Genomic DNA, 91,344 nt, shown 5'->3' with positions numbered 1-91,344 from the left:
GCCTCGGTCCGCTCGCTTCGTACGCCGACGGGATCAGGCCAGCTTCGCCAGCTCCTCGGCCATCACCTTCACCGTGTACTCGATCTGCTCCTCGGTGTGCTCGGAGGTGATGAAGAACCGGAGCCGGGCCAGCCGCTCCTCGACCGCCGGGTGCAGGATCGGGTTGGCGCTGATGCCCCGCTGATAGAGCCGGTCGGCGAGCTTGAGCGCCTTCTCCGAGTCGCCCGTGATGCACGGCACGACCGGCGTGCCCTCGCTGGTGCCGACGTCGATCCCGGCCGCCGCGGAGAGCCGCAGGAACAGGGCCGAGCGCTGGTGGAGCCGGTCGAGCCGCTCGGGCTCCTCCTGGATCACCTGTAGTGCGGCCAGAGAGGCGGCGGTGTTCGGCGGGGTGAGGCCCGCACTGTAGATGAAGCCTGGGAGGGTGTAGCGGAAGTGCTCGATCAGCTCGTGCCGGCCGGCCACGTAGCCGCCGCAGCTCGCCAGTGACTTGGACAGGGTGCCCATCCACACGTCGACGTCGTCGGCGTCGACGCCCCAGTGCTGGCCCATGCCGCCGCCCGTCTTGCCCATCACGCCGATGCTGTGGGCCTCGTCCACCATCAGCAGCGCCGCGTGCCGCTGCTTGACGGCGATCAGGGCGGGCAGGTCGGCGATGTCGCCGTCCATGCTGTACACGCCCTCGACCACGATCAGCACCCGGCGGTAGCGGTCACGCACCTGGTGCAGGATGCGGTCCAGGGCGGCGATGTCGTTGTGCGGGAACGGCTGGCGGCTCGCCCCCGAGAGCCGACAGCCCTGGATGATGCTGTCGTGGGCGAGCGCGTCGTGCAGGATCAGGTCCTCGGGGCCCACCAGGTGGCCGATGACAGTGACGTTGGTGGCGTGGCCGCTGACCAGCGTGACGGCGTCCTGGGCGCCGACGAGGCGGGCGAGGCCCCGGTCAAGCTCCTCGTGCAGCGGACGGTTGCCGGACAGAATGCGGGCGGCCGAGACCGAGCTGCCGTACTGCTTGACCGCCTTGGTCACGGCCTTGACGACAGTCGGATGGCCGGACAGGCCCAGGTAGTTGTAGCTGGAGAACGAGATCAGTTCGGTGCCCTCGACCCGGGTGACGTCCCGGATCGTGCCCTCGTGCGGAAGGTAGTAGGGGTTGCGGACGCCGAAGTGCTCGTACATGCGCGAGCGTTCGAGCGTGGCGACGACTTCGGGCAGGACCCTGACATCACCGGTCGCGGTGAGGTTCGACGCGGGGACGGCTTCAGCACGCGGCTCGGGCACGGAGGGTAGGGCGGAGGCCTCGATGGGTGCCGGTGCGGGGGCGGCCGGAGCGGTGCCGAGGAGCTCCTGGACCGTTGTGATCAGCTCGCCGACGGTGCTGATCTTCACCACGTCCGAGGTCCGCACCTCGATGTCCGGCCACTGTCTGCGCAGGCCCGCGGCGAGCTCGGCAAGCATGATCGAGTCGAAGCCGAGGTCGGTGGCGAATACATGTCCCGGCTGCAGGAAGTCCTCGGAGTACGCACTGATCTTGGCTATCGCGGAGACCACGCGGGACGTCACCACGTCCGCGGCCTCTGCGGTCGCGACGGCGGGGGCCGCCGGGGCGTCCACGACGGCCACCGGGCCGGCCGGCGCGTCGGCCGTGGGGACGGCGGGCGACGGCACCGGGACCGGGTACGCACCGGCGGTCACGGTAGCCGACGCACCGTTCGGTACCGGGCCGTCGACCGCGGCGCCGAACGACTGCAGCAGATTCACCTGGGCGTGGAGGAACGAGATAAGGCTGCTCATGCTCGATTCACCGTTCGAGGAGGCGGAGGCGGAGGCGGAGGTGGCGGCGGACGTGTGGGTGACCATGGAGCGGTTCGGCACGGTCGTTGTGGACGCGGACCGGACGACGACCGGGACCTCGGCCACGGAGGCCGCGGAGGCGGCAGGCGCCGGGGCACCGGCACGTCGGGCATCGGCGGTCCGCTTCCGGCCCGATCGCTTGAGGACTGTGAACGACGACGTCTCCAGGGGCGACGCCGGAAGCGACAGCAACAGCGGGGCGTCCGCCGGGAAGAGCGGGGCGGGATCCACCGGCACACCTGCCACGGCGAGCCGGCCCAGCCCCGTCAGGAATACCCGCGCGCCATCCGGCCGGCTCGTGGTGAGCGGTACGAATTCCAGCGCCTCGGCAGCCGGGGTGCGCCGGGCCATCCGCAACAACGAGTCACCGCCGTAGATCTGCACCAGGAAGCGGGCACCGGCGTCCGCCACCGAGGTGACGGCGTCGCTGAAGCGCACGGGGACGCTGTTGTGCCGGCCCCACAGGTCCCGGATCTCCTGCGGCTCGTCGCATCCCCGGCCGCTGACGCTGGAGACGAAGGCACGGGCGGGCGCCACGAGCGGGAGGGCCGCGATGTGGTGGGTCACCGCCTTGTCGGCCGCGGCCACCAGCGGCGAGTGGAAGGCGTGCGACACCTGCAGCCGCACCGCCGCCACGCCGCGCTCCGCGCAGTGCTCGCGCAGCCGCTCCACGGCCGCCTCGCCGCCGCTGAACACCACCTGGTGCTCGTGGTTGTAGCAGGCGGGCCACACCCCGTCCACGTCGGCGGCGAGCTTCTCCGCCTTCTCGTGCGTCGTCTGGACGGCGAGCATCACACCGGTTCCGGCCGGTACGGCGGCGGCGAGCGCCGCGCCCCGCCGGGCCATGAACCGGACCGTCTCATCCGCCCCGATCGCGCCGGCCGCGACCGCCGCCGGGAACTCGCCGACGCTGTGCCCGACGGCGAGGGAGGGGACGACGCCGCAGGCGGCCAGCAGCTCGGCGGTGGCGACCCCGCTGATGCCGAGCGCAGGCTGGCACAGGTCCGTGACCGTGAGGGCCGTCATCGCCCCGTCGTCGTCGGACGCGTGCTCTGCCCACAGCAGGCCGGGCAGGTGCGCGGGGAGCTCCGCCGACTCCTCGGCGATCAGGGCGGTCAGTTCCTCGGCGCGCCGGGCCAGCGCCGGGAAGCGCCGGACCAGGTCCGCGAGCATCCCCGGCCGCTGCGCCCCCTGCCCGGGGAAGGCGAAGGCGACCTTCCGCTCCGCCTCGGGCAGCGGCTTGGCTGCGGCATGGATACCGGGGGCCAGCTCGCCGGTGGCGCCCTCCGCCAGCCGCCGGGCGGCCAGGTCGAGCCGGCCGAGGAGCTCCTGGCGCGTGGCGGCGACGAAGGAGAGGCGGGCGGCGAGCAGTTCGCGGGTGGCCAGGGTGCGGGCCACCGCGGCGGGTTCCGCGGCGGACGCGGCGACGGCGTTCCGGATCTTCCGGGCGTGCCGTGCCAGTTGCGGCACCGAGCCGGCGGACAGGAGGAACAGCCACGGCTCGTCCTCCCGTGCGGGCTGCCCCGGGGCGGGCTCGGGGAGCGGCGCGCCTTCGAGGACGGCGTGGACATTCGTGCCGCCGAAGCCGAACGAGCTCACCCCGGCCCGGCGCACCTCGCCCTGCGGCCACTGCTGCGGCGTGGTGGCCAGGCGCAGCCCCGACTCGTCGAGCCGCAGCTCGGGACTGATGCGGTGTTCGGCGGGCTGCGGCGGTACGACGCCGTGGTGCAGGGCCAGGGCGGCCCGTACGAGACCCGCCGCGCCGGCCGCGGAGAGGGTGTGGCCGATGAGGGCCTTGGACGAGGAGACGTAGCAGGGCCGGGTCCGGCCCGCCTCGTCGCGCAGCAGGCGCATCGCCTCCATCTCGGTGCGGTCGCCGACCGGGGTGCCGGTGCCGTGGGCCTCCAGCAGGTCGATCGCCCCGGGCGCCACCCCGGCGTCCTTGTAGGCGGCGCGCAGCGCGGCGAGCTGCCCCTGGGCCTGCGGCGTCATCGGGCCGCCGCCGCGCCCGTCGTTGGCGGTGCCGACGCCGCTCACGACGGCGTAGACCCGGTCGCCGGCCGCGAGGGCGTCCGCCAGCGGACGGAGCACCAGCACGCCGCCGCCCTCGCCGAGCACGAAGCCGTCCGCCCGCTCGTCGAACGGCCGGCACACGCCGTCCCGGGAGAGCGCGCCGGCGCGGGAGAAGCCGATCAGCGCGTTGGGCGTGAGGTTGACGAAGACACCGCCGACGAGGGCGACCGAGCACCCGCCCGACCGCAGGCTCCGTACCGCCGTGTCCAGCGCCACCAGCGCCGACGAGCAGGCCGCGTCGACGGCGTACGAGGGGCCGCCGAGGTCGAACACCTCACTCACGGCGGCCGGCACCATGTTGCCGATGACGCCGGCGATGGAGAACGGCCCCACGGGCATGACCGCCGACCCGGCGGCCTCCTCCAGGCCAGCCAGGAGTTCGGGGTCGTCCTCGCCGCCGTGGTACGAACCGTCCGCGAGGAGCCGGGCGCTGGTCCGCGCGAAGGTCGCTTCGCGGTAGTCGGTCGAGGACACCCCGGCGAACACGCCGGTCGTCGCGCGGTCGAAGGAGCCTCGTTCCCAGCCGGTGTCCTGCAGGGCCTCCCGGGCGAGGTCGACGAAGAGGCGCTGCTGGGGGTCCATGGCCTTCGCCCGGCGCGGCGGCACGCCGTAGTGGGAGGGGGCGAACTGATCGACGGCGGGGAGGAAGGCCACCTTGTCGGTGTAGGTGCTGTGCGGCTCCCGGAAATCGCCCGGTCTGTGGTATTTGGAATGATCCCAGCGCGATTCGGGCACCCCTGCGAACTGCGGCTCGGCGTTGACGGTCATCTGCCAGAACTCATTGAGGTCCCCGGCGCCGGGAAAGCGGCACGACATGCCGACGATGGCTATACCAGTCACGGCTGATACCCCGATCCGATATCGATGGATTGCATGACGCGGCGTCAGAAGCGGGTGAATGGCGGGTCGTGCGGAATCATTCGGGTAACGGGCAGCCAGAAGCCCATAATGACGGAACGTCAGATCCAGCCAAGCGTCAACTTCGCGCCGCGTCTTCAGTTTTCGACAATCGGGGAGGGTCGGCGATATGCCTTTTCACTCAGTGGAATGAACGCGGCGTAAAGGGAAAACATCAGCCTGTCGTCGCGCGTGTCCCGGGGGTGTCCGTACGGTATTGCCGCCCCGGCGGCCGGGCGGGCCGGGGCGGCCGGGGCCGGGGCTGCGCCGGGCCTGTACGGCTACCGGCCGGCGGCGGATTCGGCGGCCGGTCCGGTGCCGGTGGGGCGCAGGCCGGCCTGGTGTGCCAGGTCGAGCACCGCCCGGTCGAACACGTCGTCACGGGCGTCGATGATCCGGTCGAACCGTCCGAACGCCTCGAAGCTGATCAGCCCGAAGAGCTGCGCCCAGACGGCGACCAGCCGGACCGCGGCCGTCAGCGGGATCGTGCGGCCGGAGTCCTGGAAGAGCCGTCGGGCGTCGGCGCTGACCCCCTCGTCCTGCTGCCCGCTCCCGGGGAACGAGGCGAGCGCACCCGCCGCGTCGGCCGCTTCCACGACGCCGACCAGGGCGAGGGGGACGCGTGAGGCGGGGCCGACGGTGTCCGGCGGAGCGTTGTACCCGGGGACGGGCGAGCCGTAGATCAGGGCGTACTCGTGCGGACGGGCGAGCGCCCAGTCCCGGATCGCCCGGCAGACGGCCATCCAGCTTCGCAGCGGATCCGCCGTCCCGGCGTCCGCGAGCGCGGTCTCGGCCGCGGCGCCGAGAGCGTCGTACGCGCCGACGATGAGGGCCGTGAGGAGATCGTCGCGATTCGGGAAGTAGCGGTAGACCGCCGACGGTGCCAGTCCCAGCTCACGGGCGACCGCCCGCAGCGACAGCTGTGCTGCCCCCTCGGCCGCGAGCTGGCGCCCAGCCTCCTCCTTGATGGCCGCCCCGACCTCGGCACGGGCCCTTTCCCTGGCTCCTCGGATCACGCTCATGGTCTCAAGTTTGCCCCATGGTCACTGATTGGACCACTGCTCCACAATCGGAGCACCGCCCTTGAATCAGTGTTCACTAAACCGTAACGCTGATTCATATCGAGACCAGTGCTCTCGAATGGGAGCATCACTCTGACTCGAGGTCGGCCCATCAACAGGCGTGTCCCGCAGGGGACGAGCCGTGCTCCTCGACGCAACGCCCAGTACCTCCGCACCTCCAGCACCGATGAGGCCCGACAGCGCTCGGCAGAGCCCGGACAGGCATCGGGCGAACCATCAGAGAAAGACGAAAGGACCTCCCATGGCGACCACTTCGGTGCCACCCCAAAGCGGTCGGCAGAGCCGACGCGGCCCGTGGTTCACACTGCTCGCCGGACTGCTGTTCCTGATCATCACCGGCGCGGCCGGCGCCGGGGTGCTCGAGAACCTCAAGTCCGGCGGGTTCGACAACCCCGACTCCGACTCCGTGGCCGCCGCCTCGGCGCTGGAGCACTCCTTCCCGGAGAGCCAGCCCAACCTGTTGGTCCGGATCGAGGACACCAAGGGTGGGGTCGACAGCTCCGAGGCGCACGCCGCCGCCGACAGGGTCGTCAGGACGATCGGCGACGACTCCGGCGCCCGGGTCGTCGCCTCCTACTTCGACACCCCCGACCCGGCGCTGCGCTCCGACGACGCGGGGCTGGTCCTGGTCCGGATCAACGGTGACGAGAACGAGAGTCTCAAGACCACCAAGAAGCTCCACGAGGAGCTGTCCGACCCGGACGGCGCCGTGGCGGTGTCCTTCGGCGGCATCAACGCCGTCAACAACGACATGAACGCGCAGATCGAGAAGGACATCGTCGCCGCGGAGACCATCGCGATCCCGCTGACGCTGCTGCTGCTCATCCTCGTGTTCCGCGGCGTGATCGCGGCGCTGCTCCCGCTGCTGCTCGCGGTGCTCACCGTGGTCGGCTCGTTGGGCATCCTCAACGTCCTCTCCCGGTTCACCGACGTCTCGGTCTTCGGGGTCAACCTCATCACCGCGCTCGGTCTCGGTCTGGCGGTCGACTACAGCCTGCTGATCGTCACCCGCTACCGCGAGGAGCGCGCCGCCGGCCGCAGCAATGCCGACGCGCTGCGCGTCACCCGCGCGACCGCGGGCCGCACCGTGTTCGTCAGCGGTGGCGTCGTCGGCGCCGCCCTCGCCACCCTGCTGGTCTTCGACCAGTACTTCCTGCGCTCCTTCGCCTTCGCCGGCATCTCGGTGGTCCTGCTGTCCGTCGGCGGCGCCCTCCTGCTCCTGCCCCCGGCCCTCATCCTGCTCGGCGACAAGATCGACGCCCTGGGCTGGGCCCGCCGGACCGCCCCGAAGCCCGCCATGAACACCACCTGGGGCCGCATCGCCGGCCTTGCGTTCCGCAAGCCGCTGCTGCTCGCCACGCCCGTCGTGATCCTGCTCATCGCCATCGCCCTGCCCTTCGGCCACTCCCAGTTCGGCGTCCCCGACGAGCGGGTGCTGCCGAAGGACAGCGAGAGCCGGGTCGTGGCCGAGGCGCTGCGCAAGGACTTCGGCACCGGTGACGAGCACGCGCTCAACGTCGTCGCCCAGAACTGGAAGGGCTCCGACGCCGACCTCGCGACGTACGCCACCGCCCTGTCCCGTGCGGACGAGGCGACCAAGGTCGTCAGCGCCGCGGGCGTCTTCGAGAAGGGCGCCAAGGTCAGTTCCCTGCCGGCGGCCCAGGTGGCCCGCTTCGACAACGGCACCGCGACCTGGCTCCAGGTCCAGACGGACGTGGCCCCGTACTCCTCCGAGGGCTCCCAACTCGCCCGCGACGTAAGGGACATCACCCCGCCGGCCGGTAACCGCGTGCTCGTCGGCGGCCAGGCGGCCCAGGTCACCGACATCAACCAGTCCATCGCCGACAAGCTGCCGATCGCCCTCGTCCTGATCGTGGTCTTCAGCCTCCTGTTCCTCTTCCTTCTCACCGGCAGCGTGGTGCAGCCGATCAGGGCGCTGCTGCTCAACCTCCTCAGCCTGGTTTCGATCCTCGGCGTGACGGTCTGGATCTTCCAGGACGGCAACCTCTCCGACGCCCTCGGCTTCACCCCCTCGCCGCTCGCCGTCTCCATGCCGGTCCTGGTCTTCTGCATCGCCTTCGGACTGTCGATGGACTACGAGGTCTTCCTGATCTCCCGGATCAAGGAGCACTACGAGCGCTCCGGCGACCTGGCCACCGCCGTCCGCGACGGCCTCGGGGCGAGCGGGCCGGTGATCACCGCGGCCGCGGCCATCCTCGCGGTCTCCTTCTTCGCGATGCTCACCTCCGGCGTCTCCCTGATCAAGCTGTACGGCGCCGCCACCGGCCTGGCGATCCTCATCGACGCCGTCCTGGTGCGCGGCGCGCTCGTACCGGCGTCGCTGCGGGCCACCGGCCGCATCAGCTGGTGGGCCCCCTCCTGGCTGCGGAGCGTCCACGTCCGCTTCGGTATCCGCGAGTCGGCCGAGGAAACGGTTGCCGCCATCACTGTCCCGGCCACCGGTGCGGCCGAGGACCGGCGTCACAAGGACGGAGTCAGAGCATGACGAGCCCCGAGAACACGACCACGTCCCTGGACCGGCTGAGAGAGGTCGCCGCCGAGTCGGCCCGGGCGGCGAACGCGCACAACACCCAGCCCTGGGAGCTCCGTCCCGGCACTGGCCGAGTCGAGGTGGGCTGGCGCGCCGAGGACGCGCTGGGGCCGAGCGACCCGGCCCACCGCGATCTGCGGCTGTCGCTGGGCACGTACGTGGAGAGCCTGCTCATAGCCGCGGCCGAGCAGAGCATCGCCGTCGACTTCGAGCTCGACCTCGACACCGAGACCCGGCGCGTGGGCCGGCTGCTGCCGGCCGACCGGCCGTACGACACCGGCTTCCGGACGTCCGACATCGCCGGCCGCCGGGTCTGGCGCGGCGCCTGGAAGCCGCAGCAGGTCGACACGAAGGCGATCGAGGCCGCGCAGGAGACTGCCCGCGCGGCAGGCTTCCGGGTGGCCGCGATCAGCACGGCCGCGGCCAGGCCGCTGCTCGTCCGCGCCTACCACTGGTTCTTCGGCGACCCCGGGATCGCCGCCGAACTGATGGCGTGGACGCGGCTGAGTCCCCGTCACCCCAAGTACCGCAGCGACGGCCTGAACGACGTCATGCTGGTACTGAACCGGGTGGAGCGCTTCCTCATGGGACTTCTCTTCTCCCCGGTCGTCTACCGGGCACTGCGCCCGCTGGGGCTGCCGCGCTTCCTCACCCCACTCTCCTCCAGCGCGACCGCCGGTGATGGCGTCGTCCTGGTGATCCTGGACAAGGGCGAGGACACGGCCCAGGAGGTGGCGGCCGGACGCCTGGTCACCCGCCTCTGGCTGGACCTCTTCCGGCAGGGGATCTACGTCCATCCCCAGAGCCATGTCATCGACTGCCCGCACACCGTCGGGGACCTCGCGGCCCTGTGCGGGGCCGAGGACGGCGAACGCCCGCTGGTCTTCTTCAGAGTGGGCATCCCCGCGGTCGACCCCTCGCTGCGCCCCCGGCACCCGCGCCGCGACCTGCCGCAGCAGTGAACCCGGCACGGTCGCGGGAACGGGGCCCGACGCCCCGTCACGCGGCCCGTGCGGCACCCCAGGTGACGGCCGGTCCGTAAGAGCCTGTCGGTTGCTGGCGATCACCCATCCGTCCGGCGACGGCCCTCGTGCCGTCGCCGGACGGACGGGTGACGTGGTTGTTCGGGCACTGGCTCCCTCGGTGTCACCGAAGTGACCTTCACCATTGCTCCACGTCTGTGAGGGTCTTGTTCGTAGCGTCGGGGGATCGCAGCGCATCAAGGTGCACCAGGCGAAAGCGAGTCACTACGGATGGAAATCCGCAACACCACGGAAAATCGATCGGTCGTCGAGCGCGCTTTCAGCGTTCTCGGTGTCTTCAGGGGCAGGGACCACTCGCTGTCGCTGAGCGATATCAGCCGCCTTTCCGACCTTCCCGTGGCGACGGCCCACCGCATGGTGACAAAGCTCGTTTCCCTGGGGGCCCTGGAACGGGTGGAAGGAAGCAGATACACCATCGGACTCCGGCTGTGGGAACTTGCCGCGCACGCGCCGAGGCACCGCGCGCTGCGCACGGCAGCGATGTCGCACATGCTGCGACTTCAGGAGGAGATGAAAGCCATGGTGAACCTCTCGGTGCGTGACGGCGCCGAGGGAATCTGGCTGGAGAGTCTCAGCTCGGGCGGCCCGGTGCGCGTGGCTCCGATAATCGTCGGCGACCGTTTCCCCCTGCACACCACGGCATCGGGAAACGTCCTGCTCGCCTACGCGAGCTCCGAAGCGCAGGAGGACATCCTCGCTCGCGCGCTGACCCGGAACAGGCAAGAGGGGCTGGCCGGTCCCCTGGTTCTGCGCAGGATCGTCGGCCAGGTCAGGCGCTGGGGCTACGCCACGGGCGACTTCCAGACGGAGCGGCGTGCCTTCGCGGTCGCCGCCCCACTGCGGGACCGCGGCGGGGCCGTCGTCGCGTCCCTGTCCCTGGTGACAGATCTCGCCGGTGCCGGCGGACCGCAATGCGTCGGCCCCCTACTGGCGACGGCCGTACGCATATCCAGGGAAATCGCGACCGCCCAGGACCGGGACAACTCCAATCCGCACCGCCTGGCACATGCCCAGGGAGGAAGTCCCATTCCGCTCCACACATTCGAAGCCGTGGAATCAGTTGTCGAAGCAGCCGTGGAAGGAGGAAGAGAAACCGTACTCGTCCGCCATTCCTGACTATGTGGTCGTTCCGGAGAACCAGTACGGACCGGAGAGAACCGGAACAAGTCTCGCGCCCCAGGCCGTGCCCTTCAAGCAGCGCACTCGAGGCCGCGCAATTCCAGACGTGGAGAAAAGATTTCTGTGGAAAAGAACAACCGCACTGTAGTGGTCACCGGCATGGGCGCGACCACGCCGCTCGGTGGCGACACCACCTCGACCTGGGACGCCCTGCTCGCCGGGCGCTCCGGCGTCCGCCGGCTCCCGCACGAATGGGCCGAGGAACTCCCGGTGCGCATCGCCGCCGAGATCGCGGTGGAGCCCACGGAGATCTTCCCGCCCGCCCAGGCGCGCAGGCTCGACCGCGCGGCCCAGTTCGCCCTCATCGCGGCCCGCGAGGCGTGGGAGGACGCCGGATTCAAGGGCCGGGCGGGCGAGGACGAGCCGGTCGACCCCGACCGTCTCGGCGTCGTGGTCGCCACCGCGGTCGGCGGGGTGACGTCCATGCTCCATCAGTACGACATCCTCAAGACGCGGGGAGCCCGCAAGGTCTCCCCGCACACGATCCCGATGATGATGCCCAACACTTCGTCGGGCCACATCAGCCTCGAAGTCGGTGCCCGCGCCGGGGCGCACACCTTCGTGAGCGCCTGCGCCTCCGGCGCCGAGGCCATCGGCTACGCCATCACCATGATCCGCAGCGGCCGCGCCGATGTCGTCATCGCCGGCGGCACCGAGGCGGCAGTGCACCCACTGAACTTCGCCGCCTTCGGCAACATGATGGCGATGTCCAAGAACAACGACGACCCGACCGGCGCCTCACGGCCCTTCGACACCGGGCGCGACGGCTTCGTCCTGGGCGAGGGCGCGGGCCTCGTCGTCCTGGAGTCCGCCGAGCACGCCGCCCGGCGCGGTGCCAGGGTCTACGCCGAGGCCCTCGGCGAGGGCATCTCCTCCGACAGCCACCACATCACCCAGCCGGAGCCGACGGGCCGCGGCATATCCGCCGCACTGCGGTCCCTGACGGACTCCACCGGCCTCGAACCCGGCGAGATCGCGCACATCAACGCGCACGCCACCTCCACCCCGCTCGGCGACGTCGCCGAGATCAGGGCGCTGCGCCAGGTCTTCGGCGACCACACCGACCACTTCGCGATATCGGCCACCAAGTCCATGACCGGCCATCTGGTCGGCGGCGCCGGCGGCGTGGAGACGATCGCCACTGTGCTCGCCCTGCACCACCGGCTCGCCCCGCCGACCATCAACGTCGACGCCCCCGACCCGGCGATCGACGCCGACATCGTCCGCGGCGAGCCCCGCCCCCTGCCCGACGGCCGGATCGCGGCGCTCAACAACTCCTTCGGCTTCGGCGGCCACAACGTCGTGCTGGCGTTCCGCACCGTCTGACCCGTCGGCGGCCACCACCACAACGCACGGGCGGGCGGCGCTCCTTCGAGCACCACCCGCCCGTACCGCGTACCGCTACCCCGCTCAACTCTCCGGCAGCGCCGCGCACTCCGCACACGTACCGAAGACCTCCGATCGAAGCCTCGGCGTTGGAGAGTATGAGCCGTTCCTCGCCCGGTCGGGTGTCGAGGTAGCCGTCAATTGATACAGCGGCGGACAACAGGACATACGGGCGGGACACGAGGCAGCTCCTAGAACGCAGTCGGACAGGGATACGGGCGGGGTTTCAGGCGGGGTGCAGGAGGATCCTGTCGAGGGCCGTGCGGCACCCTTCACGACCGTTGCCTGTGGGTGTCGACAACCCTGTCACCTGTGCTGAGCTGCGGCTTCATGGTCACGATGTGATCACATCGAAAGTGCTCGTGAGCCCTTCGGCGCACGCTTGGGAAGCGTGACGTTCCGTCTGGTCTACCGATTCGGCTGCCTGCTGCTCGGCTGGCTGCGCCTGCTGGCCCGCTCCTCCGCGGCCAAGGACGTCGAGATACTGGTGCTCCGGCACCAGCTGGCCGTGCTCCAGCGCAGCAGCCCCAAGCCAGCCTTCACCCGCAGGGACCACACCGTGCTCGCCGCCCTGCTCAGATTGCTGAGCAAGCGTCACCGTTCGACGCTGAAGCTGCTGGTCACCCCGCGTACCGTGCTGCGCTGGCACGCGAGGCTGGTCGCGAAGAAGTGGACCTACCCGCACCGGGGCCCGGGCCGACCGGCCAAGCCCGAGGCACTGCGTGCTCTGGCGCTGCGCCTGGCGAGGGAGAACGACACCTGGGGGTATCGCCGGATCCACGGCGAACTGCTCAACCTGGGCTGGAAGGTCGCTGCCTCCACCGTCTGGGAGATCTTGACAAGGGCCGGCATCGACCCGGCGCCCCAGCGCGCCGACCGCTCCTGGTCCCGGTTTCTCACCGCGCAGGCCGCGGGGATCCTTGCCGTCGATGTCTTCCACGTGGACACCGTGTTCCTGCGGCGCCTGTTCGTCCTGTTCTTTATCGAGCACGGCACCCGTCGGGTGCACATCGCTGGCGTCACCCGAAACGTCACCACCGCGTGGGTCACGCAGTGCGCCAGAAACCTCCTCATGAGCTGGGACGACACACGCACCGCCGGTATCCGGTACCTGATCCGGGACAACGCCGGCTACTTCACGGACGGCTTCGACGCGGTCTTCACCGCCGTCGGCGCCCGCGTGGCGCCCATCCTGCCGGGCGTGCCCCGGATGAACGCGATCGCCGAGCGCTGGGTCGGCTCGTGTCGCCTCGAGGCCACCGTGTGGGGCTCGAAAAGTCGTCATTACAGATCAAGTGGCGTGTCGGTACTCGTTGATGACGCCGTCGCAGGAGCCGGAAGCCGGCTCCAGTCGATCAGGTTTGCGATCGGCGAGAAGCCCTTATTCGGTTGTGTTCACTTCGAAGAGCCTTGCGTCCTGAGCGGTAGGGAGCGCCCGAGGTTGCGGCCGTGCCGGCGGCCGGCCGCACCGGACTCGAAGCGCGCTTCGTTCGATCGAAGATCACGCCGGCGGCGGACCCTTGCGGTCGGCCGGGCAGGCGTTGGGCGCCGCTGTTGCCCGGTCAGTCAGACGTCGGTGGCGCGAGCAGCACCTCAACGTCGCGGGCGCGCAGCGCGTCGAGCAGGGCCGGGTCCGCCGAGGTGTCGGTGACGAGGGTCCAGCCGGGCTGCCAGGGGGCCCAGGCGTGGAAGGGGGCCGCTCCCAGCTTCGCCGCGTGGGCGAGGATGTACACGCGGTGCGACCGGCGCGCCATCAGTTCCTTGAGCCTGATCTGCTCCGCGTCGGCCTCACAGATCCCGAGTGCGGGCGAGACGCCGTCAGTGCCGAGGAACACCGCGTCGAACGTCATGCGTTCCAGCGCCGCTTCGGCGAGCGGGCCGACGAACGCGTGGCTGAGCGGCCGGTAGTGGCCACCCAGGCAGGTGAGGTGCACGCCTTCGGCCCCGCCGAGTTCGAACACCGCGGACAGGCTGGCGGTCGCGACGGTGACCCCGTCCGCCACCCCGCGCAGGGCCCGGGCCAGTGCGGCCACCGTGGAACCGGCGTCGAACAGGACCGTGGCGCCCGGCGCGATGCGGGTCACCGCGAGCGCCGCGACGGCCCGCTTGGCCTCAGCCGCCTCGGCCGTACGCCGCTGCAGGGATGTCTCGGCGGAAGCTGTCAGCGCCATGGCTCCGCCGTACGTGCGGGCGAGGCGTCCTTCGGCGGTGAGGCGGGCGAGGTCGCGGCGGATCGTGGACGGGCTCACCGCGAAGCGCAAACTGAGCTCGTCCACTGCCGTCGGACCGGCGTCCTGGGCCAGCTCCACGATGCTTTCGCGCCTGGCGCGGGCTTCCGCACTGGTCATCGGTGCCTTTCGGTGGCAAGGGCGACCGCCTGGCGAAGCGCCTCGACCATGCTGCCGCCCCGGGCGGTGCCGGTTCCGGCGATGTCGAAGGCGGTGCCGTGGTCGACGGAAGTGCGGATGAAGGGGAGTCCGACGGTGACGTTGACGCCGTTCTCGATGCCGAGGACCTTGACCGGGGCATGGCCCTGGTCGTGGTACATCGCCACGATCAGATCGTAGTCCCCCCGGGCCGCCAGGAAGAACGCCGTGTCCGCGGGAAGCGGACCTCGGGCGTCGATGCCGTCGGCACGCAGCGCCGCGAGGGCGGGAGCGATCTTCGCCTCCTCCTCGCCGTTGCCGAAGAGGCCGTTCTCGCCCGCGTGCGGGTTGATGCCGCAGACGCCGATGACGGGCTCGGCGGTCCCCGCCCGCACCAGGGTCTGGTGACCGCGGCGCACGGTGCGCTCGACCAGGGGCGGATCGATGCGGTTCACCGCGTCGATGAGGCCGAGGTGGGTGGTGACGTGGATGACGTTCAGGTCGGGGGTGGTCAGCATCATCGACACCTCGTCCACGCCTGTCAGTCGCGCGAGCAGGTCGGTGTGTCCGGCGTACTCGTGACCGGCGAGCCGCAGGGCCTCCTTGTTGAGGGGAGCCGTGCAGATGGCGTCGACGTCGCCGCGCATCGCCAGCCGCGCGGCCTCCTCGACGTAGCGGTAGGCGGCCTCGCCCGCCTCCTGGGCGAGCCGCCCCCACGGCAGGCCGGCGGGGAGCAGGTCCAGGTCGACGACGTTGACGCGGCCGGGAGTCCAGTCGGCGTCCCCGGGTCCGGTCACCGTGACCACGGTGTCGCCGCTGCCGACGAGGGTGGCGGCCTCCCGAAGCCTGCGGGCGTCACCGATGACCAGGGGCCGGCAGCCGTGGACGATGTCGGGGTGGCCGAGCGCCGCCATGACGACCTCGGCGCCGACACCCGCACCGTCCCCCATAGTGACCGCGACCAAGGGGCGGTGATCGTCGGCAGGCGTGGCCGTCCGGGGTCGGTCGGGGCTGTGCAAGGGGGCGTTCATCGCGGTCCTCCATCTGATGGGGTGTTCGTGCCTGCGGGCGTTCGGGGCGTTGTTCCGGCGCGGGCCGGGCGGTTGCGGTCCGGCAGCAGTGCCTCGACCATGCGCACCAGGGAGTCCGGGCCGCCGTGGCTTCCTGGACGGATGACGACGCCGCGTCCTTGCGGGGTGCGGCAGAGCACCGCGCCGTGGTGTACCTGCCCGACAGGCAGCAGCGAGGTGACCGCGAGCGCGTCCAGGAGGGTCCGGGCGGTCTCGCCGCCGGTGAGGACGAGATCGGCGTTTGGCGGCAGCCGTCCGGCGACGGCACGGCACAGGCCGTGCACGAGGCGGGGCGCCGCCGAGGGATCGACCGTGCCGGTGAGGGCGATGCTGAACACCGTGACCGGGGCGGGCAGTCGGACGGGCCCGGGATCCGTGTACGGGGCACGGGCGCGGACGTGGCCGACGGCGGTGGCGGGGCCGCGGTGCTCGGTGTCCGGTGCGCCCGGCCGGCCGCTCCGGGGGTCGGCGAGCAGGGAAGCGGCAGGAAGGGCGAAGTGCTGGGCACCACGCGCGGACAGCTGCGCGATCTGCGCAGCCGCGCCGCGGTGTGCGGTGCCGACGACGACCGCGACCTGACGGAGGGTCTCCGGTGCCGGCCGGCCGGGGCCGGTGCGCTGCACCCCGGTAGCGGACCGCCGTCCCAGGGCGGCGACGATACCGCCGGCGCCTATGGTCCGTACGGTCCGCGGCAGCCTGAGCAGGGCTCCTGCGAGGGCGTCCAGGTCGGCGTCCGTCTCCGCGTCGCACACCAGGGCCGTGCCGGCAGCGAGACCGGAGCGCAGCCGGTGTTCCAGGCTCTGTGCTCCGGCCCGTACGTCGTCCAGGCGTACGGCGACGGTGCGGGCAGCGCCGAGCGCCTCGGCCACCGACCGGGGCGGCGGTCCGGGTTCCGCGTGCCAGGCGTCGGTGCGGTGCAGGGGGACTCCGTGCAGCCGTACGACCCCGTCGCGGACGGTCCGGCCGGCGGCGGGGAGCGCGGGTATCACCAGGAGACCTTCCGCCCCTTCCCCGAACGCCCGGGCCTCCGGGGCGAAATGGCCCCGCAGCAGCGAGTCGGCCTTCTTCACCAGCCGTCCGCAGGCAGGTTCGTGGCGGTGCACCGCGTGTGCCACGAGCAGCGCCGCCCCGGCGGCGCTGCTCCGCCGCGAGTCGAGGTCGATGACCCGGGTCCGCCCGGGCGGACCCGAGGCGGCCGGGTCGAGATCGATCACGCGGCAGCAGGGCAGCAGGGCCGCGCACTCCGCCGCACCGGACAGGTCGTCCGCGAGCACCACGAGCGACGAACCCACTTCGTCGTCGAACCCTTCGAACGGCACGGACGGCACGGGCGGCACGAGCGGCCTCCTTCTCTCCTCCGTCGCCCGCGGCTTCCTCGCCTGCGGGCGTGGCCGAACGACCGCCGGGGCCACGCACGAAGCAGCCTGCCGCAGCCCCACGGCGGTCCGGGCCTTCGCGGCCAGCATGACAGTTCTGCGCACTTCGCGCGAGACCCCTTGCGTGAAGTGCGCACGACTGCCACCGTCGACTGCACGCCCCGCAGCCCGGAGTGCCGGGCGGGCTCGGCACCATCGCCGCCTTCGTGGAAGGAATCCCCATGGTCACCGCCCGCGACGTCCATCTCCCGGGCGTAGCCGTCCCGTTGTCCCCCCTGGTGCTCGGCACGATGACGTTCGGCGACACCGTCGACCGGGTGGGCGCCGCCGACCTGCTCGACATGGCACTCGACGCGGGCATCACGGGGGTGGACACGGCGAACGTCTACGCCGACGGTGAGACGGAGCGCATTCTCGCCGGGCTGCTGCCGTCACGACGCGACCGGATGGTGCTGGCCACCAAGGCCGGCATCCCGCACCCGGACCAGGCCGGCCACGCCCCGCTGTCGCGTGCGGGACTGCGGGCCGCGCTGGAAGGCAGCCTGAAGCGGCTCGGCACGGAGTACGTCGACCTCTTCTATCTGCACCAGCCCGACCACGCAACACCGGCGGCCGATACGATGGAGGCGGTGGCGGAGCTGGCGTCCGAGGGCCGCATACGCGCACTGGGTGTCTCCAACTTCCCCTCCTGGCGGGTGGCCGAACTCATGCGGCTCGCCGACGAGATGAACGCGCCGCGACCCGTGGTAGCCCAGCAACTGCACAATCTGCTGGCCCGCCGCATCGAGGAGGAGTTCATCGAGTACGCCGCGCACCCGACGGCACGCGGGATACGCCTGATGGCCTTCAACGCCCTGGCAGGCGGCTTGCTGACGGGGCGTTACTCCGGGCGGGAGAAGCCCGGCGCGGGCCGGTTCACCACCTCCCGTCTCGCCGATGCTTACCACGACCGCTACTGGAACGACGAGCTGCTCGCGGCCGTGGCCCGGCTGACGGACGTGGCCGAGCAGGCCGGGATCCCGCTCGCCGCCCTGGCGCTGCGCTGGCTGCTGCACCGGGACTCCACCCACGCGGTCCTGATCGGCTCGTCCAACACCGCTCAGCTGCGCAGCAACCTGGAGGCGGCCGCGGCGGGCCCGTTGCCCGAGGACGTACTCGACGCCTGCGAACAGGCAAGCAACGGCCTGCGCGGCCCCATGCCGCCCTACCACCGCTGAGGGCTGTCCCGTCACGACGCCCCGCAGACACTCCCGCCGCACCCGGCACCGCCCCTCGACGGAGCAGGCGTCGCCTGCCGCGCCACTGCTGGAACCCCGGCCGCACTCCTCCACAACCGCTGGTCGACGGCCCCGGCGCGGGGATCACAGAAGGGTGTCACCGACCCCGGCGGGGGGATCACAGGGCGGTGTCGCCGACCCCCGACCCAGCGAACCGCAGCCGCAGTCCTCGTCGCTGCCCGCGACGAACGGGTGGCCCGTCACCGACACCGTCCGGCCGTCGGCGACATGCGGGACTTCGAACACATGGCGTCCCGCGCCCCGGGTCAGTGACGCTCCGCCGCCCGGGAGATGGATGTCGGCCTGCGCGCCGGGCGGTACCAGGACCTCCACGACCAGGGTCGTCCCCTCGATGCGCCAGCCGGCCTCGGCCCTTCCGTAGGGCGTGAGGTGGGCAGCCTGCGCACGGGTCAGCGTGCCCCCGGGCGTGGGTGCCACCCGGATGCGGCGCCAGCCGGGTGCGGCGGCGGCGAGACCTGCCACGGTGCGGTGGAGCCAGTCGGCCACCGAGCCGAGCGCGTAGTGGTTGAAGGACGTCATCTGCCCCGGGTTGACGCTGCCGTCGGGCAGCATCGAGTCCCAGCGCTCCCAGACCGTGGTCGCCCCCATGGTGACGGGGTAGAGCCAGGACGGGCAGTGCCGTTCGGCGATCATGCGGTGGGCGAGCGGGGCGTGGCCGGCCAGACAGAGCGCCTCGCAGATCAGCGGGGTTCCGGCGAAGCCCGTGGCGATACGGAACCCGGCCCGGCGCACGAGCTGCGCGAGACGTTCCCCGGCGTGCCGCCGCTGTGCCGCCTCGGAGAACAGATCGAAGCACAGCGCCAGCGCATAGGCGGTCTGGGAGTCGGACGAGAGACGTCCGGCCGGAGTGACGAACTCGTCGGCGAACGCGCCGCGAAGACGGACAGCGAGGGCGCGATGGCGGGCGGCGTCGTCCTTCTCGTCGAGCAGTTCCCCGATGTCGGCCAGCAGGTCCGTGGAGTGGACGAGGTGGGCCAGGGCGACGAGCCCGGCATCGGTGCGGGCGGCGGCGGGGTCATCGGGCGGCGCCCCCGGGTCGAGCCAGTCGCCGAGCTGGTCCGGATCCCGCCACAGCCCGCCGCCTTCGGCCCCGTGGCCGGACGCGCACGCGATCCACGCGGTCATGGAGGGGTACTGAGTACGCAGCAGTTCTAAGTCACCGGTCTCCCGGTACAGCGCCCACGGGACCAGGACGGCGGCGTCGCCCCACAGTGCATGCGGCTGCCCGCCCATCGACGGGTCGAGTATGTCGGGGACCACCAGGGGCACCGAACTGTCGGGGCGGGCCAGTTGTTCGGCGGCGAGGTCGCGCAGCCAGCCGGACAGCATGCCGGTGCAGCCGTGCAGAAAGGCGGCGGTGGGTGCGAACACGGCGATGTCACCGGTCCAGCCCATCCGTTCGTCGCGCTGCGGGCAGTCGGTGGGGAGGTCGACGAAGTTGCCGAGCAGCGAGTGGACGACATTCTCGTGGAACCGGTTCACCGTCGCGTCCGAACTGTCGAACCATCCGGTCCGCTCCAGGTCGGTGTGGAGGACGACGGCCTCGACCGCGGCCTCGTCGAAGGGGCCGGGCCAGCCGTCGAACTCCGCGTACCGGAACCCGTGGAAGGTGAAGCGGGGCTCCCAGGTCTCGGGCTCCCCCGTGCCACGCAGCACGTAGGTATCGGTGGCAGCGGCCCGGCGCAGAGGACGCACCGCGAGTTCGCCGTGCTCAAGGACTTCGGCGTGGCGCAGGGTGACGGTGTGTCCGGCGGTACCTGTGACGCGTATCCGGAGCCGTCCCACGAGGTTCTGACCGAAGTCGGCCACGGTGCGACCGGAGGGCGTGGTGAGTACCTCGCGAACGGGGACCGTGCGAATACGGCGGACCGGTGGGCCGGTGGGTGCGGTGATCCGGGCGGTGGGCGGCGGGAGTTCGCGCACCCGGGACCAGCCACGGGTGTCGTGGCCCGGCCGGGACCAGCCGTCCCGCTCCAGGCGGGCGTCGTAGTGCTCGCCGTCGTACAGCTCGGAGCGCACCAGGGGGCCGGTGGCCCCGTGCCAAGCGGAATCGGTGGCGACGGTCCGGACGGTGCCGTCGGTGTGGTGCAACTCCAGCTGGGCGAGGAGGGCGCGCCGCCGCCCGTAGTGGTGGCGGCTGCCGCCGTCCCAGCCGAGGCGTCCCGTGTACCAGCCCTCGCCGAGGAGGGCGCCGATCGTGTTGGGGCCGGGCCGCAGCAGGGCGGTGACGTCGTGGGTGCGGTGGCGCAACCGGTGGTGGTAGGAGGACCAGCCGGGTTCGAGCACCTCGTCACCGACGCGGACTCCGTTGATCTCGGTCTCGTAGACGCCCAGGCCGGTGGTGTAAAGGCGGGCGGAGGCGATGTCTGCGTCGATACGGAAGTCCCGGCGGAGCAGGGCCGCCGGCAGTGCGCCCTCGTCGTCGCCGGTATCGGGGGTGACGAACGAGGCGCTCCAGTCGGCAGGGTCCAGCAGCCCGGTCTCGACGTCGGCGGGCTCGGACCAGGGGCTGGGAGTGTCGTCGGCGCCGCCCCACACCCGTACCCGTACGGTGGCGCGGTTGCGCGAGGCGAGCGGGGGGCCGGGCCAGGGGACCAGCACGGACTCGGCGCCGGGGGTGCGCCCGGTGTCGGCAAGTATCGCACCGTCTGCTCCAGCGATCCGTACGCGGTAGGCGCGCTGCGTCCAGTCGGGTTCGTCGGTCAGGGTCCGCCAGCTCAGGCGCGGGGCAGGTTCGCCGATGCCGAGTGCGTGGCGGTGGTGTTCGAAGGTGGGGGCCGTCACCGTCGTCGGGTGCTGCACGGCGGGTCCTCTCAGTCCAGTTCGACGCGCAGGACCTGCGCGTACGGGGTGGGGGGCCGTCCGGCGGGCAGGTGGACATCGAGGCTGTCCGGACCCTCGGTCCAGCGGACCGGGGTGTCGGTGCCGAGCAGGGTGATGCGGCGGGGCGGGGTACTGACCAGGCCCCGGGAAGGGGCGAGGCTCTCGATGCGGACGGTGCGGTTGTCGGGCCAGACCATCAGGAAGACGTAGAGGGTGCGGCGGTCGGCGCCGACGGTGAAGCGGAGGTCGTGCGGGGTGTAGACGAGCGCCTTCTCACGCGCGCGGTCGCCTGTGACGTTGGTGGGGCCTTCTCCGTAGACCTTCCAGGGGCGGCTGCCGAAGACGGCTTCGCCGCACCTGTCGGTCCAGGCACCGAGCGAGTCGAGGACGGCGCCGGTCGCCTCGTCGATGGTGCCGTCCGGGAGCTGGGGGACGTTGAGGAGCAGGCAGCCGTTCTTGGATACGGTGTCGACCAGCAGGTGAATGATCTCGGGGGCGGTCTTGTAGCGCTCGCCGTCGGCGTAGAACCAGTCGCCGATGCTGGTGTCGTACTGCCAGGGGTGCGGGTCGAGACCACCGAGCTGCCCGCGTTCGACGTCGAGGAGTACGGCACCGCGGTCCTCGTCGGGAATGGTCTTGATGGAGACGGTCCCCTCCGGCCTGCGGGCGTAGTAGTCGGCGAGGAACTCCAGACCGCGGCGGCTGGGCGGGGCCGCCTGGCACACACTCCCCTCGTCGAAGGGCATCCTGGAGTCGTCCAGGTAGACGAGGTCGGCGTCGTGGCGGAGGGCGACGTCGCGCAGCCGCGCATAGAAGTCGTCGACGAAGGCCGCGTCCGGCTTGTCGCCGGGGCACCGGGGGCGGCCGTACAGGGCCCGCGGGTCGAGCCCTTCCCACCAGGTGCCGGTCCCGTCCGCCGCGGTGAGGTGTCCGTCGTACGGGACGCCCGCGTGGGGACCGTCGGCGTCCCGGCCGAACGCCGAATCGAGCCAGCGCCACGTCCAGGAGCCGGCGTGCATGCTGACGCCGAAGCGCAGTCCGGCGGCGTGGGCGGCATCGGCCCAGCGGGCGACGATGTCGGTGCGCGGCCCGACGTTGACGGAGTTCCACGGCTGGTGGGAGGAGTCCCACAGGTCGAAGTTGTCGCAGTGCGTCGCAAGGGAGACGAAGTAGCGGGCGCCGGTCCTGCGGAAGCGGTCCATCAGCTTCTCCGGGTCGAACCGTTCGGCCTTCCAGGAGTGGCACAGATCCTTGTGGCCGAAGACGGAGGGGTGGCCGAAGTGTTCGCGGTGGTGGGCCGTCTGACGTGCTGTCCGCTCCCGTTCGAATCCTTCGGTGCCTTCGTAGGGGCCGTAGAGGTGGCGGGCGTACCAGTCACCCCTGCGGGCCGCGGACTGCGGGCCCCAGTGCGCCCAGATACCGAGCTTCGCGTCACGGAACCAGTCCGGCACCCGGTGGCCGCGAAGCGATTCCCAGTCGGGTCGGTAGGTGTTCCTCAGGTCATGGTCGGCGGTCATCCAACTCCCTTTCCCTTGACGGCATTCAGATGGCATGCCACCTTCTGGCCATGTCTGACTTCCTCGAACGACTGGAACGACTGGAACGCACGCAACGACGCGAGCGAGCAGCCGCGCACACCGACCGGGTCCGGGTGGGGGCCGCTTATTACCACGAGTACCAGCCCACCGACCGCCTGGAGACGGACCTCGATCTGATGGCCTCGACGGGGCTCTCGCTGATCCGGGTCGGCGAGTCGGTGTGGTCCACCTGGGAGCCCGAGGACGGGGTCTTCGACGTGGACTGGGTGGTGCCGATCCTGGACGGGGCGCACGCCCGCGGCATCCGCGTACTGCTCGGCACCCCGACCTACGCGGTGCCGCCGTGGCTGCAGCGCGCCCACCCGGAGATGGCGGCGGTCCGGGCGGACGGCGGCCGGGTGCCGTGGGGCGCCCGGCAGGAAGTCGACTTCACCCACCCGGTGTTCCGCAGGTACGCGGAGCGGGTGGTGCGCCGTGTCGTCGCGGCGCACGCGGGCCACCCCGCGGTGGCCGGGTTCCAGGTAGACAACGAGCCGGGTCTGCTCCTGCTGCACAACGACGGGGTGTTCGAGGAGTTCGTGTCCCGGCTGCGCGCGCGGTACGGGAGCGTCGAGAGGCTCAACTCGGCGTGGGGGCTGACCTACTGGTCGCACCGGCTGTCCTCCTGGACCGAGCTGTGGAGGCCCGGCGGCAACACCACCCCGTCCTACGACCTGGCCTGGCGCCGCTATCAGGCGGATCTGACGTCCGAGTTCATCGCCTGGCAGGCGGACATCGTGCGCGAGTACGCCCGGCCCGGGCAGTACGTCACGACCTGCCTGGCGGTGACCCGCCCGGCGGTGGACGAGGAGGCGGTCGCGGAGGCACTGGATGTGACGGCCGGCAATGTCTACTACGTGGCGCAGGACGAAGTGGCGCTGCCCGACGAGGGCCGACGGTACGAGGGCGGCTGGTTCGGCCAGGGAGTGTGGCAGATCCACCTGTCGGCGGACCGGCTGTGGGGCGCCCGCCAGGAGCCCTTTCTGGTCACCGAGACGAACGCCTCCTCCATCAACGCGTCGCACGCCAGCCATCCCGGCTACGAGGGGCAGTTGCGGCAGGCCGCCTGGACGCTGGCCGCGCGGGGCGCGCGCCTGATGCAGTACTGGCACTGGCACACGCTGCCGTACGGGGCGGAGACCTACTGGGGCGGCATCCTCGGGCACGACCTCGAACCCGGCCGCATTCAGCGCGAAGTCGCCCGGGTGGCCTCGGAGTTCGAGGCGGCCGGGGATTCCCTGACCGGGCTGGTCCCGGACGCGGACGCGGTCTTCGTCCGGTCCGTGGAGAGCGACTGGGCGATGCGGTGCCAGCCGCCGCTGTCGCTCCCGGGGACCTTCACCCCCGATCCCCGGTCGTACGAGCGCATATTCGGCGCGTTCTTCAAGGGGTTCTTCGACGCCGGCGCGCAGGCCCGGATCATGTCGCCCCGACAGCTCGCCGCCTCCCTGCGCCGCTCCCCCGGCACGCTCCCGGGCATCCTGGTGGTGCCCGCTCTGTACCTGTGCGACAGCGAACTGCCGGATCTTCTCGACGGGTACGCGCGCTCCGGCGGCCATCTGGTGCTGACGTTCCGGACCGGTTACGCCGACGAGGAGGCGCGAGCCCGCGCCGAGACTGCCCCCGGTGCGGTGCTGCGGGCGGCAGCCGGGGTGCGCTGCGTGGAGTACGCGAATCTGACCGGCCCGCTGACCGTCACGGCGGCCGAGGGGTCCGGGCTGCCGCTCGCATCCGGCACGCGGGCCCTGGAGTGGGCCGACGGCCTGGAGGCGGACGACGCCCTGCCGCTCGCGCACTACGTCCACCCACACTTCGGACGGTGGCCGGCCGCGACCGTCCGGGACCACGGGCGGGGTCGGGTGACCTATGTCGGGACGCTGCCGGACAGCGCCTTCGCCGAGGCGCTGGCCCGGCATGTGGCGGGCTGCACGACCGCGGCGGCATGCTGGGGCCCGCTGCCCGCGACGGTGCACGTGACCTCGGCCCGCAACGGGCTCGGCGAACGCCTGTGGTTCGTCCACAACTGGGCGTGGGAGCCGGTGCGGGTCGCGGTACCCGAGGCGGTGCGGGACGTGCTCGGCGAGGAGCGCCTCGCCCCGCGTGAGGAGCTGCGGCTGGGCGCGTGGGACCTCCGGGTGCTCCGCGCGGACGGCGGCCGCGCCGCGGGTCACGCCGGACCGCCGGGCGCGAGCGGACGCAGCAGGAACTCCATCCGCCAGGGCTGAGGTCGCAGTTGGTGACGGTCCAGGGGCGCCGGCCCGCAGGAGGCGCTGCCGAGTCCGTGCTGGGCGACGTCCAGATGGAGGTGGATGTGCTCGCCCGGCACCAGATCGTGCGGATGAGCGGCCGCTTCGAGTTGCTCGACGGACCAGGGGCGGACGGAGAGGCCGAAGACTCCCATCCCGCCGGCCGCCTCCACGCGGAGCCCCCGGCCGGTGGCGGGGTCGGCCAGTTCGGCCCAGCGGACGTCCGCCCGCCGTCCGTTCTCCTGCGGGACGACATAGGGGGTCTGGAGGGCGGCGACGTCCGCGGCGAACAGTCCGACACGGGCGGCCTGTGCACTGTCCGGGTACGCCTCTCCCGGGCCCTTTCCGTACCAGCGGACCCGGTCGTGGCGAGCGGGCAGCGTGAAACGCACGCCCACGCGCGGCAAGGTCAGGCCGGCCCAGGGGCCGTCCGGGGTGATCTCGACGGTCAGCCGCAGCGCCTCGCCGTTCGGGGCCCAGGTGTGGCGGACACGCAGACCGTGCGGCAGTCCGTCCGGCGCCGACCTGGAACGCACGAGCAACTCGTGCGGGCGCCGCTCGACGCTCTCGGTGCGCAGTACCAGGCGGTCCAGTCCGGCCTTGCGCCAGAGGCGCAGCACGGAGTTCGCGCCCATTCCCCGGTCGTTGTCGGTGGGCGCCCGCCACACGTCGAGGTACGGGCCCTCCAGTTCCAGGCCGGCCAGTTCTGCCAGCAGCCCGGTGCGCTCGTCGAAGGTGCCGGCCGCCGGGGTCCGCCCGGGTCCGATGGCCGCCGGGCGGGGGATGGGCCCGCCGATGCGGGCCTGGGCCCAGGCGACCTCGTGACCGGCCGGCGCCCACGGTTCGTCGGCCGCCAGCACGGCCCGAACCGTCAGCCAGGTCTCCCCCGCGGGCCCGGCAGCCCGGCCGGGCGGTTCCGGCGGGCAGGGCAGTTCCGGGAAGGGCATGTCCGCGTCCTGGCGCGCGGGCACCGGTGGCGTCTTCAGCTCGCCGTCTGCGACCGGGATCCCGTCCGTCTCCAGGGTCCAGCGGAACAGCAGGTGCGCCAGGTCCCGTGCGTCGTACCGGTTGCGCAGTGCGATCCGGCCGGCCGCGGGGTCGAGGCCGATCCCGACCGGCTCGACGGCCTTCTTGTACGCCGCGAGGCCGGGCGAGGGGGCGCGGTCGGGGAAGAGCAGCCCGTCGATGCAGAAGGTACCGCCGTGGGGGCTGTCCCCGAAGTCGCCGCCGTAGGCGAAGTACGTCCCGCCGTCCTCGCCGGTGCGGCGCAGACCGTGATCGATCCACTCCCAGACGAAGGCTCCGGCACAGCGCGGGTGGGATTCCAGGGTGCGCTGGTACTCGGTGAGCGAGCCGGGACCGTTGCCCATGGCGTGCGCGAACTCACAGAGAAGAAAGGGGAGTTGTCGTCGACGGGCCTCCGCCTCGGGGGCGTCGGCCGTCTCGGGTGGCGCCTCCTCCTCATGGCGGCCGATGCGGTCCACCTCGTCCACGGGGGCGTACATCAGGCTGTAGAAGTCGGAGTGGCGGTAGGTGCGGTCCCGCTCGTAGTGCAGCGGCCGCGACGGGTCGCGCTCCCGGGTCCAGTCGGCGAGGGCTCCCAGGTTGGTTCCGTGGTGGCTCTCGTTGCCCAGGGACCAGATGACGACGCTGGGGTGGTTCTTGTCGCGCTCGACGGTGCGCCGCATCCGGTCCAGGATCATCGGGCGCCACCGGGGGTCGTCGGCGGGGTTGCCCACCCAGTCCGCGTGGATGAAGCCGTGGGTCTCCAGGTCGCACTCGTCCACGACCCACATGCCGAGTTCGTCGCAGAGGTCGAGGAAGGCGGGGTGCGGGGGGTAGTGCGCCATACGCACCGCGTTGATGTTGTGCCGCTTCATCAGGAGCAGGTCCTCGCGCATGGTGTCGCGGCCGATGGCGCGGCCCCGGTCGGGGTCGTGCTCGTGCCGGTTGACGCCGCGCAGCAGCACGGGGACGCCGTTGACGGTGAAGCGGCCGTCGCGGATCGCCACGGTGCGGAAGCCGATGCGCAGGCGGACGGGTGCGGCGCCGGAGAGGGGGGCGAGGTCGGCGGCGTACAGGTGGGGCAGCTCGGCACTCCACGGTTCGACGCCGGGCAATTGGATCGGCCGGTCAGCGGGGTGGTCGTGGACGCCGAGGCCGGGCAGCGACACGAGAGCGGGGACGTCGGACTCGATGCGCAGGGTTCCGCTGCCCCGTTCGTGGTCGTAGGAGGCGTGCACGAAGTAGTCGCAGATCGATCCCGGCGGGACCTCCAGCAGCATCACGTCGCGGAAGATGCCGGGCAGCCACCACATGTCCTGGTCCTCCAGGTAGCTGCCGGAGGACCAGCGGTGGACGCGTACCGCGAGGTCGTTGCGGCCGCGGCGCAGCGCGGGTCCGGCGTCGAACTCCGAGGGCAGCCGACTGCCCTTCGATGTGCCGAGTTCGACACCGTTGAGCCAGACCTTGAAGCAGGAGTCGACACCCTCGAAGCGCAGCACGGTGGAGCCGTCGCCAGTGACCGGCCAGTCGTCGGGCAGGTCGAAGGTGCGGTGGTGGTCGCCGGTCGGGTTGGCGTCGGGGACGTGCGGCGGGTCGATGGGGAACGGGTAGGCGGTATTCGTGTAGCGCGGCACGTCGTGGCCCTGGAGGACCCAGTGGCCGGGGACGGTCAGCGGTGACCAGGAGGGGACGTCCTCGGCAGGGCCGCCGGGCGCGAGGAAGTCGAGGGGCGCGTCGGCGACCGGCGACAGGCGGAAGGACCAGGTGCCGCCGAGGTCCAACCGTCGGCCCCCGAGGGGGAAATGGGCGCGCGGCGCGAGACGGCCGCTCCCCGGGGTCAGATCGGCCCAGTAGGCCGCGGAGGCGGTGGTGTCCATCGGGTCACCGTGGTGCGGTGCGGTCGCCGCCGGGCGGTCCGTGTCCGTCATCGGTCCCTCGCCTTCGGCCGGCGGCCGCTGTCGCACTTCTGGTAGCCGTCGCTCGCTCATCGTGCCGTCCAGTCGCCGGGGACCGTGAACTCCCAGCTGCCGGGCTCCACTTCCCGTACGTCCCGGCCGCCGCCAGGCAGTGGCAGTTCCACCCGGGAGGGTGCGCCGGGCGGCAGCACCACGGTCAGCCGGAATGCGTCCGGTCGTCGGTGCCAGGCCACGGCGGTGCGTCCCCGCGGTGTCTCGTACCAGGCGCTCGCCCGGGTAAGGCCACCCACCGGGGCGGGCCGGACGACGATGCGCTCGTATGCGACGGAGTCCGCCGCCTGCCGCAGTCCCGCCAGGGAGGCGGTGAGCCATTCGGAGGCGGCGCCGAGCATGAAGTGGTTCTGGGAGGAGCCGCGGGTGGGGCCGTCCCAGCGTTCGGTCAGCGCGGTCGCGCCGTGGGCGAGCTGGTAGCCGTAACTGGGGTTGTCGGTGCGGCTCAGCAGGTCCGCGACGACGTCGTCGCGTTCGTGCGCGGACAGGACGCGCAGCAGTGCGGGCAGGGCGATCTCGCCGACGGTGACGTGGCCGTCCGCTGCCCGGACCGAGTCGACCAGGTGGTCCAGCACGGCCGGGACCTCCTCGGCAGGGACGGCGCCCATCTCCAGGGCGAGCGCGTCGCAGGCCTGGCTGCCGCTGCCGTAGGTGTGGCGGGCCGGGTCGAAGAACTCCGTGTGGAAGGCCCGGGCGACGCGGTCCGCGAGCCGGTGGTGGGCGGCGGCATCGTCGGGCCGGCCGATCGCCTCGGCGATGTCGCCCAGCGCGGCGGCGATGCGCTGGTGGGCGTAGGTCGCGGTGACTGCCCTGGGGGTGGAGTTGTCGAACGCGATCCAGTCGGCCAGTCCGTGGTGCAGCAGCAGGCCGTCGTCCGAGCGGGAGTGCAGGTGGCCGAGGTAGCGCAGCATGTCCGGGTAGTGGGTGCGCAGTGTCGTGGTGTCGCCGTAGGTGCGGTACAGGTGCCAGGGGGCGAGGACCAGGGCGCCGCCCCAGTTGGCGTCGTCGCGGAACTTGTCCTCGAACACGGTGTACTCGGGGGCGATGCCCGGCACGAGGCCTTCGGCGGTCTGCGCGTCGGCCATGTCGCGCACCAGCTTGCGGTAGTACGCGGCGACGTCGTAGCCGCCGGCCACGACGGGGAAGACGAGGTGGGCCTGCTCGAGCCAGCCGAGCTTCTCGCGGTGCGGGCAGTCGGTGAGGACACTGAACATGTTGCCCTGGACGGCCCGGTCGATGATGCGGTGGATGCCGTTCAGCAGGTCCGACGAGCAGCTGAAACCACCGGCACGCGCGTTGGCGGTCCGCATGACCTCGCCGCTCACGGTGTCCGGCGCGGGGGCGCCGGGCAGTCCCTCCACCTGGAGGTAGCGGAATCCGTGGTACACCGTCGCCGGGGCCCATACCTCGCCTCCCGGATCCCCGCGCAAGGTGTAGCGGTCGTAGCAGGGGGTGCCGGTGAAGCGCTGGTTCACCGTGCCGTCGTCGGCGAGCAGCTCGGCGGGGCGGATCACGACGGACGCCCCGGCGGGTCCGGTGACCGTGAGGCACGGGCGGCCCGCGATGTTGACGCCGAGGTCGAAGACATGGATGCCGGGCCTCGGTTCGGCGACCGATACCGGCGCGACGGTGTCGACCACCTCGACGGGCGGGTGGGTGCGGGCGTTCAGTGTCACGCCCTCCAGCGGAGCCTCGACGGCGGCGCTCCATTGCGCGCGGTCGTGTCCGGGGCGGTCCCATCCGTGCCGTTCGAGGCGGGCGTCGTACTCCTCGCCGCCGAACCAGGCCGACAGGGTCACGGGGCCCCCGGCGGCATGCCAGGCCCCGTCGGTGACCAGACTGGTGGAGGTGCCGTCGGCGAGAACGGCGTGGAGCACGGCGATGGCCCGGGGGCGGCCGTGGTCGATGTGGAGTTTGGCGTAGCGCCCCGGGATCCTCGGCGCGTGCGCGATGCCGTTGCCGAGGCTCAGCCCCACGGTGTTGTCGCCCGGGCGCAGTGCGTCGGTGATGTCGTAGGTGGCGTAGATCAGGCGGGTTCCGTAGTCGGTGTAGCCGGGTTCGAGGAGGGCGCGGCCTGCGCGGACGCCGTTGACGGATGCCTCGTAGGAGCCGAGGGCGGTGGCGTGGAGACGGGCCGTGACCGGGGTGGACGGCAGGTGGAAGTCCACGGCGAGCAGCGGGAGCCGGGCGGGCCCGCCGGTGTCCGGGGCGGTGATCCACCGGGCGCCGGACCAGTCGGCCGCGGTGGGCAGCCCGGTCTCCCACGTCGCGGCGGAGCTCCAGGGCGAGAGTCCGTCGTCGTACCGGACCCGGACCCGCCACCAGACGCGCCGGCGGACGCCGGGCGGTTTGCCGTCGTAGCGGACGCAGGTGCTGCGCGAATCCTCCACCGGTCCGCTGTCCCAGAGGTCGCAGGCGTCGAAGGCCAGCAGGCCGGGGTCGGTGGCGGCCTGGATCCGGTAGGCCCGCTGCCGGCCGGCGGTCCGCCATGACAGGTCCGGGTGCTGCTCGTCGATGCCGAGCGGGTCGGCGAGATGGGCCGTACGCAGAGTGTGCGGTGCGGTCGTCACGTCTCGGGCTCCCTGGGTGGCTCGGTGGTCGGGTCGGTGGAGCGGATGCGTCCGGCCACCCGGTCGAAGAGGTCGACCGGGCCGGCCTGGCCGCCCTTGAGGACGGCCGACACGCCGTCGAGGCGCGGGTCTTCGAACGTCAGCCGGCACAGGGCCGCGCCGGGGGCGAGCAGGGTGTCGATCTCGGCGGTGCGGGTGCCCAGGCGGGCGGCGACCCGTCCCGCCGTGTCACCGCCCGCCACCACCACGCGGCGCACTCCGGCGTCGACGGCGGCCCGTACGGCGTGGACGAGGATGCCGCCGAGGCAGTCTGCGGGGTCGGTGCCCGGAGCGTCGCGGCGGCCGGCCGGCACGGCGTGCACGACGACACCGGGTGCGCGGCCGCCGAGGGCACGCAGCACCGCCCGGCGGAGCCGGGCCAGGGCGGCGGGCGAGGTGTCGCAGCCGTGGTCCGGGTCCACCGGCACCGGCACGCCTGCCCAGCCGTGGTCCGTGGCGTGGCGGATCTGGGCGGCGGTGCGGAGGGCGCGGCTGCCTGAGACGACGATCGCACGGGCGGGTTCCGGCGAGCCGTAGGGGTGTGTTCGCCCGGTGCCGGCGAGGACCTGTCCGACCGCGAGGCTGAGGCCGCCCGAACCGAGTGCGAAGACGGGGGACGGGCCGCCCAGGAGCGCCAGTCGGGCCGCGTGCCGGGCGTGCGCGGGCGTCAGCGCGTCCAGGACTACGAGTCCGGGGCGGCCGGCGGCCGCCGCCTCGTAGGCGAGCCGGGCGTCGGCGAGGGGCAGTTCGTACACCGTCAGGTCGAGGCCGCTGACGGGGAGTCCGGTCTGCCGGCCGAGGTGCTTCCGCAGGTCGGACTCGCCCATGGGGGTGACCGGGTGACGGGACATGGTGGGCTGGCGGTCGAGACGGTGCACCCGGCCGTCGTCGTCCCGGGCGAAGTGGTGGCCGAAGGCGGTGTACCGCCCGAAGTCGGGCTGCGCGGCCAGGACGGGCACAGGCGCCCGGCCGAACACCTCGTGGCCGGTCTCGGCGGCACGGCCCAGGCTCCCCGTTCCGGGTGAGGAGTCGGCGGTGGAGCAGATCTTGTACTGCACGAATCCGGCCCCGGTGGCGCGCAGTTCCTCCAGGACGGGCCGGATCACGTCGGCCATCTCGGCGGTGGGCAGCGCGCGGGCGGCGCCCGCCACCCCGATCACATCGAACCCGCCCGTGGCGGCGGCCTTCCGCACCGCGCCGGGGTCGAAGAGCAGCACACCGCGCAGGCCTGCCCGGTGGAACTGGGCGAGAGCGTCGGTGGACCCGGTGACGTCGTCGCCGTAGAACGCCGCCAGGGGCGGGGTCACGCCGGAGGCCGGGCCGTGGCCGGTGGGTGCGGCCGTCATCCTCGGATCCCGCCGAACCGTTCGAGGGCGAGGGCCAGCGTCCGGTCCCGGGCGGCGGCCTCGGCCAGTGGTTCGCCCTCCGCCGCCGCCCGCCACGCCGAGCGCATCGCCGCGACGCCGGCGCCGGGGCCCTGCGGGTGGGCGTGGATGCCGCCGCCGGCCAGAACCAGCAGGTCGGGCGTGCCGGTGAGTTCCAGGGTGCGGTGGGCGAGGCCGGGCCACTGACCGGAGGAAAGCACGGGCAGGGCCTCGTAACCGCCGAGGAACGGGGTGCGCATCGCGTGGACGGAGGCGACCACATCTTCGTCGGTCTCGTAGAACTTGCTGTCGATGCCGCCGACGTGGAGCTGGTCGACGCCGGAGAGCCGGGCGAGTTTCTGGAACACCAGGGGGCCGAGGCCGAGCTGGGGGCTGCGCAGCAGCGCCCCGCTCATGGCGCGGTGCCCGTGGATCGGCAACGTCGCGTGTTCGCGCAGATGGGCGACGCCCGCCAGGCCCAAGGTCTGCACGCACACCATCACGCAGGTGCCGCCGGCCTCGCGCACCAGGTCGTGGTTGGCTTCGAGGCGTCCGATGTCGTCGGTGATGTTGAAGGCGTACATGGTGCGGCGGCCGGTGAGGCCGGCGGCCCGGTCGAGCTCCTCGTTGACGACCTTGATCCGCTCGGGCAGGGGGGCGTGCGGCGGGTTCCCGTTGAGTTCGTCGTCCTTGACGAAGTCGATCCCAGCCATGGCCAGTTCACGCACCAGGGTGCGCAGCGCATCAAGCCGGAGGCCGACCCCGGGCTTGACGATCGTGCCGATCAGGGTGCCGTCGGGGGCGCCCATGAGGCGCCGGGTGCCCGCCGTGCCGAAGGCCGGGCCGGGGTAGCGTCCGGCGAACGCGGCGGGCAGGTCGAGGTCGACCAGACGCACGGCGGCCATCTCGCGGAGTTCGAAGAGGTTGCCCGCGACCGCCGCCAGCAGGTTCGGTACGGATGGGCCGAAGTTGTGCAGCGGGAAAGCGATCCGGACGCGGGCACGGTGTGGGCGCGGGCCGGCCTCCGGGGGTCTGGTCGCCCCGGGCAGCGGGGGGTTCCCGGAGTCGGGGAGGGTGGTCACCTCGAGGACGGTCGCCCCGAACCGGGTGCGCAGTACGTCGCTCTCGCCCGGGACGCGTACGAAGGTGCCGGTGGACTGCTCGTTCGCCAGTACCGCGGCCGCCGCCCGGGGCGGCAGCCAGCTTTCGACGTCGTAGACCGCGACGACCTGTTCGTCCGCCATGCCTGCCTCTCTTCTGTACGGGCTCTTCGGGGTCAGCGCGCCGGGTCCAGCAGGACTTTCATGACGTCGCTCCCCCGGTCGAGCTCCTCGAAGGCGTCCTGGGCCGCGGCCAGCGGCGCCGGTTCGGCCGTGATCAGGGGGCGTACGTCGAGCGCGCCGCCGGCCACCGCACGGGCCGCGGCGCGGAAGTCGCCGGGGGTGTACAGGGAGGAGCCCTTGACCCGGATCTCCTTGAGTACCAGGGGATTCAGCCCGGCGCGCACCGTCTCGCCGAACATCGGCAGCACGACGACGGTGCCACGCGGGCGGCAGAGGGCGAGCGCCTCGTCCATGCAGCCCGGGTGCCCGGAGGCGACGACGACGGCGTCGAAATCGTCGGCCCGTCCTTCACCCGCCACCGCTCCGTAGCGGGCGTCCAGGGTGCGGCAGCCGGTGGCGCGGGCGGCCAGGTCGAGTGCCCGGGGGCGCACGTCGGTGACGAGGACGTCCTCGGCGCCGTGCAGGCGGGCGACCGCCGCGGTCAGATGGCCGATGGTGCCCGCGCCCAGCACCGCGAGGCGGGTTCCGAACCGCACGCCCGCTGTCCCGACGGTGTGCCAGGCCACCGCGGCGGGCTCGATCAGCGCGCCCTGCGCGTACGACAGTGCACCGGGCAGCGGCACCAGTGCGCGCCGCGGCAGCACGACGTACTGGGCGAGAAGCCCGGGGAGGCCCGCGCCGGGCAGCCGCCGGTACGCGCACAGGTGGGACAGCCCTCTCTCGCAGTGTCCGCACCGCCCGCAGGACGCCAGTGGCAGCACGGCGACCTTGGTGCCCTGCGCAACCGTGCCGTCAGCGGCTTCCGCCACCCGGCCCGCTCCTTCGTGGCCCAGAACCACCGGTGGCTCCCGGAACGGATGGCGGCCGCGGAAGGCCGCGGTGTCGCTGCCGCACAGGCCCACCGCCCGCATCTCGACCAGGGCCTCCCCCTCGCCGAATGGCGGAACCCCGGACTCCTCGATCTCGATCCCGCCGGCCCGCTTCAGCACGGCACTGCGCATCAGCCCTCCGCCCACTCCATCACCCCTGTCTTGCAGGTGACTGGCATGCCACCTGGAGAGGGGCGAACGTCCGGAACCGTAGAACCCCTGGAAGGTGGCGTCAACACCCTCCACCTCACCAACACGCGGTCATATGCAGCATTTTCGCGGCTCTTGACGCTCTTCAGTACCGCGCTTAGCGTCTTTCCCCGACGCGCGCACCACTGATTCACCGGACTCAGAGACGGCGTGGAAACGATGACTGGCATACCAGCAACCCTGCTCCTGGAAGAACGGGCCGAGCTGGCCATGAACGCCGTGGTGGGTCTGGCCGACCCCGATCTCGGCGGCATCCCCTTCTTCGGTGCCGACCTGACCGCCGAGCCGGCCGCGCTGCGGCACGGCGACTGGGACTACGGCTCCAGCCATGGCCGACTCACCGACGCCTGCGTGCTCGCCCGGCAGATGACCGGCGTCTCGTCGTGGAGCGACGTCGAGGCGGTGTACAGGAAGACACTGCTCGCCCTGATCGGTGACGACGGGCTCACCCGGCGGCGCAGCCATCCGCGCGGCCACTGGGAGCCGAACGCGAACATGATCGACCAGCGCGCCACCCTGCTCGCGCTCACCACCTGGTACCAGGAGAGCGGCGACGAGGAGGCCGCGTCCGCGGCCGACCGGCTGGTGGCGGCACTGCACCGGATCGCGGTCAAGGAACGCGACGTCTGGTACTACCCGGCGTCCGAGTACACCGACCGCGGCTGGCCTTCCGCCAACGCGGTACAACTCCATCTGGCCCCGGATCCGGCGTCGTTCTGCGGGCGGCTCATCATGCCGCTGCTGCGCTGGCACCGGTTGACCGGCAACGAGCAGGCCTGGGAACTGTGCGGGTGGTTCGCCCGGCTGATCACCGAGCACAGCGGGGTGTTCCTTCCGGACGGCTCGTTCAACGCGGCGCTCGCCTACCGCAGCGGGCACTTCCACACCCGGCTCGGCACCCTGGACGGCCTGGCGCGGTACGCGGTGGACTCGGGCGACCACGCCCTGACCGAGTTCGTGCGCCGCTCCTTCGACTGGGCGCTCGGCCGGTGCACCGCCTTCGGGTGGACACCGGGCGACCTGGCCGGCCAGCGCTACGAGCACGAGACCTGCTCCCTGGTGGACCTGATCGCCATCGCGGGCACCCTGGCCGGCGCGGGCCACCACCGCTACTGGGGCGTACTGGAGCGTTTCCTGCGGGGCCATCTGACCACCGCTCAGCTCCTGGACGTCTCCTGGGTCCGCTCGGCCCCCGACCGCACGCTGGACGAGCCGGGGTGGGTCACCCACCACCGGGTCGGTGAGCGGCTGCGCGGCGCGTTCGCCGGGTACAGCGCGCCCAACGACTATGTCTGCGACAGCGTCCTCGGCCGGGGCCACACCGCGGACGTACAGGCCTGCTGCGTCGGATCCGGCGTCCGCGGCCTGTTCACCGGCTGGTCCCTCGCCGTCACCGGCGACGAGCGGCTGGTCCGCGTCAACCTGCTGCTCAACCGCGGCAGCCGGTTCGTCCATGTGCTCAGCCACCTCCCGCACACCGGGAGGGTGGACCTCGACGTCCGCGAGGACTGCCGCGAACTGCGGCTGCGCGTCCCCGACTGGGCGGGCTACGCGCAGGTGCGGGTGGTCCGCACCACGCCCGGCGGGAGCGAGCGCACCCGGCACGGGCACGAGCCCGGCCTGTGGGCCTCTGACGGATCGCTCTCGGTGCGCGAGCCCCGCGCGGGCGAGCGCGTCACCGTCACCTTTCCCCTGCCCGAGAACGTCACCGACGAGACCGCCTCCGGACGTGTCTACCGCACGCGCTGGCGCGGCGACGAAGTCATCGGCATCGCCCCGGAAGGAATCACCCGACCCATGTATCCGAACCGCACCCCCTCGCCGCAGGCCCCCCTGCGCGAGTACACACTGCACGTTCCCGCGAAGGAGTGGTCCTGGTGAACGCCCCCGACCGCAGGACCTTCCTCGCCACGGCAGGTCTCGCCGCCGCCGGGGTGGCGGCCGGCACCGCATCCACCGCGCACGCGGAAGGGTCCACGGTGCCCGGGGCGCAGCGCCGGGCCGCCCGCATTCTCGCCAGGATCCACGACCCGCGCTTCCCGGAGCTGCGGGTGTCGATCGCCGACCACGGAGCCGTCGGGGACGGCGTGCACGACTGCACGGACGCCATCCGGGACGCCATCGAGACATGTGCGCGAGCGGGCGGCGGACACGTCGTGGTGCCGCCCGGCGAATGGCTGACGGGGGCGGTCCACCTCCGGGACCGGATCGACCTCCACGTGGAGGAGGGGGCCACCCTGCGGTTCCGGCAGGAGCCGGAGGCATATCTGCCGGCCGTCTACACCCGGTACGAAGGCGTCGAGTGCTTCAACTACTCACCGCTGGTGTACGCCTTCGAGTGCCGCACGGTGGCGGTCACCGGGCGGGGCACCCTCGACGGGCAGGCCGACTGGACGCACTGGTGGGACTGGACCAAGGGGGTGGACGGGGGCCCTTCACCGCAGAACCCCGACATCAAGCAGTTGCTGGCGATGGGAGACGCGGGCACCCCCGTGCCGCAACGCGTGTTCGGCGCGGGGCACTTCCTGCGGCCCAACATGATCCAGTTCTACCGCTGCCAGGACGTGCTTGTCGAGGGCGTCACGGTCAGCAACTCGCCGATGTGGAACATCCACCCGGTGCTGTCCACCAACGTCACCGTGCGCGGTGTCACCGTGGACAGCCCGGTCGGGCCGAACAACGACGGGGTGGACCCCGAGTCGTGCTCGTACGTCCTCATCCAGGACTGCCTCTTCGACACCGGTGACGACTGCATCGCCTTCAAGGCCGGCAAGAACGCCGACGGCCGGCGGGTGGGTGTGCCGATGGAGCACGCCCTGGTCGAGCGCTGCGAGATGCGCGACGGGCACGGCGGCGTCACCCTGGGCAGCGAGAACTCCGGCGGCATCTCCGACATCGTCGCCCGGCACTGCGTGATGGACAGCCCGCGCCTGGACCGGGCGATCCGCCTCAAGTCGAACCCGCTGCGCGGCGGTTACCTGCGCGACGTGCTGTGCCACGACATCACCGTCGGCGAGGTCGGGGACGCGGTCGTGGAGATCGCGCTGAACTACGAACGGGTGGAGACCGGCGATTTCTACCCGGACGTGCGGCGGATCGAGATCCACCGGGTCACCACCAGCGCGGGACCGCGCGCCTGGACCTTCATCGGCAACGACGCCAACCCGATCCACGACGTGCTGCTGAGCGACTGCGCCTTCAACGGCATGACCGGTCCGAACGAGCAGCGCAACATCGAGGGCCTGGTGCTGCGCGACGTCACCATCAACGGCCAGGAGGCGTCGCCTTGACCGGCCCGCAGATGAGAACTCCGGCAGATCCTCCGGTCGGGGATCCGTGGGCCGAGGCGGACGCGGTGACGGCCCGGGTGGTGCCGCCCCGGTTCCCCGGCCGCGACTTCCCGGTGACCGCGTACGGCGCCGCCGGTGACGGGCGGACCGACTGCACGCTCGCGATCAGGCACGCCGTCACCGCCTGCCACTCGGCGGGCGGCGGCCGGGTCACCGTCCCGCCCGGAGTCTTCCTCACGGGTCCGGTGCGACTGCGCAGCCAGGTGGAGCTGCATCTGGAGGAGGGTGCCACGCTGCGCTTCGTCCAGGAACCGGCCCGGTACCTGCCGCCCGTGCTCACCCGGTTCCAGGGCGTCGAGTGCTACGGCTACGCGCCGTTCATCCATGCCCATGACGAGCGGGACATCGCAATCAGCGGTTCCGGTGTGCTGGACGGTCAGGCCGATGAGGAGCACTGGTGGCCCTGGGCCGGGCAGGAGGAGTTCGGCTGGCGGCCGGGCATGCAGCACCAGGAGCAGGACTGGCCCGAGCTGTGGCGGCAGGCCGAGGACAACGACCCGGTCGAACAGCGTGTGTACGCCGACGGACGGCACTTCCGCCCCGACTTCATCGAGTTCCGGCGGTGTCACGGCGTGCTGATCGAGGGGGTGACGATCGTCCGCTCACCCATGTGGGAGATCCACCCGGTGCTGTGCACCAACGTCACCGTCCAGGATGTGGTGATCGACAGCATCGGCCCCAACAACGACGGCATCGACCCCGAGTCCTGCCGGGACGTGGTGATCCGGCGCTGCGACATCACGGCCGGCGACGACTGCATCGCCATCAAGTCGGGGCGCGAGGCCGACGGCCGCCGGGTCGCCACGCCGAGCGAGAACATCGTGATCGAGGACTGCGTGCTGCGTCACCGCTACGGAGCGATCACCCTGGGCAGCGACATGACCGGAGGCATCCGCAACGTGTACGTACGGCGTTGCCGCATCGGCGGCCCGGGCCTGTACTTCGGCCTGTACATCAAGACCAACTCGGTGCGCGGCGGCTTCGCGGAGAACGTCCACCTCACGGACCTGACGGTCACCCACCTGACCAAGGAGTTCATCACCTGCGACTTCGACCGGGGCGAGGGTGACACGGGTGCCTACCCGCCCCGGGTGGAGAACGTCAGCGTCAGCCGGGCGACGGTCGGCCGGGCCCGCCGGGGCGTGCTCGCCCGGGGATACGCCCACGCGCCGATCCGGGAACTGCTCCTGGAGGACGTGAGGTTCGAGGAACTGGCGGAGGAGGACATCGTCACTCACGTGTCCGGATACGCGAGGAAGAAGGTGACCGGTGGCCGTGACGGAGGGTGAGGCACGCCCCGGGCGGTTCGATTACTGTCCTTGGGAGTTCTGGAGCAGGAGCGACGACAAGGAGCGTGCCGCGCAGCTCGCCCACCAGGAGGCGCTCGCGGAGCGGCTGCGCGCGGACGGCGGTACGGCCGAGTTCGGCGACCGGGTGTTCGTGTCTCCGTGGGCGGGGGTCCACACCGATTCCCTGCGGATGGGCGACCGGTCGTACGTCGGCGCGCACGCGGTCGTCACCGACGAGGTGTCGATGGGCCGCAACTGCACGCTCAACCCGTTCTCCACGGCCCGCGGCAAGGTGCTGATGGGAGACGGGGTGCGGGTGGGGGCGCACACCTCGCTGCTGGGGTTCAACCACGGCTTCGCCCCGGGCGCGCCGGTCCACAAGCAGCCCCTGACCTCGAAGGGGATCGTCCTGGGCGACGACGTATGGATCGGTTCCCACGTGGTGGTCGTGGACGGGGTGACCATCGGCGACCACTGCGTCGTCGGGGCGGGGGCGGTGGTCACCAAGGACCTGCCGGCCTGGTCGGTGGCGGCGGGCAGCCCCGCACGGCGGCTGCGGGACCGGCGGGACACCGCGCCGGGCCCGGGCCCTTCCTCCGCCCGGCCGTCGGCGGGCGGTCTCGACGGACGGCTCGAGGCGTTCGCGCGGCGGGCCCGGGAGCAGGCGGCCGGGGTGCTGGACCGCTGCCGTACGGAGGGCGTGCCGGCCGACCGGCCGGGGGCCGCGCCGACGGTGCGCGCCGGCTGCGACGCGGTGGAGATCGCGGACCTGCTGCTGGGCGGGCCGCCGCCCGGTGAGGACCGCGACGCGCTGGTGGAGCGGTTGCGGGCGCTCCAGGACCCTCTGACGGGGCTGGTGCCGGAGATCGGTGGTCCCGCCCCGTCGCTGGACGACCACGCGGCGATGTACCACATCCTCTGTGTCGGCTACGCGCTCGGCCTGCTCGGCTCATGCTTCGCGCACCCGGTGCGGGCCGTGACCGGACTGCCGGCCGAGCGGCTGGTGGAGCGGCTGGACGCGCTGCCGTGGCGGACCGAGGCGTGGCGCAGCGGGAACTGGGTGGACGGGGTGGGGACGGCGCTGCACTTCGCCTCCCTGGACGCCTCCCCCAGCGCCTCACCGCAGGCCGAGGCGCTGTTCGGCTGGCTGCTGTCGCGGGCCGACCCACGGCACGGCCTGTGGGGCGAGCCGGACGCCAGGGAGGGCTGGCGACAGCCGGTCAACGGCTTCTACCGGGTCTCGCGCGGGTCCTTCGCGCAGTTCGGGCTGCCGGTTCCGTATCCGGAGCGGGTGGTGGACACGGTGCTGGCGCACAGCCTCGATCCGGCGTGGTTCGGTCCGGACCGGGGCACGGCGTGCGACGTCCTGGACGTGGCCCACCCGCTGTGGCTCTGCGCCCGGCGCACCGGGCACCGGGCCGGCGAGGGCCGGGACTGGGCGCGGGGGCAGTTGGAGCGGGTGCTGACCAGGTGGCAGGACGGCGCCGGGTTCTCCTTCGCCCTGCAGCCCGGGGAGCGCAAGGACCGACTCCCCGGACTGCAGGGCACCGAGATGTGGCTCGCGGTGACCTGGCTGCTCGCCGACCTGCTCGGGGTCGGCGAGGCGCTCGGCTACCGCCCCCGGGGCATCCACCGGCCCGAGCCGGCACCCGGCGGCGCCGGCTGAGGGGACCGGCCGGACCGCATGCGCAGCACCTGGGACAACACCTGGGCCGTCACCCAGGAGGGGTTCCAGGTGTTGCTGCTTCCGCGGTCCTGCCAGTTGGTGGGGAAGAAGCCCTCGGCCTGCTCTCCCGGGTCGTCGAAGCCCCACTCCCCCGGCCGGGTGCAGATGCCCTGGCCGAGGGCGTTCAGGATGAGCTCGCCGAGCTCGCGGTAGACCGGCCGGTCCACGAGGTCGCCCAGCCGGGCGAGTTCGTACGCCGGGAAGAACACGTCGATGTGGTGGTTCTGGACGCTGACACCGGGCCAGCCGGTGGTGGAGAAGCCGTGTCCGAAGGGCGTGTCCCACTGGTAGACCCAGGTGAGGAGCCAGTCGGCGGCCTCCTGGGCGCGGTCGGCCCACCGCTGTTCGCCGGTGAGCCGCAGCAGCTCGTAGGCGCACAGGAAGTAGGCCATGCCGCCTTCCTTGTCCTCGCAGGCGGCGTCGAGCGTGGCGTGGGCGAAGGGGGTGGTGTAGTCGTCGGCGAAGCGCCGGTGGTACTCCTCCACGAGCGCCCCGGCGTCCCGGAGCAGGTGCGGCTCGCCGGTGACGCGGTACGTCTTGAGCATCGCGAGGACACAGGGCAGCCCGGCCGTCCCGGCGAAGGAGGTCAGGGGCGTGCCGTCGGTGAGCCAGCCGAAGGGCGGCGGCCCGTCACCGCAGGCCGCCGCGACGCCCGCGGTGAGCGTCCGCACCCACGCGTCGGGGACGTCGAGGGTGTGCCGGCGGAACAGCCGTACGATGTCAGCGAGATCGCAGAGGTTGTCGCCGAAGGCCCGGGCTGAGACGTACGGGCCCTCCTCCCCGTCGAACCCGGTCCAGAGGCGTTCCCGGGTGGCGTAGAAGCTGAGGTGCAGTCCAGGCGCGCCAGGGACTGCGCTGCCGGCGAGATGGAACTCCACGGCCTTGCGGCAGCGTTCGACGCGCCGGGGTTCGTCGTTCTCGATGCCCAGGCGGGCGTCGCACCAGGCGAGCCGGAGGCTCTGGCCCGTCCATCCGTACATGAACCCGGCCCGGTGGCCGGGGCCGGTGAACTTGAGGTAGCCGGCGGCGTCGCCGTCGTCGTACCAGCGCCGGTCGAGGGCCTCGGTCTTGAGGCGGACCAGTGCGTCCTGGGAGAGCGGGTTCGCGCCGCGCGGCCGGTACAGGGCCAGACCGCGGTGGACGAGGGTGCGGAAGCCGTGTCCCGGCCGGCTGGTGCGGCCCCAGTCGAGGGCGTGGTGGGCGTGGTGCTCCTCGCCCGGGGCCAGGTCGCGGTAGCCCGCCGCGCACGGGGCGGTGCGGGCCTTGTGGACGTAGGCGACGTCGGGCTCGCCGTTGAGGAGCAGGGCGCCGCTCACGCCGAGCAGGGTGACCCCCTGGGGCCGGTGGATCGCACCGAGGGAGCCCGGTCCCGGCCGGGCCGCGAACAGAGTGGCATACCGGTCTTCGCCGCCACTCCCCCACTCGGCGTGTGTGCAGGGGACGGGCAGCCGGTGGTCCTCGACGACGAGTCCGCCGGTGTCCGCCGCCAGGCGCGGGACGACGCGGCCGGGGTCGGCCGAGGGGTTGCCCCGGTAGAGGACCAGGGGCAGCGTGACCGCTTCCGGCCGCCGGGCGGGCAGCGGCAGGGCGATGCCCAGGACGACGTCCCGGCATGGAGTGGCGCCGTTCCAGCGCCAGGTGGTGCGGAGGTGCAGCAGGTCGTCCTCGAAGACCAGGGAGAGCCGGACCTCCAGCTCGGACGGGTCCGCGAGGGTGCAGTGGATCTCCAGCCGGTCCCCGGCGGACCGGACCTCGCAGGCTCCGACGCCGGGCCGGGTGGGGGCCCAGGGGCGGCCGACGGAAAGGACGAGGAGGTCATCCAGCGGGACCGCGAGCCGGGCCGGCTCCCCACCGTCGTCGTGGCCGAGCACCAGTCGCGACGGGCTCCGTCCGTCGCCTTCGGCGAACTCGACGTATCTGACTCCGCTGCTGATCCTCAACATTCACAACTCCCTTTTCTGTAGGCACTGTTGACCGTTCGAACCGTCAGGTGAACCATTGTGGCATTCGTCTGGCATACCAGTGGCGTTCCTTGCCGGTCTCATCGTCTGGCCCGTCGGCGATTCCCCCAAGAAGGAGAGGCACACGTATGACCCCACACCCGCAGCAGAGTGAACAGCAGCCGCCGAGCCGCCGGAAGTTCGTCGGCGGAGCCGCCGCCGCGGTCGGCGCCGCGACGCTCACCGGAGTCGGCATCGGCGCGTCCACTCCGGCCCAGGCCCGTACCGCCACCGGGCGGGTCACCACCTCCGCGTCCGGCGCCTCCTGCACCGCCATCCCGAACAAGTACGACGAGCCGTTCGAAGTCTGCGACGACGAGCTGTTCGTCTTCATGGCCAACTACAAGCCGTTCGAGTACCCCGGCTTCTTCGACACGGTCGTGGGCGACGCGATGCGCGCGGCCTTCCCCGGCCTGAAGATCAAGGCCGTGGCCTGGGACCAGCCGGTCCGGTACGAGGACCTGGACAAGGCGGGCGTCGTTCCCGACATCATCCTGGAGGACCCACGCCGGCGCATCGACCGTGATCTGGAACCACGTGGCTGGACCCGCGACCTCACCGACGACCTGCGGGCCACCGGCATCGACCTCGGCTCCCTCAACCCGGGCGCCGTCGCCCAGATCAAGGCCCGCTCGGACGGCGGCCTGTACGGCGTGCCGGTGTTCGTGGACGAGTACATCATGTTCCACAACAAGAAGGTCTTCGACAAGAAGAATCTGAGGACCCCGGCCAACGGAGTCACCTACGACGAGGCCTTCCGCCTCGCCAAGAAGCTGACCTTCGAGCAGGACCTGGTCGCGTACAAGGGATACCTCCAGCATCCGGACATGTACCTGGAGTTCAACCAGCTCGGTCTGTATCCGTTCGTGCCCGGGCGGGGCAGCGCACCCGCGCCCGAGGACGTGAAGGTGAACATCACGTCGGAGGGCTGGCAGCTGCTCGGCAGCAACCTGGAGCGCTTCCTGCTCCACCCGCACAACATCTTCACGACGGTGGACGACTACCTGACCACCGGCAGCGTGGCGATGGCGGTGGACAACCTCCGCAAACTTCCCGCGTACGCGGGAAGCTCGCTGTACCTGGAGGAGGACGACGCGGACAAGTGGCGCGAGCTGGCCAAGAAGATCGACCTGGGCATCACGTCCGTGCCGGTGCTCGGCAGGGGCGACAACGCCGTCTACCAGCCCAACACCATCGCCGCGTTCCTGCCGCCGCAGTCCTCCAAGAAGGCCCAGGCCCTCCAGGTCCTCAAGTGGCTGGTGTCCCAGGAGGGCCAGACCGAGCTGTCCCGGCACGCCCTGAAGCCCGCGTTGCGCTCGGGCGCCGTCGAGGCCGCCTTCGGCACCGCGATCCCCGAACTGGACAGGATCGACACCTCGGCGGTCTTCTGGGGTGACAACGCCGTCGTGCGGGACTACGAGAACACGGAGTTCTGGGACCTGCCGCTGTACATGGTGTTCCGGCAGCACGTCCTGCGGGACGGGCTGAAGGTCTCCTCGGCGCTGGAGATCACCGAGAAGACCGACATCCCCGCCTACATCAAGTCCCAGGTGGCGGCCGGCTTCGACTGGTGAGTCACCGCCTGCGGAGCCGTATCGCGAGGTACGGCTCCGCAGGCAGTTCGACCGTCACCCGGTCGCCGCCGGCGTCGTCGAGCTCCCGCACCGACATGTTCCAGGTGTCCAGGACCTCCACGCTCCAGGTGCCGCCGGGCAGCGCGAAGGAACGCCTGGGGTAGCGGTGCGGCCCGAGGTACTGCAGGACGTACTCGCCGGGCGCCTCCAAGGTCGAGGCGTCGTACGTCTCGGGAGTGTGGCCGAGGCCGGCCGGGGCCGCGCCGAGCACATCCCCGAGGAAGGCGACGCGCTCCACGGCGGTGCCGCTCAGTCGGCCTCCGCCGTCGCTCCAGGCGTCCTCGCCCCACGCCTCGGCGTGCCCGCCGTAGCCGCCACGGCACACCGCCTCCCAGAGGCGGCAGAGCAGCTCCGTTCCGGTCAGGGCACGCTCTGGATCCTCCGGGTCGTCGCCCTCGGCGCCGCAGTCGTCGACGAGGACTGGCTTGCGGAGATCCCGCACCAGGCCCGACACGGCCCGCGTCTGCGGGTGCGCGACCGAGGCGTGCGTGATCCACGGGGCGCCGAAGTCGGTCCCGGGCGGGCCGTGCACGGTGAGCGGGTGGTGTCCGTGGTCGTGCTCCTGCACATCGGTCTGCGCCTCGTGGACAGGGGGCGCGCACCACCAGACGTTGGGCCGGCCCGCCAGCCGGGCGACGGTCCGGGGGATGTCCCGGCCGTCCAGCATCACCTCCGCCTGCAGGCCGAGTGCGCCGAGCGCCGCGACCTGGTGATCGAGGACGTCCAGCGGAAGGGCGTGGTCGAGTAGCCGCACCTTGGTGAACGGGGCGTCCTTCAGGGCCCGCAGGGTCTTCTCATCGGCCTGCAGGACGCTGGTGGCCAACGGATGGAAGGGGGTGCCGTCCTCGTGCCGGAAACGGGTTCCGTGTACGCGCACGGGCCCGTGGTCCGTGCGCGGAGCCGCAGAGTGCGTTTTCATGTCACCTTCCGGATGCGCAGGGCCAGGTCCGGCCGGTGGTCCATTGGAACGCGGACCGTGCCGTGGTACGGCCCGCCGGGCAGCGGACTCACCGTCATGTTCCAGGTGTCGATCAGGTCGAGGACCCGGGGGGCACCGTCGTCGGGCAGTTCCACGTCGTAATGGCGGTGCAGCCGGTCGCCGAAGTACCGAAACCGCGCATCGGGCGACTCCTCCCACAGCCGGCGCTGGAACGCGATGCGTGCCGGGATCTCGCCGTGCAGCCGGCCACCTCGGGAGATCCAGGCCCAGTCGTCCGGATCCTGCTCGGGAAAGCACTCGCCGTGTCCGACATAGGCGCCCGCGGCCATACCGTGCCAGAACTGGCGCAGGAGCACCCGGCCCGAGAGGTTGCCCCAGCGGCGGCCGAGCACCCCCTCGTAGCCGATCTCGTCGATCACCACCGGCTTTCGCACCCGGTCCAGCCACTCGGGGGCCATCCGCGCGTCCCAGTGCTGGATGGACTGGTGGGTGGTCCAGGCGTGGCGGAAGTCGTAGATCCGCTCGTACTCGTACATCCGGGTGCCGTTGTGGATGGACCGCAGGTGCTGGTACGGGTCGCGGCGCTGGACGTACTGGCCGATGCGGGTCCAGTCCTCGACGGTCTTGGCCTTGTTGAAGTCGTACTCGTTGGCGACCGACCACCAGACGTTGCGGTATGCGGCTAGGCGGGCGACGACGTACCGGACGACGAACAGGTCCTCCTCGGAGCTCATGTCGTCCACACCCCAGTGCCCCTTGTCGTACGGGTGCAGGATGATGACGTCGGCCTCGACGCCCAGCTCCAGCAGGTCGCGCACCCGTGCTTCGAAGTGGGCGAAGAACGCCGGGTCGAAACGGGACCTGTCCAGCTCGCCGGGCCGGGGCCGGCCCGGGCCGAGGCCGGGGAAGACCAGCCGGGGCGGTGCCATGTCGAGCGTCGGCAGCAGGCACATGCGGACCTTGTTGAAGGGGGACGCTGCGAGGGTGCGCAGTGTCTCCTCCTCCGCCTTGAGGTCCTCGTCGTGGGTCCAGTGGTAGCAGGTGGTGCCGAACGGCAGGTACCGGGTGCCGTCGGCGTACCGGAAGGTCCTCGGGCCCGCGACCCGGACCGGGCCGTGGTTGCCCGGGCCGGCCGGGGTGCAGGTGAAGCCGCCTGCGGTGCCGTCGAGGGCCGGGGCGCGGGAGCGCGTGGTGTACGTCCAGGCGCCCTCCCGGTCCGGCATGAACCGGACGCGGTAGACGCCGTTTCCGTCGTAGAAGCCGTCGACGGGCACCACCCGGTGGCCGTGGCGGAACTCTGCGCCGAACTCGACGTCGCGGTAGGGGTTCCCGTCGGCCGGGCCGCCGAGCGTCAGCTCGAAGGTGCCCCAGCGCTCCACCGTGGTGCCGGTGGTCATGAGCGTCCTTCCCTGACCCAGTCCTCGGAGACGGTGACGTGCTTGATCGTCCTGCGGAGGTAGGAGTAGGCGATGTGCAGCAGGCCGTCGCGGCGGCTCTGTATGACGCAGGGGTAGGAGTAGCCGAATTCGCCGGCCTCCCAGTACTCGTCGTCGGCGCACTGGAGGTCGCGGCGCACCGGCCAGGTGCGGCCGTCGTCGTCGGAGAGGGCCACCGTGAGCGGGGTGCGCAGTGCCTTCCTGCGGCGGCCCTCGCCCTCGCCGACCCAGCGGAACTCGCCGCGTTCCAGGCTCGCGTGGTTGTAGACCAGCGCCAGGGCACCACTGTCGAGCCGGGTGACCTGAACGCCGGAGTTGTTGTTGGGCAGCTCGGTCGGCACCGCCCTGCTCCAGCTGCGTCCGGAGTCGGTGGACACGGTGGCGTGGATGCGGTCGGCGGCGCGGCTGCGCAGCAGGCCGAGCAGCGAACCGTCGACGCGCCGGACGACGCTCATCTGGACCAGGTGGTCGCTCCCCTCGACGTCGTACTCCTTCCATGAGGCGCCCTCGTCCTCGCTGATCAGGACGGTGCTGTGCTCCCCCTCGGCGCGGCAGCGGTAGGCGGGCAGCAGCAGGCTTCCGTCACCGGGGTCGAGCGGCGGGTTGCGTACGAAGACGCCCGGTCCCTCATGGGCGATGTGCGCGGGATCCCAGGTGCGGCCGCCGTCGTGCGAGGTGCGGGCGACCAGGTGCGCGGTCTTCTGGTCGTGCGGCTCGTTGGACGGGTGGAACAGCCACACGGTGCTGTCCGGCCGCTGGTCGAGCACCGGGTTCTGCTCGGAGCGGTCCGGGTCGGCGGACATCGCCATGGCCCCGGTCCAGCGGTCGCCGCCGAGCGGCAGCCGGGACAGCACCACATTGGTGTCGCGGTCGCCCTCGTCGGGGCCGTTGAACCAGGCGCACAGCAGGTCACCGTCGTCGAGTTCGAGGAGGCTCGCGGAGTGGCTGTCGCCCGGGTGCGGGGCGGGCAGCAGCGCCTCCCGCACACCGGGATCGCCCGGCCGGGGCCGCAGCACACCATCGAATCTCGGGTCGTGCGCCGACCCCCTCCCCTGTTCCGTTCCCGTCATGTTCGGCATCCCTTCAGTTCCAGTTCTCCGGCGAAGTGGCAGGCCGACGTCCTGCCGGGTGCGATCTCCCGCAGCGCCGGCACCTCCGTGCGGCAGCGGTCGCGCGCGTAGAAGCAGCGCGGGTGGAACGGGCAGCCCCGCGGCACGTTCGAGGCGTCGGCCACCTCACCGCGCAGCACCACGCGCTCCCGGCGGCGCGCCCCCGGGTCGGGTTCGGGCACCGCGGACAGCAGGGCCTCGGTATAGGGGTGCATCGGCTGCCCGTACAGCTCGTCTGTCGCCCCCGTCTCCACGACCTTGCCCACGTACATCACCGCGATCTCGTCGGCCATGTATTCCACGACGCCCAGGTCGTGGGAGATGAACAGGTACGTCAGGTCGGACTCGTCCTGGATGTCCTTCAGCAGGTTGAGGATCTGCGCCCGCACCGACACGTCGAGCGCGCTGACAGCCTCGTCCGCCACGACCATGCGCGGGGCGAGCGCGAGGGCACGGGCGATGCCGACGCGCTGGCGCTGGCCGCCGCTGAAGGCGTTGGGGTAGCGCCGCAGGTACTCGGGGCGCAGCCCGACGCGGCGCAGGAGCTCAGCGACCCGCTCCTCGGTCTCGGCGGCGCCGAGACCGAGGTTGACGCGCAGCGGTTCGCTGATGATCTGGAGCAGCGTCATGCGGGGGTTGAGCGAGGCGAACGGGTCCTGGAAGACCAGCCGGATCTCGCTGCGGTACGGCTTGAGGGCACGCTCGTCGAGCTTGGCCAGGTCGATCACCGTGCCGTCGGTGCGACGGTAGGAGATCTCGCCGGAGGTGGGTTCGAAGACCCGCATCAGACAACGGCCCAGGGTGCTCTTGCCGCAGCCCGACTCTCCCACCAGGGCTACGGTGCGGCCGGCCGGGACGGTCAGGTCCACTCCGTCGACCGCGCGTACCCGGCCGACGGCGCGGCCCAGCAGTCCTCGCCGGATGGGGAAGTGTTTGGTGAGGCCGTGTGTCCGCAGCAGCGGGGCGGTTCCGGTGGCCGTGGCTGCGGCCGTGGCCGTGACTTCGGAGGGCGGTGCCGTCATGGGGTGGTCTCCTCGTGCTCCTCGTGCTCCTCGTGCGTCTCGTACAGCAGGCAGCTCACCGCGCCCGGACGGCCGTGGTCCCGCAGCGGCACCGGGACCGTCACGTCGCAACGGCCGGCCATGAACTCGTCGCAGCGCGGGTGGAAGGGGCATCCGGACGGCCGCCGGTAGGAATGCGGCACCATGCCGCGGACCGGCCGGAGCCGTTCACGCGATCCGGACCCGAGCTTGGGCACCGAGCGCAGCAACGCTCTGGTGTACGGATGGCGCGGCGCCCGGAACACGTCCTCGACGCGCCCCTCCTCGACGACGGTGCCCAGATACATCACGGCGACGCGGTCGGCCATCTGGGCGGCGACCCCGAGGTCGTGGGTGATCAGCATGACCGCCATTCCGGTCTCCTCCTGGAGGCCGCGCAGCAGGTCGAGGATCTGGGCCTGGGTGGTGACGTCGAGCGCGGTCGTCGGCTCGTCGGCTATGAGCAGCTGCGGGCCGCAGGAGAGCGCCATGGCGATCATGACGCGCTGCAGCATGCCGCCGCTCATCTGGAACGGGTACTCGTCGACGCGTCGTTCGGGTGCGGGGATGCCGACGCGGCCGAGGAGTTCGACGGCGCGGGCACGGGCTTCGGCCTTGGTGACACGCTCGTGGAGCCGGATCGCCTCGCCGATCTGGTTGCCGATCGTGTGCATGGGGCTCATCGAGGACATCGGCTCCTGGAACACCATGGCGACCCGCTTGCCCCGCACCTCCCGGACGGTCTCGGGGGCGGCGCTCACCATGTCGGCCGCGCCGTCGTCGGTGCGCACCCGGATCTGTCCGCCGGTGATCCTGCCGGGCCGGTCCACGAGACGCAGCACGGAGCGCGCCATGACGCTCTTGCCGCAGCCCGACTCCCCCACCACGGCGAGGACTTCACCCCGGGCGATGGCGAGGTCGACGCCGCTGACGGCCAGCACGACGCCGTCATCGAGTTCGAACTGCGTGTGCAGACCCTCGATTTCGAGAATGTTCTGCCGCGGTGGCGTCTGCTGACGCTCCCACGATGCCTCTGTCGTCGGCATCGCACCCCCTTACTGTTTGTACGGGTCCGCGGAGTCCCGCAGCCCGTCACCGACGAAGTTCATGGCGAGCACGGTCACGAAGACCGCGACGCCGGGTATCAGCAGCCACGGCGCCGTCTCCAGCGTCCGCACGTTCTGGGCCTCCTGGAGCAGGACGCCCCAGCTCACGGCGGGCGACTGGAGGCCCAGACCGAGGAAGCTCATGGCGGTCTCGCCGAGGATCATCGCCGGGACGGCCATGGTGAGCGAGGCGATGACATGGCTGGACATCGACGGGACCATGTGCCGGAAGATGATCCGGATGCGGCCGCAGCCGTCCAGCCGCGCAGCCGTCACGAAGTCCTCCTCGCGCAGCGAGAGGAACCGTCCGCGCACGACGCGGGCGAGTCCGGTCCAGCCGAGGACGGAAAGGATGGTGGTGATGGCGAAGTACCGCATCATGGGCCCCCAGTCGGCCGGCACAGCGGCGGAGAGGGAGAGCCACAGGGGCAGAGTGGGGATCGCCATCAGGAACTCGATGACGCGCTGGATGAGCGTATCGGGGGCGCCGCCGTAGTAGCCGGAGACGCCGCCGAACAGCAGGCCGAGCACGAAGCTCACTGCGACCCCGATGAGGCCGATGGAGAGCGAGACCCGCGAGCCCTGGATGATCAGGGACAGCAGGTCACGTCCCTGCCGGTCGCTGCCGAGCAGGAAGACCTTGTCCTTGGCATGGGCCGCGCCGAAGAGATGGCGGTCCCAGGGGATGATCCCCCACATCTCGTAGGAGTCGCCGCGCGGGAGGAACCTCAAGGGGACACGCAGGTCGGGGTCGAGGGTGTGGATCTGCTCCAAGGTCTCGGGATCGCGCTCGGTGCGGTAGCCGTTGACGTACATCTGCAGGCCGTCGGACCAGCTCAGGTCGACCTTGACCATCTGGGGCGGGGCGTAGGTGAGGGTGGAGTCGCTGGTGCTGGTCGAGGCGGGCGCGAGGAACTCGGCGAAGACGACGACGATGTAGGCGAGGAGCACGACCACTGCGCCCGCCACGGCCAGCTTGTGCTTGCGGAACTTGCGCCACACCAGCCGCCAGGGGGAGCTCCTGGCGGCCGCGGCATCGAAGTCGAGCTCCGGGTCCGCCTCGGCCGACGGTGCGGCCGGCTTGTGGTTCCTGGTCAGCACGGCGGCTCACCCTCCCTCGTAGCGGTGCCGGATTCTGGGATCCCACCAGGCGAGGGCGAGGTCGCTGATCAGAGTCCCGATGACGGTGAGGGTGGACAGGATCAGGACGAAGCTGCCCACGAGGTACATGTCCTGGTTCTCCACACCGCTCAGCAGGAGCGGTCCGGTGGTGGGCAGGCTCATGACGATGGAGATGATGGTCTCGCCGCTGATGAGGCCCGGCAGCAGCCAACCGACGGTGGAGAAGAACGGGCTCATGGACATCCGGACCGGATACTTGAGCAGCAGCTTCCATTCGGGCATCCCGCGGGCGCGCGCCGCGACGACGTACGGTTTGTACAGCTCGTCCAGGAGGTTGGCGCGAGTGGTGCGGATCAGGCCAGCGGTACCGGACATCCCGATGATGACGATGGGAAGCCACAGATGGGCGCCCATGTCGAGCACCTTGCCGAGGTTCCAGGCGGCGTCCTGGTACTCGGGGGAGAACAGGCCGCCGGGGCTGGTCCCGAAGAACCGCATGCCGGCCCACATGAAGACGAGGGCGAGCAGGAACTCGGGCACCGCCATGCCGAAGAAGCCGAAGAAGGTGGCCACGTAGTCGCCGGGCGAGTACTGGCGCACCGCGGAGAGTATCCCGATCGGGAAGGCGATGGCCCAGACGAACAGCAGGGTGGAGACGGAGAGGAAGAAGGAGAGTCCGACGCGGTCCCAGATGAGGTCGGAGACAGGGCGGCTGTTCCAGGCGAACGCCTGCCCGAAGTCCCCGTGGAAGACGATGTTGGAGATCCACTTCCAGTACTGGGCGAGAAAGGACTGGTCCAGGCCGTAGCGGGAGCGCAGGGCGGAGAGCTGCGAATCGCTCATCATCTCGCCGCGGCTCTCCGCCTCGGCCTGGAGAGTCGAGACGTAGTCGCCGGGCGGCAGGCTGATGATGAAGAACGAGGCCAGGGAGACCGCCCACAGGGTAACGACCATCCACATGACACGGCGGGAGAGGAACGAGAGCATGGGTGTCCCCCGTCCGGGTCAGGCCTTGCCGGAGAAGAAGTAGGTCGCGGGATTGCTCGGCCCGGGGGCCTGGTGCGCCACCGCCGCGCTGAACTCCTCGGGCACGTTGAACATGTTGTTGCGGACGATGCCGTACTCCGACGGCGGGGTGGAGATCCCGATGTAGTAGAACTCCTCCTGGGTGATCGCCAGGATCTTCCTGGCCAGGCCCAGCGCCTCGTAGGCGTCGAAGGTGCCCCGCAGCTTGTCGTTGAGTTCGAGCTGCTCGCGTACGCGGGCCGGCGGCTCCTCGCCCGACTTGCCCTCGCTGGTGTACCACTCGGCCCACTTGCCGCCGAAGCGGGAGGAGCCGCGGGGGTTGGTCGGCAGGTAGTAGTGGTTGCCGCCGGCGCCGGTGCGGAGGTCGAACGAGCCGCCCTGCCAGGTCGCGGCCTCGGATTCGCCGGCCTCGACGCGCTCCCAGTACAGGGTCTCGGCGAGCCGCTGGATGTTGGCCTTGACGCCGACCTTCGCCCAGTCGCCGCGGATCAGGTCGCAGGCGTCCACCTGGTCCGGCTGGTCGGAGACGACCAGCACGGTGAAGGCGACCGTGTCGCCGTCCTTCGTGAGGCGGATGCCGTCACCGTTGCGGCGGGTGAAGCCGGCCTTGTCGAGGTACTCGGCGGCACGGTCGACGCTGTACTCGGTGAACTGGCTGCCGAGTTGCTTGTTGTAGAGTTCGTCGCCCTCCGCGGGTCCGCACTGCCAGGGGATGCCCTGGCCGCCGTATATGGTGTCGATGATCTTCTTCCGGTCGATGGCGTACGACAGGCCGATCCGGAAGTCCTTGTTGGCGAAGAGCTTGCGCTTCCTGGGGTCGGAGTGGGTCTGGTTGAACCCGATGATCATCGTGTTGGCGAGGGCCGACTTCACCTCGATCAGGCGGTAGGCGCCCTTCTTCCGGTTGCGGGAGATCACTGGCTTGTTGCGGATCGTCCCGAAGTGGGTGAGCTGCATGTCGAGGTCGCCGTTGGTGACCTTGAGGACCTCGACCTCGACGTCCTGGATGTTCTCCACGACGACCTTGTCGATGTACGGGAGCTGGCTTCCGTCCGGGTCGACCTTCCAGTAGTACGGGTTGCGCTCGGCGACCAGGCTGCTGCCCTTGCCCAGCTCGTTCTTGGACAACCAGGCGTTGAGGGTGGGCAGTTGGTGGTTGGCCCAGCAGTCGGCGCGCAGCGGCAGGTAGTCGGTCCAACTGCTCAGGCCGGCCTTCTTTGCGAGCGCGTCGGCGGTCTTGCCGTGCTTGGGGTGGAACTGCTTGATGTAGTGGGCCGGCAGCAGCATGACGATGCCGGAGGTGCCCGAGATCTCCTCCAGGAAGCCGGGCTTGGGCTCCTCGTACACGTAACGGACGGTGTGATCGTCGACCACCTCGAACTTCGCGTTCTTCCCTGACTTCGACATCCACAGGTCGTAGACGCCACCCGGGTGGAGATCCGGGTCGACGTTGTAGTCGTGGTAGGCGAACGCGAAGTCGTCCGTGGTCACCGGCCGGCCGTCGGACCACTTCAGGCCCTTGCGGAGGGTGAAGACGAACTCCGCGCCGCCCTGCCCGACCTCGTACTTCTCGCAGACGTTCGGCAGGAGTTCCGTCTTCGTCATGCCCTGCCAGGTGGGGCCCCAGGCGACGAGCGGCTCGTAACCCATGCTGTAGTGCAGCCACATCACGTCTTCCTGCGTGATCATGGCCGAGTGCCAGGTGCCGCCGTAGGTGCCGGACTTCTCCAGCGGGGTCACCTTCAGCGGGGCGGCCGGTAACCGGTCGGCGACCTTGGGCAGTTTCCCCGCGTCCGCGAGCTTCTTCAGCGCGGGTGCTTCCTTGCCCTTGGCGCCGGTCGCCGCTCCCGCGCCCTGGGGCTCGGTGTCGAAGAACCCGCAACCGGACAGCGAGGCGGCCACCAACAGGCCACCGCCCGCCCGCAGGAGCGAACGCCGGTCGAGCAGGCCGCGCCGGTCGGGGGATGGCATGCGGTCAGTCATCAGGTCCACGCTCCTTCGCGTGTACGTGCCGCCTCTTCCAGCTCGCGGACCTTGGGAACGACGGTCGCGGTCAGCCGGCCCCGCTCCTCGTCGTCCAGGCGTGCCAGCGGCTCGGCGGCGTGGGCTTCGTCGATGCGGCCGAGTGCCGCCAGGACGAACTTGAAGGTTGCGACGAGTGCGGCGAGCGTCGGTTCGCGGCGGGCCTCGCGCATCAGATCGAGCAGGTCCTCCAGCTGTTCCTGGAGGCTCCGGGCGTGTTGCCAGTCCCCGGCACGGGCGGACTCGTAGAGGTCGACCAGGAGACGGGGGGTAACGTTGGCGAGCGAGGTGGTGGCGCCTGCCACCCCCGCGTAGAGCGAGACGTCGGTCAGGCTGCTCCCGCCGGCGAAGCAGCGCACCTCCACGCCCTGCCGTGCGCCGCGGCGCAGCAGCTGCCGCAGCCAGCTCATGTCGCCCGCGCTGTCCTTGATGCCGCAGAGCACGCCCTCGCGGGTGAGTTCGACGACGCAGTCGACGGTCAGGGCGGACGGTGTGAGCTGGGGCATGTGGTACGCGAGGACGGGGATGCCCACGGCCTCGGCGACGGCGCGGTAGTGGTCGCGGAGCTCCTCCTTGCCGTAGCCGGCGAAGAATGGGGCGATGACGGCGATCTCGTCGGCTCCGACGGCCATGGCGGCGCGTGCATGACGCACCGTCACAGCGGTGGCAGCGTCGCCCACATGGGCGATGACCGGTACCCGGCCGCCCGCCACCTCAGCGGCGACGGCCACGGCGAGCGCCCGCTCGTCGTGGTCCAGGGCGTGGAACTCGCCCGTGGTTCCGTTGATCCACAGTCCGTGGATCCCGGCCTCGATCAGTCCGGTCAGGTGGCGTTCCAGTGACTTCCGCGCGAGGCACCCCTTCTCGTCCATGGGCAGAACGGTGGGCGCGATGATCCCGTGGAGCTCATGTGTCGGCATCGATTCCTCGCGGTATGTCGGTGGAATGCCACGAGTCTCTTGAGTGCGACATCGGTCGTCAACCCTTTCGACAAAGGCAATAGTCCGTGCACGTGATGTTCCATCAGCAGTGGTCCACCTGCGGCATGCCAGGTGTCCTCAGAGACGTCCGGACGTCCCTCCGCGGCCCGGGAGTCCGGGCGTACGGTCAGTGGTTTATCTTCACCTGGCTGAACTTGGCGGTCGTGTAGTGGGCGACACCGTTGGCCTCCTTGTTGCCGTCCACGAACATGCCCACATAGACCTTGTCGCCCATGGGGATGCGTTCGTAGCCGATGCGGGTCCACTGGAGCGAGTCGGGCGAGATCTCCGAGGTGAACTCGTCGCCGCGCAGGGTGATGCGCAGCCAGTACGGCTTCGCGTCGAGCACCTTGTCCTCCTCGTAGGGCCAGGTACCGACGCTCATCTCGGTGCCGTGGGAATGGATGCGCTTGACGACGCCCTTGTGGCCGCCGTCGCCGAGGTGGACACCGATGAGGTTGAACGGCGAGTCCGGCGTGAGGTTCTCCCGGATCATGATGCCGCCGAGCACCTCCTGGTAGACGTCGCTGACCGAGTCGAGGCGGGCGATCAGCTCCACCACCTCGTCGTCGGGGGCATCGACCTCCTGGTACACGAAGTGACAGGAGTCCGAACGGCCCCGGAGCTTGCCCGAGCCGCGCAGCGTGAACGAGCTGCCGGCCAGGGCCGATCCGCCCTGGATGGGCACCGGGCCGATGTCGACGGCCGTCCAGTTCCCGAGCGGGCCGACCCGGTCGACGTGGACGGGCACCATGCTGGAGGTGGTGGACGTGCCGGTGGAGTCGGTGGCACGCGCGGTGAGGTGGTGGGTGCCCTCGGTGGCGTTCTTCCAGACTGCCTCGAAGGGGGCCGAGGTCGCCTCGCCGACCTGCTTGTCGTCGGCGAAGAAGACCACGGAGGCGATGGTCGCGCCGTCCTGAGCCTCCGCCTCGGCACGGAAGGTGATGTCGTGGGCCCCGGTGTCCGAGGTGTGCACCGCGTCGATCGCCGGGGCGGTCAGTCTCACCACCGGGTTGGCGGCCCCGGTACGGGTGAGGGAGTTCAGATACAGCTCCAGGTTGCTGTAGCCGGTGGCCGGGTCGATGGCGCTGCCGTCGGCGGCGTCCTTGCTCTTCAGACCGTGCTGCTTCTCCCAGACGTCGGGAATGCCGTCCTTGTCGGAGTCCTTCGGCGCCTCGGCGGAGGCGAGCGGGGGAACGCCGCCGACCTCCTTCTGCGAATTGATCATGCGGCCGGTCCCGTTGCGCACGTCGGCGACGAGACGGGCGTCGGTCGCGTCGCGGCGCGGCAGCAGGGCGCCGACGCCGTCGAGCACCGCCTTGTACGCCTCCTTGGCGGTCTGCGACGGGATCGGGTCCAGGACCTCGAACGGCTCCTCGCGCAACGTGACGCCGCCGAGCGGGAACTTGACGCCCCGGCCGTTGTCGCCGGTGACCTCCGCGTGCCCCTCCACGACATTGCCTTCGACGTGCCAGCTCCCGCCGCGGTCGGGCGAGACGATGACCGGCGCGATCTCGGCCAGGGTGTTGGGGCCCGGCTTGTAGTAGTTGCCGACGATGTTGACCCCGTCGGCCCACTCGCCGCCGTAACAGGAGGTGTAGCCGTGGTTGTAGATGACGTTGTTGCGGTGGTCGGTGCGCATGGGGACGTCCTCGACGAAGCTGAAGCGCGGGTTGCGGCCGCCCTGGTGGATCAGCAGGTTGTGGTGGTAGGTGACGTTGTCGCCGCCCCACAGCCCGCCGTAGCCGTGCCGGCCCTTCGGGTGGACGGAGACCGACAGCCCCTCCGCGATGATGCACCACTGGAGTGTGAGGTTCTCGTTGCCGTAGACGGAGCAGCACTCGTCCACCGCCCAGCTGAAGGAGCAGTGGTCGATCATGACGTTGCGGCAGCCCTCCACCCCGAAGCTGTCGATCGCGGTGCCGAGCATGTCCGTACCGCGGAAGCGCAGGTGCCGGATGATGACGTTCTCGACCCCGTTGGCCTTGGTCTCGTTGCCGACCACGCAGATGCCGTCGCCCGGGGCCGTCTGGCCCGCGATGGTGAGGTTGGACCCGGTGATGTCGAGTCCGCCCTTGAGCTCGATGTTGCCGGATACACGGAAGACGACGGTGCGGTCACTGCCGGACACGGCGTCGCGCAGCGAGCCGGGCCCGGAGTCGGCGAGGGTGGTGACCTCGTAGACCGAGCCGCCGCGGCCGCCGGTGGCGTACCGGCCGCCGCCCTCGGCCCCGGGGAAGGCGAGGACATCGCCTGCTGCCTCGGCCGCCGCAGCGAGCTTCTCCGACGCCTGCGCCGTCGGCACTCGAAGCGCCGCGGTGCCCAGGAGCGCGCCGGCTCCGACGACGAAGGCACGGCGGGCCATCGCTGCGCCCTTGTCCTTGCCCGTGGCGGCGGTTCGGTTCAGTGGGGTCATGACGTTGCTCTCCTCGGTGAGTGGAAGGTGGTCCGGCGCGCCAGGCGTGCGGCTCCGGCGCGCCCTGGGGGCGGGCGCGGCTCAGGGCTCGTCGGAGCAGTTGACGTCGAGGTCCCAGAGGATGACGTCGAGCGCGTGCGGGCTGATGGTGTGCTCGCCGTGTGTGGCGTCCTCCAGGAGCTCCCAGTGGCCGTTGCCGATCACCTCGATCCGTTGCCGCACCACCGGTTCGTAGCTGCGGTGGCCGACGCCGTTGAAGCAGCAGGCGTCGAACCGGTTGAGGACCTGCGTCTGTCGGCGGTGCCGCCCGACGGATGCCAGCGCGTAGATGTCGGGGAAGTCGCTGATCCCGTAGAAGACCGGGTGCCGGTCGAGCCGCTGCTCCCAGTCGCCCGTGGTCGGGCTCGGCTTGGGCGGTGCGGAGCGCAGGAAGAACGGCAGCGACCCGGCCGTCGGGTAGCTGCGGGTGATGCGCGGGTCGAGCGCCGGGTAGACCGTGGTGGTCCAGCCGCCGCCGGACAGGCCGATCATCTGGAGGGAGGGAGGCCGGTAGGTCCGGGTGACGTGGTTGACGGCGACCGTGAGGGGTTCCAGGAAGAACCGGAGGGTGGAGAAATCCGCGGTCTCCCACGTGCCGAAGTCGTTGTGGTTCTCCGGGGTCACGAAGGTGTCCGGGTCCGTGGGGCTGCGCAATTGCTTGGGGTTCCAGTGGTAGAGCGGCATGGCACACAGCAGTACGCCGTATCCGGCGTCCACCAGGGCTTGTGCGGTGCGCTGCATGGTCTCGGGCGTCTCGCCGTGTCCGTTGTGGTAAATGGCGAAGCGCCCATGGGCGGCGGGGCGGCGCGGCAGCAGCAGGTAAACGACGGATTTCAGGTCGTACGGCAGGGTGACGGTGAGCCGGTCGACGCGCCGGAGCCCGGTGAAGGCGGGCAGTTCGGGTACGACGACGCCCTGTTCGACCTCGGGCAGCGTGTCGGGCAGCCGGCCGTCGGCGGACTTCCAGACCTCGGCGACGAGTTGTGCGCGGAGCCGTTCCACGTCCTCCTCGGTGTGCACGGTCATCAACTGCTCGACGTCGACCCCGACGACCTGCTGGGGCAGGGCCTTGTAGTCGATGCTGTGGGCGGCGGCCACCTCTTGATTGACGGGCGCCACCGGGCGGGGACGTGCAGGGCGGGCTGCGGGCGCGGCGCTCTGCGCCCGCGCGGTACCGGTTCCGAGGGCGGCAGTGGTCGCGGCGGCGCCCACCGTTCCCAGGAGGGATCTGCGGCTGACGTTCGGCATGGCGGGCACCTCAGTTTCCCCGGCCGCGGCCGGTCGTGGCGGACGGATCCCAGCCGTCCAGCAGGGTTGCCGGGTCGCGCCAGGTGAGCGCCTCGGCCTCGGTCAGTTGCCGTGAGCAGGGCAGTCGCTGCGAGGTGTCCGTCGGAGCCCCGCGCAGGTCCGTGCTGCCGTACTCCCAGAAGCGCAGTTGCTGACCGGTCGAGCAGTCGAATCCGGTCAGGCCCCAGCCGACGGGCGCCACATGGGCGTCCATGGCGGTGTCGATGAAGACGGCCTGGCTGGCGGGGAAGCGGCTGTCGATGCGACTGAGCAGGACGCTGCCGTCGGCCACGCCCGGCGCGCGGGTGAGCCGGGTGCCGGAGAAGACCACGCCCGGCCCGTCGGGAGCGTTGCGGATCTGGCTGATGTATCCGAGGTCGAGCGCCTTGAGCTCGGAGTTGCGGACGAACACGCCGCCGGTCCCCCAGAAGAAGTCGACGTCTCCCTCGATGTACGAGTCGGCCACGTACGCGCGTCCCTGGAGGCGCAGGGTGTCCTGGTGGCTGAGGATGCGCACCCGGTCCAGGACGATGCGGTCGCCGTTGCCCCGGAACGCCTCGGACTGCGAGCCGCCGTCGGGGGTGAGGTTGTGTACGGTGATGCTCCGCAGCCGGAAGTCGTCGGCATCCACGCCGAACGCGGCACGCCAGCAGTTGAACCGGTCCGGTTGCGGCAGTACCCGTCGCGGGCAGTAGCTCTGCTCCGGGGGCACGTCGGCCATGGCGGAGTCGCCGTTGAGCACGCTGTTGTTGGGGTAGGCGACGACGGTGCGGCCTGCTCCGGAGCCGTTCACCCGCAGGTGCGGCCGGCTCTGGCCGATGTAGACGATCTCCCGGTAGGTGCCGGGGGCCACATCGATCGTGATCTCCTGTTCGTTCCCCTCCGGGACGAAGTCGACGGCGCCCTGCACGGTGCAGAAGTCGCCGCCGCCGTGTGCGTCCACGCGCAGTTCCGCGGTTCCGGGGCGGGGCGCGGCGGCGGTGCGGAACCGCCAGGTACGGGGCGAGGTGATGCCCGCGTGCCCTTCGAAGAAGCCCTGGTCCACGGTGACGTAGTACTGCTTCCCCGGATCCAGGGAGCGGTGCAGCAGGACGGTGGCGGTGCGGCCCTCGACGACGACCGGCTCGTAGGTCCAGCGATGCGGTTCGCCGTAGTCGGAGCGTGCCCCGCCGATGAGGCGCTGGTACGACGCCGGGTCGGCGAGGTCGATGGTGTCGACGGCGCTGCCGTCGGGGCGGTGCACGGTCAGGCGGCCCCTGGAACCGACCCGGACGTCCGATTCGAAGGTGAGGCGCAGGGGTGTGTCGGCGCAGACGGCGCGTGCGGTGCCGCTGGGGGCGACCGCGGCCGGCGCTCCGGGGGTGTCGGGCAGGACCCCGGCCACCGCGGGCAGGGGCACGGCCGTCGGGGCGAGCAGGACGGCGAGGACGGAACCGGCGCGCAGCACCGGTCGTACGAGGACAACGAGCTGACGTAATTTCGTTCGCATGGGAGCGGCTCCTCATACCGGCATACCTATGGCATGCCAGCGATGGAAGCACATGACCCGCAGGGTGAACACCCCTTGTACAGCGCCGGAACGACGGCCCGCACGACGACTGGGGACCGACGCGGACAAGGCGGACCAGCCGGACCGACCGGGCCTCTTCACCATGGTCCGGCACCTGTCCGGACGGAAGCCCGCCCTCGGAACCGCTGGTCGCGGCGGTGCGGGGTCACCCTCGACCGTCTGGCCGGATCGCATCCCGGAGAGCAGCACTCCTCTGTGCCCGGCCGCCGCGGGAGACCGCCCCGGGGTGCGCCGACGGCGGCCCTCAAGGTACTCGCGGGCACGATCTCGCCCAACGGGCGGACAGTTGGCTTACCAGTGGCATACCATTCGTCACGGGCGTGCAGGGCGAACGGTACGGTGGCCCGGACCACAGTCACGGAGTGCCAGGAGGACGGCATGACCCCACCGAAGGCGGATTCGACCCCGCGCGAACCGGCCACGTCGTCGATCGCCGTCACGGCAGAGGAGAGCCTGGAGAACCGGGCGCGCAAGGCACTGGTGGACTGGCTGACGAAGGAGCACCCCGCTCCCGGCCAGCCGGTCCCTGTGCGGGAGTTCGCCCGGCGGCTGGGGATGAGCCGTACCCCGGTGCGCAGCGCGGTCGGCCGTCTCTACGAGCGCGGCCTGCTCGCCTACGACCCCGTCGCCGGTTTCACCGTCGCCATTCCCTCGCTGTCCAGCATCTACGAACTGTTCGAGCTGCGGCTGATGCTCGAATCGCACGCCCTGCGCCTCTTCGGGGAGCGCACCGACCGGCAGCCGCCGGCCCGGCTGCGCGAACTCGTGGACGAGGCCGACGTACTGGCCCGGGAGTCGGTGGAGGACCACACGCGCTACATCGACTTCCGGGAGAACGACGGCCGGTTCCACCGCGCCATGGTGGAACTGGGGGGACTCCCCCGGTTGTTGGAGCTCCACGACGACCTGCATCTCAGCATCCATGTGACCCGCACCGGCATGGAGGCCCCCATCACCGCGTCCAGGCTGAACACCGCCGTCTCGGAACACCGCGCCGTGGTCGACGCGCTGGAACGTGGCGACCGGTCGGCGGCCCGGGACCTGTTGGAGGCGCACATCCTGCGGGTGCGTGACCAGACCATCGCCTTCCTAGCCCGTCCCACCATCTAGGGGAGACCATGTCGGGACCTGCGGTACCCACCAGCAACGCGCGCACCGCACACCGTCCGCTCCGACTGGAGCGACCGGAGCTGACCGGCGGACCGTGGCGCCGGTGGCGCGACGTCAACCGCACCGTCAGCCTGCCACTCGCCCGGGAGTGGCTGGAGCGCGCCGGCAATCTGGACAATCTCCGGATCGCCGCGGGGGAGGCTGCCGGTGAGCACCGCGGTCCCGTCTACATGGACTCGGACGTGTACAAGGTCCTCGAAACGGCGGCCTGGGAACTCGGGTCCGCCGACGACCCCGATCTGGCCGAGTTCCTCGCGGACACGACCCGGCTGCTGGCCCGCGCCCAGCGGGACGACGGCTATCTCGACTCCGCCTACGACGTGAAGCAGCCGGGTCAGCGCTACACCCGGCTGGTCGACAGCCACGAGATGTACTGCGCCGGCCATCTGATACAGGCCGCGGTGGCCGCCCACCGCACCACCGGCGACACCGCGCTGCTCGACGTCGCGCGCCGGTTCGCGGACCACCTCGCCGATGTGTTCCTGGCGGACGAGGGGCCTGGACTGGACGGCCATCCCGAGATCGAGACCGCGCTCGTCGAGCTGTACCGGACGACGGGTGAGGAACGCCATCTCGCGCTGGCCTCCGTCTTCGTGGAGCGGCGCGGGCGCGGGCTGGTCGGCGCGCACAAGCACGGAACGAGGCACCGTCAGGACCATCTGCCGGTGCGCGAGGCCCCGGCGGTCACCGGTCACGCGGTGCGGGGACTTTATCTGGAGGCGGGGGTCGTCGACCTCGCCTCGGAGACGGGCGACGCCTCCCTGCTCGACGCCTCGGAGCGCCGCTGGCTGGACATGGTCGCCGCCCGGACGTCCCTGACCGGCGGTCTCGGCTCGCGCCAGGTCGGCGAGGTGTTCGGCGAACGGTATGAACTCCCGCCGGACCTCTCGTACAACGAGACCTGCGCGTCGGCCGCGAGCATCCAGTGGAGCTGGCGGCTGCTGCTGGCCACCGGCCGGGCACGCTACGCCGACCTGATCGAGCGCACCCTCTACAACGCCTTCGCCGCCGCGCGCTCGGCCGACGGCCGGACCTATTACAAGGGCAACCCGCTCCAGCGCCGGGCGGACCACGCCGAGGCGGTCGGCGATCCACGCTGCCGCGACGAGTGGTTCTTCTCCGCCTGCTGTCCGCCGGCGGTCACCCGGCTGGTCGCCTCCCTGGAGCACTACGCCGCGACGGTCTCCGAGCACGCCGGTGTGCCGACCCTGCATCTGCACCAGTACGCGCCGCTCTCCCTGACCGCCCCCTTCGCCGGCGGCCGGATCGGGCTGCGGGTTGAGACGGACTACCCCTGGCAGGGCCGTGTCGCGATCACCGTCGCCGAGGCACCCGAAGGACGGTGGGCGCTGGCGCTGCGCGTCCCGCCGTGGTCCGCCCGGACCCGGCTGGACACCCCGGACCACAAGGACGTCGCGGTCACCGCCGACCAGGACGGGTACGCGGTGGTGGAGCGCGAGTGGCGGGCCGGGGACACCGTGGTGCTGAATCTCGACATGGCTCCCCGGCTGACGCTTCCGCACCCGCGCGTCGACGCGGTGCGCGGCTGTGCCGCCGTCGAACGCGGCCCGCTGGTCTACTGCTTCGAGCAGGCGGACCAGCAGGACGGCGTCGAGGTGGACGACCTGGCGATCTTCCCCGACACGGTCTTCAAGGAGGTCGCGCACGGCGACCTGGACGGTCTCGGCCCCGCCGTCACCCTGCGGGCCCCCGCCGTCGCCGTGTCAGGAGCCCATGAGGCGGGGCTCCCCTACCGCACGCTGGGCGGCCCTGCCGCAGTGGACACCGCACGGCCCGTCACCGCCACCGCGGTGCCGTACCACCTGTGGGACAACCGCGGTGACGGCGCGATGCGGGTCTGGATGCCGCTGTACGTCGGGGACACCGTGGAAGGGCTCCGGGCAGTACAGCTGGAAGCCCGGAATGCCCAATGAAAGGGCCGACTGGGCGACTTTGGAGCAGTGGGGCGCACAGAACGTGCCGGTCGCGGAGCGCGTGCTCGGCGAGGGTCACTACTTGCGCCCCAGCTTCATCCAGCCGTACGCATGCACGGACTTCCTGATGGAGGGCGTCACGCTCCGCAACTCCGCTTTCTGGAACATCCATCCGGTGCTGAGCCGTGACATCACCGTGCGCGACGTCCGGATCGAGTGCGAGGGACCCAACAGCGACGGCTGCGACCCCGATCCGTGCGAGAACGTCACGATCGAGCGCGTCACCTTCGCCACACACGACGACTGCATCGCCATCGAGTCCGGCCGCGACCAGGACGGCCGACGGGTGGGCGTGCCGTCACGGCGCATCCGGATCCGGGACTGCGTGTACCTCAGCGGCGGAGCCGCTGTGGCGGTCGGCAGCGAGATGAGCGGCGGCGTGTCGGATGTGCTCGCCCAGCGGCTCCGCCTGCCCTTCGACCCCGCCCTGGGCGAGGCGTCCGTCGCCTCGGTCCTGGTCGTCAAGTCCACCCCGGCAAGGGACGGTTACGTCAGAAACATCCGTGTCGTCGACGTGGATGCGCCGGCCTGGACGTACGTGCCGTTCGAGGTCACGTTCCAGTACGCCGGTGACGTCGGCGGTGCCACGCCCGCCGAGGTGACCCGGCTGTCGGCGGCGCGCTGGTCAATGCGCGGCCCTGCGAGTACCCGGTGCGCGTACGGGCCCGGCCCGAGGCGCCGGTCAGCGACGTCACCCTGGACCGCCTGACCTTCGACGACGCCGCACAGGACATCCTGCTCCAGTCCGTGAACGACCTGACCGTGCGGCACGTCATGGTCAACGGCCGCCTCCAGGAAGGCGCGCCGTAACCCCAGGATGCCTCCCCCGGCCCTGCCGCACGCGTGACCAATAGCCTTCGTTGCACGGGGGGTTGACGCACTCGAAGCGCATTCGTACGTTGATTTGCATGTCCACTCAGCAACGCATAGATATTCACTCGCCGAGTCCGGGTGAACCGGTCTACGGCGCCGGCGTCTGGCACTTCGCCACGTACGTCGACCGCTACGCCACCGACGGATACGGCGAACCCCGCACGGTCCTGGACGCCATCAAGCTGGCCGGTGCCGTCGGCGACCTGTCCGTGCTGGACCTCAACTGGCCCTTCCCGCCGGGGGGCATCAGCACCGCCGAGGTACGCGACGCGTTGGCCGAACAGAAGCTGCGGGCCATCGCCGTGACCCCTGAGTTCTACACCGGCAAGTTCGCCAGGGGTGGCTTCACCAACCCCGACCCGGCCGTGCGCCGCCAGGCCATCGACTTGGTCGCCGCCTCCGCCGAAGTGGGGCGCGAGCTCGGTGTCGAGTACGTGAAGATCTGGCCGGGGCAGGACGGGTACGACTACCCCTTCCAGGCCGACTACACGGACCTGTGGGCCAAGTCGGTGAGCGCGCTGCGCGAACTCGCCCAGTCCTTCCCCGACTTGAACTTCGCCATCGAGTACAAGCCGCGTGAGCCCCGCAACCGGATGGTCTTCTCCTCCGTCGCGCGAACCCTTCTCGCCGTCGAGGACATCGGAGTGGACAACGTGGGGGTGCTGCTCGACTTCGGGCACTCGCTGTACGGGGGCGAGACCCCCGCGGAGGCCGCCCGGATGGCGATCGCCCGCTCGAAGCTCTTCGCCATCGACGTCAACGACAACTTCCGCGGCTGGGACGACGACATGGTCGTCGGATCCGTCCACCTTCTCGAGACGTTCGAGTTCTTCTTCGCCCTGCACGACGCCGGGTGGGACGGGGTGTGGCAGCTGGATCAGTTCCCCTTCCGCGAGGACCCCGTCGAGGCCGCGCGCGCCGGCATCCGCACGATGCGCGCCTTCCACCGCGCCCTCGGCTACCTCGACCGCGATGCGTTGGCCGCCGCTCAGGCCTCGCAGGACGCGCTCGGCGCCCAGCGCATCGCGAAGCGGGCACTGTTCCGTGCCCTCGCCGAGTCGGAGAGCGAGTCCGCGTGACCGCCACCGCGGAGGCCACCGCCCCGCTCGCCGTTGACGCACCCGCGGCCCGGGCATACCACAGGATCGGCGCGCGCCTGCGCGCCGCCTCGCCCACCGAGGCAGCCGCCGAACTCGCCAAGCTCTCCGCCTCCGTACGATGCGATGTCCTGACCACGATCCAGGCGGCGGGGATGGGGCATGTCGGCGGCGACCTCTCCGTCACCGATCTGCTGGTCACCGCGCTGTGGGGAATCCTGCGCATGCACCCGGACGAGCCGGACCACCCGCAGCGCGACCGCTTCGTGCTCAGCAAGGGACACTGCGCCGCGGCTCTGTACTCGACGCTCGCCTCCTGCGGGTTCTTCCCGCGGGCCCGGCTGCGCGAGTTCATGGCACCGCTGTCGCCGCTGAACGGCCACCCCGCCCGGCTCAAGGTGCCCGGCGTGGAGACCAACACCGGTCCGCTCGGTCACGGATTCCCCGTCGCCACCGGCATCGCACTCGGTTCGCTCCTGCGGGGGGAGAGCTGGCGAACCGTCGTCGTCCTCGGCGACGGCGAGATGCAGGAAGGCAGCAACTGGGAGGCGGCCATGACGGCCGCCCACTACGGTCTCGCGAACCTCACTGCCGTGGTGGACCGGAACAGGCTTCAGCAGGGGGCCCGCACGGAGGACACCTCGTCCCTGGAACCCCTCGGCAGGAAGTGGGAGAGCTTCGGGTGGGAGGTCCGCGTCATCGACGGTCACGACCACCGGGCGATCAAGGAGGCGTACGCGCCGTCGACCGCCGGACGCCCCGTCGCGGTCATCGCGCAGACGGTGAAGGGCAAGGGCGTCTCGTTCATGGAGGACCGGGTCGAGTGGCATCACAAAGTACCCACCGACGAACAAGTACGCCTCGGACTTTCGGAGTTGGGACGATGAACAGCCTTGCGCGGGAGACGGTGCTGTACGACTGCCGGGTGGACTTCGCCGCAGAGTTGGCCGCCCTGGCGCGTGCCGACGAGCGGATCGTGGCGGTGTGCAACGACTCGGTCGGCTCCAGCAACCTCGTGCGGTTCCGGGCGGAGTTCCCCACCCGGCTGATCAATGTCGGCATCGCCGAGCAGGACATGGTCGGTGTCGCCGCGGGGCTCGCCAATGCGGGATTCGTCCCGTTCGTGTCCGCCGCCGCGCCGTTTCTTACCGGTCGCGCGCTGGAGCAGATCAAGGCGGACATCGCCTACACGCAACGGCATGTCGTCCTGTGCGGCCAGAGCCCGGGCATGGCGTACGGCGAACTGGGCCCCACTCATCACTCGATCGAGGATCTGTCGTGGATGCGCGCGGTCTCCGGCCTGGAGATCATCGTTCCGGCCGATCCGTCCGAGACCCGTGGCGCGGTGCGCTACGCCGCCACGTCGGGCAGGCCCGCGTACATCCGCATCCCGCGGTTCAAGGTGCCCGCCGTCATGCCGGAGGGCACGGGGTTCGAGACCGGTCGGGCCACGCGGCTCACCGAAGGCCGGGACGTCACTCTGATCGCCGTCGGCACCATGGTCTCGCGTGCGCTGGAGGCCGCCCACATCCTCGGCACGGAGGGCGTGTCGGCCCGCGTTCTCAACATGGCGTCCGTCGAACCGCTCGACGAGGCCGCCGTGGTCGCCGCCGCGCGGGAGACCGGGGCCATCGTCACCGCGGAGGAAGGACTGCTCTCCGGCGGGCTCGGCGCCGCGGTCACGAAGGTGGCGGCCGAGCAACATCACGTACCCGTAAGGATGTTGGGTGTTCCGAGCTTCGCGCCGACGGGCAGCGCGTCCTTCCTGCTCGACCACTTCGGCCTGAACGCCGAGGGGATCGCCGGCGCCGCACGATCGGCCCTGGGACGGGCTCGATGAGACCGCATCTACTCGCTGTCGACCAGGGCACCAGTTCCACCAAAGCCCTGCTCCTCGACGCGGTCGGAACCGTCGTCGCCCGGGCCGTGATCCCGCTCGCACAATCGCACCCCGGCCCCGGCCGCGTGGAGCAGGACGCCTGGGCGCTCCTGGAGAGTGTGCGGGCGGCCGTCGCCGACTGCCTGCGGGACGCCGATCCGCGCAGCGTGGCCGGTCTCGCTCTCAGCACGCAGCGCGAGTCGGTCGTCCTGTGGGACGCGGCGAGGGGAGAGCCCGTGGCCCCGCTGGTCAGCTGGCAGGACCAGCGGGGTGGCGAGCTGGCGGCCCGCCTCGGCCGCGAGGGTCACGGCGACGACATCCGGCGGCGTACCGGGCTTCCCCTCGACCCCATGTTCTCGGCCCTGAAGATGGCTGCGCTGCTCGACGAGTACGACCCCGGCCGCACCCGTGGGCTGCGACTGGGCACAGTGGACGCGTTCCTTCTGCAGGCGCTCACGGGAGAGCCGGTCACCGAGATCGGCAACGCCTCCAGGACCCAACTGCTCAGCCTCGCCACCGGCGAGTGGGACGACGAACTGCTCGGCCTGTTCGACATCCCTCGACAGGCGCTGGCCCGGGTCGTGCCTTCCACCGGGCCGTTCGGAACGGTACGGCGGCTGGATCCGCTGCCGGACGGCACCCCCGTGCTCGCGGTGATGGGTGACTCGCACGCCGCGCTGTTCGCACACGGTGGATGGCGTCCTGGCATCGTGAAGGCCACGTACGGCACCGGCTCCTCCGTCATGACCGTCACGGACGAACCCCGGGCGGCCGAGAACCTGTGTACCACCATCGCCTGGTCCACCGGCCGCCCGGCCTACGCCCACGAGGCCAACATCCGCTCCACCGGGCGCACCGTTACCTGGCTCGCAGATCTCCTCGGCGCCTCCCCCGACGAACTGATCCGGCTCGCGGCCGGCGCCGACGCGGGTGACGTGACGCTGGTCCCGGCCTTCGGCGGGATCGGCGCTCCCTGGTGGGACGCGCGGGCGGTGCCCGTGCTGGCCGGGTTCGATCTCGGTACCGGTCGTAGTCAACTGGCGTGCGCGGCACTGGAGTCGGTCGCCTTCCAGGTCGGGGATGTGCTCGCTGCCCTCCCTGCGGCACGGTACGTGGTGGCCGACGGCGGACTCAGTCGCAGCGACGCCCTCATGCAGCTCCAGGCCGATATCTCGGGCGTGACCGTGGCCCGCACCGCGCACCATGAGATGTCCGCCGCGGGAGCGGCCCATCTCGCCGGGCTCGGCCTGGGTCTGTGGACGCTCGACGAGTTGTCGGAACGGGCCGACAGCCGCCTGCGGATCAGCCGGCCCGCATGGGAGCGTGCGCGGCGTGACGCTGCCTGGGCCCGGTGGCGACGCCGACTCGGCGCTGCCCGCGATCTCGGTTCGATCCGCCCGCCCAGTGGGTGAGGACTCAAGTATCCGAAGGGCACACAGACGTCATGACCGGCGTGGATCCGGCAGGCCCGGCCCCACCCCGTAGCGCGGCACGAAGGCGAGCAGCGAGCCTGCGTGAGATCCGGCGAATCACGCGGCGACCGTCTGCTCACCCGAGCATTCACCCGGCGATACATTGACCGCGTTGGACACGTTCGGACCTGGAGAAGAGAGGCACGATGGCGGCAGGATCGTCGGATCCCGGACCCGGCCATGTGCGGCTGCTGGTCAAGGTGGCCCGTATGTACCACGAGCGTGGTGTGCGGCAGCCCGAGATCGCGGCGCAGCTGAGCATGTCGCAGCCCCGTGTCTCCCGGCTCCTCAAGGAAGCGGTCGAGCGCGGTGTGGTGCGCACGGTGGTCGTCTCCCCCGACGGCGTCCACGCCGAGCTAGAGGAGGCCCTGGTCGAGCGCTTCGCGCTCCGGGACGCCGTCGTGGTCGAGGTGGAGGGCCCGGGCACCGACGTGATCCCGGCCCTCGCCGCCGCGACCGCCACCTACCTCGACGCCACGCTCAAGGGGGGCGACACCATCGGGGTCTCCTCCTGGAGCGCGACGCTCCTGGAGTCCGTGAAGATCATGCGGGCCAAGACGTCGTCCGTCGCCCACGAGGTCGTCCAGCTCCTCGGCGGCTCCGGCAGCCCGGAAGTACAGTTGCACGCCACACGCTTGACGAGCCGCCTCGCCGAACTGACAGGAGCCCAGCCGGTGTTCGCTCCGTCCGCCGCGCTGGTCGGCAGCCCGCAGCTGCGTGACCTGCTCTCAAAGGAACCGGCGATGGCCGAGACCATGCAGGCGTGGTCCCGGCTCACGCTGGCCCTGCTCGGGGTCGGCAGCCTCGACCCGTCGCCTCTGCTGCGCCGCTCCGGCAACGCGATCAACCACGAGGACCAGCGGCACCTCAGAGAACTGGGGGCAGTCGGTGACGTGTGCGCCCGGTACTTCGACGCCGACGGGCATGCCGTCGACGCGCGCTTCAACGACCGCCTCATCGGCATCGAACCCGACCGGCTGCGGGCGGTGGAACGCCGGATCGCGGTTGCCGGAGGCATGGACAAGGCTGCCGCGATCCGCGGTGCGATGCTCGGCAAATGGGCCAACATCCTGATCACCGATGTCGAAGTGGCGAGAGAACTGCTGAAGTGACCCGCCGGATTACGGCACTTGGACGCACAAGCTGCTGCCACGGCTCCGGACCACCGAGGATCGGGCCGCGGCTCAGCCCGTCGTCGCGCCGCTGACCGGTGGGCCGCTCCCCCGCGTCAGCGCCCCGTGGACCGGGCGGTCAGCAGATACCGTCCGCCGCGGCGGGTATCGAAGGACACCACGCACTCCTCGGGCCGGTCGGCACCGGCACCCTCGACGTCCACCGGGTGCGGGGTCCGGACACGCACCGGGTTGCCGAGCAGCGAGCGCACCTCGGCGTGCGTGATCCCGTCCGCCGTCCATGCGAGGTCGACCTCGAATCCGCCCCTGGCCCGCAGCCCGCGGAAGGAGCCGGCGGGCCAGGACTCGGGAAGCGCCGGCAACAGGGCGATCTCGTCGGCGTGGCTCTGCAGCAGCATCTCCGTAATGCCGGAGATCCCGCCGAAATTGCCGTCGATCTGGAACGGCGGGTGCAGGTCGAAGAGATTGGGGGCGGTGCGCGCGGGGGTGAGCAGGTCCGCCAGGTGCTTGTAGGCCCGTGCCGGGTCCAGGAGCCTGGCCCACATGTTGATCTTCCAGGCGAGGGACCATCCCTGACCGGCCGTTCCGCGCAGTTCCAGGCTCTTCACCGCGGCAGCGGCGAGTTCGGGAGTCGTGCGCGGATTGATCTGCGCGCTCGGGAAGACGCCGTACAGGTGGGACACATGACGGCTGCGGACCAGCGCGGCCTCCTCCCAGTCCTCCAGCCACTCCTGGATCTGGCCGAGGTACCCGACCCGCGTGGGCGCGAGACGGTCGCGGATCTCACTGACCCGCTCGACGAGTCCGGCGTCCCGGCCCAGTTCCCGGGCGGCCTTCCGGAAGGCGTCGAACAGGTCCCGCAGGAGCTGCATGTCGATGGTGGGACCGGCACAGATACTGACGCTCTCGCCCTCGTCCTGGTGATGGGTGACCTCGGGGGACTGCGAGGGGTTGGTGACGAGCCAGCCGGTCTTCGCATCCACGACGAGCGTGTTGACGAAGAACTCGACCGCGCCCTTCATCACCGGGTAGTTGCGGCTCAATTCACCCCTGTCACCCGTGAAGCGGTAGTGGTCCCAGAGCATCAGGCAGAGCCATGCGCCACCGGTCGGCCACATGCCGTACTGTGCGGCGTCCACGGGCGCGGTCCCCCGCCAGCCGTCCGTGTTGTGGTGCAGCACCCAGCCGGGTGCGTCGTACATCGCCTTGGCGGTACGGGTTCCGGACTCGGCCAGTTCGTGGACCATCTGCACGGCCGGGTCCCAGCACTCCGCCAGGTTGGCGGGTCCGGCCGGCCAGTAGTTCATCTCGAAGTTGATGTTGACGGTGTACTTGGACTCCCAGGCCGGGTTGAGGCTGTCGTTCCACAGGCCTTGCAGGTTGGCGGGCTGGCCCGGTGTCCGGGAGCAGGAGGCCAGCAGGTAGCGCCCGTACTGGAAGTACAGGGCGGCGAACTGCGGGTCCTTGCCGTCCGAGAAGAGCGGGATGCGCTGATCGGTGGGCAGAGCGGTCCGCTCCGAGGGACCCAGGTCGATTGCGACCCGGGAGAACAGCTGCCGGTAGTCGGCCACGTGCCGGGTGCGCAGGTGCTGGTACGGCCGTCCGGCCGCCGGGGCGAGGTGTCGGCGGGCCCTGTCCTTGGGATCGGCTCCGGCATCCAGGTAATTGCGGTAACTGGTCGCCATGGAGATCAGCAGGGTCACGCTGTCGGCGTCCTCGACGGTCAGCGCGCCGTCAGCGGTGGACACGCGGCCACCCTCGGTCCGCGCATGGGCGAGCGCGCGGAAGTGCACGGACCCGGGCAGGCCGTACCAGTCGCCGCTGACGCCGTCGAGCGCGACGGTGTGCGCGTCCACGGTGGAGCCGGTCGCCCGCTGGGGAGTGGTGAAGCGGGCGGTGAAACCGATGGCGCCCGGTGTGTCGGCGGTCATCCGTACGACGATGACCTGGTCGGGGCTGCTGGCGAAGACCTCCCGCACGTGGCGGACTCCGGCGCGCGTGTAGCCGGTGCGCACGACCGCGGTCTCCAGGTCCAGCTCGCGTTCGTAGTCGGTCACTTCGCCCGTGCCGTCGAAGGCGAGTTCGAGGTCACCGAGCACCTGGTAGGCGACCTGCTCGGAGGGGCTGCCGATGAAGTCGCTGTCGATCAGCCGCTGCGCCTGGTTCCACTTCTCCTCCACCACCAGGCGGCGGATCTCGTCCAGGTGGGTTCCGGCACCGGGACGGACGTAGTCGTGCGGGCCCCCGGCCCACAGGCTGTCCTCGTTGAGCTGGAGCCGCTCGGTGTCGGTACCGCCGAAGACCATGGCGCCGATCCGGCCGTTGCCGACCGGCAGTGCCTCCAGCCATGCCGCCGCCGGGGACCGGTACCACAGGCGCATGGGGTTGGGACCGTGCGCAGAGCCGCCGGCCGATGATGCGGCGGCACCGGCCGCTCCGGCCGCCTGTGCGCTTCCGGCGCTCAGGGCCATCGACGCCGCGGATGCTCCGGCAACGGCCAGGACGTTCCGCCGGGACAACTCGGACATGGGGTCCTCCAGATGTGTGGTGCGGTGCGGGCAGGTGACGTGCCGGTCGCGGGGCGGGGGGCGCGGCCGCGTCCCGCCCCCGGGGTGCGGAGGTACGGGCCCGTCCGGGTGGGGACCGTCGCCGGTCCCGCGGACGGGCCCGTACCTCTCGGGGTGTCCGGTCAGTGACCGGTCACTGGGTGTCGCCCTCGGGCAGCGGGTACGGGAAGTCGGCGGAGACACCGATCTTGTCGTACTCCATCTTCGAGGCGTCGTAGCCGTCTTCCCAGTTGGCGTTCTTCACGTCATTGCACCGGTAGCTCTGGTAGCTCTGGTCGGTGGTCTTGCCGACCTCGATGTTCTCGAAGCTGAACCCGCAGCCGCCGGCGTCCATGTGGACACCGCGGGTTCCGCTGTCCGGCATGGAACCGTCCGGAATCACATCGCCGATGACCATCTGGCGGACGTGGTTGTCGATCGTGTGCGGTTCGACGTTGCTGACTCCGTAGGTGTAGAAGGCGCCCATGTCACCGCTGTCCAGGCCGGCCTGGTCGATGCGCAGGTACTCGAAGGTGTTGTCGCGGGCGTAGTTGTCCGCGGGAGCGACCTCGGGCCGCACTTCGAGGCTCACGCCGTAGCGCGCACTGTGCTTGATGTGGCTGTGGCTGATGGTGTTGTGACCGGTGTTCTGGAGCTCGATGCCGGAGGCGTCGCCGGGCACCAGTTCGCCGTAGTGGGTGATGTAGTTGTTGGTCAGCAGGTGTCCGTTGGAGGTGTTGCCCTCGCCCGGGTACGGGCCCTCCACCTTGATGCCGTCGCCGCCGATGTTCTCCAGCAGGCTGTCCCTGACCGTCAGTCCGTCGTTGGCGAAGAGCGCGTACACCGCGTGGTAACCGGTGTCGGATATGTGCAGCCGGGACAGGGTGATGTCCTTGCTGTTGGTCACGGTGACGGCGCCGAAGCGGTTGCGGGGAAGCTCGATCTGCCGGTCGTACTCCGGGTACTTGTGCGGTTCGCCGGAGTCGCCGTCGCTGATCCAGCCGTAGCGGTACCAGTCGACGAAGTCGGTGTACTGGAGCGAGAGCCCGTCGAGGGAGAGGTTCTGCACGCGCCGGTCCGGGCTGGGTCCGGCCAGGTTGAACAGGGTCTTCACGGTGGGCCGCAGAACGGTGACGTCGTTGATGTCACCACGCGGCTTGTAGTACACCTGGCCCTTCTTGAAGTCCATGTAGTACTCGCCCGCCTGGTCCAGGAAGTCCAGCGAGTTCTGCAGGAAGTACCGGGAGCCCCCGCGGGAGTTCATCAGGGCGTAGCGGGTCCAGTACTTCAGGGTCATCTGGTTCTTCGCCGCGTTCCAGTCCCGGATCGGGACGGTGTCGGTGAACCAGCTCCAGCTGCCGCCCGACCAGACGACGGCCGAGGCCTGGTCGAGATTCCAGCTCGCGTCCCAGTCGCCGGGGCTGGAGTACAGCCACTGGCGGACGGCCTCCTTCTCCGGCTCGGCGAGCACGGAGGTCATGTAGGGGGCCCACTCGTCGTCGGACTTGCGGTTGGGGTAGCGGGCCGTGGTGGCGCGCTTGCCGTCCTCGAAGAGGGTGTAGAAGGGCTTGTCCGTGCCGACGTCCGCACGGTAGATGCCGTCCTTGTACTCCTCCCAGCCGGTGACCGGGGCCGCGCCCATCACACGGGCCTTGCCCGCGCCGTCGTAGGAGCGGTAGACGACCCGGTGCCCGTCGGCACCCGAGTCCCGGTCGTCGAAGTCGATCGTGGTGGAGACCGGGTAGTCGCCCGCGCGCAGATTGACGTTGATGTCGCAACGCATGCGCCCGGGGCGGTTGAGGCCCTTGTCACGGATGTGGTCGCGGGCGCCTTCGATGGTCTTGAAGGGGCTGGCCTCGGTGCCCTTGGCCCGGTCGCTCCCGTCGGGCGCGACGAAGAGATCGGTGGCCTTGCAGCCGGTTGCCTGCGCCTGCGCGTCGGGGACGTTCAGTGTCGCTCCGCTGACCAGCAGGGCGCCGACCGCCAGCAGCAGGGGAAGTCTTGACCTGTTTCGTACGAGGGTGGTGCGGGGCATGAGGTCTCCTTGCCACGTGCGTTGTGTGGCTTCGTCGTTCGGCCGTGGACGTGCGGCCGCCGGGCGGGGCACGGGTCGTGCCGCACCGGGGCGTGTTCCTGCACGCGATGACGACGTCCGAGCACGTCATCGCGGCTTCACGTTCGGTCTGTCATCGCCCGCCGGTCACCGGGGAGCAGGAACGCTCCGCCCGGGCCGTACGTGCGCGGAAGGGCGCAGGAAGGATTCGGCCCGGGTAAGCGCGGGCACGGGGGTGCCGTCGCGCGGGCCGTCATGATCGGGGGCGGTTGTCCCCGGGGGGTTCCTGGTGTCCCGGGCCGGGCCGGGGACGGTGTTCAGGTGCGGACGGGAGACACGGCGCCGGTTCTTCCGGACCACGTCCCTCCGGTCCTTCGTTCACGCAGCGTTTCCTCCTCGGGGGGCTTCGCGGAGCACGATCTGGTGGGTCACTGGCTGAGCACGATAAGTAAGATGTTCGCGCCCGGTCGCCGTCAATACGCCGGAGCGAACAATAAGTTGATGTGTGCGGGACGTCATTCCCGTGGCCCTCCGAGTCATAAATTCACCCAACCGTGGAGTGGCAAAGCCATGACATTTTCCGATCCGCAGGCGTTTCCCCAGCTCAGCGAGGAGGACCGGGCGGCTCTGTCCGACTTCTCGCGTCAGCTGCCCGGGGCCGTGCGTCTGCGCAGCAGCATCGTCCTGGCCCTGGCCGAAGGGCTGACCAACACCGAGGTGGCTCAGCGGTTCCAGGTCAGTCCCGCCACGGTGGCCAAGTGGCGGGACCGCTACGTGCGCCGGGGCGTGGCCGGACTGAGGGACGCTCCCCGCTCGGGCCGACCGCGCAGCGTCACCAGACGGGAGGCGGAGGCGCGTATCGCGGAGGTGCTCGCGCAGGCCGGCGACGGCACTCCGGTGCCGTCCACCCGCACCCTGTCGGACGCCCTGGGCCTGTCGCAGTCCACCGTGGCACGCATCCGGCGCGAGCAGGCCGCCGAGCTGCCCGAGGGGGTGCAACCGCCGAAGGGCGGGCGCCGGCGAGGGGGCGGCCGAAGCGCGGCGGGAGCGGCCCCGCCCTCGGCACGACTCCCGCACCGGCCGCCCTCGGACCACGTGTACGCGCTGCTGCGTGGCTGGATCGTCAGCGGTGAACTCGCGCCAGGTCAGCGCCTCGTGGAGGCGGATATCGCCCGCCGGGTGGGCACAAGTCAGGCACCGCCGCGCGAGGCGATCAAGCGTCTGGCGCACGAGGGCCTGGTGACCTCCCAGCCGCACCGCGGCACGCGCGTGGCCCGGATCCCCGAGCAACAGGCCCAGGACGTGAGGGACATTCGGGTCATGTTCGAGGAGTACGTGGCCCGTCGCACGGCCGGCCGCCTGGACGCCGAGCACACACGGCTGCTGCTGGACGATGTGGCACGGCTGCGCCTCGCCGTGGACAAGGGCGACATCGCAGCCTTCCGCGGCGCCGACATGTCGTTTCACCGGCATGTGTGCGCGGCCGCCGGCAACGACGCGCTGATCCGGTTGTGGCGCGTGATCGAGTCCAGCCTCTGGGATCTCCACGTACTGGGCGACCCCCGCTACGACGGTGGCTGGGGCGCGCTGGCCGAGCACCACGCGGAGCTCCTGGAGGTCCTGCGCTCCGGGGATCCCGAGATCGCCGGAGCGATGTTCGCCGCCCACGCCGCGGGCGAGGTGGACGGCTACCTCGCCGGTCCGACAGGCCCGGGCACCTCGGGCTGACAGCCGGGCGGCCTCGGGAATGCTCCGGCTCGACGGTCCGCACGGCGCGGGGCAGAACGCGGAACCGGGCCCCCGGTCCATGGGTGTGGGCGGGGCATCGCCGGACGCAGCCGCAGGGGCGGACGGGAGGCGGGCCGGCCGGGATGGACCGTGTACGACCGGCCCGCGCGTTCAGGGTCGCCCCCTGGTGCGGGCGACGGACCTGCCGGGTCGGATCCGGGCTCATCGGGCACAGCATGTGCTCCGACATGGCGTTTCGCCGTCCACGAACCGTGCAGCACAGGCGAGTTCGGCGTTACCGCAGAGCTTCCAGGTCGTCACTTGTATGATACGTTACGACTGTTGAAGGGGTGGCACGGGGCCTCCCCCTCGACGGCGCGACGCCATGGCCCGCGCCAAGAGAAAACGCCCCCGAACCATCAGCAAACGGCGCGGTCGTCGAGCGCGAACCGCGTGCCCCGGCACCATCCCCCGCGGCCCGCGCCCGGCCTTCCCGGACCACAGGTCACCGGTCCAGGGACGCACCAGCCACCCCGGAGGCCTACCGCGCCTCCATCCAGGGGCTGCTAACGAGCACTCAGAGGGGGAGCAGATGAAGATCACCGGATACCGGTCCCTGCGGACCGTGCACAACTGGGGCCGCCCCGTCGGGGACGCGAACGGCTTCGTCGCAAGCGGGGTCACCGAAGTCCCGGTCGTCCTGGTCGAAACCGACGACGGTCTCACCGGCGTGGGCCTGGGGGCCCACACCGAGGCCCATCGGATCTTCCCCGCCATCGAGGGTCAGGACCCCCGGGCCGTCACCGCCCTCTACGACCGGATGCTGGCCCACACGTTCAAGACCGGCCACGGTGGCACCGTGTTCGGCACCATCGGCGCCTTCGACATGGCGCTGTGGGACCTCAAGGCCAAGATGGCGGGCGAACCACTGTGGCGCACACTCGGCGCCGCCGACCGCTTCGTTCCCGGTTACGCCTCCGGCCTGGACATCGCCCTGGACGACGAGCAACTCGTCGCGCTGTACACCGGCTGGGCCGAACGCGGCTTCACCGGAGCCAAGATCAAGGGCGGACTCGACACCGACCGCGACATCACGCGGCTCAACGCGGTGGCGGACGTGCTACGAGCCACCACCCGCTCCCCCGCCCTGATGCTCGACGTCAACGAGACCTGGGGCACACACCAGGCGGTGCGGCTGCTGGCCCGCATCGAGAGGCACGTCGATCTCACCTGGATCGAGGAACCGGTCCGCCGGTGGGACGTGGCAGGCAACCGGGCCGTGGGGCGAGCCGCACGCGCTGCCGTCGCCACCGGCGAGAACCTGACCGGACTGGAGCAGTTCCGGCCCCTCCTGGCCGGGGACGCCGTGCAGGTGGTGCAGACCGGCAGCGTCTGGGGCATCACCCACTTCCTCCGGGTCGCCACCCTCGCCCACGGCCAGGACCTGCCCGTCAGCCCGGTCGGATACGAGACCAACCCCCTCGCCCACGCCGCCGCCGCGACCCCCAACCACCTGGTCACCGAAGTGCAGGACACCTCGGCCCCGGTGGGACTCACCGTGGACCAGGAGATCGCCGACGGCGGCATCGTCCTCGGTGACTCCGTGGGGCTCGGCATCACCGTCGACGAGGCGGCGATCGCGCGTCTTGAGGAGACGGCCGGCTGGGCCCAGCCGGCCGGACCCCACGTCCGGCCGCCCGATGCCGGCCTGCGCCTCGTGGCCGAGTCCGGACACGACGGCCGGCCCACCGACAGCGCCGCCGCCGGGCACCCTCGTGCCGTCGGGCGCGCCCGGAAGGGGATCGCCCCGTGACACGACCACGTGCCGTCCTCGCGATGAACCCGCCAGGTCTGCCCGGCTCCCTCTTCGACGAGAACGCGTTCGCCCGCCTTCGCCGGGCCGCCGACATCGACACCGGCCTCGTTCTCACCGAGCTGGAATCCGCCCGCTCACGGGAGGCCCTGGCCGGGGCGGACATCCTCGTCGCGGGCTGGAACGCACCCGTCGTCCGCGCCGCCCACCTCCCGTACGTCTCCCGGCTGCGGGCCGTGGTCTACGCGGGCGGTGTCGCCGCGACCTGCCTGGAGGACCCCGAGTCCTTCGCCGCCCGCGGGGTGGTCGCCGCCAACGCCCGGGCCGCCAACTCCGTCCCGGTGGCCGAGTACACGCTCGCCATGATCCTTCTGGCCGGCAAGCGGGCGCTGCCCGCCGCGCGAGCGTACCGGCGGTCCAGGAGCGTTCCGGACCATCCGGCCACGCACTCCGTACCCGGCAACTACCGGCAGACCGTGGGCATCGTCGGCGCCTCCACCGTGGGCCGCGCGGTCCTCGCCCTGCTCCGCTCCTTCGATGTCGACGTGCTCCTGTACGACCCCACCCTCACCGCGGAGGAGGCCATCGGCCTCGGTGCACGGCCGGTGCCGCTCGACGAACTCATGAGAAGCAGTCACGTGGTGTCCCTGCACCAGCCGCTGACACCGCGAACGCGGGGGCAGATCGACGCGGGCCTGCTCGCCCTCATGCGCGACGGGGCAACGCTCGTGAACACCGCCCGTGGAGCCGTCGTCGACCAGGACGCCCTGACCGCGGAGCTCCGCAGCGGCCGGATCGACGCCGTGCTCGACGTCACCGACCCAGAACCGCTCCCCGCGGACAGCGGCCTGTGGTCGCTGGACAACGTCGTGCTCACCCCGCACCTGGCCGGCTCCATGGGCGGTGAGCTGCACCGCATCGGAGACGCCGTCGTCGACGAGGTGGAGCGGTTCGCGTCGGGCCGTCCGTTCGCCCACCCGGAGGACCTCGCGGCCTCCGCGCACGCCAGGGTCCGGTGAGGCGCATGCGTACCCGAACCGCCGCCCGCACCCCGGCTCTGACAGAACTCGGCTTCGGCGCGGCCCAGTTGGGCAACCTCGGACGGGTCACGAGCGACGAGGACGCCTCGGGCGCCGTCGACGCGGCCTGGCGAAGCGGCGTCCGCTACTTCGACACGGCCCCGCACTACGGGCTCGGGCTGTCCGAACGCCGCCTCGGCGCGTCCCTCTCGCGGCGTCCCCGGTCCCAGTACACCGTCTCCACCAAAGTGGGCCGGCTGCTGGTGCCGAGTCCGGAGACGGCGCACCTCGGGGACGACGGCGGATTCGCGGTACCCGCGGCGTCCCGCCGCAGCTGGGACTTCAGCCGGGACGGGATCCTGCGGTCCCTGGAGGGCAGTCTGGAACGTCTCGGTCTGGACCACGTCGACATCGTCTATCTCCACGACCCCGACGACCACTGGCAGGAGGCGTCCACGACGGGCGTCGACACCCTCGTCGAACTGCGCGACCAGGGGGTGGTGAAGGCGGTGGGCGCCGGAATGAACCGAACCGGAATGCTCACCGAGTTCGTCCGCCGCTGCGACGTGGACATCGTCATGGTGGCCGGCCGCCACACCCTGCTCGACCACTCCGCCGCGGACGAGCTGCTCCCGCTCGCCCTGGAGAGGGGCGTGGGCGTCGTCGCCGCCGCGGTGTACAACTCAGGGCTGCTCGCGGCCCCCCGCCCACCGATGCACGCCACCTACGACTACCGGCCGGCCTCCCGTGAACTGCTCGGCCGGGCCGCCGCGATCGCCGATGTCTGCGAGCGGCACGGCAGCAGCCTCCCGAAGGCCGCCATCGCCCACCCCCTGCGGCACCCGGCGGTCACCTCGGTGGTCCTCGGCGCACGGAACGCCCACCAGTCCCGTACCAACGCCGACCGGCTGGCGGCCTTTGTCCCCGACGCGCTCTGGGACGAACTGACCGCGCTGTCCCTGCTTCCCGCGAGCCGGGCGACGCGGCCCGCGGAGGGACGGACATGAACGTCACCGACTCCGCGCGGCCGGATGCCGCACGGCCGTGGAACCACTACGGAAGGAACGCCATGGAACACCGCACAACCGAGCCGGACACGGCCGCACTCGCCGGCTGGCTGCACAGCTGGATCACGGAGGAGGGCGCGGTCAACGGCTTCCACAACCACAGCGTGTGGGGCACGAACCCCTTCACCTTCCTCGACTTCACCAGCGGGCACACCACGTTCGCCGGCCCGGCCGTCGGGGCCCTCGCACAGGCCCTGGCCGAACAGCCCGACGAGCGGGGCGTCGAGCTGCTGCGGCGGCTGGTGCGCTACCAGGCCACGGAGTTCCAGGACGACGGCCAGTACCGGCACATCGGCTTCCAGGTCGGTGAGTCGGCGACCACCGGTCTCATCCACAACGCCGTCGGCAGCCTCGGTGTGCTGCTCGCGCTGAAGCACGCACGTCATCTGCTGCCCGACGACGAGGTGGACGCCGCGCTCGCGGCCGTACGCCGCAATCTCGACGCGTGCGAGATGTACGGGGGCGGCCGGGCCGGTGAGGACGGTACCTGCAACCAGGAGTACGCCCGGGTATGGGTCAAGCAGCTCTACACGGAGCTGGCCGACGACAAGACCTACGCGGAGCAGATACCCGAGGACCTCGCCACCCTGGTCCGCCTGTTCCACCACCGCGGCGTACCCGACGCGGACAGCTCCGGCACGTTCCGCACCGTGCGGGACCGTACCGAGGGCGGCATCCTGGAACCGGCCGAGTACTACGGCCTCATGATCGTCCCCCTGGTGCTCGGCTACCGCGCCCAGGGCGATCCGGAGCTGCTGGCCGAGGCGAGGCGGCTGTGCCGGCACGTGGCCCGCTCGGCGTGGACCGACGAAACCGGCGCCGTCCGCTACCACCGCTATTGGTACGTCCAGGGCGACCGCGCCCTGAAGACGGACACGCCCATGCTGATCGCGGGCATGGGCCTGACGCTCTACGGCATCCACGAGGTGCTGGCCGAGGGTCCCGACGCCGAGCTGGAAGCGTTCACCGAGGCGTGCCTGGCCACCTATGCGGGCTACCAGACACCCGGTGGCTACTTCGCCTCCGCCAGCGGCTGGCACAACGAGGCCGACATCGCACCCAGCACCGCCTGGCACGCCCACGACCTGATGTTCCTGATGGCGCGGCTGGGACCGGGCGACGGCTTCTGGGACAAGGTGCTTGCCCCCAGGGACCGGCAGTCGGTACTGATCAGCGACCGCGCCTTCTGGGCCGAGTCCGGCGTCCACTGGTGCGTGCGCTCACCGCTGACCGCGGGGGACCTGCACATCTACGGCCGCAAGGACAAGGACACCTTCACCCGGGAGTTCTTCGCCTGGACCGACCGCGAGCCGCTGCCCGAGGACCTGCGGTATCCGGACGCGCTCGAGTTCTTCGTCGCCAACGACGGCATCTACCGCGTCGACGGCGACGAGGCACCCACCGACATCACGGCCGTCGGCCCCCTGCCCTACCGGGGGCGGCTGTGACACCGGAGCACGACCCGCATCCGCACGCCCCGCAGTCCAGCGAACGTTGATCACCAGCTTTCCCTACCGAGGAAAAGAGAGTCGACAATGATGTCTGCCAACCGAGGATGCAAGGCGCGCGGAGCCGCCCTTGCCGCCGTGGTTCCGCTGCTGCTCCTCGCGGCCTGCTCGTCGGGCTCCGGTACGTCCGGCGGCAAGGACGGCGAGATCCGGATGATGGTCAACCTGACCGACAACCTCGACCGAGCCTACTGGGAGAAGCTGGTCAAGCCGTTCGAGGACAAGACCGGTCTGAAGGTGAAGATCGAGGGCCCGACCGGCAAGTCCGTCGCCGAGTCCTTCCCCCAGCAACTGGCCGCGGGGACCGCCCCCGATGTCATCCAGTCCATCTTCCCGGACGACGACACGGCTCCGGAGCTGGTCGACCTCAGCGGTGAGGCCTGGGCCAAGGGGACCCCGATGTTCGACGCGTACGCCATCGGCGACACGCACTTCGCCGTCGGCGTCGGCACCCAGACCCAGTCGCTCGTCTACTACAACAAGACCGCGTTCAAGAAGGCCGGCATCACCGCGACTCCGACCACCTGGAAGGAGATGACCGCCGATCTGGGCAAGCTCAAGAAGGCCGGCTACACGCCGATGCAGACCGCGGGCGACTACCAGACCGGCCTCCAGCTCCAGCAGATCTACCACCCGACGCTCAACGAGCTCCACCCGAAGTGGCAGAGCGCCGTCACCGACCAGAAGCTCACCGTGGGCGATGCCTACAAGCCCGCCTTCCAGATGTACGCGGACTGGATCGACGCCGGATACATAGCCAAGAGCGACGCCGGACTCAACCCCTCGCAGGCGGACGGCAACTTCATCGCCGGCAAGGCCGGTCTCTACACCAACGGCAGCTGGTTCGCCGCCACGCTGGCCAAGGCCGGGAAACTGCCCTTCGAGGTGGGCGTGTTCTCCCCGCCGGTCGCCGACGGCAAGAGCTATCCCGGTCCGCAGGGCGCCACCATGGCCAACCCGTACATGGTGCACAAGGGCGCGTCGGACGAGGCCGGCGCGAAGCAGCTGGTGAAGTTCCTCGTGACCGACCCGGCAGCCGTCAAGGCGCAGCTCGGCTCCGACGGGGTGTTCCGTCAGGAGTCCGACGTCAAGCAGACCGGTACCGACGCCCTGATCCAGGGCATTCTCGACAATGCTCCCGCGCTCGTCGCCGTGGGCGAGGGCCAGGGCAACGTCCGGCTGCCGGTGACGGGCTTCAACCCCAAGTTCACCGAGGTCGCTCAGAGCCTCTACACGGGGGCGAGCCCGGCCGACGCCGCCAAGGCCATCGACCAGTGGACCGACGAGAACCGCTGACCATGGCACGCACACTCCCCTCGAAGCAGCGGCGATGGCGCAACGCGGGCGTCAGTATCAGCATGGTGGTCCCCGCGGTGCTGATCTACGCCGCACTCCTGGTCGTACCGGTGATCTACGCGTTCTACTACAGCTTCACCGAGTACAACGGATTCCCCACCCGCGTCCCCGAGTTCATCGGGCTGGACAACTACCGCACCATCTTCGGTTCCGACGACATGACGGGCACCATGGTGATCACCGCCGTGGTGGCCGTGGTGGGCGCGGTCGCCGTCAACGTCGCGGCGCTCGGCCTCGCGCTGCTGCTGAAGCGCACCAACCGGTTCAACACCTTCGGCCGGGTGGTCATGTTCTACCCGCATGTCCTGAGCGCACTGGTCGTCGGCTTCCTGTGGCAGGCGATCCTCGGGCCCCAGGGTGTGGTCAACACCATGCTGGAGAAGGTCGGAACCGACAGCCTGCCCTTCCTCAGCGACCCCGACTGGGCCCTGTGGTCGATGATCCTCGTCATCGTCTGGTCCCTGTTCGGCGTGCAGTTGATCCTGTATCTGGCGGGGCTCCAGGCCGTGCCGGAGGATCTGCTGGAGGCGGCGAAGCTCGACGGAGCCGGCCGGTGGCAGACCTTCCGTGCCGTCACCTGGCCATCGCTGGCTTCCACGGTGACGGTCGCCGTCATCACCTCGGGCATCTCGCTGCTGAAGACATACGACGTCGTCGTGTCGCTGACCGGGGGCGGTCCCGCGGGATCGACCAAGACCCTCGCCTACTCGATCCTCGCGGTCTCGTTCCCCCAGCGGAACATCGGCCTGGCATCGGCCCAGGCCGTGCTGCTGATCCTCGCGGCCGCGGTCCTGTCCCTCACGGTCCTCTTCCTGCGCAGGCGCGCCGAGAACGACGCGGAGTCCATCGGATGAAGAAGACACTCACCTCGGCCGCCGCCCTGCGCGTCGCGTTCGTCACCCTGGCGTCCCTCGGCATGCTCGTGCCGATGTACCTCCTGGTGGTCAACGCCTTCAAGAGTCAGCGGGAGATCCTCAGCAACCCGTTCACCCTGGACCTCGGCACCGCGACGTTCCAGCACCTCGCGGACGCGTGGAACAACCCCGACTTCAGCATTCTCAAGGGCTACGGCACCACACTCGCGCTGGTGCTCTGCGTGAACGCGCTGGCCATGGTGGTGTGCGCGCCCGCGGCCTACGTACTGGCCCGCACACCGAAGCTGATCTCCCGGCTGCTGCTGTTCTTCTTCATCGCGGGGATGTTCATCCCGACCCAGGTGATCCTGGTGCCGGTCATCTTCGTGCTCCGCGCCGTGGGACTGATGGGCACGATGCCCGGCCTCATCCTCTTCATGACAGCCACCACCATCCCGTTCACACTGTTCGTCTTCTTCGGCTACATCCGCGTGCTGCCCCGGTCGCTGGACGAGGCCGCGGCCATCGACGGGGCCGGCAAGTACTACACGCTGTGGCGGATCATCGTGCCGCTGATGCGGCCGATCATCGCCACCGTGTTCATCCTGAACTCCCTGAGCGTGTGGAACGACTTCGCCAGCCCGCAGATGATCCTCGGCCCCGGCAGTGACGTCTACACCATCACCACCGGTGTGTACGCCGCCGTCGGCCAGTACTCGACGGACTACACCAAGGTGTTCCCGACCCTGCTGCTCGCCGTGATCCCCATTCTGGTGATCTTCGTCGTGATGCAACGTCACGTCATGAGCGGCCTCGCGGCAGGAGCCGTGAAGGGCTGATCCCCGATGGCGGGGCCGGCCGGACATCTCCCGGCCGGCCCGCCCGTCCCTCTCCTCCCCCGGACCCGACCGGCCCGGCCCTTCCGCCCGGCCGGCAAAGGCCATTGGCGGGCCGACCGGCCCGCGTCATGAAGGAGCCCTGCCATGCCCGCCCCCCGTACCCCGCGCCGCGTCGCGTCCGTGATCCGTCTGCGTCCGGAACAGGAAGAGAAATACCGGGAGTTGCACCGGTCGGTCCCGCAGCCGGTCCTGGACACCCTGTCCCGCGCCCACATCACCTCGTACTCCATCTTCCTGCGTGACCACACGCTGTTCGCCTACTACGAGTACACCGGCGACGACTACGACGCCGACATGGCCGCCGTCGCCGCCGACCCGGAGACCCAGCGGTGGTGGACCCTCACCGATCCCTGCCAGCAGCCGCTCGGCTCGGCGGAGCCCGGGGAGCGCTGGGTGGACGCGGAGGAGGTCTTCCATCTGGACTGACCCGCCGTCCGCCGACTCCGCCCTGCCGCCTCCCACCGCCGCGTCCCCTCGCGCCCGCTCTCCGGCGCCCGGTTCTGTCGTGACGCTTGTGCGGGGTCAACGGGAGTCATAGTCTGCACATGTCATACATGTTCTGTTTGCCTGCGGCGCTGACCCGGCGGCACAGGGGCTGTCGGACGCCCCCTCCAACATCCGCTCACGGACGCCGGGACGCCTCGAAGCGGACCGGATGTCGCGGCCGGGACGGAATCACGGAATCCAACGAAAGGCTCCTCCATGTCGAGAACCGGGAGACGACCGGCGCGGACCCTACTGGCCTCCGTCGCCCTGGCGCTGGTGACGAGCGCCGGCGTGCCGGCGGCCGGCACCGCGTCGGCCACGCCGTCCGGCCAGGCGGCCTCCTCCGGGGCCCTCACGGTGTACGTGTCGGCCTCGGACGGCGACGACGGAAACAGCGGGGGCCGCGATGCCCCTCTGCGGACGATCACGGCGGCGCGGGACGCACTGGCCGGCCGCACCTCCCCCGGGGCGCGGGGCACGGTGTACATCCGGGGCGGGACGTACGTCCTCGACGACACCATCCGGCTCAGCGGCAAGGAGAACTCATGGGTGACGTACGCCGCGTACCGCGATGAGACGGTCACGCTGACCGGGTCGCACGAACTTCCGGCGGACGGGTGGCAGAGGCTCACCGACCTCTCGGACGACACGCTCGCCGAGCCCCGGTACTCCTCCAACACCCGCCTGAACACACCGGAACTGCGTGACGGTGTGTGGGTGTTCGACCTCGGCGCGCACGGGATCGACCCGGGCACGCTCTACAAGAACGGCTTCAACTGGGTCCAGCAGCCGTTCGCTCCGGAACTCGTCGTCGACGGCGGCACCCAGACCCTGGCCGAGTACCCGGACGGCAACTCGTGCACCACCACGGAGACCGCCTGCCACCTGTGGGGGACGGGAGCCAAGTGGAAGGCCGACGGCCCCCGGGACCTGATGAACACGGATCTGGACGCCCGCTTCGGGCCGGAGAGCGCCTGGAACAGCTCCGGCACGACGCCCCGCGCCCAGTTCGAGGACAAGAAGCAGCTCCTCCCCGACACCGGGCAGCGGGACACCTGGAGCCCGGAGGAGATGCGGCGCATGACCCCGTCCGTCTTCACGGTCGGCGGCCGCGCCGCCAGTGGCGACCGCTACCGGAACTGGGCACCCGAGGCGGTGCCCGCGGTGGATGATCCGGGCACCCGCGGATTCGGCGAGTACTCCGACGTACCGGTCCAGCTGGATCCGCGCTGGATCGAGGACATCGACAACACCAAGTCCGAGACGGAGGGCTGGCTCTCGGGCTACCTCGGCAACAACTACGCCAACGACATGTTGCGCATCCTGTCGTGGAGCGGCGACAAGCTGTACACGAAGTACCCCTCCATGTACATCCCGCAGGACTCCTGGACCAAGGTCAAGGTGCTCAACGTCCTGTCGGAGATGGACACGGCCGGCGAGTACTACATCGACCGCTACCACGACAACGACGTCCTCTACTACCGGCCCCAGAACGGCACGATCGAGGGCAGGACCACCACGCTGCAGACGTTCGACAAGAACTTCATGCTGCTCGACGGCACCCGGGGCGTGACGGTCCGGGGCCTGGCCATGACCGGGTCGCTGATCAGCGGTGTGCAGTTGCTGGACGCCGTCGGGACCCTCATCGACGGGGTCGACATCTCCAATGTGAGCATGGACGCGATCCGGATCGGGCGTACGACGGACACGATCACCAGCATGCCGGACTACGAGACCGTGCAGGGCGGGCACGACAACGTCGTGCAGAACTCCTACCTCCACGATCTCGGCGGCGGAGGCGTACTGCTCGGCGGCGGCGACCGCGCCACGCTCGAACGCGGAAACAACGTCGCCCGCCACAACGAGATCACACGTTTCTCCAAACTCGCCACGTACACCCCGGCCGGCTACATGTACGGCGTGGGGAACACGTTCGAGTACAACTACGTCCACGACGCACCGCACATGGCCGTGCAGATCATGGGCAACGACATGCGCGTCAACCACAACCACTTCTACGACGTGGTGAAGAACGCGGGCGACATGGGGGTCGTCTACGCCGGGCGGGACTTCACCTACCTCGGCAACGAGATCGCCTACAACCACTTCGAGAAGATCGGTGGTTCCAACGACGCCCTGTACATGGACGACGGCGCGACCGGAGTCCGCTTCCACCACAATGTCGTGAGCGACGCGAAGTCCGGCGTCAACTTCAACTCCGGCCACAGCAACACCGCGAACGACAACGTGTTCATCGGGGTGGACCACGTGGGCCACGGCGGCATCTACCACAAGAACGGCGAGACGCGCCTTCCGCCGGCCAACAGCTGGGTGCTGGAGAGCCGTTACAACACGTTCCTCGACGTCCGCGAGGGCGAGAAGTACAGCGCGACCCCCCGGACCGTCGCCGCCTGGCACGCGCACTACACGAACGGGAAGCAGAAGTACTCCGACGGAAAGCCGATCACGTATCCGGAGATCACCGACTGGTACGTGCCACGCGTGACCGCGACGGGCGAGGAGTGCACGGCCGCCGTCTACACCACGTCCGGGACCAACGGCTGCAGCCGCGCGACGGTGTGGGAGGATCTTGACTCGGTCTGGGTGCCGTCGCGGGTCGAGATCGACCACGCGGTGATCGTCGGCTGCTGCGGCTTCATCGAGACGAAGGCCGACTTCGCCGAGCCGGCATCGCAGTACAGCCTGTCGCGGTGGAGCAACCGGGTCAACACCAACCCCGTCCTGGCCGCCTCGGTGGCGGAGACCGGCCTCGACCTCGGCACGCTCAGGTTCTCGGCCTCCGGCTCGGTGGCGCGGTCGTACGGGGCCGCGTGGGTCCGGGAGTGGAACCGCAGCGTCACGACGCAGGGCATCGGCCGCCCGGCGAACCGCGACACGGACGCCGTCCTCCGGTAGCCGCCGGGTGACACCGTCTCCTCGCGCCGGGGCATCCACCGCACACGGATGCCCCGGCGTACGTCACGCGCCGGACGTGTCGTGCGGTCGCCGGCGCTCCCAGGAGGACGTGATGTGGTCTCGCATCGCCTCGGCCGCCTCGTCGGCGTCCTGGGCGAGCAGGGCGGCCGCGATCCGTGCGTGCGCCTCGTGCGTCAGCTCGATGTGCTCACGCGTGGGATCGCCGCTGTACTGGGGGTAGCGCACGGCCTTGCCCTGGATGCTCGACACGATGGCCCGCCCGAACGCGTCCCGCGACGCACGGTGGATGATCTCGTGGAACTCGATGTCGGCGCGGGAGTAGGCCTCCGGGTCGCCTCGCAGAGCCGCGAGTTCGTCGAGCTTGGCCGAGAGCGCCGCCGCCTGAGTGTCGTCCATGAGACGGGCGGCGCGGGCGGACATGGCGCACTCAAGGGTCGTCCGGATCTCGATCAGGTTGTCGAGGAAGACCAGCCGGTCCTTCCGCTGGAAGAGCGCGTCGAGGATCAGGGGGTCGAGCAGACTCCACTGCTCCTGATCGAGCACGACCGTCCCCCATCCCTGGCGCGTCGCGACGAGGCCCTTCTCGGAGAGGGCCATGGTCGCCTCGCGGATGACGGTGCGGCTCACCTCGTACTGTTCACACAGGACGCCCGCCGAGGGAAGTGCCGTTCCGGGCGGGTACTCGCCGAGCACGATGGCCGTCGCCAGGCTCTGCACGACGGCGGCGGCGAGGGGAGGCCGACGCCGTTGACGGGGGGTCACGGCAACGGCGTCCGCGGATGGGTTACTCATCTGGTCAGCGACTCCCAATGTGTGCAGGTGTGCCCGGTCCCCACTGTCCGAGGGCTCAAGGCTAGCGGAACATGCTAAGGTCATCACTCGTATCATAAGTGATGACCAAGGTTTCCGGTCACGCCACCGTCCCGGAGGCGAGAGCACGCGCCCGGGGCCGGACCGGACCGCCCGCGAAAGGCACTTCGGGCATGCCCGGTCAGAGCTCCGGGGGCAGGATTCGCCCGTCACCACCGTGCGACACGCTTCAACCGAAGGCTGGGTGCGACGCATGTCACTGGGTTCCGGTCCACGGCCACGACGGGAACAGCGGGCCAAGGAGCGAACGAAGCCTGACCACCGGAAGACTCGGAGCGGTTCGCGCCAGGTTACTCCCCGGTCCTTAATTCGCACTCAGGGACGGAGAGTTGAGGGAGCCGGCAGCAATCGACCGGGCGCGGTTCCGCCCGGCAGCGGCCGAGCGGAACCACCACAGCCGCAGGGACAACCGACACCGTACGGAGGCAATCCGAAGTGAGTCAGCGCAACGCCCTGGTGGTACGCGGCGGCTGGGAGGGGCACGACCCGGTCGGCTGCACCCGGATGTTCATTCCCCGGCTCGAACGCGCGGGGTTCGACGTATCCGTCGCCGAGGACCTCTCGGTGTACGAGGATGCGGACCTGCTCGCCGCCACCGACCTCGTCGTCCACTCATGGTCCGGGGGCGAACTGACGCCCCTTCAGGAGAACACGCTCGTCTCGGCCGTGGAGGCGGGAACGGGTTTCGCCGGCTGGCACGGCGGCGTCATCGGAACGAATGTCGCCGCCGCTCGCTATCTGCGCATGGTGGGGGGACGGTTCCTGTGGCACCCGGACGGGTTCCAGGACTTCACCGTCCGCATCACGGCCCTGCCTGAGCGGGACGGCGAGATCACCCAGGGCATCGAGGACTTCGACGTCCTCACCGAGCACTACTGGGTGCTGACGGACACTCTGAACACGGTGCTGGCCACCTCGGTCCTCTCCCCCGACGGCGGCCAGTGGGACGAGCCGGTCGAGTTCCCCGTCGTGTGGACACGCCGCTGGGGAGCCGGCCGGGTCTTCGTCTGCACCCTCGGCCACCGCGTCGCGGACCTGGAGGTGCCGCAGACCGCGAAGATGGTCGAACGGGGCCTGGTCTGGGCAGCACGCTGAGGCCCGGGGGCGGCCGCTCGCCGGTGCGCCGGCCGCCCCCGGGCCTCAGCGGGATCCGCCCCGGCCCGGGCGGCGCCCCTGCGTCAGGAGCTTGCGCGGGCGACGACCCGGTAGCCCACGTCGCGGTGCGGAACGCCGACCGGGGTGCCGCGCATCCTCTCCAGCAGCAACTCGGCCCCCAGCTCGCCGATGAGGGTCCCGGGCACCGCCACCGTGGTGAGCGAGGGGACGAGGTGCCGGGCCAGCTCGAAGTCGCCGAACCCGGCCAGGGCCAGCGTGCCGGGGACGTCGATCCCCCGGCGCACGCACGCCTGCAGGGCGCCGGCGGCGAAGACGTCGCTGGAGAACATCACGGCGTCGGAGTCCGGATGCCGTTCCAGCACAAGGTCCAGGAGCGTGACGCCGGTGTCCATGGTGACCGGCTCCGGCCCCGCGTCCACCGTGCGCGGAGCAGTCCCCAGCAGCTCACGGACAGCGGTCGCGTAGCCCTCGAGCCGCTCGGCGGCCCGGGGGTCGCCGGAGGTGTGCCGCCCGGCGAACGTGATCCTGCGCCGGCCCCGCTCGACGAGGTGCCCGACCATCGCGGCGGCCGCCGCCGCGTTGGAGAAGCCGACCAGCAGGTCCACCGGATCGTCCGACCAGCCCCAGGTCTCCACGACGGGCACTCCCGCGGCGGCCAGCAGGGCACGGGTTCCGGGGGTGTGGTCGGTTCCCACCATGAGCAGTCCGTCCGGCCGCCGGCCGAGGAAACTCCGCAGCACGTCCTCCTCGTGCTCCGGCCGGTAGTCGGTCGTGCCGACGAAGATCTGGTAGCCGTGGGCCGCCAGGGCAGTCGAGAAGGCGTGAACGGTGTCCGCGAAGACCGACGCGTTGATCTGCGGGACCAGGACACCGACCGTGCGGCTGCGGTTCGACGCCAGGTTGCTGGCGGCGAGGTTGGGCACGTAGCCGGTCGCCGCGATGGCCGCTTCGACGTTGGCCCGGGTCTCGTCCGGCACCGACCGCGGGTCACGCACGACCCGGGAGACCGTCTGGGCGGACACCCCGGCCGCCGCCGCCACGTCCGACAGGGTCACCGAACGGGTGGCGGAACGCTTGCGTGGGCGGCGGGGTGGCTGGGTCACATCCGAGAAGATACCCATTGCGCCCGCCGCCGCGGCCGCCGCCCCGCCCCGCCCGGCCGCCGCCCCGCCCCGCGCGACAGCACACCACCGGCGGGCCCGGCGCGCACCAGAAGCGTGATTGCGGAATAGCCACGCAGGGAGCCAAAGCACT

General features: G+C 71.0%; 60 protein-coding genes. 31 read left to right on the top strand and 29 right to left on the bottom strand.

The window, feature by feature from the left end; genetic code table 11:
- Window positions 1–33: 33 nt before the first annotated feature.
- Together ACFU6I_RS14855 and ACFU6I_RS14850 are read right to left on the bottom strand one after the other, a co-directional pair.
- Window positions 34–4,767: an aminotransferase class I/II-fold pyridoxal phosphate-dependent enzyme gene (locus ACFU6I_RS14855; RefSeq protein WP_384365705.1), complete on the bottom strand. Its 4,734-nt coding sequence runs from the start codon at window positions 4,765–4,767 to the stop codon at window positions 34–36.
- Between the two features lie 338 nt (window positions 4,768–5,105).
- Window positions 5,106–5,846, bottom strand: a complete 741-nt coding sequence (locus ACFU6I_RS14850; protein WP_384365702.1) for a TetR/AcrR family transcriptional regulator — start codon at window positions 5,844–5,846, stop codon at window positions 5,106–5,108.
- 301 nt (window positions 5,847–6,147) lie between these two features.
- Here ACFU6I_RS14850 and ACFU6I_RS14845 point away from each other — a divergent pair, with 301 nt between their 5' ends.
- The 5 genes from ACFU6I_RS14845 to ACFU6I_RS14825 all read left to right on the top strand — a co-directional run bounded on the left by ACFU6I_RS14845 (window position 6,148) and on the right by ACFU6I_RS14825 (window position 13,716).
- Entirely contained in the window at window positions 6,148–8,412 is a 2,265-nt protein-coding gene (locus ACFU6I_RS14845) for an MMPL family transporter (protein ID WP_384365700.1), read from the top strand.
- Window positions 8,409–9,419 (top strand): hypothetical protein, encoded by a 1,011-nt coding sequence (locus ACFU6I_RS14840; protein WP_384365697.1) that lies wholly within the window; start codon window positions 8,409–8,411, stop codon window positions 9,417–9,419. Before ACFU6I_RS14845 ends, ACFU6I_RS14840 begins: the two co-directional genes overlap by 4 nt.
- A 291-nt stretch (window positions 9,420–9,710) precedes the next feature.
- On the top strand, window positions 9,711–10,616 hold the full coding sequence (locus tag ACFU6I_RS14835) for an IclR family transcriptional regulator (protein ID WP_384365694.1): 906 nt from the start codon (window positions 9,711–9,713) through the stop codon (window positions 10,614–10,616).
- A 126-nt stretch (window positions 10,617–10,742) separates the two neighbouring features.
- Entirely contained in the window at window positions 10,743–12,005 is a 1,263-nt protein-coding gene (gene fabF / locus ACFU6I_RS14830) for a beta-ketoacyl-ACP synthase II (protein ID WP_384365691.1), read from the top strand.
- A gap of 451 nt (window positions 12,006–12,456) precedes the next feature.
- Entirely contained in the window at window positions 12,457–13,716 is a 1,260-nt protein-coding gene (locus tag ACFU6I_RS14825) for an integrase (RefSeq protein WP_384365688.1), read from the top strand.
- Here the strand turns inward: ACFU6I_RS14825 and ACFU6I_RS14820 are convergent.
- The 3 genes from ACFU6I_RS14820 to ACFU6I_RS14810 are packed head-to-tail and all read right to left on the bottom strand — an operon-like array spanning window position 13,628 to window position 16,838.
- On the bottom strand, window positions 13,628–14,413 hold the full coding sequence (locus ACFU6I_RS14820) for a DeoR/GlpR family DNA-binding transcription regulator (RefSeq protein ID WP_384365685.1): 786 nt from the start codon (window positions 14,411–14,413) through the stop codon (window positions 13,628–13,630). The two genes, ACFU6I_RS14825 and ACFU6I_RS14820, sit on opposite strands and share 89 nt — an antisense overlap.
- A complete protein-coding gene (gene pdxA / locus ACFU6I_RS14815) occupies window positions 14,410–15,462 on the bottom strand; it encodes a 4-hydroxythreonine-4-phosphate dehydrogenase PdxA (RefSeq protein ID WP_384365682.1) in 1,053 nt (350 codons plus the stop codon). Before pdxA ends, ACFU6I_RS14820 begins: the two co-directional genes overlap by 4 nt.
- Window positions 15,459–16,838, bottom strand: coding sequence for a four-carbon acid sugar kinase family protein (locus tag ACFU6I_RS14810; protein WP_384365679.1), 1,380 nt, complete (start codon window positions 16,836–16,838; stop codon window positions 15,459–15,461). Before ACFU6I_RS14810 ends, pdxA begins: the two co-directional genes overlap by 4 nt.
- A gap of 260 nt (window positions 16,839–17,098) precedes the next feature.
- Between ACFU6I_RS14810 and ACFU6I_RS14805 the strand changes: the two genes are divergently transcribed.
- Window positions 17,099–18,094, top strand: a complete 996-nt coding sequence (locus ACFU6I_RS14805; protein ID WP_384365676.1) for an aldo/keto reductase — start codon at window positions 17,099–17,101, stop codon at window positions 18,092–18,094.
- A 144-nt stretch (window positions 18,095–18,238) separates the two neighbouring features.
- Here the strand turns inward: ACFU6I_RS14805 and ACFU6I_RS14800 are convergent, their stop codons facing one another.
- Window positions 18,239–20,977, bottom strand: a complete 2,739-nt coding sequence (locus ACFU6I_RS14800) for a family 78 glycoside hydrolase catalytic domain (protein WP_384365673.1) — start codon at window positions 20,975–20,977, stop codon at window positions 18,239–18,241.
- Window positions 20,978–20,988: 11 nt separating this feature from the next.
- Complete coding sequence (locus ACFU6I_RS14795; protein WP_384365670.1) at window positions 20,989–22,515, bottom strand: alpha-L-fucosidase; 1,527 nt, start codon at window positions 22,513–22,515, stop codon at window positions 20,989–20,991.
- Between the two features lie 50 nt (window positions 22,516–22,565).
- Here ACFU6I_RS14795 and ACFU6I_RS14790 point away from each other — a divergent pair, with 50 nt between their 5' ends.
- A complete protein-coding gene (locus ACFU6I_RS14790) occupies window positions 22,566–24,800 on the top strand; it encodes a beta-galactosidase (protein WP_384365667.1) in 2,235 nt (744 codons plus the stop codon).
- On the opposite strand, the gene ACFU6I_RS14785 is transcribed toward ACFU6I_RS14790, so the two are convergent.
- The 5 genes from ACFU6I_RS14785 to ACFU6I_RS14765 are packed head-to-tail and all read right to left on the bottom strand — an operon-like array spanning window position 24,743 to window position 34,050.
- The gene (locus ACFU6I_RS14785; RefSeq protein WP_384365664.1) at window positions 24,743–27,754 is read right to left on the bottom strand and encodes a glycoside hydrolase family 2 TIM barrel-domain containing protein; all 3,012 of its coding nucleotides are present in this window, start codon (window positions 27,752–27,754) and stop codon (window positions 24,743–24,745) included. The genes ACFU6I_RS14790 and ACFU6I_RS14785 overlap by 58 nt on opposite strands.
- A 56-nt stretch (window positions 27,755–27,810) precedes the next feature.
- Window positions 27,811–30,363 carry a family 78 glycoside hydrolase catalytic domain gene (locus ACFU6I_RS14780; protein ID WP_384365661.1) on the bottom strand — a complete coding sequence of 851 codons (2,553 nt, stop codon included), beginning with the start codon at window positions 30,361–30,363 and terminating at the stop codon, window positions 27,811–27,813.
- On the bottom strand, window positions 30,360–31,748 hold the full coding sequence (locus ACFU6I_RS14775) for a four-carbon acid sugar kinase family protein (RefSeq protein ID WP_384365657.1): 1,389 nt from the start codon (window positions 31,746–31,748) through the stop codon (window positions 30,360–30,362). Before ACFU6I_RS14775 ends, ACFU6I_RS14780 begins: the two co-directional genes overlap by 4 nt.
- Window positions 31,745–33,010, bottom strand: coding sequence for a RuBisCO large subunit C-terminal-like domain-containing protein (locus ACFU6I_RS14770; RefSeq protein ID WP_384365654.1), 1,266 nt, complete (start codon window positions 33,008–33,010; stop codon window positions 31,745–31,747). Before ACFU6I_RS14770 ends, ACFU6I_RS14775 begins: the two co-directional genes overlap by 4 nt.
- A 32-nt stretch (window positions 33,011–33,042) precedes the next feature.
- A complete protein-coding gene (locus ACFU6I_RS14765; protein ID WP_384365651.1) occupies window positions 33,043–34,050 on the bottom strand; it encodes a zinc-binding dehydrogenase in 1,008 nt (335 codons plus the stop codon).
- Window positions 34,051–34,287: 237 nt separating this feature from the next.
- On the opposite strand from ACFU6I_RS14765, the gene ACFU6I_RS14760 reads away from it, so the two are divergent.
- The 4 genes from ACFU6I_RS14760 to ACFU6I_RS14745 are packed head-to-tail and all read left to right on the top strand — an operon-like array spanning window position 34,288 to window position 40,433.
- Window positions 34,288–36,009, top strand: a complete 1,722-nt coding sequence (locus tag ACFU6I_RS14760) for a hypothetical protein (RefSeq protein ID WP_384365648.1) — start codon at window positions 34,288–34,290, stop codon at window positions 36,007–36,009.
- Window positions 36,006–37,418, top strand: a complete 1,413-nt coding sequence (locus ACFU6I_RS14755; protein ID WP_384365645.1) for a glycoside hydrolase family 28 protein — start codon at window positions 36,006–36,008, stop codon at window positions 37,416–37,418. The genes ACFU6I_RS14760 and ACFU6I_RS14755 overlap by 4 nt, the downstream gene beginning before the upstream one ends.
- On the top strand, window positions 37,415–38,767 hold the full coding sequence (locus ACFU6I_RS14750; RefSeq protein WP_384365642.1) for a glycoside hydrolase family 28 protein: 1,353 nt from the start codon (window positions 37,415–37,417) through the stop codon (window positions 38,765–38,767). The genes ACFU6I_RS14755 and ACFU6I_RS14750 overlap by 4 nt, the downstream gene beginning before the upstream one ends.
- Window positions 38,748–40,433 (top strand): DapH/DapD/GlmU-related protein, encoded by a 1,686-nt coding sequence (locus tag ACFU6I_RS14745; protein ID WP_384365639.1) that lies wholly within the window; start codon window positions 38,748–38,750, stop codon window positions 40,431–40,433. The genes ACFU6I_RS14750 and ACFU6I_RS14745 overlap by 20 nt, the downstream gene beginning before the upstream one ends.
- Here the strand turns inward: ACFU6I_RS14745 and ACFU6I_RS14740 are convergent.
- A complete protein-coding gene (locus ACFU6I_RS14740; protein ID WP_384365637.1) occupies window positions 40,379–42,436 on the bottom strand; it encodes a hypothetical protein in 2,058 nt (685 codons plus the stop codon). The genes ACFU6I_RS14745 and ACFU6I_RS14740 overlap by 55 nt on opposite strands.
- A 146-nt stretch (window positions 42,437–42,582) precedes the next feature.
- Between ACFU6I_RS14740 and ACFU6I_RS14735 the strand changes: the two genes are divergently transcribed.
- Window positions 42,583–44,067, top strand: a complete 1,485-nt coding sequence (locus tag ACFU6I_RS14735) for an ABC transporter substrate-binding protein (protein ID WP_384365634.1) — start codon at window positions 42,583–42,585, stop codon at window positions 44,065–44,067.
- 1 nt (window position 44,068) lies between these two features.
- Here the strand turns inward: ACFU6I_RS14735 and ACFU6I_RS14730 are convergent, their stop codons facing one another.
- The 12 genes from ACFU6I_RS14730 to ACFU6I_RS14675 all read right to left on the bottom strand — a co-directional run bounded on the left by ACFU6I_RS14730 (window position 44,069) and on the right by ACFU6I_RS14675 (window position 60,139).
- On the bottom strand, window positions 44,069–45,004 hold the full coding sequence (locus ACFU6I_RS14730) for a DUF5605 domain-containing protein (RefSeq protein WP_384365631.1): 936 nt from the start codon (window positions 45,002–45,004) through the stop codon (window positions 44,069–44,071).
- A gap of 38 nt (window positions 45,005–45,042) precedes the next feature.
- The gene (locus ACFU6I_RS14725) at window positions 45,043–46,464 is read right to left on the bottom strand and encodes a DUF5060 domain-containing protein (RefSeq protein WP_384365628.1); all 1,422 of its coding nucleotides are present in this window, start codon (window positions 46,462–46,464) and stop codon (window positions 45,043–45,045) included.
- Complete coding sequence (locus ACFU6I_RS14720; protein ID WP_384365625.1) at window positions 46,461–47,573, bottom strand: exo-alpha-sialidase; 1,113 nt, start codon at window positions 47,571–47,573, stop codon at window positions 46,461–46,463. The genes ACFU6I_RS14725 and ACFU6I_RS14720 overlap by 4 nt, the downstream gene beginning before the upstream one ends.
- Window positions 47,570–48,634, bottom strand: a complete 1,065-nt coding sequence (locus ACFU6I_RS14715) for an ABC transporter ATP-binding protein (protein ID WP_384365622.1) — start codon at window positions 48,632–48,634, stop codon at window positions 47,570–47,572. Before ACFU6I_RS14715 ends, ACFU6I_RS14720 begins: the two co-directional genes overlap by 4 nt.
- The gene (locus ACFU6I_RS14710; protein ID WP_384365619.1) at window positions 48,631–49,698 is read right to left on the bottom strand and encodes an ABC transporter ATP-binding protein; all 1,068 of its coding nucleotides are present in this window, start codon (window positions 49,696–49,698) and stop codon (window positions 48,631–48,633) included. Before ACFU6I_RS14710 ends, ACFU6I_RS14715 begins: the two co-directional genes overlap by 4 nt.
- A gap of 9 nt (window positions 49,699–49,707) precedes the next feature.
- Window positions 49,708–50,859: an ABC transporter permease gene (locus tag ACFU6I_RS14705; RefSeq protein ID WP_384365616.1), complete on the bottom strand. Its 1,152-nt coding sequence runs from the start codon at window positions 50,857–50,859 to the stop codon at window positions 49,708–49,710.
- Between the two features lie 6 nt (window positions 50,860–50,865).
- Entirely contained in the window at window positions 50,866–51,867 is a 1,002-nt protein-coding gene (locus ACFU6I_RS14700) for an ABC transporter permease (protein WP_384365613.1), read from the bottom strand.
- An 18-nt stretch (window positions 51,868–51,885) separates the two neighbouring features.
- Window positions 51,886–53,889, bottom strand: a complete 2,004-nt coding sequence (locus tag ACFU6I_RS14695; RefSeq protein WP_384365610.1) for an ABC transporter substrate-binding protein — start codon at window positions 53,887–53,889, stop codon at window positions 51,886–51,888.
- Window positions 53,889–54,848 (bottom strand): dihydrodipicolinate synthase family protein, encoded by a 960-nt coding sequence (locus ACFU6I_RS14690; RefSeq protein WP_384365607.1) that lies wholly within the window; start codon window positions 54,846–54,848, stop codon window positions 53,889–53,891. The genes ACFU6I_RS14695 and ACFU6I_RS14690 overlap by 1 nt, the downstream gene beginning before the upstream one ends.
- Window positions 54,849–55,035: 187 nt before the next feature.
- Complete coding sequence (locus ACFU6I_RS14685; RefSeq protein WP_384365604.1) at window positions 55,036–57,324, bottom strand: Ig-like domain-containing protein; 2,289 nt, start codon at window positions 57,322–57,324, stop codon at window positions 55,036–55,038.
- 81 nt (window positions 57,325–57,405) lie between these two features.
- The gene (locus ACFU6I_RS14680; protein WP_384365601.1) at window positions 57,406–58,611 is read right to left on the bottom strand and encodes a hypothetical protein; all 1,206 of its coding nucleotides are present in this window, start codon (window positions 58,609–58,611) and stop codon (window positions 57,406–57,408) included.
- Between the two features lie 10 nt (window positions 58,612–58,621).
- Window positions 58,622–60,139, bottom strand: a complete 1,518-nt coding sequence (locus ACFU6I_RS14675; protein WP_384365598.1) for a pectinesterase family protein — start codon at window positions 60,137–60,139, stop codon at window positions 58,622–58,624.
- Window positions 60,140–60,598: 459 nt separating this feature from the next.
- On the opposite strand from ACFU6I_RS14675, the gene ACFU6I_RS14670 reads away from it, so the two are divergent.
- The 8 genes from ACFU6I_RS14670 (at window position 60,599) to ACFU6I_RS14635 (ending at window position 69,817) form a co-directional block, all read left to right on the top strand.
- On the top strand, window positions 60,599–61,330 hold the full coding sequence (locus tag ACFU6I_RS14670) for a GntR family transcriptional regulator (protein ID WP_266991407.1): 732 nt from the start codon (window positions 60,599–60,601) through the stop codon (window positions 61,328–61,330).
- Window positions 61,331–61,338: 8 nt separating this feature from the next.
- Window positions 61,339–63,324, top strand: coding sequence for a glycoside hydrolase family 127 protein (locus ACFU6I_RS14665; protein ID WP_384365595.1), 1,986 nt, complete (start codon window positions 61,339–61,341; stop codon window positions 63,322–63,324).
- A complete protein-coding gene (locus ACFU6I_RS14660; RefSeq protein ID WP_384365592.1) occupies window positions 63,314–64,093 on the top strand; it encodes a glycoside hydrolase family 28 protein in 780 nt (259 codons plus the stop codon). Before ACFU6I_RS14665 ends, ACFU6I_RS14660 begins: the two co-directional genes overlap by 11 nt.
- Before the next feature lie 199 nt (window positions 64,094–64,292).
- Window positions 64,293–65,336: a TIM barrel protein gene (locus tag ACFU6I_RS14655; protein WP_384365589.1), complete on the top strand. Its 1,044-nt coding sequence runs from the start codon at window positions 64,293–64,295 to the stop codon at window positions 65,334–65,336.
- On the top strand, window positions 65,333–66,241 hold the full coding sequence (locus ACFU6I_RS14650) for a transketolase (protein ID WP_384365586.1): 909 nt from the start codon (window positions 65,333–65,335) through the stop codon (window positions 66,239–66,241). Before ACFU6I_RS14655 ends, ACFU6I_RS14650 begins: the two co-directional genes overlap by 4 nt.
- Window positions 66,238–67,194 (top strand): transketolase family protein, encoded by a 957-nt coding sequence (locus tag ACFU6I_RS14645; RefSeq protein ID WP_384365583.1) that lies wholly within the window; start codon window positions 66,238–66,240, stop codon window positions 67,192–67,194. Before ACFU6I_RS14650 ends, ACFU6I_RS14645 begins: the two co-directional genes overlap by 4 nt.
- A complete protein-coding gene (locus tag ACFU6I_RS14640; RefSeq protein WP_384365580.1) occupies window positions 67,191–68,645 on the top strand; it encodes an FGGY family carbohydrate kinase in 1,455 nt (484 codons plus the stop codon). Before ACFU6I_RS14645 ends, ACFU6I_RS14640 begins: the two co-directional genes overlap by 4 nt.
- A 206-nt stretch (window positions 68,646–68,851) precedes the next feature.
- The gene (locus ACFU6I_RS14635; RefSeq protein ID WP_384365577.1) at window positions 68,852–69,817 is read left to right on the top strand and encodes a sugar-binding transcriptional regulator; all 966 of its coding nucleotides are present in this window, start codon (window positions 68,852–68,854) and stop codon (window positions 69,815–69,817) included.
- A 116-nt stretch (window positions 69,818–69,933) separates the two neighbouring features.
- On the opposite strand, the gene ACFU6I_RS14630 is transcribed toward ACFU6I_RS14635, so the two are convergent.
- The gene (locus ACFU6I_RS14630) at window positions 69,934–72,366 is read right to left on the bottom strand and encodes a glycoside hydrolase N-terminal domain-containing protein (protein WP_384365574.1); all 2,433 of its coding nucleotides are present in this window, start codon (window positions 72,364–72,366) and stop codon (window positions 69,934–69,936) included.
- 172 nt (window positions 72,367–72,538) lie between these two features.
- Window positions 72,539–74,419, bottom strand: a complete 1,881-nt coding sequence (locus tag ACFU6I_RS14625) for a right-handed parallel beta-helix repeat-containing protein (protein WP_384365571.1) — start codon at window positions 74,417–74,419, stop codon at window positions 72,539–72,541.
- Between the two features lie 588 nt (window positions 74,420–75,007).
- On the opposite strand from ACFU6I_RS14625, the gene ACFU6I_RS14620 reads away from it, so the two are divergent.
- From ACFU6I_RS14620 to ACFU6I_RS14575, 10 genes are all read left to right on the top strand, one after another.
- Complete coding sequence (locus ACFU6I_RS14620; protein ID WP_384365568.1) at window positions 75,008–76,165, top strand: FCD domain-containing protein; 1,158 nt, start codon at window positions 75,008–75,010, stop codon at window positions 76,163–76,165.
- Window positions 76,166–76,757: 592 nt separating this feature from the next.
- A complete protein-coding gene (locus tag ACFU6I_RS14615; RefSeq protein ID WP_384365560.1) occupies window positions 76,758–77,978 on the top strand; it encodes a mandelate racemase/muconate lactonizing enzyme family protein in 1,221 nt (406 codons plus the stop codon).
- Entirely contained in the window at window positions 77,975–78,997 is a 1,023-nt protein-coding gene (locus tag ACFU6I_RS14610) for a hydroxyacid dehydrogenase (RefSeq protein WP_384365557.1), read from the top strand. The genes ACFU6I_RS14615 and ACFU6I_RS14610 overlap by 4 nt, the downstream gene beginning before the upstream one ends.
- Before the next feature lie 5 nt (window positions 78,998–79,002).
- Window positions 79,003–80,004: an aldo/keto reductase gene (locus ACFU6I_RS14605; RefSeq protein WP_384365554.1), complete on the top strand. Its 1,002-nt coding sequence runs from the start codon at window positions 79,003–79,005 to the stop codon at window positions 80,002–80,004.
- Between the two features lie 62 nt (window positions 80,005–80,066).
- Window positions 80,067–81,512, top strand: coding sequence for a hypothetical protein (locus ACFU6I_RS14600; protein WP_327242027.1), 1,446 nt, complete (start codon window positions 80,067–80,069; stop codon window positions 81,510–81,512).
- Window positions 81,513–81,599: 87 nt separating this feature from the next.
- Entirely contained in the window at window positions 81,600–82,868 is a 1,269-nt protein-coding gene (locus tag ACFU6I_RS14595; RefSeq protein WP_384365550.1) for an ABC transporter substrate-binding protein, read from the top strand.
- Window positions 82,869–82,870: 2 nt separating this feature from the next.
- Window positions 82,871–83,782 carry a carbohydrate ABC transporter permease gene (locus ACFU6I_RS14590; RefSeq protein ID WP_266991439.1) on the top strand — a complete coding sequence of 304 codons (912 nt, stop codon included), beginning with the start codon at window positions 82,871–82,873 and terminating at the stop codon, window positions 83,780–83,782.
- Complete coding sequence (locus ACFU6I_RS14585; RefSeq protein ID WP_384365547.1) at window positions 83,779–84,621, top strand: carbohydrate ABC transporter permease; 843 nt, start codon at window positions 83,779–83,781, stop codon at window positions 84,619–84,621. Before ACFU6I_RS14590 ends, ACFU6I_RS14585 begins: the two co-directional genes overlap by 4 nt.
- 144 nt (window positions 84,622–84,765) lie before the next feature.
- On the top strand, window positions 84,766–85,107 hold the full coding sequence (locus ACFU6I_RS14580; protein ID WP_266991442.1) for an L-rhamnose mutarotase: 342 nt from the start codon (window positions 84,766–84,768) through the stop codon (window positions 85,105–85,107).
- 276 nt (window positions 85,108–85,383) lie between these two features.
- Complete coding sequence (locus ACFU6I_RS14575) at window positions 85,384–88,083, top strand: right-handed parallel beta-helix repeat-containing protein (protein WP_384365544.1); 2,700 nt, start codon at window positions 85,384–85,386, stop codon at window positions 88,081–88,083.
- A gap of 63 nt (window positions 88,084–88,146) precedes the next feature.
- Here ACFU6I_RS14575 and ACFU6I_RS14570 read toward each other — a convergent pair whose 3' ends face one another.
- The gene (locus tag ACFU6I_RS14570; protein WP_384365541.1) at window positions 88,147–88,896 is read right to left on the bottom strand and encodes a FadR/GntR family transcriptional regulator; all 750 of its coding nucleotides are present in this window, start codon (window positions 88,894–88,896) and stop codon (window positions 88,147–88,149) included.
- A gap of 513 nt (window positions 88,897–89,409) precedes the next feature.
- Here ACFU6I_RS14570 and ACFU6I_RS14565 point away from each other — a divergent pair.
- Window positions 89,410–90,069, top strand: coding sequence for a ThuA domain-containing protein (locus ACFU6I_RS14565; protein WP_266991448.1), 660 nt, complete (start codon window positions 89,410–89,412; stop codon window positions 90,067–90,069).
- A gap of 83 nt (window positions 90,070–90,152) precedes the next feature.
- Here ACFU6I_RS14565 and ACFU6I_RS14560 read toward each other — a convergent pair whose 3' ends face one another.
- On the bottom strand, window positions 90,153–91,193 hold the full coding sequence (locus tag ACFU6I_RS14560; RefSeq protein WP_384365537.1) for a LacI family DNA-binding transcriptional regulator: 1,041 nt from the start codon (window positions 91,191–91,193) through the stop codon (window positions 90,153–90,155).
- Window positions 91,194–91,344: the final 151 nt, after the last annotated feature.

This window comes from Streptomyces sp. NPDC057486 (genome assembly GCF_042802415.1).
Taxonomy (GTDB): Bacteria; Actinomycetota; Actinomycetes; order Streptomycetales; family Streptomycetaceae; genus Streptomyces; species Streptomyces yanii.
The sequence above is the reverse complement of the archived record's forward strand: the minus strand, read 5'-3'. Positions and strand labels throughout refer to the sequence as shown.

Bases quoted from the DNA above. Each gene is read 5' to 3' on its own strand.
- ACFU6I_RS14850 (WP_384365702.1), bottom strand. From the start codon at position 5,846: ATGAGCGTGATCCGAGGAGCCAGGGAAAGGGCCCGTGCCGAGGTCGGG.
- ACFU6I_RS14845 (WP_384365700.1), top strand. From the start codon at position 6,148: ATGGCGACCACTTCGGTGCCACCCCAAAGCGGTCGGCAGAGCCGACGC.
- ACFU6I_RS14840 (WP_384365697.1), top strand. From the start codon at position 8,409: ATGACGAGCCCCGAGAACACGACCACGTCCCTGGACCGGCTGAGAGAG.
- ACFU6I_RS14835 (WP_384365694.1), top strand. From the start codon at position 9,711: ATGGAAATCCGCAACACCACGGAAAATCGATCGGTCGTCGAGCGCGCT.
- ACFU6I_RS14820 (WP_384365685.1), bottom strand. From the start codon at position 14,413: ATGACCAGTGCGGAAGCCCGCGCCAGGCGCGAAAGCATCGTGGAGCTG.
- pdxA (WP_384365682.1), bottom strand. From the start codon at position 15,462: ATGAACGCCCCCTTGCACAGCCCCGACCGACCCCGGACGGCCACGCCT.
- ACFU6I_RS14805 (WP_384365676.1), top strand. From the start codon at position 17,099: ATGGTCACCGCCCGCGACGTCCATCTCCCGGGCGTAGCCGTCCCGTTG.
- ACFU6I_RS14795 (WP_384365670.1), bottom strand. From the start codon at position 22,515: ATGACCGCCGACCATGACCTGAGGAACACCTACCGACCCGACTGGGAA.
- ACFU6I_RS14790 (WP_384365667.1), top strand. From the start codon at position 22,566: ATGTCTGACTTCCTCGAACGACTGGAACGACTGGAACGCACGCAACGA.
- ACFU6I_RS14785 (WP_384365664.1), bottom strand. From the start codon at position 27,754: ATGACGGACACGGACCGCCCGGCGGCGACCGCACCGCACCACGGTGAC.
- ACFU6I_RS14775 (WP_384365657.1), bottom strand. From the start codon at position 31,748: ATGACGGCCGCACCCACCGGCCACGGCCCGGCCTCCGGCGTGACCCCG.
- ACFU6I_RS14770 (WP_384365654.1), bottom strand. From the start codon at position 33,010: ATGGCGGACGAACAGGTCGTCGCGGTCTACGACGTCGAAAGCTGGCTG.
- ACFU6I_RS14765 (WP_384365651.1), bottom strand. From the start codon at position 34,050: ATGCGCAGTGCCGTGCTGAAGCGGGCCGGCGGGATCGAGATCGAGGAG.
- ACFU6I_RS14760 (WP_384365648.1), top strand. From the start codon at position 34,288: ATGACTGGCATACCAGCAACCCTGCTCCTGGAAGAACGGGCCGAGCTG.
- ACFU6I_RS14740 (WP_384365637.1), bottom strand. From the start codon at position 42,436: ATGTTGAGGATCAGCAGCGGAGTCAGATACGTCGAGTTCGCCGAAGGC.
- ACFU6I_RS14735 (WP_384365634.1), top strand. From the start codon at position 42,583: ATGACCCCACACCCGCAGCAGAGTGAACAGCAGCCGCCGAGCCGCCGG.
- ACFU6I_RS14725 (WP_384365628.1), bottom strand. From the start codon at position 46,464: ATGACCACCGGCACCACGGTGGAGCGCTGGGGCACCTTCGAGCTGACG.
- ACFU6I_RS14720 (WP_384365625.1), bottom strand. From the start codon at position 47,573: ATGACGGGAACGGAACAGGGGAGGGGGTCGGCGCACGACCCGAGATTC.
- ACFU6I_RS14715 (WP_384365622.1), bottom strand. From the start codon at position 48,634: ATGACGGCACCGCCCTCCGAAGTCACGGCCACGGCCGCAGCCACGGCC.
- ACFU6I_RS14710 (WP_384365619.1), bottom strand. From the start codon at position 49,698: ATGCCGACGACAGAGGCATCGTGGGAGCGTCAGCAGACGCCACCGCGG.
- ACFU6I_RS14700 (WP_384365613.1), bottom strand. From the start codon at position 51,867: ATGCTCTCGTTCCTCTCCCGCCGTGTCATGTGGATGGTCGTTACCCTG.
- ACFU6I_RS14695 (WP_384365610.1), bottom strand. From the start codon at position 53,889: ATGACTGACCGCATGCCATCCCCCGACCGGCGCGGCCTGCTCGACCGG.
- ACFU6I_RS14690 (WP_384365607.1), bottom strand. From the start codon at position 54,848: ATGCCGACACATGAGCTCCACGGGATCATCGCGCCCACCGTTCTGCCC.
- ACFU6I_RS14685 (WP_384365604.1), bottom strand. From the start codon at position 57,324: ATGACCCCACTGAACCGAACCGCCGCCACGGGCAAGGACAAGGGCGCA.
- ACFU6I_RS14680 (WP_384365601.1), bottom strand. From the start codon at position 58,611: ATGCCGAACGTCAGCCGCAGATCCCTCCTGGGAACGGTGGGCGCCGCC.
- ACFU6I_RS14675 (WP_384365598.1), bottom strand. From the start codon at position 60,139: ATGCGAACGAAATTACGTCAGCTCGTTGTCCTCGTACGACCGGTGCTG.
- ACFU6I_RS14670 (WP_266991407.1), top strand. From the start codon at position 60,599: ATGACCCCACCGAAGGCGGATTCGACCCCGCGCGAACCGGCCACGTCG.
- ACFU6I_RS14665 (WP_384365595.1), top strand. From the start codon at position 61,339: ATGTCGGGACCTGCGGTACCCACCAGCAACGCGCGCACCGCACACCGT.
- ACFU6I_RS14660 (WP_384365592.1), top strand. From the start codon at position 63,314: ATGCCCAATGAAAGGGCCGACTGGGCGACTTTGGAGCAGTGGGGCGCA.
- ACFU6I_RS14655 (WP_384365589.1), top strand. From the start codon at position 64,293: ATGTCCACTCAGCAACGCATAGATATTCACTCGCCGAGTCCGGGTGAA.
- ACFU6I_RS14645 (WP_384365583.1), top strand. From the start codon at position 66,238: ATGAACAGCCTTGCGCGGGAGACGGTGCTGTACGACTGCCGGGTGGAC.
- ACFU6I_RS14640 (WP_384365580.1), top strand. From the start codon at position 67,191: ATGAGACCGCATCTACTCGCTGTCGACCAGGGCACCAGTTCCACCAAA.
- ACFU6I_RS14635 (WP_384365577.1), top strand. From the start codon at position 68,852: ATGGCGGCAGGATCGTCGGATCCCGGACCCGGCCATGTGCGGCTGCTG.
- ACFU6I_RS14630 (WP_384365574.1), bottom strand. From the start codon at position 72,366: ATGTCCGAGTTGTCCCGGCGGAACGTCCTGGCCGTTGCCGGAGCATCC.
- ACFU6I_RS14625 (WP_384365571.1), bottom strand. From the start codon at position 74,419: ATGCCCCGCACCACCCTCGTACGAAACAGGTCAAGACTTCCCCTGCTG.
- ACFU6I_RS14620 (WP_384365568.1), top strand. From the start codon at position 75,008: ATGACATTTTCCGATCCGCAGGCGTTTCCCCAGCTCAGCGAGGAGGAC.
- ACFU6I_RS14615 (WP_384365560.1), top strand. From the start codon at position 76,758: ATGAAGATCACCGGATACCGGTCCCTGCGGACCGTGCACAACTGGGGC.
- ACFU6I_RS14605 (WP_384365554.1), top strand. From the start codon at position 79,003: ATGCGTACCCGAACCGCCGCCCGCACCCCGGCTCTGACAGAACTCGGC.
- ACFU6I_RS14600 (WP_327242027.1), top strand. From the start codon at position 80,067: ATGGAACACCGCACAACCGAGCCGGACACGGCCGCACTCGCCGGCTGG.
- ACFU6I_RS14595 (WP_384365550.1), top strand. From the start codon at position 81,600: ATGATGTCTGCCAACCGAGGATGCAAGGCGCGCGGAGCCGCCCTTGCC.
- ACFU6I_RS14590 (WP_266991439.1), top strand. From the start codon at position 82,871: ATGGCACGCACACTCCCCTCGAAGCAGCGGCGATGGCGCAACGCGGGC.
- ACFU6I_RS14585 (WP_384365547.1), top strand. From the start codon at position 83,779: ATGAAGAAGACACTCACCTCGGCCGCCGCCCTGCGCGTCGCGTTCGTC.
- ACFU6I_RS14580 (WP_266991442.1), top strand. From the start codon at position 84,766: ATGCCCGCCCCCCGTACCCCGCGCCGCGTCGCGTCCGTGATCCGTCTG.
- ACFU6I_RS14575 (WP_384365544.1), top strand. From the start codon at position 85,384: ATGTCGAGAACCGGGAGACGACCGGCGCGGACCCTACTGGCCTCCGTC.
- ACFU6I_RS14570 (WP_384365541.1), bottom strand. From the start codon at position 88,896: ATGAGTAACCCATCCGCGGACGCCGTTGCCGTGACCCCCCGTCAACGG.